Genomic DNA, 83,401 nt, shown 5'->3' with positions numbered 1-83,401 from the left:
ACAGGCAAAGGCCGGCCCGGCACCCAACCCCGGAACCGCCGTCGAACCCCACCCAGAAAGTGAGGGAGCGTCCCGAAATTTTCCGCCAGGAAGTGAGAGAGCGTCCCGAAATTCCCGCCAGGAAATGAGAGAGCGTCCCGAAATTCCCGCCAGGAAATGAGAGAGCGTCCCGAAGTTTCCCGCAGGAAGTGAGAGAGCGTCGGTTGGGGAGGCCGGTCTGGGCGTTCCCGCCTCCGGGTAAAGTTGTTGACCATGGATAACCTCTTCAGCCACGCATCGCCTGCCGACCGAGCCTCCGGTCCCGGGGATGACCTCGACCCGGTGGTGCACACCGTGGTGGTGCCCGGTGCCGTCTCCAAGGCGTTCATCGGGTTCACTGAACACACCCACCTCTGGTGGCCCCTCGAGGAACAGAGCGTGTTCGGTGCCGGCTCGTACGTCGAGTTCGAAGAGAATCTGGTCCTGGAAACCGCCGACGATGGCCGGACAGCGGTATGGGGGAGCATAGACGACTGGCAGCCCCCGCTGTCTTTCCACGCCAGCTGGCATCCCGGGACCACGGCGTTGTGGTCCACGGAGCTTCGCGTCGCATTCAGGGCTGTTGAAGATGGCACTGAGCTCCGCCTTGTTCACAACGGGTGGGAGGGCGCGGAGAACCCTGCCCTCACACGGGAGCAATACGACGCCGGCTGGCCCGTGGTGCTGGCCCGATTCGTTCGGTTCATGGGTGGCTCAGTTGGTTAGAGTGCGGCGCCTGTCCGAAGGGGAATGGGAACTGCTGCGCGCCGTGAGGCTTGAGATGTTGGCCGACACGCCAAAGGCGTACGTGGAGTCGCTGGCTTCGGCCTTGGTACAGACCGAGGGCCAGTGGCGTGGCCGCGCCGCCGCCATGACCGCCCCCGGGAGTGTAACGTTCGTGGCTGAAGTCGACTCAGCGGCCAACCGTTGCTGTGGCCTGATGCGCGTGGTGGTGAAGCACCCCCAGGAAGCCAACCGGCCGCTTCAGGCCATGCTCATCAGCGTGTACGTGGCCGCAGCGTATCGGGGAACCGGCCTTGCTGACAGGTTGCTGAGCGGGGCCGTGGACGCTGCAGCAAGCGAACTGGCGGCCGGGATATTGCAACTCGGCGTCCATGAGGACAACACCCGGGCCCTAGGGTTCTATGCGCGCCACGGTTTCCAGGACACGGGGCGCCGGGAGGCCTACCCTCTTGATACGAGCAAGAAGGAAATCATCATGGAGCGGCCGCTGTCGCTAGCCGTCCCGGCCGCCTAGCAGGCGGGAGTCGTCAGCGGGAGCCGTCAGCGGGGCGGGGCCCATCGACCGGCGGCACGGCCGTACTGGACCGCACCACGAACTTGGTGGGGAACTCCGTGTCAGTGGCACCGCCGTCGGCTGCGTCTTCCAGGCCTGCGAGCAGGAGCCGGACCGCCAGCGCCCCCTGGCCGCGGGCGTCCTGGTCAATGGTGGTCAGGCCGAACACTTCACCAAGCTCGTGGCCGTCGATGCCGATGACGGACAGGTCGTGAGGGACGCGCAGCCCGAAATCACGGGCAGCGAGGATGGTTCCGATAGCCATCTCATCCGAGGCGGCGAACACGGCGGTGGGTCGTTCAGAACTACCGCCGAGGAGCTGCCTGGCACTCGCGTAGGCCCCTTGGATGGTGAAGTCGGCTGTGACCTGCCACTCCGGGCGGACCTGCAGGCCGGCAGCCGCCATGGCTTTTTCAAAACCGCCCTGACGCGTGCCCGGCAGCCGGAAATCCTGCTGGTAGGAGGCATCGCCGGTCATATGGGCGATCCGGGAGTGGCCCAGCCGGATGAGGTGGTTGGTTGCTGCCTCGGCGATGCCGGAGTCATTGATCCTGATGGTGGAGGCCCCCGGCAAAGGGCCGCCGATTCCCACGATCGGACGGTGGATGGCGAGCAGTTGCTGTATCTCAGCCTCGCTAAGTTCAAGTGACACAGCGATGACTGCATCCACGCGTTTCCGCAGCAGGAAGTCGTTCAGGACGCTATGCCTGCGGTCGGGTCCTTCGCTGACGTTGTACAGGGTCAGGTCGTAGCCGGCGTCGAGCAACGTTGCCGAGACCCCTTCCACCACCGAAGAGAAAAACCAGCGGTGGACGGAAGGGACCACCACACCCACGTTGTGGTTCCGGCCTGATGCCAGGCTGGAGGCGTGATAGGACAGTACGAATCCGAGTTCGGCCGCTGCAGCCTGCGCGCGTTCGCGGCTGCGGGGGGACACATTGCCCTTGCCGCTCAGCGCCCGGGAAACGGTGGCGATGGACAGGCCCGCACGCTCAGCTACGTCCTTGATGCCGGGCATATTCAGTTCTCCATGTTCTCAACCGCGAATTCAACGACAGCGGCGTCACCCAACCGGAAGGGTCAACCAGGCCGTCTCTCCTGAGCCTAGCTGATGACCGCCGTCGTACGTTTCCGGTGACGCCGGGAGGTGCCCGGATGCCGCCGGTGAACTACGCAGCAGCACGCGGCCCGCCGGGAGTTCCAACGGATCCCGGCCCACGTTCATCACCACGAGGGTGGTGCCGTTGAGGTAGGCCAGGCACGTGTCGCTGCACCAGCTTTCCAACCAGGCCAGCGAACCCCGGCCCAAGTCCAGCTCCCTGCGCATCGTGAGCATCCGGCGGTAGAGATTCAAATGCGACGTCGGCTGTTCCGCCTGCGCATCCCGTGCCAGTTCGATGAAGCTCTCCGGCTGGGGCAGCCAGGGAGCCTGCCCGGACCCGAAACCGGCGTGCAGTTCGGCGGCGCGCCACGGCAAGGGCACCCGACAGCCGTCGCGGCCCAGCCGTTCTCCGCCGGTGCGTGCAAAGGTGGGGTCCTGGCGCTGGCTGTCCGGTATGTCGATGCCGTCGGGAAGGCCCAGCTCCTCACCCTGGTAGAGGTACGCTCCGCCGGGCAGCCCCAGCATGAACATGGAGGCTGCCGCTGCCCGGGCCCTGCCCACGGCAATGTCAGGCTGCTGGTCAAAGGCGCCGATCCCGTCGCCGTCTCGCGGTGCGGGACCGTCGTAACCGAAGCGGGTGGCGTGCCGGACGACGTCGTGATTGGACAGCACCCAGGTGCTCGGCGCGCCGACGGCGTCCAGCGCCACCAGCGAGTCGGTGATGACGCCGCGGAGGCGGTGAACGTCAAGGCCCGCGTGGAGGTACGGAAAATTGAATGCCTGGTGCATTTCGTCCGGGCGGACCCAGTCGGCCAGCCGCGGAAGTGGATCCACGTTAGCTTCGGCGCACAGGATTCGGTCCGGGCCGTACTCCGCCAGGATACGGCGCCAGGACCGGTAAATGTCGTGCAGGGCCGGCTGGCCGAACATCGGCGCATCGTGGCCCGGGTAGCCGTCACAGCTGTTGCCGTCGGCCCTGCCGCCCCACTCCGGCAATCCGGGAGCCTTCACCAGTGCATGGGCAACGTCCACGCGGAATCCGGAGACACCACGGTCCAGCCAGAAACGCAGCACCCGCTCGAATTCTTCGTGGACGGCCTGGTTGTCCCAGTTGAAGTCGGGCTGGGAGGTGTCGAAGAGGTGCAGGTACCACTGCCCGGGCTGGCCGTCCGGCTCCGTGATACGGGTCCAGGCCGGCCCGCCAAAATGGGACTGCCAGTTGTTGGGCGGCTCCGCACCGAAGGATCCGCTGCCGTCCCGGAAGATGAACATGTCACGCTCGGCGCTGCCGGCCGGCGATGCGAGGGCGGCCTGGAAAGCGGCGTGCTGGTCCGAGCAATGGTTGGGAACCAAGTCCACGATCACGCGCAGGTTCAGCCGGGTGGCTTCCACCACCATGGCGTCGAAGTCGGCCAGGGTGCCGAACAGCGGGTCCACGTCGCAGTAATCGCTGACGTCGTAGCCGGCATCCTTCTGCGGGGAGCGGTAGAACGGCGAGAGCCAAAAGATGGCATCCACATCGAGCTGGGCCAGCTGCGGCAGCTCTGCCGTGATGCCGGCGAGATCTCCGATGCCGTCCCCGTTCATGTCCCGGAAGGACCTCGGATAAACCTGGTAGATGAAACAGCCGACCGCCACCACCCCGACGCTTCATCGGCGTTGTGTACCAGGGTCAGCGGCCCGGCCGCCGCGGCGGGGGCTTGGAGCATTGAGTCAACGGACATGCCGGTAATCGTAGAACGGAACTCCGCCGAATTGAAAACGCTTCCAATTGTGACGTAGACCTCATCCCAATGTGGCTGCCCTCCTGCCGGTGGCCGAGATGGCTGGTTTCTCTAGAGCGGCCGGCAACCCCGACTACCGCTGCCCGGTTTTGCGCAGTTGGCTACTGCCGAGTAGGGTCACTTTCCAGCATCGAGCATTCCGTGTACCTTGGAAGCGCTTGCAGCTGTGAGCCACATCACCGACGATGCCACAGGGCCCGAGGGTCAACGCGTGGATGCAGGATTTTTTATGAAAGGGACACCAATGAAGGTGCAGAACACCCTCACGAGCGGGACCAGCCGCCGCGTCTTTACGGCGGGCGCGCTCTCCGTCGTGGCAGCCCTGGCGCTCAGCGCCTGCGGCGGCGCATCACCGACCGCACCGGCAACCGCCACCGCCAAGCCGGATCTGAAATCCGCCGGTGCCGGCACCATCACCATGTGGGTCGACGCCGAACGGTCACCTGCGCTCAAGGACATCACCGCAAAGTTCCAGGCCGATACCGGCATTGAGGTGAAACTCGTCGTCAAGGACTTCGCCGCTGTCCGCGATGACTTCATCACCCAGGTCCCCACGGGCAAAGGGCCGGACCTGATCGTGGGACCCCACGACTGGGTGGGCAAATTCGTCCAGAACGGTGTGATCGCTCCGATCGAACTCGGCGATAAGTCGTCGTCCTTCCAGGATTCCTCGATCAAGGCCATGACCTTCAACGGTTCCGTCTACGGCGTCCCGTACGCCATCGAGAACATCGCACTGCTGCGCAACACCGACCTTGTGGCCGAGAGCGCGGCAACGATGGATGAGGTCGTGGCCAACGGCAAGAAGGCCGTGGCTGACGGCAAGGCCACGTTCCCGTTCCTCGTCGGCATGGACCCCAAACAGGGCGACCCGTACCACCTCTACCCGCTGCAGGCGTCCATGGGTTCCCAGGTCTTCGGCCAGGCGGCCGACGGCGGCTACGACCCCAAGCAGCTCCTCATCGGCGACGCCGCCGGCGTCGAGTTCGCCAAAAAGCTTGTGGCCTGGGGCGATACCGGTGAAAAAATCATCAACTCCAACATCACCGGAGACATCGCCAAGGAGAAGTTCCTGGCCGGCGAATCCCCCTACTTCCTGACAGGCCCGTGGAATGTTCCGGACGTCCAGAAGAAGGGCATCAAGTTTGCGGTTGACGCCCTGCCCACCGCCGGCGACAAGCCCGCGCAGCCGTTTATCGGCGTCAACGGCTTCTTCATCAGCGCCAAGAGCGCCAATGCCCTGGCCACCAACGAGTTCGTGACCAACTACCTCACCTCAGAGGACGCACAGGACTCCATGTACAAGGCCGGCGGCCGCCCGCCGGCGCTGAAGTCCTCCTTCGAGAAGGCCGCCAGCGACCCCGTGGTGGAAGCATTCGGCAAGATCGGTGCCACAGGTGTTCCCATGCCGGCCATCCCGGAAATGAGTGCCGTCTGGGCCGACTGGGGAGCCACCGAACTCGCCCTGATCAAGGGCCAGGGCGATCCGGCTGCCGACTGGGCCAAGATGGCGGCAAGCATCAAGGCAAAAATCGCAGGCTGACGCCTTCCTTCCGGCTCGCTCCTGCCGGCGCGGGCCGGGCGGCTACCTCGCCGCCCGGCCTGCCGCTGCAGCCTCCGCCGTAGCGCCCACCGCTGTGGCCATGGCGGCAGCGCCCCGCACTTTCCACGGCCCCGCTTCTCCCAAGGACCATAGACAGCCATGCCCAAAACAGACCTTTTCCAGGATGCCCCGCCGCCCCCGTCGTCGGGAGCCGAGCCAACGTCCGGAGCCGAGCCAACACCGGGCGGCCGCCCCCAAGGCCGGCGGCCCGGACTACCGAACCGCCGCTCCCGCCAGGACTCCACCAAGGGAACCATGGCCAAGATAGTGCTCCTGGGCCTGGTCGATGCCCTGGCTGTCTATGTCCTGATGATGCTTTTCCTGAGCCAGTCCTGGGGTGCCCTGGCGGTATCGTCCGCCGTCGTACTGGCCATTAACTGGATTTACCTCCGCAAGGGGGGACTGCCCGCAAAATACCTGGCACCCGGCGTGCTGTTCCTGCTGGTGTTCCAGGTCTTTGTGGTGCTGTTCAGCGGCTACATCGCCTTCACCAATTACGGCGACGGGCACAACAGCACCAAGGACGACGCCATCGCGGCCATCCAGCTCACCGCCCAGAAGCGCGTTCCCGAATCGCCGGCCTACAAAGCTGCAGTGCTGACCAAGGGCAACGACTTCTACCTGCTGTTCACCGACCCGGACGGCAAGGCCTCGATCGGCAGCACCGGTAAGCCCCTTCAGGAAGTGCCCGACGCCGGCACGGACTCCGCCGGCAAGGCCAACTCCGTTGACGGTTACCGGACGCTCAACTTTCAGGAAATCGTGGCCAACCAGCAGGAGATCCTGGCCATCACGGTGCCCGTCTCCGACGACCCGGCCGACGGCACCCTGCGCACGGCCGACGGCAGCAGCGCCTACGAGTTCAAGCCGGCGCTGACGTATGACGCGGACGCGGACACGTTCACCGACACCGACACGGGGGCCGTCTACCGCGACAACGGCAAGGGCGCCTTCGCGGACAGCAACGGCCAGACCCTCACCACCGGCTGGAAGATCGACTTCGGCATGGAGAACTTTGCCCGTGCCTTCACCGATCCGAGCCTCCGCGGGCCGCTGCTCGGCGTCATCCTGTGGACGTTCACCTTCGCCGTCACCTCGGTTAGCCTGACCTTTGCGCTGGGTCTCTTCCTGGCCATCACCTTCAACCGCGAGGACCTGCGCGGCAAAAAGGTCTACCGGATCCTGATGATCCTGCCTTACGCATTCCCGGCATTCCTGTCCGGCCTTGTCTGGTCCGGCATCCTCAATCCGCAGTTCGGCTGGCTCAACCAGACGCTGCTGGGCGGTGCCACGATCGGCTGGCTGACTGATCCGCTCCTGGCCAAGATCAGCGTCCTGGTGGTCAACCTGTGGCTGGGCTTCCCATACATGTTCCTGGTCTGCACCGGCGCCCTCCAGTCGCTGCCCACCGAACTCGACGAAGCGGCCCGCATGGACGGGGCCGGCCCATGGCGGGTTTTCCGGTCCATCAAGCTGCCGCTCCTGCTGGTGTCCATCGCCCCGCTCCTGATTTCCTCCTTCGCGTTCAACTTCAACAACTTCAATGTGATCTACATGCTCACCGGCGGCGGACCGCGCTTTGCCGACACCGACCGGGACATTGGAGCCACGGACATCCTGATCACCCTCGTGTACAAGGTGGCGTTCGGGCAGGGCACCGGCCGCGACTACGGCCTCGCCAGCGCCCTGGCGATCATCATCTTCATCATCGTGGCCACTGTTTCGGCCATCAGCTTCAAGCAGACCAAGGCACTCGAGGACGTGAACTCATGAACGGGTCAACGGCACGCACAGGCACGACGGCGGCACCCGCCACAGGCGCCGCCTCCACCGAAGCCGGCACCACCGACGTCGAACAGCTGAAGCAGCTGCAGCGGCGGCGCACCTTCGGCGCCTGGTTCAAGGACAAGGGCTGGCGTCACCTCGTCGGAATGGCGGTGACCATTTTCGCGATCTTCCCGCTGCTCTACGTGCTGTCCGCCGCGTTCAACTCCACCGGCACCCTGGTGGGCTCGAATGCACTCTTCAGCAAGCTGGACCTCGGCAACTTCACCGCCCTGTTCAACGACCAGTCCCGGCCCTTCGGCCGCTGGTTCGTGAACACCATGGTGGTGGGCGTGGTGACCTCGGCCGCGACGGTCTTCCTGGGTGCCATGGCCGCCTACGCGTTCTCCCGCATGCGCTTCAAGGGGCGCCGGATCGGCCTGCTGAGCCTGCTCCTGCTCCAGATGTTCCCCCAGCTGCTGGCCGTGGTGGCCATTTTCCTGCTGCTCAGCGGAATCTCAGAGGTCATCCCCGCCCTGGGCCTGGGCAGTCAGCTGGGCCTGATCATGGTGTACCTCGGCGGTGCCCTGGGGGTGAACACGTACCTGATGTACGGCTTCTTCAACACCGTTCCGCAGTCCCTGGACGAGGCGGCGAAGATCGACGGCGCCAGCCATGTCCAGATCTTCTTCGGCATCATCCTGCGCCTGGTCACACCGATCCTCGCCGTCGTGGGCCTGCTGGCCTTCATCGGCATTTCCAGCGAGTTCGTGATCGCCAGTGTGGTGCTGACAGACCCGGACAGCCAGACACTCGCCGTCGGACTCTACTCGTTTGTCGCCCAGCAGCGCTCGGAAAACTGGGGGGTCTTTGCGGCCGGCGCTGTCCTCGCAGCCGTCCCCGTGATGGCACTGTTCCTGTTCCTCCAGCGCTACATTGTCAGCGGGCTTACCCAGGGCTCGGTCAAAGGCTGAGCATGGCTCCGTTCCCCACGCCCTTTCCCCTCCCGCACCATGACGGTTCGCCGCTGAATGCACCCCGGCGCACCGCCCTTGGCGATACTGCCCGGCTCCGCGTGAGGGTCCCAGGGGCGTGGGGGTGTGCCGCCCGGATCTGGGTCCGGTCCGTCCAGGACGGTGAGCCGCGGTACGACGCCGCGCGAAGCCTGGGGGAGTACGACGGCTGGACTTGGTGGGAAGCGGAAATGACGGTCACCAACCCGGTGGCCCGGTACCGCTTCCTGCTGGAAGCCGGCGGCGGGTACTGGAGCCTCAACGCACAGGGGCTGTTCCGCCGCGACGTCTCCGACTACGCGGATTTCCGGTTGACTTCGTTCCCGGCTGCGCCCGAGTGGCTGCGCCGGGGAACGATCTACCAGGTGTTTCCGGACCGCTTCGCGCGCTCCACCGACGCCGATTCGCATCCCGTGCCCGACTGGGCCGTCCCGTCCGGCTGGAACCACACGCCCGTCGAGGGGACGGGACCGGCAACGCCGTTCCAGTTCTACGGCGGAGATCTCGCCGGCGTGGCCGACAAACTGGACCATATCCAGGAACTCGGCGCCGACGTCGTCTACCTGACGCCCTTCTTCCCGGCACGCTCCAACCACCGGTACGACGCCTCCACTTTCGACGAAGTGGATCCGCTCCTCGGCGGGGACAGCGCGCTCGTGGCACTCGTGGAAGCGGCCCATGCCCGCGGCATCAAAGTGCTGGGCGACCTTACGGCGAACCATTCCGGCGATGCCCACGAGTGGTTCCGGCAGGCGCTGACCGATCCGGACTCAGCGGAAGCCGGCTACTACTACTTCAGCGCGGACCACCGGACCTATGAATCCTGGTACGGCGTTGCCTCGCTGCCCAAACTCAACTGGTCCTCCGACGGGCTGAAGCGCAGGTTCGTCCTGGACGATGACTCCGCGGTGGCGCGGTGGCTCAGGCCGCCGTTCAACCTGGACGGCTGGCGGATCGACGTCGGCAACATGACCGGCCGGCTGGGTGCCACAGACCTTAACCGCGAGGTGGCCCGGCTGATCGCTGAGCGGGTGCGGGGAATCAATCCCGAAGCAGCGTTGCTGGCCGAAGCCACGAACGACGCCGCGCCGGACTTCACCGGCGAACACTGGCACGGTGCCATGACCTACGCCAACTTCACCCGCCCGCTGTGGTCGTGGCTTGGAGGGGACGCCGCGCACGTCAATTTCTTCGGCACGCCCCTTGCCGGCCCCAACCGGTTGGGTGCGGAGGATTTCCTCGCCACCCACCTGGACCTGGCGTCGGCCTTCAGCTGGGACCTCCGGCTCCAGAACATGAACGCCCTGAACAGCCACGACACGGCACGGGCGGCCACGGTAATGATCGACGGCGGGCAGCTGCTCGGGGCCGTCATGATGTTCACCCTTCCCGGTGTCCCGGTGATCTTCGCGGGAGACGAATTCGGCCTCAAAGGCTGCAACGGTGAAGAGTCCAGGACGCCGATGCCTTGGGATGATTCCCGCCGGATCCAGAAGGACCTTCGTGCCAGTTACGCAGCCCTTGCAGCCCTGCGGAGGGGGCAGCCGGCGCTCACAGAGGGCGGAATCCGCTGGCTTTATGCAGACGGTGACGCGATCGCCTACATACGGGAAACTGCGGGAAGCGCGGTCCTGGTGTTCGTGGCCCGCGCGGCCGCCCGGGCCGACGTCGCGGCCGGCACGCTGTCCTCCGACCAGTTCACGGCCCTCGCCAACGAACCTGCATTTGGGATAGGAGAGGTCAGCACCGGGGCCGCGAACGCCGGCGTCACCATCATCGCGGGCGATGCCGCGGCCGCGGTCTGGGTGCTTCCGGGGACGGCCGTGCCCGCCGTTTAGACTGGAGGCCGGATTCGACGGACCTGGAGGCCGCATGGGCAACATTATTGACGAGCTCAAAACCATCCTGGAGCCCGGCAAGCTGGCCGTGGACGAGATGACCCTGGCGGCCTACGCCGTGGACCAGGCCCCGGTGGTGGACTACCAGCTGCCGCTGGCCGTGGCCTGGGCCGAAAATGTCGCGGACGTGCAGGCCGTGGTCAGTGCCTGTGCGAAACACGGCGTTCCCATCGTTGCCCGCGGGGCCGGTACCGGTGTCTCCGGCGGCGCCCATGCCAGCCCGGGCTGCATCGTGCTGGGCCTTGAACGGATGAACCGCATCCTTGCCCTGAACGCGGATGACGAGACCGCCGTCGTCGAACCCGGCGTGATCAACGCCGACCTCAACGATGCCGCTGCCGTCCACGGGCTGATGTACGCGCCGGACCCCGCCAGCTTCCGGACGTCCACCATCGGCGGCAACGTGGCCACCAACGCCGGCGGCCTGCGCTGCGCCAAATACGGCGTCACCCGCGATTCGGTGCTGGCCCTCGACGTGGTGCTGGCGGACGGATCCCTCATCCACACCGGGCATCAGACGTTCAAGGGTGTCGCCGGCTACGACCTGACCGGCCTGTTCGTCGGCTCGGAGGGGACGCTCGGAATCGTGGTGGGGGCAACCGTGCGACTAAAGTACCTGCCCCGCGAAGTGCACACCATTGCGGCGTTTTACCCGGACTTCCGCAGCGCCGCGGCGGGCGTCCTGGCTGTGGGGAAGGCCCGTGTGCAGCCCGCCATCATGGAATTGCTCGACGGCGGCTCGCTGCTTCAGCTCGACGCGATCCACGGCTCGGACTTGAGCTCCCGCGGAGCCTCACTCCTGCTGATCCAGACGGACGGCTACGGGGCGGCCGCGGAAGCTGACGTGGTCCGCGAGGTCCTTGCCGCCGGCGGAGCCACGGTGACCACCGAGGCCAGCGCCGAAGCCGAGCGTCTGGTGGAACTGCGGCGCAACAGCCGCGGTGTGGAAGTGGACGACGAATACCGGGTGGGGGAGGACGTGGCCGTGCCGCGCTCGCGGCTGGTGGACTACGTCGGCGAAATTGAAGCCATGGCGGTGGAGCACGGAGTGCAGCTCAAAGTGGTGGCGCATGCCGGCGACGGCAACCTGCACCCCACCTTCTGGGTGGACCGCGTGGACAACCAGGTGGATGCGGACGCCATGCAGCGGCTGGGCGACTGCCTGGACAGGTCAATCACAGTGGCACTGGCCATGGGCGGCACCATCACAGGCGAGCACGGGATCGGGCAGTACAAGCTGCGCTGGCTGGGCCTGGAACAGCCCGAACCCGTCCGGGAGCTGCAGCGCCGGATCAAGCGTCTGTTCGATCCGGCCGGCATCCTGAACCCCGGAAAAGCGATCTAGCTAGTCGTCAGCGTCCGGGTATTCGTCGATGTCTTCCTCGCCGTAACGGGACTGCTCGGTCTCGACCTCGAGGATCTTGAGCAGCTCCGTGTCGGGGTTGAGCATGATTGCAGCCTCGTCGCGGCGGTGCCGGAGGATGGAATCGATGTAGGACTGCACCGCTTCGGCCAGGGGAATGTGCCGTTCCTGCTTCTCGGACATGTACCAGCGGTGCTCCAGCACTTCGTGGACGGCTTCCGCCGGTTCCAGCTTCCCGGAAAGGTCGCGGGGAATCGAGCGGACAATGGGCTCGAAGATCTGGCTGACCCACAAGTGGGCGCTGTATTCCTCATCCATCTTCGGATTGTTGTCCGCGCGGAACGAGTCCATGTCGTTGAGGAGGCGTCGGGCCTGGTTCTCCTGGGCATCCAGCCCGGTGAGCCGCAACAGCCGGCGCTGGTGGTGACCCGCGTCCACCACCTTGGGCTGGAGCTGGATGGTGGAGCCGTTCTGAGTGGTCTTGATGGCGTATTCCTCGACGTCGAACCCCAGCTCGTTGAGCTTCCGGATCCGGGCGGCCACGCGCCAGCGTTCGCCGATCTCGAAGGATTCCTTCTCCGTCAGTTCGGTCCAGAGCCGCCGGTAGCTGTCCATGATGAGTTCGCTGGTGGCTACCGGGTCCACCTTCTCCTCGATCAGGCCGCCGTCCAGCAGGTCCATGAGTTCACCGGCAATGTTGACCCGGGCGATTTCGAGGTCGTACTCCCGCTGGCCGGTGGAAAGGTCCGGGTACAGCTCGCCGGTCTCGGCATCCACCAGGTAGGCGGCGAAGGCGCCGGCGTCGCGGCGGAAGAGGGTGTTGGAGAGCGAGACGTCGCCCCAGTAGAACCCGATCAGGTGCAGCCGCACCATCAGCAGCGCCTGGGCGTCGATCAGGCGGGTGAGCGTGTCCTTGCGCAGCATCTGGGAAAAGAGCGCGCGGTAAGGCATGGAGAACTTCAGGTGCCGCGTGACCAGCACCGGGTTCAGCGGCCTGCCGTCCGGGGTGGTGCGGCCCGTGATGACGGCCACCGGCTCAACGCACGGCACGTCCAGTCGCGCCAGCTTGCGGAGCATGTGGTACTCGTGGCGGGCCACGTGCTCGGACGTTTCCTTGATGGCGATCACGGATCCGCCCAGGTGCGCGAAACGCACAATGTGCCGGGAAATACCGCGGGGGAGCGCCGCGAGGTATTCCGCAGGCCAGTCCTCCAAAGCGATGTGCCACGGCAGGTCCAGGAGCTCGGGATCAGCCGATGCGGCGGTGATGCTCAGGTTGCTGGAGACGCTGGAACTCTTGTCGTCGTTGGCGCTGGCCGCTTCAAACCGAGGCAGTTTTCCGATCTGGCCGTAGTCGGTGGGTTCGTCGTGCCATTGGGCGTTGCTTTCCTCGGTCATGTGCCAATTCTTCCGTACGTAGGGGCGGCCCGCCTAAACAAAGCGGGGAAACCGCGCTTAAATCACGACGGCGGCCCGTCCAGTGAGGAGGGGCCGCCGCCGGTCAGTGCTAAAGGCTAGTCGCCGAGGCGCAGGCCGGTCTTGGTGTCGAACAGGTGCACGTGTCCGGACTGCGGGCGAACGTAGATGGACTCGCCCTTCATCGGGGGACGGCGGCCGTCGACGCGGGCCACGATGTCGTGGCTCTTGCCGTCGAGCGTGGTGTGGCCGTAGACGTAGGCGTCGGCGCCGAGTTCTTCGACGACGTCAACCTCGACCTGGAGGCCTTCACCTGCGGCGACCTGCTCGAGGTCCTCAGGGCGTGAACCCAGGGTGACTGTGGCGCCGTGTGCTTCTTCGAGGATGTTGCGGGGAACCGGGTACACGGTTCCGCCGAACTGGACGCCGCCGTCGACGACGGGGAGTTCCAGCAGGTTCATGGCCGGGGAGCCGATGAAGCCGGCAACGAAGACGTTCTTGGGCTTGTCGTAGAGGTTGCGCGGGGTGTCGACCTGCATCAGCAGGCCGTCCTTCAGCACAGCCACGCGGTCGCCCATGGTCATGGCCTCGACCTGGTCGTGGGTCACGTAGACGGTGGTGACGCCCAGGCGGCGGGTCAGGGATGCGATCTGCGTACGGGTCTGGACGCGGAGCTTGGCGTCAAGGTTTGAGAGCGGCTCATCCATGAGGAAGACCTGCGGGTTACGCACGATGGCACGACCCATGGCAACACGCTGGCGCTGACCGCCGGAGAGTGCCTTCGGCTTGCGGTCCAAGTACGGCTCGAGGTCGAGAAGCTTGGCTGCTTCGCGGACACGCTCGGCGCGCTCTTCCTTGCTGACGCCGGCGATCTTCAGCGCGAAGCCCATGTTGTCCGCAACGGTCATGTGCGGGTACAGGGCGTAGTTCTGGAAGACCATTGCGATGTCGCGGTCCTTCGGCGGAACATCGGTGACGTCGCGGTCGCCAATGAGGATGCGGCCTGCGTTGACGTCCTCAAGACCTGCGAGCATGCGCAGGGAGGTGGACTTGCCGCAGCCGGAGGGTCCAACGAGGACCAGGAATTCGCCATCGGCGATGTCGATGTTGAGCTTATCGACGGCGGGCTTATCGGTGCCCGGGTACAGACGTGTTGCGTTATCAAAAGTAACTGTAGCCACAGTTATCAATCCCTTCACCGGCAGGTACGTGCCGGACGATCCGTTGTGAATGGTTCATGTTTATTCAGTTGTCCACGGTCTTTCAGCCGTGTACTCCCCGGCCGAAGCCGAGGAGTATCGCGTGACGCCGCACGGTGTCTGTGCGCCACATCACAAACAGAGTATGTCAGATTTTATGCAATTGGGTGCAAATGTTACGGGCGTCACATATGACATTCGTAACAGGGGCCGGCCCGGGCTGCCTGAAATCACGGAATCTAGGCGGATTCCGCCACGGCAAGGGTCCGTTCGCGGAGCAGGGTTTCCAGTAGTTCCGCGATATGCACCGGGGCCTCGACGCGGAACTGCGCCTGGGTGAAGTCCAGCCCCACCTTCACCCCCACGTCGCCCGGATATAGGCGTCCCAGCGCGTCTTCATCGGTGGTGTCGTCACCCGCGAACACCACGGCCGTGGCGTCGGTAGCCTGGCGCAGGAATGCCATGCCCTCGCCTTTGGAAGCGTGGACCACGGACGTTTCCAGCACGCGGTTGCCGTTCTTCAGGTACACGTCCGGCCGGCCCTGCAGGGCTGCCCGGGCGGCAGCGACGGCGTCCTCGGCCACGTCATCGGCCGCGAGGCGGGTGTGGAGCACCACGCCCGCCGGTTTGTCCTCCAGGAGCGTGCCCGGTCCCTGCTCGACGATCTCTTCAAGGATGCGGCGGACCTCCGCCAGCAGGGCAAGCTGTTCAGGGTCCAGCGTCAGCTCGGACGAACCAGGTCCCAGCCAGGCCTCCGCCCCGTGGCTGCCGATCAGTAGGGTCTCCGGGGGCGGCGAGGCGACCGCCCGGAGGCTGTCCAGGGCACGGCCCGAGATGAGTGCCGTCGTCGTGCGCGGGAGGGCCGCGAGGGCGGCGAAGGCGGCAGCGGAGCGGGGGAGGGGTCGGGCGTCGGCCGCATGGTCAACCAGCGGGGAGATCGTGCCGTCGAAATCCATGGCCACCAGGAGGTGCTCTGTGGCGGCGACCTCCTTGAGGGCGGCCAGGAGTTCGGGCTGAAGCGTCAAGGGCGCCTTGCCCGGGGCTGCATCAGGTGTCATCGCGGACCACTTTCTCTTTGAGTGCTGCAAGGAACTCGGCTGACCAGTGGTCGACGTCGTGGTCCAGGATCTGCTTGCGCATGGACCGCATCCGGCGGGCTGCCTCGGCCGGCTGCATGTTGACGGCCCTCATGATGGTGTCCTTGAGGCCGTCGATGTCGTGCGGGTTCATCAGCAGCGCCTGCTTGAGCTGATCCGCGGCACCGGCGAATTCGCTCAGGACCAGCGCGCCGTCATTGTTGGTGCGGGCGGTCACGTATTCCTTGGCCACCAGGTTCATGCCGTCCCGCAGTGCGGTGACCAGCATGACGTCGGCCGCAAGGTACAGCGCCACCATTTCGTCGATCGGGTAGCTGTGGTGCAGGTACCTGACGGCAGTGTTCTGCATGGTGTCGTAGGTGCCGTTGATGTGGCCCACGGTGCCTTCCACTTCTTCGCGGAGGAGGCGGTACTGCTCCACCCGTTCCCGGCTGGGGCTCGCCACCTGGATCAGGGCCGCGTCCTCCACCGTGACTTTGCCGTCGGCCAGCAGCTCTTCGTAAGCCTTAAGCCGGTGGCGGATGCCCTTGGTGTAGTCGAGGCGGTCGACGCCGAGGAGGATGGTCTTGGGGTTGCCGAGGTCCCTGCGGATCTGGTGGGCGCGTTCGATGATCTCGGGCTTGCGGGCCAGTTCGCTGATCTGCTTGACGTCGATGGAGATCGGGAACGCCTGCGCCCGGGCAATATGGGTGGTCTCGCCGTCGGGACCCTTGACGTGGACCTGCTGCTGCTTGACGCTGGCGCCCAGGAAACGCCGGGCGGAACGCATGAAGTTGCCGGCATCGCTGGGGCGCTGGAAGCCCACCAGGTCGGCACCGAGGAGGCCGTCAATGATGGCACGGCGCCACGGGAGCTGGGCGAAGATTTCCGGCGGGGGAAACGGGATGTGGTTGAAGAACCCGATTTTGAGGTCCGGACGGGCTTCACGGAGCATCTTCGGAACCAGCTGCAGCTGGTAGTCCTGCACCCAGATGGTGGCTCCGTGATCGGCATGGCGCACGACGGCGTCGGCGAACCGCCGGTTGACCTTTCGGTAAGAATCCCACCACGTCCGGTGGAATTCCGGCGGCGCGATGACGTCGTGGTACAGCGGCCAGAGGGTGGCGTTGGAAAACCCCTCATAGAAGAGCTCGACGTCGTCCGTGCTCAGCTGCACCGGGACCAGGTCCATGCCGCCGTGGCTAAAAGGCTTGACGGTTTCATCCGGGGCGCCGTGCCAGCCCACCCACGCGCCGTCGGTCTTGGTCATCATGGGGGCCAGCGCAGTAACCAGGCCGCCCGGCGACCGGCGCCAGCCGTCCTCGCATCCCCTGTCTTCCGGGGAGCAGCGGTCAACCGGCAGCCGGTTGGACACCACCATGAAGTCATAGAGCGCGGCAGCCGCGTGGTCGCCGCGGCCGGACTTTCCTTCAGCGGTTGCTTCGGACTTTTCACGGTGCGTAGTGTGCATTGGTGTCCCTTGGGTTGCTAATGGCTCGAAGTCAACCCTAGTCGGACGGAATCTTCCGTGCTATCCATCCGTTGGGCAGACGGACGGAAACTTGAAGGCGCAAGCTCTCAGGTTTCTCCCCTAGACTGAAAAAGTTGCCACTGATGTGGTCCGCACCTGGCCGATCGACCCGAGGAACTGATGAGCGCCGCAAACGAACCCCGCAAGTCCAAAGCAGAACGCACTGCCGAGGCCCGCGAGAGAGCCCGTGAGATCCGCGAGGCGCAGCTAAAGAAGGACAAGCGCAACAAGCTCCTCATCGGCTGGGGCATTGTGGTGGCAGTAGTGGCCATCCTCGCGATTGTCGCCCTGGTAGTCAGCTCCAACATCAGGAACAACGCCCCGGTGGCGGACGAAGGCCCCACCCCGGCCAACGGCAACATCCACGGCGGCGTGACGCTGCTGGCCAACTCCGAGGTAGTGAAGTCCGAGCCCGCCACGGTCAACGTGAAGGACGTCCCGGCCAAGCCGGAAACGCCGCCCGCGGAGGTGACCGCTCCCGGCGCCGAGGCGGAAGCGGGCAAGCCCGTAAAGGTGGTCGTCTACATCGACTTCATCTGCCCGGTCTGCAAGCGGTTCGAAACCACCTACAACGAACAGTTGACCAGCCTCCGCAACGAAGGCAAGATCTCGGTGGAATACAGGGCGCTCGGTTTCCTGGACCAGCAGTCCACCACCAACTACTCCTCACGCGCGGCCAACGCCGCAGCCTGCGTAGTCAACGAATCGCCCGAAAAGTACGCCGACTTCGTCAACGCGCTCTTCGACAAGCAGCCGGCAGAAGGCGGTGCGGGCCTTTCGGACGACGATCTGAAGAAGATGGCCACGGACGTGGGCGCCAAGAGCATCGATTCGTGCGTGGAAGAGAAGAAATTCCGGCCCTACGTGAAGGTTGCCACGCAGGAAGCCGCGGCCATCGGCGTGACCGGCACGCCCACCGCCTTTGTGGATGGCAAGCAGTGGGGCAAGGGCGACTCTGCCAACACTGACCTGATCCCGTTCATCCAGGCCGCCATCGACGCCAAGGGCTAGCAGCCACCCAACCCTTGCAACCGGCCAGCGGCCTGGCTCCGGAACCCTCCGGAGCCGGGCCGCTGCCGTTTTTACCAGCGGGGCGTCCTTGGGCTAACCTTATCTAGCACTGCATCTAGTGCCGCCTGTTGCGCCCGGTCCTTCCGGCAGGAACAGGCACGCCTCCTTAGCTCAGTTGGCCAGAGCACCGCTCTTGTAAAGCGGGGGTCGTCGGTTCGAATCCGACAGGGGGCTCCACTCCGGCGCCGACCCGCGAGTTTCGGCGACCTCACTGCCCGCCCGTAGGCGAGGTCCTTGCCACCCTTCAGCCGCTGCTCGCACTCCTCCCGAACAAGCCTGCCAGCAGGCCATCATTCGTGCCTATTGCTGGCTCCGTGCGAGGCCTACACTGTGTTGCATCCAGCGGTGCAATGCATGAAGGAGGACGTCATGGCGGTCATTGAGCAGGTGCGGGAAGGAATGCACGTGGTAGCACCGGATGGGAAGAAGATCGGCAAGGTCGAGGACCTGAAGATGGGTGATCCGGAGTCGGTGACTTCGGACGGCCAGACAGACGCTGAGACCGGAGGCCTGGTCAGCACGGTGATCGACAATTTCGCGGCGACCTCCGGGCTGCCTCGCCACACCGCGGAGAGGCTGTTGCGGATCGGTTATGTAAAGGTTGACAGATCCGGTCTGTTCGCCGGGCACGCGTACCTCGCCTCCGATGAGCTCGACCGGGTTGAGGGCGACACGCTGTGGCTCAAAGAGGGCGTGCGCGCCGACCATTGAGCTGCCCCGCCGGCTGTTCGGGAGGCACTGGTGAAGAACGGCCCCGGCCCCGGCGCAGGCACACGGCCCCGGCCCCGGGTCCTTCGACCCTAGGCTGCAGCGTTCGCGCCACGGATGGTTGGCGTATGAGCCAAGAGAAAGCCGGGATCCGGCTGGTCCAGCGCACCGAACAGCCCACCGCCGTCGTCCGCGAAAAAGTGCCCATGAACGCGCTGCCGGACTTCTTCGGCCGCGCTTATGGCGCTGTTATGGCAGCGGCCCGACAGCAGGGCGTGGAGCTGGCCGGCCCGCCTTTTGGCCGGTACCTGGGCATGCCCACCGACTCCGTCGACGTCGAGGCAGGGTTTCCGGTGTCGGCGCCCATCACTGCGTCCGCAGGAGTGGCGGCCGGAACCCTGCCGGCGTGCCAGGCCTTCGAAGCAACCCACACCGGCCCGTACGACACCCTGACCACAACGTACGACGCCATCCAGAAACGGATGAAGGAAGAGGGATTCAGCCCGGCTGATTCGATGTGGGAGTACTACCTCAGCGACCCCGCAACGGAACCGGATCCCGCCACGTGGAAGACCCTGGTTGTGTGGCCTGTGGCTTGAGCCGTGGCGCGAGTCGCAGCGACCAAGTCCGGCCTTGGGCTACTTGCTCTGCCCCTGGCCGTCTTCGCGGAGGGGCCTTGCATGGTCAGCGCTCTCGAGCAGCCGTGAGACCAGGTAGCCGCTAACGAGGCCCCAGAACGCCGGGTGGATGTTGAAGAGACTCAAGCCGGAGATGGTCACGACGAATGTCACCAGGGACCCCAGGGTGAAGGCTGTCGCGAAGGCTGTGACAAAGGCTTGCTGGAGGGCCCGCAACATCGCAATGCCGCCCAGGGCAAGGATGAATTCCTTCGGTGTGGCGAGCATGAGCCGGGTGAGGGCTGGAGCCAAGAGGGCGCAGGCCATGGCCAGGACACCGAACACTACGGCAGCAGCGTACTGGCGGCGCCTTGTTCCGGAGGACGTCATGAGAGCGTTGGTAGGGCCTGTCACGCACGCCGAGACTGCGCCGCAGCCTGCATTGAACACAGAAAACGCGCCCGAGACCATGGCGAAGACATTGACTGGCGGATTGTGGCCGGCGGCACGGAGAACGGCGATGCCTTGGCCATTCTGAACGAACAACACGGTGAGGGCCAGCGGAACAACGAGCTCGAACTGGGCGGCCCAAGTGAACTCGGGAACGGTGAAAACCGGGGTGGCCAGGATCGGACCGCCCCCTTGGAAAGAGAATTGACCACTGGCCGCCACGGCGAGGCACCCAACGGCAAGGGTGCCGAGCACCGGTGGAAGGAACCGGCCAAGGGCGGGTATGGCCGTGAGGACGAGGAATGCGGCCACCATGGGCGCGGCCACCAGGGGGTTCGCCTGTGTCGAGACGATGATGTCTGTGCCGAATTTCAGGAAGACAGCAGCCACCATGGACATAACAATCGGCATCGGAACCGCTGCCATGATCCGCCGCACCACTCCGGTGGCACCTAGGGCGAGGATGAGAATTCCGGACGTGAAGAACGCCCCCACCACTTCCGCAAAGGACAGGTGCTGAAGGGACGGACCCAGAAGCACCGTCCCGGGAATGGACCAGGCGAAGCCCAGAGGCTGTCGATAGAGGAGGGACATGACCAGAGTGGCTGCCCCGCCCGAAAAAAGGATGCCAAACACCCACGACGCGAGCTGGGCTTCGGTAAGCCCTCCCGCCGCTCCCACAGCCAGGGTAACGGCGATCGGGCCGGAGACGGAGAAAATGAGGCCGATCACCCCGTTGGAAACATAGGGCACGCCCAGGTCACGGAAGACCTGGCGCGCACCTGCTGGGCGAACACCCGGGCGTTCCAGCAGGGGCTGGGGTCCATGGGCCGCAACAGCCCCGGCATAGGGGATGGCGGGCGGGTCCTGACGGGATGGCAGCATTCGGGCTCCTGGCAGCGGCGGTAAAAAAATGAGGCGCCCTGGAGCTTGCACTCCAGGGCGCCTTCGGTGCCGGGCCGAGACGGCGGCACCGATTGTCAGCGGTGGTTGTTACTTGTGCTGGCCTTCCTTGGCGAGGACGTAGTCATAAACCACTTCTTCGCCTGCCCCGCCATCGGTGCGCGGCTGGGGGTCGAGCATCAGCTCAGGCTTGACTGCCGAGGCGATGTCGTCCGCGTTGTGCGGGTCGCCCGGGAAGTACAGCTGCTGGGTTACGGGCTGGAATCCCGGCGCGGAGACCTTGATGTGGATGTGTGCCGGGCGCCACGCGTGCCAGCCTGCCGCGCTGATCAGCTGCCCGCAAGCCCCGTCCGTGGGAATCTGGTAGGGCGCCGGGCGCATCGTGTTGATTTCGAAGCGGCCGTCGTCGTCGGCCTTGACCGTTGCCCGGAAGAGCCATTCCGGGAGGCCCGGCGCGTACTGGGAGTAGAACCCGGCGCTGTCGGCGTGCCAAATCTCCACCTGCGCGTTCTGGATGGGATTACCGTCCGTATCGGTGAAGCGGCCGCTGAAGTGCAGCGGGGTGCCCTCCTCGTCCTCACGCATTTCGACGGTGCCCGGGGTCTGGAGAACCGGGGAGCCCGGCACGTAGTAGGGTCCTTCGATGGTGCCTACGGTGCCGGGGCGGTCCTGGGAGTTGACGTCCTCCACAGTGTGCTCCAGCCACACGTCGAGGAACAGCGGCCATTCCCCGTCAGTTCCCACCTTGATGAGCCAGGCTTTGAGTGCGTTGTACTCCTCGTAGGTGACCTGATGTTCGACGACGATGTCGTTGGCGGCCTTGATGAGCGCACCTGCCAGCAGGCTCACTCGTTCCTTCGGCACCTCAAGGCGGGAGAGCTTGCCGGACGCTGTGAAGCGTTCGGTGGCCTTGGAGCCGGCTTCGACGGCAGTGCCTTCGTCCTCTTTGCGGGTGTCTGCTTGGGTCTCGGTCATGGTGATGTCCATACTCCTCTTTGAATAGGGGACAGGAAGTGCTCCTGTGCGTTGCGAAGGCGTGCGGCTGGACTTGCATCTGCCACCACGCGACCTCGGGTGATGCCGGTCTCATCGTAGGCTTCAAATAAGGACGCTACAAATATCGATTTAGCCTGTTTTCTGTCAAAAAGGCGACATAAAGACACCCTTGGTCGAACCTAGGTGTTTGCCTGATGTGAGAGCTGTCACGGTGGACCAGACTTGGCTGACAACGTCCTGGGCGTAGCGCGGCGCCAGCCGGACCACCCGCCCATCCGTCCAGCACTCTCCAATGAAGGAGCAGCCATGACCGAGAACATGACCCATGTCCGCGAGGTCCTCGCCGACGCTGTGATCGACGACCGTGAGAACGGCGTCATCCGGGCCAAACGCGAGATTTTCACGGATGAAGAAATTTTCGAACTGGAGATGAAGCACATCTTCGAGGGCAACTGGGTCTACCTGGCCCACGAATCCCAGATCCCCAACGTGGGGGACTACTTCACCACCAATATCGGCCGTACGCCGGTGATGATCACCCGTGACAAGGACGAGAACCTCAATTGCATCGTCAACGCCTGCTCACACCGCGGCGCGATGCTGTGCCGCCGCAAGACGGACAACCGCACCACTTTTACCTGTCCGTTCCACGGCTGGACGTTCAAGAATTCCGGTGAACTGCTCAAGGTCAAAGACTCCCGCAATGCCGGCTACCCGGAGACCTTCAACAAAGAAGGCTCCCACGACCTCACCAAGGTTGCCCGTTTCGAGTCCTATCGGGGCTTCCTTTTTGGCTCGTTGAAAGCTGACGTCCTCCCGCTCGAACAGCACCTGGGTGACGCCACCAAAGTGATCGATTCGATCGTGGACCAATCCCCGGAGGGACTGGAAGTGCTGCGCGGGTCGTCCACCTACACCTACGACGGCAACTGGAAGGTGCAGGCCGAGAACGGCGCCGACGGCTACCACGTCACCGCCGTGCACTGGAACTACGCTGCGACGACGGCCCGCCGCACCGCCGGTGACTCCGCGAACAAGACCAAGGCCATGGACGCCGGCAAATGGGGCAAGGTCAAGGGCGGTTTCTATTCCTACGACCATGGACACCTGCTGCTGTGGCAGGAATGGACAAATCCGGAGGACCGCCCCCTGTGGGACCGCCGCGAGGAGCTCGTTGCCAAGTACGGCGAGGAGATGGCCAACTTCATGATCAACATTTCGCGGAACCTCTGCCTGTACCCGAATGTCTACATCATGGACCAGTTCTCCTCGCAGATCCGCCACTTCCGTCCCATCTCCGCGGACCAGACCGAGGTGACGATCTACTGCATCGCCCCCAAGGGGGAATCGCAGGAGAACCGGTCCAAGCGCATCCGCCAGTACGAGGACTTCTTCAACGCCACCGGCATGGCCACCCCCGACGACCTCGAGGAGTTCCGGTCCTGCAACAAGACCTACTGGGCCACTTCTGCGCCCTGGAATGACATGACCCGCGGTTCCACGCACGAGATTGCGGGCCCTGACGAGCAGGCCCAGGCGCTGGGTATGACCCGGGTCATCGCTTCCGGGGTGCGGACCGAGGACGAGGGGCTCTACCCGATCCAGCACGGGTACTGGAAGGAAGTGATGGACCGGGCCCTGGCGGAACAAGAACGTTCCGCCCTGGATGCCGTTCCCGTCACCGCCTGACCAGACCACGTGGAACCAGAGAGAGTGCATAAGCCATGACCAACCTGACCAAGCCAGCTGCGGCGCGCAAGAGCGCCGAGGAGATCGCCACCCTCGAAACGGTCCGCGCGTTCCTGTACAAGGAGGCCCGCCTGCTGGATGACCGCCAGTTCGATGAGTGGCTCCAGTGCTACCACCCGGACTCCGAGTTCTGGATGCCCGCATGGGACGTCGACGACCGGCTGACCGAGGACCCGCAGAACGAGATCTCGCTCATCTACTACGACAACCGCGGCGGTATTGAGGACCGTGTCTTCCGGATCAAGACGGACCGGTCCTCGGCCACCTCCCTCCCGGAGCCCCGCACCGGGCACAACATCACCGACATCGAAATCGTGGAGCACGACGGCGACCAGGTGAAAGTCCGCTTCAACTGGTTCACCCTCTACTTCCGCTACAACACAACGGACACGTACTTCGGAAACAGCTTCTACACGATTGATCTTGCCGGCGGCGAGCCCGTCATCCTGAAAAAGAAGGTCGTCCTCAAGAACGATTACATCCACCACGTGGTGGACATCTACATGATCTGACGGCCCCGTGCCGGTGCCGCGCGTTTGCCTGGCACCGGCCTTGCGTTTTCAAACACGTGCCCGTCGGGCACATCTGCACTTTCCCGGGCCGCGTCGAGGCGGCCCCGAGCCAGGAGGAAACCATGGGCCACAAAGTAGCCCTCAGCTTCGAAGACGGTGTCACCAAAGTCATCAAGGTCGGCGACTACGAGACCGTGATGGACGCTGCGTACAAAGCCCGCATCAATATTCCGTCGGACTGTCGGGACGGTGCATGCGGCACCTGCAAGGCCTTCTGCGATTCCGGCTCTTTCGATCCGGGCGACTACATCGACGATGCAATGACGGAGGAAGAGCTCGAAAAAGGCTACATGCTTACCTGCCAAGCCGTTCCTGAGTCGGATCTGGCCATTCAAATCCCCGCCACGTCCGAGTCGGCCAAAACCGGAGCCAGTTCCTTCACTTCAACCGTGAAGGAACTCAACAAGCACTCGGAAACCACGGTGTCCTTCACCCTGGAGGTGGAAAACCGGGACGCCCTGGCCTTCCTGCCGGGCCAATACGTCAACATCAAGGTCCCCGGAACCGACGCGGAGCGTTCCTATTCGTTCAGCAGCGGCCCCGAGGTTCAGGATTCCTCATTCATGGTGCGGGTGACGCCACAGGGTGCGATGTCCGAGTACCTGCGCGATCGGGCGGCGGTGGGCGACACCATCGAGTTCACGGGCCCCTTCGGATCGTTTTTCCTGCGTGAGCCCAAGCGGCCCCTGTTGCTTCTGGCCGGCGGTACCGGCCTTGCTCCGCTCCTGTCCATCCTCGAGAAGCTTTCCGAGAACCCGCCGTCGGTGCCGGTCCACCTGATCTATGGCCTGACCCGTGAGGCGGACATCGTGGGCCTTGAGTGGCTGCGGGCCTATGAGGCGAAGCTGCCCGGATTTACCTGGGACTACATCGCTTCCGAACCTGGCACATCTGCTCCCCACACGGGCTATGTCACCCAAATCGTTGAGCCCTCACACCTGAACGGCGGCGACGTTGACATCTACCTGTGCGGACCCCCTCCGATGGTCAACGCTGTGTCGAAATGGCTGGACTCCGAGGGCGTCAAGCCCGCCAACTTTTACTTCGAGCGCTTTGCCCCGAAGGAAACCACCGGCGGCGACGCGGAAACAGGTGCGCCGGCACCGGCAGAGAAGATTGCGGCCGAAGGCGACACGATGAGCCGCAGCGAGGCCGTTTCGTCCCTGGAGACCGGCCGGCTGGATTTCCGTAAAGAGGACAGCTTCGCCCAGCTTGACGCGCGCATGGGCCTGGAACTTGCAGTGAGCGAGCTAATGGTGGGCCGCCTGAGCGAAGAGCAGCTGCACCAGTTCCGCCGGCTCGCCGAGGCCACCAGGCGCTCTGTGAATGCCGGCACCATCCAGGAACCGGAAGAGTTCGCGCGTACTAACGAGGAATTCCACGAATACCTCTTTATGGTCTGCGACAACCCCATGCTGCTCGAGTCCTACCGCCGGCTGGACGTCCACGCGCAGATGGCGGCGGCCTTTGAAACGGGAACCAGTATTTTCGAGCGGGTCATACAGGACCATATTGACGTCGTTGACGCTTTTGAGCGCCAGGACAAAGCACGGGTCCGGGAGGTCATCATGGCCCACGCCCATGATGCCAAAGAAACCATGGCGGGCGCCATTGACGCCAAGGCCGGCCGCTGATGACGCAGCCCTATGCCGGACAGTTCGTTACTCCCGGCCGGTACGCCGGCAAGGTAGTTGTTGTGACTGGTTCCGCCCAGGGGATCGGCCAGAAGGTGGCCGAGCGCATCGGTGCCGAGGGCGGCGCCGTCGTGCTCGTAGACCGCGCCGAGTTGGTCCATGAGGTGGCGAGCGGGATACAGGAGGCCGCGCAGGATTCCGGTTCAGGAGGCTCGGCCATCTCGGTGACCGCGGATCTGGAGACCTTCGCAGGAGCACAACGGGCCGTGGACGCGGCACTGGCCGCCCACGGCCGCGTGGATGTGCTGGTTAACAACGTCGGCGGCACCATCTGGGCCCGCCCGTACGAAGAGTATGACGAAGACAAGATCGAGAAAGAGATCCGGCGCTCCCTCTTTCCCACCCTGTGGACCTGCCGGGCGGTGCTGCCGGCGATGCTGGAGCAGGGTTCAGGCACTATCGTCAACGTTTCCTCGGTGGCCACCCGCGGGCTGCACCGGGTGCCGTATGCGGCGGCCAAGGGCGGTGTCAACGCCCTGACCCAGTCGTTGGCGATGGAGGTGGGAGGGCGCGGCATCCGCGTGGTGGCGACAGCCCCCGGCGGCACCGAGGCGCCACCACGCAAGGTCAAGCGGGGGCCGGAGGCCGAATCCACCACGGAGAAGGCCTGGTACCAGGTGATCGTTGACCAAAGTGTGGATTCGTCCTTTTTGAAGCGCTACGCGACTTTGGATGAGCAGGCCGCCCCGATCGTCTTCCTCGGATCAGACGAGGCGTCATACCTGACGGGCACCATCCTTCCCGTTGCTGGCGGCGACCTGGGCTGAGGCCCCTGTGATGGATGCCCGCCGTCAGTCCCGGCCGCCCGGCTCCGGTAGAGTTGCGGCCATGACGGCGGGCTCCATGCAAGGCGATACTGCGGAGGGCCTTCCGCTGGTCGGCCGGTCAGGGGTCTTTGAGGAACTGCTGGAAATTCTCCGCACCGTCCGCAAAGGCAAAGTGGGCGCAGTGGTGATCACCGGCCCGTCCGGTGCCGGGAAGACCGCCGTGCTGGAGTCCTTTCTTGAGCACTGCCGCACTGTGGCCCGTGGTGTCAGGGTGCTGTCCGCCATGGGTGATGAATGGGAAGCACAGTTTCCGCTCGCCGGATACTCCCAGCTCATGCTCACGTCGCCGCTGCGCTCGGCAAAGGATTACGACGGCGGCCCTGCTCTGCCCGCGGGTCCCGTTCCGGCTCTCACCGCCGCCCAGGTGGTTAATTACGCGTCCACCCTCAGCACCCACCTCGAAGGGCTGCAGGCCCATGGCAGCGTAGTTGTCGCCGTCGATGACGTCCACAAACTCGATGTGGAGAGCCTGCGCATCCTTACCTTCGTCATGCGCCGGTTGTACGGAAAACGGATTTTGTTCGTGCTCACCCTTAACCCCGATGACGCTTTGCGCGTCCCCAGCGGTGTGCTTGATTTCCTCACTGGCCACCAAGTAGCCAGTATCCCGCTGGATCCGATAACCCCGCAGCAGGTTCAAGATCTCGCCCGCAGGATGCTCGGCCTCGATCTCAGCGCGACGGCGGCACACGGCCTGGTCCAGCACACCAAAGGACTTGCGCAACCGATCGTGGAGCTGCTCCGTGAGCTGCCGGCGGAAACCTGGCAGACGTGGTTTCCCTCCCTGCCTCCGACGTCCCGTCTCCGCGCCAGAGTGCGCAGTGTCCTGGAAGCAGCGTCCCCGGCGCTAGTTGCCGTCGCGGAGGCAGCGTCGGTGCTGGGGCGCGCCCCAAGCATGGCAGAGGTTTCCCAGGTCAGCGGAGTGGCACCCCTGACGGACGCACTCGACGAGGGCCACCGTGCGGGGCTGCTGGGGTTGGCCGTTGACCAGGCACGTTCCGCCGTCGTGTTCTTTGAACCAGGCACCGATGCGGCCATTTACGAACAGATCGCCCCCAGCCGGCGCATTGCCCTTCATCGGCTGGCCGCTGAGGCCGTGCAGCCCGAGGGCGAACGGTTGGGCCACCGCGTCTCCGCCACACCCGGCGCGGACGAGGCCCTGGCCGGGGAACTGGAGGAATTTGCCCGACGCCAAGCCCTTGTTGGAGCCTGGCAGGACGCCTCAACAGCCTTGTTCTCCGCGTCCCGGCTTTCCCAGGACATCCGGTCCCGGAACGACAGGCTCCTGAGGGCCGTGGATGCCCTGGTGGGTTCCGGCAACATCGCCCAGGCCCAGATGTGGACTGCGGCAGTGGACGCCTTGCCGCCGTCGCCGCTTCGCTCCTCCGTATTGGGCTACCTCTCCACCGCATCGGGACAGAACGACAGCGCGCAGAAGCAGTTGGAGATGGCCTGGCGCACCTCCAACCCGCAGCGTGATCCGTCGGCTGCGGCGCAGGTGGCGCAGCGCTTCGTCCTGCACGGGGTGGCGTCCTGGGACGGCCCGGTCATTACCACCTGGGCGGAACGGGCCATGGAACTTACCCAGCCGGGGACACCCGCCCATATTGAATCAGAGGCCATCTACGGCCTGGGCCTGTATGCGCAGGGCCGGCTTTCCGAGGCGGAGGCCTCGTATCACCGGGCCTTCGAACATGCTGCCGAGAACGCCCAGAAACAACGGGTCCAGATGGGCGCTGGCTGGCTGGCGCTGCGCCTCGACAACGTTGAGACAGCGTTGGTGAACTTCGAGTCAGCGGCTCCCACGGAGTACCGGGGCGGCTCGATGCGGATTTCGCTGTGGGCCGAGGCCTGGCTGGCCCGCACTCACCTGGTACTCGGAAACTGGGATGCGGCGGCCGCCACCGTGGCGCGCGCATCCGTGCGCCTTGAGACTTCGCGGATGCCGCTGATCCGCCCGCTGCTTTACTGGACTGCGGCGGAGCTATGGTCCATGCGGGGAGACTGGGAGCGGGCCCGGTACTACGTTTCGCAGGCGGCCGTGCAGCCGGGAACGTACCGTGCCATGCAGGTGCCCGCGAGCCTTGCCCGTGCCCGCTTCCACGAGGCCAGGGCGGATTATGAGGGGGCTTTGGCTGTCCTGCAGCCGCTGACGGAGCTGGACCCGTGGACCGAGAAGAGGGTGTCCTTCTGGCCCTGGCAAGACACTTATGTCAACGCCCTGGTCATGACCGACCAGCTCGACACCGCCGACTCGTTCCTCACGGCGTTCGAGCGCGTGCCGCGCGAGCGGGAAGTGCCCTCGGATATGGCGCGGATGGCCTGGGCCAGGGGACGACTGGTGGCTGCACAGGGAGATCCCGACACCGCCAGGGAGCACTTCGAGGCGTCGCTGGGCCACCTCAGGGGCCTCAACCGGCCATATCTGCGGGCCCGGGTTAGTTTTGCGTTCGGCCAGAGCATGCGCCGGGCGGGCAAACGGCGCCTGGCCTCGTCGGTCCTGCGGGCCGCCCGTGACCTCTACGACTCCCTGGGGGCGGCCACATACGTGGAACGGTGCGACCGCGAGCTCAAGGCAACAGGGCTCGACGTCGGGAACCTCCCTGACCCTGCCGACCCCGTGCTGACCGCCGTCAGCGACCAGCACCTCCAGCTCACGGCCCAGGAACGCGCCGTGGCGGAACTGGTAGCGGGCGGCGCCACCAACAAGGAAGCGGCACGAACCCTGTTCCTGGCAGAGAAGACCGTGCAGTATCACCTGACCCGGCTTTACCGAAAAATGGGAATCCGCTCCCGCAGCGAGCTCGCGGCCGTGTTCCGGGCCAGGGACTGATCCCGGAACACGGCCGGCTCCAGAGGGCTTTCGCGCCGCGTGATTGGCCGGGTGATTACTTGACGTCGGAGGGGTGCTTCGCGAGCGGGACCACCGAGATGTCCATGTAAGGGAACAGCGGCAGGTTCTGCAGGATCTCGTGGAGTTCGTCGTTCGACTCGACGTCGAAGATCGAATAGTTGGCGTATTCACCTACCACCCGCCAGATTTCCGGCCACTTGCCCGAGCGCTGCAACTCCTGCGAGTAGGCCTTCTCCGTGGCTTTGATCTCCGCCGCTTCAGTGGCGGGAAAGTCTGCGGGCAGGTTTACGTCCATGTGGACCAGGTACTTCATGGATGTCCTTTCGGTACAGCGGTTGTTAGCGGTCGGTGCGGTAGCGCGAGAGTTTTTCTTCATCAACAGCGGTGCCCACGCCTGGGCCCTCGGGAACACGGATGCGTCCGCCGGTGATGGCCAGGGGCTCGGCCAGGAGGTCGTCGGCCATGTCCAGGTAGTTGGACAGCTCCGCTGCCCGCTTGGCCGAATGGGCAAAGGCGGCGCCGAAGGCCACCGAGGCCACCGTGCCGACCTGAGTGTCGATCTGGTTGCCTATATAGACATCGATGCCCATACCCTCGGCCATGCCAACGATTTTGGCCGCCTCGGTAAAACCGGACCGGGCAGTCTTTACCGCCAGGAGGTTCGCACCGCCGGTGAGGATCTCCCGAGCGGCCTCGCCAAGGTTGGCAGCAGATTCGTCCGCGGCGATCGGGATGGGGGAGTTCGTCACGAGGCGACGGCGGCCGAGGACTTCGCGGGCGTCGTCGGGCTCCTCCAGGAACTGCAGGCCCAACTCTGCCGTGCGGCGCAGCACTTCGGCGGCCTCGTTGGCGGACCACCCGCGGTTGGCATCCATGTACAGCTCAGCGTCCTCGCCAAGACCCTCGCGTAGCACCCTGGCGGCCTCAATGTCGAGATTAAGGGGACGGCGGCCGGTCTTGAGCTTGAACGTGTTGATGCCGTAGGTCTCGCGGAACTCCAGCGCCAGTGCCAGCAACTCCTGGGCAGGCTTGAAGCCGAGCATGTGGGAGACGCGGAGTGAGTCCGTGTACCCGCCCAGCAGCTTTGTCACCGGCTGCCCGAGGGTCTTGCCGATGACGTCCCAGAGGGCGATGTCCACGGCTCCCTTGGCCGTCTGATTGTGAACGGTCCGGTGCAGGATTGACTGAACTTTCTCCCGGTCAAAAATATCGACGCCGATCAGTTGCGGAGCGAAGATGTCCTCCACCACCGCGACGATAGACTTCTGCGTCTCACCGTAGGTGTAGGGACGCGGCGGGGTATCGGCGGTTCCCACCACACCGTCGTCCGTGCGAAGCCTGACGAGTACGTGGTCTGCCTCGTGCACGGAACCGGAAGCGAAATGCAGCGGATGAAGATAGGGGATCGAGTAGGGAATCGCCTCAATGGCTGCGATCTTCATGAGCGGGGAAGCCTTTCATCGGTGGGAAACGGCACAGGGCCGGGGGCAGGGGCAGACACCGTCGGTCCCGCAGTTGCGGTGGCCACGATGTCCAGAAAGTTACGGAGCAGCGCAGAGTCATGCCCGCGCATCCAAGCGACCGCGAGCTCCACGTCGGGGACATTTTCAATTTCCCGGTAGGCCACGCCTTCAAGCTGGAAGGCCTGCACGCTGGACGGCATCACCGCCACCCCGCCCCCTGCGGCTACAAACGCCAGCATCGTAGAGGTCTCGCCAACAACCTGGGTAATGCGTGGCTGGAAACCGGCCTGGCGGCAGAGGTCTGCGGTGGTGCGGTGAAGGACAGACTCGGGCGGGTAGGCGATGAAGTCCTGGTCCTGCAGTTCGTGCATCGCCACGGGCCGGTCCACGGCCAGGGCACTGAACGAGGGAAGCGCGACGACGAGCGGCTCCTGGGCGACAGTTCGATAGTCGATGTCTTGTGCTGCGACAGGGGGCCGCAGCAACGCGGCATCCAGAGTACCGTTCCGCAAGCCCGCTTCCATGGACGGCGTGAGCATTTCGCCGTGCAGGGCCAGGGACAGGCCCGGCAGCAGCTGTTTGGCAAGTCGGGCAACCTGGGGCATGACGCCATACGTTGCCGAGCCCGAGAAGCCGACCCGCAGCACGCCGGTTGCGCCCCTTCCCACCTGATAAACATCGGCCTGAAGAGTGGCCACGTCATTGACTATCTGCCGTCCCCGATCCAGGAGGAGCTGCCCCGCCGCCGTGAGGTCCACCCTGCGGGTGGTGCGGTTGAACAACTGGACTCCAATCTGGTCTTCCAGCTGGCGGATCTGCTGCGAGAGCGGTGGCTGGGCCATATGAAGGCGCTTGGCCGCGCGGCCGAAGTGCCGCTCCTCAGCAACCGCAATGAAGTAGTTCAGTTGGCGGATGTCCAAGGCGGTGCCGTCCTTCAGCTAACCAGCCCCGACGATGCTGCCTTGGGCCTATTGATTCAAAGAATAACCATAATAAGCCCTACTAGGATATTTAGGCGACGTAATTTTGCCGCGGCGCCGGTGGCTCCTGGGCAGATGGTGGACTATTTGAACTGCCCTGCAGGGATGCTGTCTTCTGCCCGGCCTTCCGCGATCTCCTCGACCTTGTGCTCGGCCTGCTCCAGCTTGCGCTGGCGGGGCACCAGCACGGTGACCACGGTGCCAACCAGGGCAACGGCCCCATAGATGTAGAACGCCGTGGATCCGCCGATGCCGGCGGCGGCCAGCCACCCGCCGATGATCGGACCGAGCACCCCGCCCAGCCGTCCCACGCTTGCGCACCATGCGACGCCCGCGGCCCGGGCGTTGGTGGTGAAGTAGTTGGACTGGAAGCCGTAGATCAGTACCTGGGTTCCCAGCGTTCCCACGCCTGCGAGGGCGATGAAGGCAAAAAGCAGCGGCAACGGAAAGCTGAAAGTCATGAGCGCCAGGGAAATGGTCGCCAGCGCGAAGGTGGCCGCGATGACCCGCTGGGGACCGCTCTTGTCCGCCAGGCGCGACGCTAGCAAGCCGCCCGCTACTGCTCCAAGGTTCAGTGCCAGCGGGAAGAACAGGGAGTACGTCCGCCCATAGCCGTAGCCCTCCATGATTTTGGGCAGCCACGTGTTGAGCCCGTAGGTCAGCAGCAGACCGCAGAAGGACATCAGGCCCAGCAGAATCGCTGCCACGGCAAACTGGCGGGAAAACACGGCAGCAAAGCCCGATTTCTGGGGCGCGGCGCCGACCTCCAGGATGATCCGCTCCTCGATGAGCGGGACGCCGGTGCGCTGTGCGGCGGCGAGGGCCTCCTGTTCCCGGCCCCGGGACAGCAGCCACCGCGGTGATTCGGGGAGCTTGCGCCAGGCAATCGGCAGGAGGATGACAAGCGGCAGCGAGCCGATGATGAACAGCCCGCGCCAGCCGATGCTGTCGAGGAAAAGGATGCCGAGGATGGAGGCCAGGACGCCGCCTGCCGGGATGCCCGAATACACAATGGCGTTGTAGAACTGCCGCCTTCCAGCCGGTGCGAATTCAGCCATGGTGGCACCGGCGCTGGCGATAACTATGCCCAGCCCAAGTCCGGTGGCAAACCGCAGGGCACCAAAGGCAGGGACACTGGTGGCAAAGGCTGTGGCAAACATGCCGATGGAGAACCAGGCAATGCCCAGGAGCATCAGCCGCCGCCGGCCGAAAAAGTCACCGACAGCACCGCAAGCGAGTGATCCTACGAGTACCCCGATGAGGGCCCAGGAGCCGAGGAGGCCGGCGGTGACTGCATCGAACGCTCCGATCTTGCTTGGGTCCGCGAGCAGCCCTGGCAGGACGGTGCCGTAAATGACGAGATCGTAGCCGTCAAACAGGAGAGCTGTGCAGATGACAAAAGCCACCCAATTGGCGGTGCGCGCCTCCTTTTGTGGATTTTCGGCTATAACGGCATGCGGTTGTGACATGGTCCCCAAGTCCTCTCTGACTTAAGTGGAGGCCCGCGGCGCCGGGAGAATCCGAGGGGCCGACCTCCGAGTACGTTCAGCCTGACATGAGGTGTGACGTGCGACATACGAGGGAAATACCCGGCTTTCCGCCGGGGGGCTATTCATATGCTGTTGATCTCAAACGGCCGCCTCAATGAAGCCAGCCCAGCCAAGGCTGTACGTCTCAGTCGAGACGATTTGGATATGGAAGAGTGACCCGCGAACGGTGGTTCGGGGAGCGGCCCGTGGGTAGGCTGGCACAATGATCAACCCCGCACGCCTCCACTCGGATCTGTCCCGCCTCGGCAGGGAGACGGACATGTTACTGGCCACCGTCGAGTCACTTACCGACGACGAGATCACAGTTTCCTCGCTGTGTGAGGGGTGGACGCGGGCCGATGTTATCGCGCACCTCGCCTCCAGTGGACGTGCCTTGGTAAAGCTCATTGACTGGGCAACCTCCGGCGAGGAACGTCCCCTTTACGCCTCAAGCGAGGCACGCTCCAAAGAGATCGCTGCCTTGGCAGCCCTGCCGCGGGAGGAACTCATTGGGGAGCTGCGGCTATCCGCCCGGAACTTTGCCGAGCAGGCACAACGGCTAAGCGGGGAACTCGTGGCAACGGAAGTGCACGTGGGTGGCAAGGCTGTCCCCGCCACATCCATTGTGGCCCTCCGGATAGCCGAGGTGGTGGTGCATCATCATGACCTCGACACTGCCTGGACCATCGAGGAAGCCGATCCGGATTCGCTGCTGAATGCCCTTGAATCCGTAGTGCGGTCGCTGCGGGCCAAAGGTGCTCCGGGTATGACGTTGGTGACCGAAGAACGTGACGAGTGGGTCATCGGCGACGGCGGACTGCGCGTTGTATCCGACCGCGAAGGCCTGCTTCAGTGGCTGGCGCGCGGGGACGCCGAACATGTTGATGGTGACGGCCCGCTCCCAGTACTACCCTCCTGGTGAAGCAGTTCCCCTGAACGCTCTGCCTGTGGCTTGAGCCGTGGCGCGAGTCGCAGCGACCAGGTCCGTGCTTCGCCCAGGCTCTAGTCCTCGGCGTCGATCCTTTCGAGCAGGTCCTTGGCGGCTTTGGCGATTTCATCGTGGTTGTGCTGGGCGGCCCGGCTTTCCAGGGAAACCACCGCGCAACGGTGCACCTTCTTGAAATCCCCAAAAGGAAAACTCACGCTGCCCTTGGTTCCTTCCGACTCGTCCGGATCGAGGCCTAGGTGCCACCTGGAGAACTCCGTAAAGCCGTGCTTGTCGATATAGGCATTTTCCTGGTCCGCCGACGGTGCGTGTTCGCTCCAGTCGTCCCGGGTATCGCGGACAACTTTTCCGTCCTTCACGAGGCTGCGGGCGTGCTCCAGCGCCTTCTTGTTGAGTTTCGTAGCCATTCCATACCTCCGGAGGTCCTCGGACGTTGTTCATCAAGGCTAAATCGACAGTGCACGGGCCGCCAGAGCGGATCCGCCGGGGAATGCCGGAAATGTAACGCGGAGGAGACTGCCGCGAAACGTGCCCACAACATGCGGCGCCTACTTTGGGCCTATGACAACGCGCCTGCTCACCAGAATCGCCTCGTGGTTCGAGGCCCGGCCCACGCCGGCCGCAGCGTCGCCGTGGTCCGCCGGGGACGCGGTGGACCACGGCGCCTGGGAACAAGGCAATGCCGCCATCGCCGACGTCACCAGATGGGCCTGGCTGCCGGCGCTCAGCGGGGTGTCCTTTGCAGCCGATCACGCGGCGGCCGCGCACAAGGAAACGGCTGCCTCGGCAAGGGAGGGCTAGCCGCCGGTTTGCTGCTCAGGGGCTGTGGGCGCCACCGCTGGAGGCGTAATGTGTCGGGTTCAACACACTTTTCTTCAACTACCGGCATAATGACCTAAACTGCTTCACTGAGGTGCCTGAGACGGCGCTGCGCAGCAACGAAAGTGAACCACGCTATGGCTACCGATTACGATGCCCCACGCAAGACAGAAGAAGAGTCTCCCGCTGAATCGCTGGAGGCCCTCCAGGCGTCCCGCGGCGGCGGCGCCCAGACCGCCGTTATCGATGTTGACGAGAACGATACGGCCGAAGGAATCGACCTTCCGGGCGCGGATCTTTCCGGCGAGGAACTGACGGTCACTGTTGTTCCCGAGCAGTCCGATGAATTCACCTGCTCCTCCTGCTTCCTGGTCCGTCACCGGTCCCAGGTTGCCAAGGAAAAGAACGGCTTGAAGTACTGCCGCGACTGCGAAGGCTAGGAAGCCTTCGGGGCGCCCCACAACTCCAGAAGCAAGGCACCGCGAGGCGCCGGCAACCCGCACGGGTGGCCGGCGCCTCGCCGTTATCCGGCATCACGAAAGCGCATCCAAGAGCCTCCCTGACGCCATCACAAAGCCTCAAAATCCACCGAAGGGCCGCCGTTCCGTAACCTGCGCGGCGGCAGGTTAACAGTTGGGCGCCGAAGGGATTTCGGCCCTCGTCATTGCCGGTCCGGGCTCCTACGCTTGAGTTATCTCATCACTTTCAGGGGTGGCCGAAATGAAGAAGTTTCAAGTGTGGCTCGCTGCAATCCTGATGGCCGCCGGGCTGGGGCTTGTGGCTCCGACGCCAGCGTCCGCCTCCTACTGCGACCTTGTGTGGGGATCGCTGGAGAAAACCGAGGGCGACATGGGCAGGGGGCAGGTCACTAACGCACGGACCGGGCAGCATTACTGCTTCGACCGCATGGTGGTTGACCTCAACGGACCCGTGGAAGGCTACACGGTCCGCTATGTCCCCACGGTGGTGCAGGACGGTTCAGGGCTCCCGATTCCCCTGCGGGGACGGGCATTCCTGCAGATCACCGTCAATTCACCGGCTTACGACGACGGAAGCAACCCCACATATAAGCCTGCGGACCCGAAGGAACTGACCAACGTTGGCGGCTACCAGACCTTCCGCCAGTTGGCCTGGGCCGGAAGTTTCGAAGGTTACTCGAGCATCGGCCTTGGTGTCCGCGGACGCCTTCCCTTCAGGGTGTTTACCCTGGACGGACCCGGGGCGGGATCCCGGTTTGTGGTCGACGTGGCCCACTACTGGTGAGCAGCCGCTGGGCCGCCGTTGAGCTGACCGCCTTACTCCGGAACCACCAGGGCAGGGGTGTCCTTGCGGATGGTTTCGCCGCGGAAGAACCCGGGGCGCAGCTTGGCCATGATGAGCATGAACACGGCACCGAGGGCGAGGATTCCCACGCCAAGGACGAACACCAGCCCGACGCCGAAGATCTCTGATCCGCTGCCGAACTCCGGTGCCCAGCTGTCCGCGGCCGTCTGCAGGAACACCACCAGCAGTCCCAGCCCGCCCAGCAGGGGGCACAGCAGCCGCAGCACGAAGTTGCGGACGCTGCTGAAGACGCTGTTGCGGAAGTACCAGGCGCACGCGAACGCCGTCAGCCCGTAGTAGAAGCAGATCATCAGCCCCAGGGCCAGGATGGTGTCGTTCAGGACGTTTTCGCTGACCACATGCATCACCGCATAGAACCCCGCGGAGAGGATGCCGGCAGCAACCGTTGCGAAGCCCGGCGTCGCAAATTTCTTGCTCATGTGGCTGAAAGGCTTCGGCAGGGCACCGTAGTGCGCCATGGCCAGCAGGCTGCGGGACGGCGAGGTGAACGTGGACTGCAGCGAAGCCGCTGAGCTGGACAGGACCGCCAGGGACATGAGGATCGCGAACGGGCCCATGATGGGCGACGCCAGCGCGGTGAAGATGTTCGCGTGGTTCTCTTCGTTGTTCAGCCCGACACCCTCGGTGCCCACGCCGGCGAACATCATGGTGGCGATGGTGACCAGGAGGTAGATGCCCAGGACCACGACGGCGGTGAGGGTGCCGGCAATGCCCGCGGTCTTCTTGCCGTTGGCCGTTTCCTCGTTCACGGTGAGACAGACATCCCAGCCCCAGTACACGAAGATGGACAACGAGATTCCGGCGGCGATCTGCCCGAACGTTTCGATCTTGGTGACGTCAAACCATTCCCAGCTGAACGGGATGGAGGTTTCCGAGGAAGACCAGTTCGCGAAGGCCATGGCGACGAACAGCCCGAGGACCAGTAGCTGGAAGCCCACCAGGCCGTACTGCACGATCTTGGTGGTGTGCAGGCCGCGGTAACTCACCCAGACAGCCAGTGCCACGAACACGAAGCAGGTGGCAACGTTCAGGAGCTTGTTGGCGGCCAGGTCCGCCAGTTCCGGCGCCCCGGTGAGCTGGGCGAGGAACAGGTAGAAGAAGTCCACCGCCACCGCTGCCAGGTTGGACAGCACGATGATGTTCGCAGCGAGGAGTCCCCAGCCTCCCATCCACCCCACCCACGGGCCGAAGGCCTTGGTGACCCAGGTGAAGGTGGTGCCGCTGTCCGGCGAGTCGGCGTTGAGCTCGCGGTAGGCCAGGGACACCAGGATCATGGGAATGAACCCGATGAGGAAGATGACGGGCAACTGCAGCCCGGACTCGTTCACGGTGGGGCCCAGGGCGCTGGTGAGCGTATAGGCCGGCGCAATGGTGGAAATGCCAAGGACGACGACGGCGAGGAGGCCCAGCTGCCCGCCCTTCAGTCCCTTTCCGGTAATGCCGTGCGCGGTGCCGGGCGCGTCAGCGCCGGCTGAACCTGCGCCGAGCTTGGAGCGGCGGATGGTTTGGGTCATGTCCGGGCCTTTCTGGAGGGCAACATGTTAGGGGAGGCAGCGGGCTGCTGCTGGGTGATGCAGTGGATGCCGCCGCCCCGGGCGAACAGTTCGCGGGCGTCGATGCCCACGATCCGGCGGCCGGGGTAGGCATCGGCAAGGATCCGAAGCGCCTTTTCGTCGTTGGGGTCGGCGAACGTGCAGGCAATCACGCCGCCGTTGACCACGAGGTGGTTGATATAGCTGTAGTCCACGAAGCCCTCGTGGTCCCGCAGCGTGGCGGGAGCCGGGACCTCGATGATGTTCCACTCGCGGCCTGCGGCGTCCCGGGTGGTGGACAGGAAACTGATGATTTCGCGGCTGACCTCGAAATCCGGATGCTCCGGGTCCTGCTGGGAATGGACCAGCAGCGTGCCGGGGGAGGGGACGGCGGCCACGATGTCCACGTGCCCCCGGGTTCCGAACCGCTCCGAGTCCCTGGCCAGGCCGCGGGGCAGCCAGACGACGCGGGTGGCCCCGATGGTCCGGGCGAGCTCGGCTTCCACGTCCGCCTTGGACAGTCCGGGGTTGCGGCCCGGGTCCAGCTGCACGGTTTCCGTCACCAGCACGGTTCCCTCGCCGTCCACGTGGATGCCGCCGCCTTCATTGACCAGGGAGGAGGCAATGTGGCGGGCTCCGGACCGGCCCGCTACCTCCGCGCCGATCAGAGCGTCTTTGTCCCAGCGCGCCCAGTCCTGCCCGCCCCAGCCGTTGAAGACCCAGTCGACCGCACCCAGGCGCCCGTCGTCGTCGAGGACGAAGGTGGGGCCGATGTCCCGCATCCAAGCATCGTTCAGGTCTGCGGTGAGCACCTCAACGGCAGGGGACAGGTAGCGCGCGGCGGTGCCGACGTCGTCGGGCGTCACCACTACGGTGACCGGCTCGAATTCGACGGCGGCATTGGCAACGGCGGCCCAGACGGATCGTGCGACGTGGGCCTCCTCGGCGGTGTCACCGAGCGTGTAGCCGCCCGTAGGGAACGCCATCCAGATGCGCTCTTGCGGCGCAGTCTCGGCGGGCATGCGCCAGCGGCTCATGCGGTCACCTCAGTTTCAGCCGGCGCGGCCACCTGGGCTTCCCCGCCCAGCGGCTGGGCTTCCCCGCCCAGCGGCTGGTCATGGCGCACCGGTTCCGTAAGCCGGCCGTAGGTGTCGGGGCGGCGGGTGGCCAGGAAGGGAAACAGCGTGAGCCAGTCCCTGCGCTGGTCCAGGTCCAGGTCGGCCACCAGGACGGCGGATGCGTCGCGGGGCGCCTGGGCGAGGATCCGGCCGTAGGGGTCCGAGATGAAGGAGGAGCCGTAGAAGTCCAGCGTCCCCTCACTGCCCCAGCGGTTGGGAGCCACCATGAACAGGCCGTTGGCGATCCCGTTGCCCACGATGACCTGCTGCCAGAGCGGCTGGGTGTCGAACTCCGGGTGGTCCGGTTCGGAGCCGATGGCGGTGGGGTAGACCAGGATGTCAGCCCCGCCAAGGGAATACAGGCGGGCAAGCTCCGGGAACCATTCGTCCCAGCACGTTGGCATGCCCAGCCGGGCCCCGCCAAGCTCGGCGGGGGAGTGGATTTCATAGGCATCCTCGGAGGCCGGGCCTTGGCGGAAGAACTTGTCTTCGTAGTACCCGGCGGTCACCGGGATGTGCAGTTTGTGGGTGCGGGCCAGCAGCTGGCCCTGAGGGGACACCAGGATGGCGGTGTTCAGTCCAAGGCCGTCGTCTGAGCCGTCCGGGTTGTCCGCGCGCTGGTAGAGGGAAGCATGGACGGAGATGCCGTGCCGGCGGGCGGCCTCCGCGGCGAAGCGGAACGTTGGCCCGGTCAGCAGGTCCTCTGCAAGGTCCGAGGGGCGGGGGCGGGTTGCCCAGGACCGTGCCGTGTTGTTTTCCGGGAGGGTGTCCGCCGGGTAACGGGAGAGGGTCAGTTCCGGGAGGAAGACGACGGTGGCCCCCAGCCGGGTTGCGCGTGCGATTCCCTCGTCCAGTTCCGCGCGAAGCCGGTGAGGGTCGGCGTGCCAGCGGTGCTGGACCACGGCGACGCGAAGGGTGGGACGTGCGGCTGGCCGGGTCCGCGCCAGCGACGCGGGCGGTTCAAGGCAGGTGATTTCAATCATGGCGAATACTCCAGTGAGACGGCGGTCACTAAATGAATGACGTTCATTTAGTATTCACGCCACGCAAGCACTTGGCAAGGAAAAAATGAAGAATGATCATTTTGTTAAGCCGCTCGCGAGATTCGGTGGCGCCGCAGTTCTGCCTGGGTTAGTTTCAAAAGACCAAGCAACCGCACCAGGAGGATCAATGAAGGCATCACCGACGCTGACCAACAATCTGCAGGCTGTGCTCGCGGACCTGATTGAATTGCACATCCAGGGCAAGCAGGCCCACTGGAACATCGTGGGAACCAACTTCCGCGACCTCCACCTGCAGCTGGATGAAATCATCGATGCCGCCCGGAACTTCGCCGATGACATGGCGGAGCGCATGCGGGCACTCCACGCACTGCCGGACGGCCGCAGCGCCACCGTTGCGGAAACCACCAGCCTTGCACCGTTCCCGCAGGGGCTCATCAACACCAAGGACGCCGTCGACCGCATCGTGGCGGCGCTCGAGGCGGCCGTGGGCACCATGCGCAAGGTCCACGATGAAGTCGACGAGGAGGATCCCACCACGGCGGATCTGCTCCACGAGTTCATTTCGAAGCTGGAGCAGTACGCCTGGATGGTGGGCGCGGAGAACATGAAGGCCTCGGCCAGCGTGACCACACCCGACAGCAAGCCGAGCAGCAAGTAAGCCTGCCGGCAAGCAGGACTAGGGCGACTCCGGTCGCCGACCATCGCCAGGGAAGCCCGGCGCCGGACATTGTTTCCGGCGCCGGGCTTTCTGCTGCCGCGGGAAGGCTTCCGTTGAGCGCCCTTCGATCTCCCGCAGGACCCTTGACTTCCGGACGTTTCGGGGAATACTTAAGTATGTGCTTAACAATCGTGAGACGGGCGGTGCGGAACTGGACGCGATTTTCCAGGCGCTCGCCGATCCCACGCGCAGGGCCATCCTCATTCGGCTCTGCGAGGGACCGGCGTCCGTCTCGGAGCTCTCCAAGCCTTTCTCCATGAGCCTGCCCGCAATCGTTCAGCACCTGCAGGTACTCGAGCACTGCGGCCTCGTCAGAACCGAAAAGATCGGCAGGGTACGCAGCTGCAGCATCGAACCGGCGTCGGTCCGGCTGGCGGAGGACTGGCTGGGCAGGCGAAGGACGGGCCAGGAACGCCGCATTGACCGCCTGGAAGCCTTCCTCTCGGACGGCACCTCGGACGGCGCTGATGACTCCGGTGGGGGGCCGGAGGCCCGGAATCGGAGCTAACCACCCGCATCACCAAAGCCCTAGCAACCACAACAAAGGAGTACGCCATGGCAACCCCCATCACGCACGCAAGCTTCAGCCTCGAACGCCGGCTGAATGCCCCGCCGTCGCGCGTTTTCCACGCCTTTTCCGATTTCGCGAGCAAGAAGAAGTGGTTTGGCGGTCCGCCCGAATGGACCCAGGGCGAGTCCAGCCTCGACTTCCGGGAGGGCGGCAGGGAAACAGACGTCGGCGGTCCGCCGGGCGGTTTCGTCTCCACCATGCATGCGGTTTATCAGGACATCGTGGAGAACGAACGAATCGTCTTCACCTACGAAATGTTGCTCGACGGACGCCGCATGTCCGTTTCGCTCAGCACGGTGGAACTGGCGCCCGACGGCGACGGCACCCTGCTCACATTGACGGAGCAGGGCGCCTACTTCACCGAAGAAGACCAGGCCGCGGGCCGGGAGGAGGGGTTCAGCGGCCTGCTGGACGCCCTCAAGGCCTTCGTCGAGGACTGAAGCGGGGCGGCGCTACGTCGCCTTCGGTACTCCGCGGAGTACGACGGCGACAAAGACTGCCGCCCCCGCCATCAGCACCAGCCCGATGGACGCCGTCACATGGACGCCCGACTCAAACGCCGCCTTGGCGGCCGACGTCAGGGCGTCCGCCAGCGGTGCCGGGAGCGAGTGCGCCAGCTCCATGGCCCCTGCCAGGGTCTCCCGCGCCTGTGCGATCCCGTGCCCGGCGTCGCCGGCGGCGACGCCCTCCAGCAGGATGCCGTCCGGCAGGACCAGATTCCGCTGATAGGACGCCGTCAGGATCGAGCCCAGGACGGCCGTGCCCAGCAGCGAGCCGATCTCGTAGCCGGTTTCCGAAATGGCCGCAGCTGCCCCCGACTTTTCCGGCGGCACGGCCCCCAGGATCAGGTCGTTGGAAATCGTTTCGGCTGCCCCTACCCCGAGGGCAAGGACCAGGAGGGCGCCAAGCAGGATCGCCGGACCGCCCGAATGGTCCCCGAACGCCACCATGAGGTAGCCGGTGGCGCTCAGGGAGAGGCCGCCGGCCACCACGAAGCCGGGCCGTGTGCTGCGCACCAGGGGGACCACGAGCAAGCCGGCAAGCACAGTGGCAACCAGGGCTGGGATCATGGCTATCCCGGCCTCAGTGGGCCGCAGCCTCTCCAGGAGCTGCAGGTGCTGGGCCAGGAACAGGATGAAGCCGTTGAACGAAAACAGTGCCAGGACATTCGCTGTAATGGCCGTGCTGAAAATCCTGTTTCCGAAGAGGCCCATGTCCAGCAGCGGGCTGGCCAGCTGTTTCTGGCGCCGGACGAAGACGTAGCCCATGAGAAGTCCGAAGCCCATGGCCGCCGCCGGCGCGGGGCTCAAGCCCTCCGTCGCCAGTGACTTGATGCCGTAGACCAGCGGAACCATGGTGAGCAGGGAGAGCGCGATGCTGGCGCCGTCCACGGTTCCGGGCCGGGGGTCCTTGGACTCGGGAACCAGTGCGGGACCCAGCAGCAGGATGGGCAGCATGATGGGCACTGCCACCAAGAGGATCGCGCCCCACCAGTAGTGTTCCACGAGCCAGCCACCGAAGATCGGCCCCAAGGCCGCGCCGCCCGAGAACCCTGCCGCCCAGATCGCAATGGCCAGCCGCCGCCGGTTCGGGTCCGGAAAGATGTTGCGGATCAGGGACAGTGTGGACGGCATCAGCATCGCACCGAAAAATCCAAGTACCGCGCGGCCTGCGATCAACCATTCCGCGCTGGGGGCAAAAGCCGTGGCCGCAGAGACCGCGGCAAAGCCGGTGCTGCCGATCAGCAGAAGCCTTCGGCGCCCGATCCTGTCGCCGAAACTCCCCATGGCAACCAGGAGGCCGGCCAGGACCAAGGGGTAAGCATCGACAATCCACAGCAGCTGAACACCGGTGGGCTCGAGGCTGCCGGCAATGGCGGGCAGCGCGAACGTCAATGCGGTGTTGTCCACGGCCACCAGTAGGACCGGAAACATCAGGAGCGCCAGCGCCAGCCAGTCGCGCCCCGGCTTCGGTGCAGTAACCCGGCTGCCGCCAGCGCCGGGCGAGCCGGACGGACCCGCCGTGAAGTGCCGGGTTGCCGGAGTCGAAGTTGAAGTGGAGCTTTCCATGGCTTTAACTGTACCGTCTGGACGGTATAGTTTAGAAGTGGGCCCCCGCGAGCGGGCATGATAGGAACCATGGCCAGAAAACCCGTTGCACGCGAAGCTGTGCTCGACGCCTTCGAAGCCCTCCTGATAGAAGTGGGCGAACGCGCCGCCACGCTGGATGCCGTCGCCAGGCGGGCCGGGGTTTCCAAAGGCGGCTTGCTGTACCACTTCCCGAACAAGGAGGCCATGATTTCGGCCCTCCTGGAGCGTATGGATGTGCTGGTGGCAGGGGATTTGGACGCGATGGCGAAGGCTCCGGAAGGGGCCGCGGCGTACTTCATCCGCTCGTCACTCTGGGCTGACACTCCGCTGGACCGGGTCTTTGTGGCTGCCACACGGCTCGCCGAAGTGGCGCACAAGGAAACGCTGCATCGCTTCGCCGCCGTTCAAGGGAGTTGGCTCGAACTGCTGGCCGGCGACGTCGGCCCGGCGATGGCCAAGGCAGTGCTGTACATGGGTGACGGCCTCTATTTCAATGCCATGCTGGCCAGCGGCCCCGGTGCCGCCCCGCCCGGGATGAGCGCCGACGTCGACAGCCTGCTGGCCGCCGTCGAGCGGCTCCGCGGCTGACCGCCGCCCCCGCCGACGTCGCCGCGGCCCTCTTGGCGGCTCAAGCCGTCATGCGGCGCCGGACTGGACGGCAGAGTTTGCACACTGGACCCGCGCATAGGACAATTACAGCTGTGACTGTTGTCACCGCTAACTAAATATGCCTTTGATCTGCGGCGGGAGAGTTCTGCAAGTAGGTACAAGCAGGCGCCGTAGGAGCAAACCCTCCCCAGGAATCTCTCAGGCCCACGTACCGCCGCGGCAAGGCAACTCTGGAAAGCAGCAGGCTGTCCGTTTGTGCCCCAACCCAGTTGGAGGCAGCAGACGGGACACGCCATGCTCACCGACGGTGCAAGCGGAGCTGTGCGAAAGCACGGTCCTGCGGAAACTCTCAGGTCCCATACAGAGCGGGGAGGAACCCGGACCACTGCGGCGTACCCTGCGCCGCCATTAGTAATGGAGTTCCTTCGTGACGGTTAGTTCAGCCTCCACCACCTTCGTCGACCGGCATATTGGCGCCCGCCGCCAGGCCGACATCGACACCATGCTCAAGTCCGTCGGCTACGACACCGTCGAGTCGCTGGTAGACACCGCGGTCCCCAAAGACATCCGCCAGGAAGTCGCCCTGACTTTGCAGGATGCCCTGAGCGAGGTCGAGGTACTCGCCGAGCTGCGCAAGCTGGCAGCCAAAAACAAGACGGCAGTGCAGATGATCGGCCAGGGCTACTACGACACAGTGACCCCGGCGGTGATCCGCCGCAACATCCTGGAATCCCCGGCCTGGTACACCGCCTACACCCCGTACCAGCCGGAAATCTCGCAGGGCCGCCTCGAGGCCCTCCTGAACTTCCAGACCATGGTCCAGGACCTCGTGGGCCTGCCCATCGCCAACGCCTCGCTGCTGGACGAAGCCACCGCCGTGGCCGAAGCGGTCCTCATGATGCGGCGTGCCAACAAGAACAAGGCCGCCCACGACGGCAAGACCGTCATCGACGCCGATGTCCTGCCGCAGACCATCGCCATCGTCAAGGGCCGCGCCGAGGCGCTCGGCTTCGAGGTGGAGGTCGCGGACCTGTCGCAGGGACTTCCCGACGGCGACATCAACGGCATCGTGCTGCAGCAGCCGGGCGTTTCCGGCCGGGTGTTCGACCACGCCGCCATCATCGCCGCCGCCAAGGAGCGGGGCGCGCTGGTCACCGTCGCGGCCGACCTGCTCTCGCTGACCCTGATCACGCCTCCGGGCGAACAGGGTGCGGACATCGCGGTCGGCTCCACCCAGCGTTTGGGTGTGCCGCTGTTCTTCGGCGGTCCGCACGCCGCCTACATGGCGGTCCAGAAGGGCCTCGAGCGCTCCATGCCCGGCCGCCTGGTGGGTGTGTCCAAGGACAACGCCGGAACCCCGGCCTACCGCCTGGCCCTGCAGACCCGCGAGCAGCACATCCGTCGTGAAAAGGCCACGTCCAACATCTGCACCGCGCAGGCACTGCTGGCCATCGTCTCCTCCATGTATGCCGTCTACCACGGCCCTGACGGGCTGAAGGCCATCGCCGAGACCGTCCACAGCCAGGCCCGCACCCTGGCCGCGTCGCTGCAGGGCGCCGGCCTCGAGGTCCTGCACGGCAGCTTCTTCGACACCATCACCGTCCGCGTCCCGGGTAAGGCCGTTGAAATTGTTGCCGCCGCCGAAACCAAGGGCATCAACCTGCGCGGCATCGACGCCGACACGGTCGGCATCTCCACTGATGAAACCACGACGCCGGAAATCGTCGCCGCTGTTGCCGCCGTCTTCGGGGCCGAGGTTGCCGACGCCGCCGAGGGCGACGCGGGCTTCGCTCTGGAGGCCGCCGTCGGGCGTTCCTCGGACTACCTGCAGCACCCGGTCTTCAACACGCATCGCTCGGAAACCCAGCTGCTGCGCTACATCCGCAAGCTCTCGGACCGCGACCTCGCGCTGGACCGCACCATGATCCCGCTGGGTTCGTGCACCATGAAGCTGAACGCCACCGCCGAGATGGAAGCCATCTCCTGGCCGGAGTTCGCCTCCATCCACCCGTTCGCCCCGGATTCCCAGACCGAGGGCTGGCGCGAACTGATCGATGGCCTGGAAGCGGACCTCGCCGAGATCACCGGCTACGACCAGGTGTCCATCCAGCCGAACGCCGGCTCCCAGGGCGAGCTCGCGGGCCTGCTGGCGATCCGCGGCTACCACCTGTCCCGCGGCGATGACCAGCGCAATGTCTGCCTGATCCCGGCGTCGGCGCACGGCACTAACGCGGCATCCGCCGTGCTGGCCGGCATGAAAGTGGTTGTGGTGGCCACCGCTGCCGACGGCACGATCGACCACGCCGACTTCCAGGCGAAGATCGAGGCCAACAAGGACGTGCTGTCCGCGATCATGATCACCTACCCGTCCACCCATGGCGTGTACGACGCCGACGTCCGCGAAATCTGCGACTCGGTGCACGCTGCCGGCGGTCAGGTCTACGTGGACGGCGCCAACCTCAACGCCCTGGTGGGCCTGGCCCAGCCCGGCAAGTTCGGCGGCGACGTGTCCCACTTGAACCTGCACAAGACCTTCTGCATCCCGCACGGCGGCGGCGGACCGGGCGTCGGCCCGGTCGCTGCCAAGGCCCACCTGGCCCCGTTCATGCCCGGCGATGCCAACAAGGCCGCACACGAGGACGGTCACGGCGTCGCGATCTCAGCCTCGCGCTTCGGTTCCGCCGGCGTGCTGCCGATCTCCTGGGCCTACGTGAAGCTCATGGGTGGCCAGGGCCTGACCGAAGCCACCAAGTCCGCGCTGCTTGCGGCGAACTACATCGCCTCCCGTCTGAACGAGTTCTTCCCGGTCCTGTACACCGGCGAAGGCGGACTCGTGGCGCACGAGTGCATCCTGGACCTGCGGGCCCTGACGGCCAAGACGGGCGTCACCGCGGAGGACGTGGCCAAGCGCCTCATCGACTTCGGCTTCCACGCACCCACCCTCGCGTTCCCGGTTGCCGGCACGCTCATGGTGGAGCCCACCGAGTCCGAGGACCTCGTGGAGATCGACCGCTTCATCGACGCGATGATCACCATCCGCCAGGAAATCGACCAGGTGGCCAGCGGCGACTTCACCGTGGAGAACTCCCCGCTGCGCAACGCGCCGCACACCGCGGCCGCCGTCGTCTCCTCCGACTGGAAGCGCGAGTACCCGCGTGAGCAGGCCGCCTTCCCGGTCCACCACCTGAAGCAGGACAAGTACTTCCCGCCCGTGGGCCGCATTGACGGCGCAGCAGGTGACCGCAACCTGATCTGCTCCTGCCCGCCCATCGAAGACTTCGAAAACTAAGGATTCCCCCCGATGACTGAGAACTACACCGCGCTCTATGAAGAGCACAAGAAGCTCGGCGCGTCCTTCACCGATTTCGGTGGCTGGCAGATGCCCCTGAAGTACTCCTCCGAACTGGCCGAGCACCACGCCGTCCGCAACGCCGCCGGACTGTTCGACCTCTCCCACATGGGCGAAGTCTGGGTCACCGGCCCGGACGCCGCAGCGTTCCTCGACTACGCCCTGGTGGGAAAGATTTCCGCCATGTCCGTGGGCAAGGCCAAGTACTCGCTGATCTGCCAGGAAGACGGCGGCATCATCGACGACCTCATCACGTACCGGCGTCCTGCAGCTGCGGATGCCGCCGGAAACGGAACGGACCGGTTCCTGGTGGTGCCCAACGCCGGCAACGCCGTTGTGGTTGCCGCAGCGCTCGCCGAACGGGCAGCAAAGTTCGACGTTGTTGTGGAGGACGCTTCCGCCCGGACGTCGCTGATCGCCGTCCAGGGTCCCAAGGCCGAAGGCATCCTGCTTCGCCTGGTTCCGGCGGCCCAGCACGAGCTGGTAACCGGACTGAAGTACTACGCCGCCGTCGAAGTTCCCTTCCTGGTGGCCGGCGCCGCCAAGAACCTCCTGCTGGCCCGGACCGGATACACCGGTGAAGACGGCTTCGAGATCTTCGTGGACAACGACGACGCCGCAGCCCTGTGGCAGGCCATCGCGGCCGTCGCCGATGAGGGCGAGCTGGTCCCCGCCGGTCTGGCATGCCGCGACTCGCTGCGCCTGGAAGCGGGAATGCCGCTCTACGGCAACGAGCTCTCCCGCGAAGGCAATCCCTACGCAGCAGGCCTCGGCCCGGTCGTCTCACTCGCCAAGGAAGGCGACTTCGTGGGCCGTGCGGCACTGGAAGCACTCAAGGCCGGCGGCGCCGGCTCCACGAGCGGGCGCAAGCTGGTGGGTCTCAAGGGCCTGGGCCGGCGCGCCGGCCGCGGCCACTACCCGGTCCTCAAAGACGGCGCAGTGGTTGGCGAAGTGACCTCCGGCCAGCCGAGCCCCACGCTTGGTTACCCTGTAGCGCTCGCTTATGTCGACGTCGAGCACTCCGAAGTGGGCACCGCCCTGGACATCGACCTGCGCGGCAAGGCCGAGCCGTTCGAAGTCGTCGCACTGCCTTTCTACAAGCGCCAAAAGTAGGCCTTAGGCTGTCAGCGGTTCCCGGGGCCGTCTGGCCCCGTCGGGGCTGACATCCTCCGCGTGCTCGGTCGCGTAGACGCCCGCTGGGCGGACGTGACGCTCCCTTAGACGCACGCTTCCGGATGCCAGCCCCGAAGGGGGCCGTCAGCTGTCCTGTCCCCACCCGACAAGCTCGATCATTGGGGGTTGAGCTTGTCGAACCCGGCAGCCTACTTGGAGCTGGCGGACCACTGTTTTATCTTTCACTGCCGTTGGTTCCCACGGAACTGACGGCCGGAGGCGGAGGGTGAGCGGATTCCGGAAGCGTGCGTCAAAGCGACGAAGGAGCAGCACGCGGAGGAATTCGGTCACCCGCCTCCCCACCCGACCACAGAAGTAACGAGATTAAGGAACACAATGGCAAAAGTAGCCGCTGAACTGCAGTACTCCGACGAGCACGAGTGGGTGGCCCGCGAGGCCGGCAACCTCGTGTCAATCGGCATTTCCGCCGTGGCCACCGACGCGCTCGGCGACATCGTGTACGTTGACCTGCCCGAGGTTGGCGCCACGGTGACCGCAGGGGAGACCTGCGGCGAGGTCGAATCCACCAAGTCCGTTTCGGACCTGTATTCCCCGGTCACCGGCGAGGTCACGGAAACGAACTCCGCCGTCGTCGACGATCCTGCGCTGATCAACAGCGATCCGTACGGTGCCGGCTGGCTCTTCAAGGTTGCTGCGGAATCGGACGGCCCGCTGCTCTCGGCCGAGGAATACGCTTCCAAGAACGGCGGCGAACTGTGAGCGCGGCAGGCTCCGCCACGGCCGCAGGCACCGGAACGGTCGCATTCGAGCAGGTGGTTTCCCCGTCCCTGGACGCGGACCTGTCCGCGCTGGACCCGGAGATCGCCGCGAAGATCGACGACGAACTGGTCCGCCAGCGTACCGGCCTGGAAATGATCGCCTCGGAAAACCACACCGCCAGGGCCGTCATGCAGGCGCAGGGCTCGGTGCTGACCAACAAGTACGCCGAGGGCTACCCGGGCAAGCGCTACTACGGCGGCTGCGAACACGTCGACGTGATCGAGCAGCTGGCCATCGACCGGGTGAAGGCCCTGTTCGGCGCGGAATACGCCAACGTGCAGCCGCACTCCGGTGCCCAGGCCAACGCCTCGGTGATGCACGCGCTGATCAAGCCGGGCGACACCATCATGGGGCTGAACCTGGCCCACGGCGGGCACCTGACCCACGGCATGAGGATCAACTTCTCCGGCCGCCTGTACAACGTCATCCCGTACCAGGTCCGCGAAGAGGACCACAGGATTGACATGGCCGAGGTTGAACGACTGGCCCAGGAGCACAAGCCGCAGCTGATCGTTGCCGGCTGGTCCGCGTATGCGCGGCAGCTGGACTTCGCCGAGTTCCGCCGCATAGCAGACTCCGTGGGCGCCTACCTGATGGTGGATATGGCGCACTTCGCCGGGCTCGTCGCTGCCGGACTGCACCCGTCACCGGTGCCGCACGCGCACGTTGTCACCTCCACCACGCACAAGACCCTCGCCGGTCCGCGCGGCGGCATCATCCTCTCCAACGACGCCGACATCGCCAAGAAGATCAACTCGGCAGTGTTCCCCGGCCAGCAGGGCGGACCGCTGGAGCACGTGATCGCGGGCAAGGCTGTAGCGTTCAAGGTGGCCGCGTCCCCGGAGTTCAAGGAACGGCAGGAGCGCGTCCTTGCCGGTGCCCGGATCCTGGCTGACCGCCTGGTCCAGCCCGACGTCACCGCCAAGGGGATTAACGTGATTTCCGGCGGCACCGACGTCCACCTGGTCCTGGTGGACCTGCGCAACTGCGAACTGGACGGCCAGCAGGCAGAGGACCGCCTCGCGGAAATCGACATCACCGTGAACCGCAATGCCGTGCCGTTCGACCCGAGGCCGCCGATGGTCACCTCGGGTCTGCGCATCGGCACCCCGGCCCTCGCGACCCGCGGTTTCGGCGAAGCAGCCTTCGCCGAGGTGGCGGACATCATCGCCGAGGCACTGATTGCCGACGCCGGCGCGGACCTTTCCGGCCTGCGCTCACGGGTGGAGGCCCTCGCCGCCGCCCACCCGCTCTACCCCTCGGTTGCCAACCTCGCCTAGAGGCCGTATTACAGAAGTAGAGATCATGACGCCGGGCGGCCGCCATAAGCTGCCGCCCGTCGTCGTGTATCCGGCAGTACAGCCGCCCACCGGCGGTTGCACTGCCCTCCGGCAGGACCATCTGCCGGACCACAGTTAGACCTAGTTAGGAACCCCGGCCATGGCTGTTGGTGTCTTTGATCTTTTTTCCATCGGGATCGGGCCTTCGAGTTCGCATACGGTGGGTCCGATGCGTGCTGCGGCGGTGTTCGCGGAGGAACTTCGGGCCTCCGGGGACCTTGAGAAGATTGCCGGGTTGCGGGTGGATCTGTACGGGTCCCTCGCCGCGACCGGGCACGGGCACGGGACCATGACGGCGATCCTGCTCGGTTTGGAGGGTTTTCATCCGGAGAAGATCCTCCCGGCCGAAGTGGAGGAACGGCTGGCGGCGATCGCGGAGACCGGGAAGCTGCAGCTGGCCGGGTCCGTGCAGTTGCCGTACGGGGTGAAGGACATGGTGTTGCGGCCGTTGACGATCCTGCCGCGGCACACGAACGGCATGACGTTCACCGTCTCGGATGCTGCCGGGGACGTCGTGCACCAGGCGACGTTCTTCTCCGTGGGCGGCGGCTTCATTGTCCGCGAGGGCGAGGAGGACGCGGCCCAGCAGGAGCTGGAGGAGTCCAAGAAGGAACTTCCGCTGCCGTTCCGGACCGCGGCGGAGCTGCTGGGCCGGTGCCAGTCCAAGGGCCTGTCCATCGGGGAGATCATGCTGATCAACGAACGCGCCTCCCGGTCCGAGGCGGAGATCCGCGAGGGGCTGCTGCACATCTATTCGGTGATGGAGGAGTGCGTGGCGGTGTCGCTGAAGCGTGAGGGTTTGTTGCCCGGGGGACTGAAGGTCCGCCGCCGCGCCCCGGACTGGCATGAGCGTTTGGTGAAGGAGACCCGGGACCAGGACTCCCAGGACCCGGACTACCGGGACCCGAAGTACTGGCAGGAGTGGGTGAACCTGATCGCGCTGGCGGTGAACGAGGAGAACGCTTCCGGCGGCCGGGTGGTCACGGCCCCGACGAACGGGGCTGCCGGGATCATTCCGGCGGTGATGTACTACGCGCTGCATTTCGCACCGGGCATGGAGAAGGCCACCCAGGCGGACCGCGACGACGTTGTGGTGAAGTTCCTGCTGACCGCGGCCGCGGTCGGGGTGCTGTACAAGGAGCAGGCGTCGATTTCGGGTGCTGAGGTGGGCTGCCAGGGCGAGGTGGGCTCGGCGTCGTCGATGGCGGCCGCGGGCCTGGCCGAGGTCATGGGCGGCACGCCGGCGCAGGTGGAGAACGCGGCAGAGATCGCCATGGAGCACAACCTGGGGCTGACGTGTGATCCGATCGGCGGGCTGGTGCAGATTCCGTGCATTGAGCGGAACGCGATCGCGGCAGCGAAGGCCATCAACGCGGCCAAGATGGCGCTCTGGGGCGACGGGACGCACCGGGTGTCCCTGGACGAGGTGATCGTGACCATGCGCGAGACCGGCAGGGACATGTCCTCCAAATACAAGGAAACGGCCATGGGCGGCCTCGCCGTCAACGTCGTCGAATGCTGATTCCGTAGTTCCTGGCCACGGTGGCGTGACCAGCTTCCACATCAGTTGTGCAGGGCCGCCCACCAGTTGAGGCTCGTGGCGAAAACCAGCCAGGAGATGTAGGGCAGCAGCAGCAGGCCGGCGGTTCGGCTGATGGGGCCGAAATACAGCACGGTCACGGTCACGGCGATCATCAGGGCGATGATGATGGCCAGCCCCAGCCAGAGCGCCGCCGTGCCCATCACCGGATACAGGCCGAAAAACACGGGCGTCCACGACAGGTTCAACACAAGCTGGATTCCGTAGGCGGCCAACGCGCGTCCCGTGCTCCCTGAACGCCGCCGCCAGACGAGCCACGCGGCAACGGCCATGGCGGTATAAAGGATTGTCCACGCAGGGCCGAACACCCAGTTGGGCGGTGACCATGGCGCCTTGTCCGCGGTGGCGTACCAGCCGTCAACATTGTTCAGGGTGGCCAGCGCACCCAACCAGGCGACCACGGCAGAGGCACCAAGGAACGCGACCAGGCCCACCAGCTGGACGCCCGCGCTGCGCGGCTCAGTACTGGTGCCGGGCTCGCCGCGGGAACCGGGCATGGACTGTTCGTGATGGGCCTGCATGCCTCAACCCTTGCCAGTACGGCAGGTCGAGTCAAGCCGGCGTGGCCCCGGGGATTCCTTCGGCGGGCGCGTCCGCGGATCCTGCCCATCCGCTTCTGTCCGCGGCTCTGTTCACTGTGTGACAGGAGTGCCACTATGTAGCTATGGCTGGGGGATATGATCGGGACTTTTTGCGGGCACGCCTTGAGCTGCCCAGTCCGCGGGCGGCGACGGTATTGCTGGACTACATTCATTTTTCCGTCCGGCTCCGTCCGGCGCGCAAGCTCGCCGCCGTCGTCGGCGTTAACATTCACGGACGCGAGCTCGTGGCGTTGGCCCGGGAAGGGACCTGGCACTTCGATCCCCGGGTTCCCAAGGAGCAGCAGGCGGGTCCGGACGTCTACAAAAACAACGCCTTTGACCGGGGGCACCTGGTGCGGCGCCTGGATCCGGTGTGGGGCGATCCGGCGACCGCCAAGGCCGCCAACCAGGACACCTTCGCCTTCACCAACGCCGCGCCGCAGGTTGACGACTTCAACCAGGGCAAGGAGTTGTGGGTGGGGCTGGAGAACCACGTCCTGAGTCACGCCGACCTCAACGACGCCAAGCTAAGCGTCTTCACGGGACCGGTGCTTGCGGACGACGACCTGCCGTACCGCGGCGTTCAGATACCCCGGAAGTTCTGGAAGATCGCGGCCTGGACCACGGACGGAAAACTCGCTGCTGCCGGGTTCGTGCTGGACCAGTCGCCGCTGCTGGGAAAGGTGGAGCTCAAGAAGGCCATCCGCGAACGGCTTCTGGCCGATGAGCCGCCGCCGCTGGGCCCCTTCCGCACCTTCCAGGTCCCCATTGCCCGGATCACCGAAATGACCGGACTGAGCCTGTCCAGGCTGGAAAATGCGGACCGGTTGGCAAAAAGCCAGCGCTCCCTGGGCAAGGAACCACTGGCTGTGCGGCTCGAGTCCCTGGACCAGATCCGGCTCTAAGCACGGCCGGATGGAACTGCCCGGTCAGCGTCCTCCTAGGGAGGGCCGATAGACTTGTGCCTTGCATGCCCGGCATGCAGCCGAAGCACCGACCGCAAAGATTGGACACCGCGCACTTGCGAGAATTCACCGCCCGCTTTGCCTCCGCCGAGGAGGTCGCCAACTGGGACAACCACGTGACTGCGAACCCGAACGGCGGAAACCTGCTTCAGTCTGAGGCGTTCGCCGAGGTCAAACAACACTTCGGCTGGAAGCCCCTCCACCTGGTCTACGAAACCGCGGACTACACGAGCTACAACCTGGTGCTGGAGAAGTCCTTCCCGGTCCTGGGCAAGCTCTGGTACCTCATCAAGGGACCGGACGTGGCAGCAGTTGAAGACATCCCGGGCATCGCCACGGCCAACGCGGAGTTCGTGAAGCGCGCAAAGCTTGGCGTCTTTGCCATCAAGATTGAGCCGGACATCGTCCTTTCCGAGGACGCAAAGCGTGTGATCGAAGGCGCCGGACTGGTCAAGACGCACAATCTGCAGCCCAACGACTCCACCGCGCTGCTTGATATCGCACCGGAGGAGAACCAGCTGCTGCGGAACCTGCATTCCCGGGGACGCAACGCTGTGCGCCGGGCCATCCGGGAAGGCGTGGAAGTCCACAACGTGGAGCCCACCGAGGAGAACTTCCGGGCCATGTACTCGCTGATGACCACCACGGTGGAAGCGAAGTCGCAGGTCAGGGTCCGTGAGTACGAGTATTACCGGCAGTTCTGGACCAACTTCATCAACCGGGGCCAGGGCCGGCTCATGTTCGTCTACGAGAACGGCGCCCCCTCTGTTGGGGCCTTCGTGATCAACTACGGCCGGAAAGGGACGTATAAGGACGGCGGTTCCCTCCAGAAGCGCAGCCAGTACGGAGACTCCCATCTGGTGCAGTGGACTGCCATCAACCAGGTCAAGGACCTCGGTTGCACGGAGTACGACTTCTGTGGCACGCCGCCCAGCGACAAACTCAAGGACACCTCCAACCCGTTCCACGGGCTCGGCCTGTTCAAGACCAGTTTCAGCAAGACGGTCACCGACTTCGTGGGCTGCTATGACCAGGTCATCAGCCCGTTGAAATACAAAGCCTGGATGGCGGCCGGCGAACGCGTCGCCCGCCAGCTGTACACCCGGCGAACAGGCCAGCAGTTCTACTAAACCCCTTTGTGAAGCCCTTGAGGAGGCCGCAATGACCAAAGCACCAGACGGTCGCCGCAGGCCGCCCACGACGCCGCTGCCCGCGACCCAGCCGCTCACCGCGTCCCAGGTTCGGCAGAACGCGGCCGCCAAGCGCATGCTGCGCAGGCTGGTGCAGGGGGAAAACCCGCCCACCGCACCCATGAGCATCGTGGACCGGCTCGCGGGCAGCCCGTATGCCAACCCCATGATCCAGGTCGGGGGAGTGGATACCTCCGCGCGCAAGACGATCGACTTCGCGCTCCATCTGGCGGAGTCTATGTTCCGTTACGGCGCCGGCGCGCTGGAAGTGGAAACCAGCATTATCGCCGTTACCGCGGCCTTGGGCCTGAAGCACATCGAAGTGGACATCACCAACCAGTCGGTGGCCATCAACTATGCGCCCAAGGACCAAACCCCCATTTCGCTGCTTCGGGTGGTCCGCTCCTGGACCAACAACTACGCAGGCCTGGCCCAGGTGCACCAGCTGGTTACCGAGATTGTGGCTGGTGGCGTGGGCCGCGACGAGGCAGTGCGCCGGCTGGACGAGATTGTCAGGGCCTCCAAGCCGTTTCCCCGCTGGATGGTGACGGCGGCGTTCGGTGTGTTCTCGGCGATGTTCGTGGGTGTGCTGGGCGGCGGACCGGGGGCGTCCGCTGTCGCTTTCGCTTCGAACCTGCTGGTCAGCCTGCTTGCCCGGCAACTGGGCCGCTGGCGGGTGCCGGACTTCTTTACGACGGCGTCATGCGCGTTCCTGGTCACGTTCATCGCCTTGCTGCTGTGGCGTTTTGGCACTCCCGTCGGGATCCAGATCGCGCCCGAGATTGTGGTGGTGGGCGGAATCCTGCTGCTCCTGCCCACAGGACGCCTCGTGTCGTCCGTGCAGGATGCCATTAACGGCTTCCCCGTCACGGCGGCCGGCCGGTTCCTGTCCACCATGCTGACCTTCGGTGCGTTGGTCACCGGAATCGCCGTTGGTTTCGTGGTGGTGGACAAGACGGGGATGGAGCCGATTAACGTCACCAAGACATTCCCGCCGGCGTATCCCTGGTGGGCCTTGATCATCATGGTGGCTATCGCCGTGGTGGCGATCGGCGTCACGGAGCAGACCGACTGGAAGCTGCTGCTACCCACCGCGGCTGTGGGCGTTATAGGCCATCTTGTGCTGCTCGGCGCGGAGCTCATGGGCATGGGAGCCAGGTTTTCGCCGGCCGTGGCGGCCGTGGTCATCGGCCTCCTGGCCCGGGTCATCGCGCTGAAAATGGGAGCCCCCCAACTCGTGGTGGCGGTCCCCGCGGCGCTGATCCTCCTGCCGGGCCTCACTATATTCCGCTCCATGTATGTTTTGACCATCGAAGAGTCGGAGATCCTGGTGGGCGCCGGCGGAATGCTGAACGCCGGTGCGATCGTGCTGGGTGTGGCCGCAGGAATCGTCCTCGGTGACACGCTTGCCCGCCCGCTCACCCGGAGCCTGGCCAGCAACGAGCGCCGCCGCGCCCGACGCCGCTAGCCGAGCTGCCTCCGGGTCGTCATGTGCGGCGGCTTAGATCTGGCCGATGGGGAGCTTCTTTTCAGCCTGGAAATCGTCCTCCACCCGCCCGGTTGCCCAGTAACCGGACAATGACACCTGTGCACGGTCAAGGCCACGTTCACGGTAGAAGACCTGCCGCAGGGACTTCATGTAGCCGCGCTCGCCATGGGCGAAAACCTGCACCCTGCCGACGGGCCACGCGGCGTCCTGCACTGCGCTAACCAGGAGTCCGCTGCTTCCGGCCGGCGTGCCGTTCCGCGTCAGCCACTGGACCTGCAGCCCGGCCGGGGCCGTGATCGGCTGGATGTCGGCGTCGCTGTCCACTTCAAGGAACGCCAGGCCCCGGGCATCCGCGGGTAGCGCCTCAATCGCGGCGGCAATGGCCGGCAGGGCGGCCTCATCACCGGCGAAGAGGTGCCAATCAGCAGCCGGGTCCGGGTTGTAGCCGCCGCCCGGACCGGTGAACACCAGGCTGTCGCCTGGCCGGGCTTTCGCCGCCCAGGGACCCGCCAGGCCCTCGTCACCATGAATAACGAAGTCGATGGCCAGTTCGCGGGCCTCTTCATCCACCCAGCGCACCGTGTATGTCCTGGTGTGCGGCCACTGTTCGCGGGGCATGGACTCACGGATGGCCCAGAGGTCCAGGGGGAGGGGATACTCGATGCCGGGCTGCGGGAAGGCGATCTTCACGTAACGGTCTACGTAATCGTTGTTCACATAGCCGGAGAAGCCGTCACCGCCGGCCACGATCCGCACCATGTGGGGTGAGAGTTCCTCGCGCCTAAGGACCGTGAGGTTCGTCTGGGGACGCGATTTTCGGCTTGCTGACGTGGCGGCAGGGAGGGAAGTCATGGAAGTAAGCCTAGGCTAAGAAACCGGCGGGAGCTCCCAATCGACGGGCTCTGAACCCTGCGAACGGAGTACCTCGTTCGCCTTGCTAAACGGGCGGGATCCAAAGAATCCGCGCGCGGCGGACAAGGGGCTGGGATGGGCGCTGGTGAGCACAGGAGTGTCTCCAAGAAGCGGGCGGACGCTCTCGGCATCCTTGCCCCAGAGCACGGCAACAAGGGGCGCCGGGTTGCCGTCGGCAGCGCGGCGTCCGGCGACGGCGGTGATCGCCGCCGTCGTGATCGCTTCCCAGCCCTTGCCACGGTGGGATCCCGCGGCCCCGGCGCGGACTGTCAGGACCCGGTTCAGCAGGAGCACGCCCTGGTCCGCCCAACGGGTCAAATCCCCGTGGACGCGCGCGGGGAGGCCGAGATCGGATTCGAGCTCCTTGTAGATGTTCGCGAGGCTGCGCGGAATGGGCCGGGTGTGCCCCTCCACTGCGAAAGACAGTCCGATGGGGTGGCCCGGGGTCGGGTAGGGGTCCTGGCCCACAATGAGGACTTTGACAGCGGCCAGCGGCCGTTGAAAGGCGCGCAAGACGTTCGACGGCGACGGCAGCACCTGGCGCCCGGCCGCCACCTCGGCCGCAAGGTACTCCAGGACACTGCGCAGCTCCGCCTCAACAGGCGCCAGCGCCGCGGCCCAGTCTGCCGCCACCAGGCGGTCCAAGGGCGTGCTCGCCATCTCAGCAAACCCCACAGCCTTAACGGAAGGCTCCAGCTCGAACAACGCTTCAGAATCAAACACGAGTCCATTCTCGCAGTGCACGTGACACGGCCTAAATGACAGGCGTGTTATTCGCCCGTACCATGGAAAGTGACTTTGACCGGATCAAGTGAAGGATTTTGCCGTGGCCGAACCAGTGCGTGATGACCTCTCACTGGCGGGCACCGGCAGCGAAACTGCGGGGATCAGTTACGCCCTGCCCGCACCGAAGTCGGGCTCCAGGCTGAGTGACCGGGACCAGCAGATGCTGGCGCTCGAACGGCAGTGGTGGAAGTACGCAGGAGCCAAGGAACAGGCAATTCGGGAGCTGTTCGACCTCTCGGCCACGCACTACTACCAGATCCTCAATACGCTGATTGACACCGAGGACGCACTGGCACACGACCCCATGCTCGTGAAGAGACTGCGTAGACTACGTACGTCACGCCAACGGGCTCGCACGGCGCGCCGTCTGGGCTCTGACGCTTAGCAGTCAGGGCCGGGCACTCATCAAGAACCAACAAGGACATCGTTTTACCATGACCAAATACGCTCGGGATGAATTCGACAGGGTCCCGGAGACCTCCTCACGACAGGGTGTACACCGGGTCGCCTCCGAGTCCTCCCGGCGCCGTTTGGGTCCGATCCTGGCCGTCGGCATTGCCGCGCTCGCCATCGGACTGGTTGCCTTCCTGTTCCTGCCCAAACTGGGAATTACTCCTTCCGGCAGCCCGCTGATGGCGGCAGGGTCCGCGCTCAGCAGTGCTTCGGCGTCTCCGTCCGCCGAGGCGTCGCAGAACACCGCATCGCCGAGCGCCGTTCCCAGTGCGGAGCCAAGTGCGACTCCCTCCGCCAGCGAAACGCTCGCAAATAGCGGCTCTCCCTCCGATGTTCCTTCTGCCGAGGCGCAAGCCCTCGATAAGACCCAGGCCGTGGCCGTCTACAACGGCACCACCACTTCGGGGCTGGCCGGCCGCGTGAGCAGCACCGTGGCAGGTGACGGCTGGACCTTGGGCCCCGTAGGCAACTGGGGTGGAATGCCGCAGCAATCCTCTGTCATCTACTACAGCGGCGCTGAGCAAAAAGCGAACGCCGAGGCCCTGGGGGAGCTCCTGAAAATCACCTCGCTGGTGGAATCGGCCGAGTTCCAACTGCCGGTGGTCGTGGTCCTCGGGCCCGGCTACCAGTAGCGCACTTCGGTTACGCCTGAATAACTATTGGGGGCTCGCAGGCCGCGGTCCTGCACCCGGCAAACGGCAATGGCTAAAGTGATTCCGGATGCCGCGCCACAGCGGACCGTCCCAGCGGCGCACAGTGACGTGGGCCCGACAAAGCAACCGGAAAGTGGGCAACATGGCAACGGGAACCGTCAAGTGGTTCAATGCCGAAAAAGGCTATGGCTTCATTACCGTTGACGCCTCCGGAGACGATGTCTTCGTGCACTGGTCGGCCATCGAGGGCGAGGGCTACCGCGCCCTGGACGAAGGGCAGCGCGTGCAGTTCGAGGTCGGCGAAGGCGAAAAGGGTCCCCAGGCAGAAAGCGTCCGGCCGGCCTGATGCTTTCCACTGCGGCAGTGCATGGCGCAGACATCCCCGCCCGCCCCGTCAGGCCCCGGTTGCGGATTTCCGCAGCGCTGGTTCTTGCGGCCGGAACGGTGCTCGTCCTTGCCGGCTGCTCCGGTCCGAGCGGCAACGCCCGGGTTGATGCCGTCGACGCCGGCGGCGACGGCACGCTGCGGATAGGGCTGATGCTGGACAACACCGGGAAACAGTCCTTCCTCAATTCCTCGCAGCTCGCCGCGGCAAAACTGGCGGTGCAGGAGATCAATGCCGCAGGTGGCCACAAGGGGCGGCCCGTGGAACTGCTGCCGGAGAACATCAGCGAGGACACCACCGCCCAGGCGAAGGAACTTGTGACGGCCAAGGCGGATGTCGTCATCGGTCCCACTGACTCCAGCCGGGCCCCGGGGGCAATCGATGTCCTGTCGCGGGCCAGGGTGGCCGTCATCTCTCCGGCAAACACCGCGCACGGCCTGACGCGGTACCGGAGCGGCGGATACTACTTCCGTACGTCGGCAGCGGACGTTGCCCAGGCTCCCGTGCTGGTCAAGCTGGCCAAGGACGCCGGTGCCCGGACAATCGCGATCCTGCATGAGGACGGTCTCTACGGCAAGGACGTCTCCGTCGCCGTCGCCGCCGCGGCGAAGGCAGCCGGCCTTGGCACCGTTGCTGAGATCGGGTTCACGGCCGGCCAGGCACAACAGGCGGCTGCAGCCGCCAAAGCCGCAGGCCCTGACGCCGTCGTCCTGGCGGCCCGCGCGGGCGCCCAGGGCGCCATAGCCGAACTCAACAATGTGGGGCTGGCGGGCAGCAAACTGATCCTCAGCGACGGTGCCATCAACCAGTATGGATCGGCCCTCGGATCCAAGGCCCTTGAGGGTGCGCGCGGCATCCTGCCGGGCGTGTTCCCTTCGGCGCATTTCCAGGGAGAGCTGGTGGCGGTTGATCCCGGGCTCAAGGACATGACGTTTGCCGCGGAGACATACGACGCCGTGAACCTCGCTGCCATTGCAGCGGCTGCAGCACAGGACGACGCCGGCTCGTCCATTGCTGCGCATCTGGTGGCGGTTTCCGGGCAAGGGGGCCGGGGCGCAGCTGAAACGGACACCGCCCAGACGGGAACGGTCCTGCCGTGCAAGAGCTATAAAGACTGTACCGACGCCATTAAGGCCGGCAATCCGGCGAACTACGACGGCGAGTCCGGTCCGATCGGCTTCGATACAAACGGCGACATCACGGCCGCCAACTACATGGTGTTCACCTACGGCGCAGATAACAGGGCCCGGATGAGCGGAAGTGAAACTGCCGCCCGCTCCGGCGGCTGATCGCTCCTAGCGTAGTGCAGGCCGCAGGAGGGCTTTCCGGGCAATCCCTGCTTGCACTCTCCCCGGGGGAGTGCTAATTATTGACTTAGCACTCCCACGGACTGACTGCTAACTCGATGCCCGGTTCCGGCCGGTAGCGGAGAAGGCGGAAGGACCAGGAGCGAAAGAAATACCTTGCTGGGGTGAGATCCCATCCGCGCGGCATACAGAGGCCGCCGGTGAAGGGTCGTCCGTCGCGGGCACCGCAGCGAAGGTTCATTCTTAACGACTGTCCCGAAAGGACTACTGCCGTTATGGCCAAGATCATTGCATTTGATGAAGAGGCACGCCGCGGTCTTGAGCGGGGCCTGAACATCCTCGCCGACGCCGTCAAGGTCACCCTCGGCCCGCGTGGACGCAACGTCGTCCTCGAAAAGAAGTGGGGCGCCCCCACGATCACCAACGATGGTGTTTCCATCGCCAAGGAGATCGAGCTGGACGATCCCTACGAGAAGATCGGCGCTGAGCTGGTCAAGGAAGTTGCCAAGAAGACGGACGACGTCGCTGGCGACGGCACCACCACGGCAACCGTGCTCGCACAGGCCCTGGTCAAGGAAGGCCTGCGCAACGTCGCGGCCGGCGCTGACCCGCTGTCCCTGAAGCGCGGCATCGAGAAGGCTGTTGAAGCCGTCACCACCGAACTGCTCGCGTCCGCCAAGGAAATCGAAACCAAGGAAGAGATCGCTGCCACGGCATCCATCTCCGCCGGTGACGACGAAATCGGCGCGCTGATCGCTGAGGCGCTGGACAAGGTCGGAAAGGAAGGTGTCATCACCGTCGAGGAGTCCAACACCTTCGGACTCGAGCTTGAGCTCACCGAAGGCATGCGCTTCGACAAGGGCTACATCTCCGCTTACTTCGTCACCGATGCTGAGCGCCAGGAAACGGTCCTCGAGGATCCGTACATCCTGATCGTCAACTCGAAGATCTCCAACGTCAAGGAACTGGTTGCTGTCCTCGAAAAGGTCATGCAGTCCAGCAAGCCGCTGCTGATCATTGCCGAAGACATCGAGGGCGAGGCCCTGGCCACCCTGATCGTCAACAAGATCCGCGGCACCTTCAAGTCCGTCGCCGTCAAGGCTCCGGGTTTCGGCGACCGCCGCAAGGCGCAGCTCGCTGACATCGCCATCCTCACCGGCGGCCAGGTCATCTCCGAGGAAGTCGGCCTCAAGCTTGAGACCGCCGGCCTTGAACTCCTGGGCAGGGCACGCAAGGTTGTTGTCACCAAGGACGAGACCACCATCGTCGAGGGTGCAGGCGACGCCGACCAGATCGCCGGCCGCGTTTCCCAGATCCGCGCCGAGATCGAGAACTCCGATTCCGACTACGACCGCGAGAAGCTGCAGGAGCGCCTGGCCAAGCTGGCCGGCGGCGTTGCAGTCATCAAGGCCGGTGCCGCTACGGAAGTTGAGCTCAAGGAACGCAAGCACCGCATTGAGGACGCTGTCCGCAACGCGAAGGCTGCCGTTGAAGAGGGCATCGTCGCCGGTGGCGGCGTTGCCCTGATCCAGGCCGGCGCCAAGGCATTCGCCAACCTGCAGCTCGAAGGCGACGAAGCAACGGGCGCCAACATCGTCCGCGTTGCCATTGACGCACCGCTGAAGCAGATCGCCTTCAACGCCGGCCTCGAGCCGGGCGTTGTTGTGGACAAGGTCCGCGGCCTGCCTGCCGGTCACGGCCTGAACGCCGCAACCGGACAGTACGTTGACCTGCTGGCTGCCGGCATCAACGACCCCGTGAAGGTCACGCGCTCTGCACTGCAGAACGCTGCTTCCATCGCGGGCCTGTTCCTCACCACCGAGGCCGTAGTGGCCGACAAGCCGGAGAAGAACGCTCCGGCCATGGGTGGCGGCGACGAGATGGGCGGCATGGGCGGGTTCTAACCCTCCCAACCGCGCCTGACGCACAAAAGTGCGGCTCCCTCGAATCGAGGGGGCCGCACTTTTTTTGTAGTAGCGAGGGCTCCGGGACTATTTGCGGGCGGAGGCCAGCATCCCTTCGACCTCCTTTTTGAACTCCTCCGCGGCGGCGGGAGGCGACTTGCGGTCGTAGAGGACCTCGTCCGTGTAGCGTTTGATGACGTTCTGCACACTGCCCGACCCTACCGGCGGCACGGGAGGCGCCTCGGCCATGTCGGGTTTGATGGCCTGGAGGAAGCCGACCACAGTGGTGTCAGCCGCTTTGAGCTTGGGCGTGATGTCCGCCAGAACTTCAGAGTTCGCAGGGATGCCGCGATCGGTCATTAAGATAGCACCTGCCGCGGGGCTGTTTGCCAGATAGTTGATGAACGTTGCGGCCGCCTCCGGGTTCTTCGACCTCGAAGACGCCGACCAGAACATTGTCGGCTTGTAATACATGCCGTTGCCTGCCGCCTGCCCGTCCATGCTCGGGGCACGAAGCATCCTGATGCTGCTTCCCGTGGTGGTTTCCAGGGAGCCGAGCTGGTTGGTCCACCACCACGCCATGCCAATCCGGTTGGTTCCGAACAGGCTCTCTTCCAGTCCCGCTCCGGCGTCCTCGGTGGCGACGCTAGCCGGCGGGCTCGCTTTCGAATCGCGCTGCTTTTTCAGCCGCTCCCAAAACGACGCCGCCGTCCCCGTGCTGAAGTCCAGCTTGCCGTCCTGCGAATACAGGTTTTCGCCGTGCTGCCGAAGCCAGATGATGAGGTCGGCTTCGTTGCTGCCGTAGGCGGCGCCGTACGTGCTGCCCCCGCCCGACTCCGTGAGCTTCGCGGCGATTTCGTTGAAGTCGTCCCAGGTCCAGGTGGCGTCGTCTGGCATCGGGACGTTGGCGGCCTCGAACACCTTCGTGTTGGCCATGATAACGTAGGCGTTCTTGCCGGTGCTGAGGCCGTACTGGGCGTCATCGTACTGGCCGGAGGCGAGCTGCTCCTTGTCCATTTTCGAAAGGTCGATCCCGTCTTGCTTGGCCAGGTCAAGAAGGGCGCCGCGGCCTCCGTACTCGGCAATGTACTTCTGGTCCATCTGGATCACGTCCGGCGCATCGTTGGCCGCTGTGGTGGTTGCCAGTTTGTCCCAGTACCCTCCCCATTCCCCGGGCGCGGCCTTGATCTTGATATTCGGGTGCTCCGCCTCGAACGCGTCAATGACCTTCTGGGTCTGGGCATTGAGGTATTCGTTGCCCCACCACGCAAAGGTCAAGGTGACTTCCTTGTCGCCGCCGGAGCCAGCTGACGCCCCGCACCCCGTGACCAGCAGTGCGAGGGCAGCGGCGGTGGCTCCAATCTTCAGTCGTAGCCTGCTTCCGGACGAGATCTTCATTGATACGCCTTCCTATGTACAGCCGGTGGAATGGTGTGGCACGGCGGAAGCGGCGCCACAGGGTGCAAAAGTGCCAGGGAACCCCGATGAGAAAACGTTTTCTGGCTGGGAGTTCCGATTCTTGCACGCGCCCTTTCCGGGTGTCAACGATTCCTGGCAAGCGTTTTCCCGCGAGCCGGGGACAGCATTGCCGCGGACAAGGCAAACCACAATGTCTGGCCGGTCTGGCAGGATAGTGCGGTGACGATTACTGCAGCAGCCGACGGTTCGGCTTTAGGAAACCCCGGCCCGGCCGGATGGGCCTGGTACGTGAACGACGATTGCTGGCGGGCGGGCGGCTGGCCGCACGGCACCAATAACCAGGGCGAGCTGATGGCCGTGCTTGACCTCTTCCGGTGCACGGCGCACCTTCCGGAGGAAGAGCTGCATATTCTGTGCGACAGCCAGTACGTCATCAACTCGGTCACCAAGTGGATGCCCGGATGGAAACGCAAGGGCTGGCGGAAGGCCGACGGCAAGCCTGTCCTGAACGTGGAGATCCTGCGGGAGATCGACCAGGCATTGAGCGGGCGCAAGTACCGGTTTGAGTGGGTCCGCGGCCATGCGGGACATGATTTGAACGAGGCTGCCGACGATCGCGCGCGGGCTGCGGCCACTGCCTACCAGCAGGGCATCGCGGTGCGGTCAGGGCCGGGTTTTGTCCGCGGGGACAGTGCCCCCTCGGCTGCCGCTGCCAAGGCGCCGGAGCGGAAGGAAACGTTCACGATGGCGGGAAGCCGCAGCCAGCCGGACCTCTTCACCGAGCCGGACCTTTTCAGCGAACTGGACATGGACCCCTTCGCGGCTCCGGCAGGGCCGGAAGCAGCTCCCGAGGCAGTGGTTGAGGCGCTGGAACGGGAGCTGCTGAGCCCGGAGACCCGGGCCGACCTTGGCCGGACGGGTGTCCTGCTGCACCCGGAGTTTACTGAAATCGGCAGCTCGGGGCGGCTCTGGACGCGGGACTCAATGATGATGGCACTTGAGGAGAACCCGGGCGCGGCAGTTGAACTGGAAATCATCGGGGCGGACCGGGTGGGGCCTGAAGCAGTGCTGCTGACCTACCGCAGCAAAGATCGGACGGGATCCGCGCTCCGCAGTTCGCTCTGGGTGCTCGACGGCACCCGGTGGCGCCTGCGCTTCCACCAGGGAACGCCGGAGGCCTAGGCTGCTCAGCCGCTGAACCGCTGCGTATTGCCCTGTTCCGCCTGGGCGTACGTGGCGGCTGCCGAGGCGAGGGCCATGTTGATGGAAGCGAGGGAGGCCTCCACTTTTCCCTGGGTGAGGGTCCACTCCGTGATGAGCCCCTGGAAGTTGGTGGCCGCCGATCCGCGCCACGTGCCCTGCAGCTCGTCGAGACCCCTCTTCATGGCCTGGACGTCCGCGCTGATGCGGTCAACGGTGGCCTTGACGTTGGCTGATTTGAGCTGGAGCAGTTCGGTATCAACTGAGATGATGCTCATGGTTATTGCCCTTCGACGCTGTTCGCAGCTTGTTCAAAGCTTGCGGGGCGGCCTGCCTGTTCAAGCCGCTACGTCGAGCCTAGGAACCGGTCCGAAACCCGCGCCACGGCCGGCTTCTATATGTGGACAACTTCGCCGCCGTCGCCGTCGTGCTTATTGACCGCAAAGTCTGCCCTCTCATCCTGAAACGGAAGGCTGACCACCATGGTGGCGCCGCCGCCGTCGGTGGAGAGCACCCGGACAGAGCCCGAGTGCGATGCCACGATGGCAGCCACGATGGCAAGGCCAAGGCCGCTGCCGCCCGTTTCGCGGGTCCGCGACGTGTCCGCCCGGTAAAAGCGCTCAAAGATCCTGGCCGCCTCGTCCTCCGGGATCCCTGCACCGTGATCCCGTACTTCGATGACGGAGGATCGTTGGCCGGCATCCCCGGTCCGCACTCCGACGGCTATCTCGATGGGTGTCCCTGCGGCGGTGTAGCGGAGGGCATTGCCCATCAGGTTGCCCACCACCTGGCGCAGCTTTGCCTCATCGCCCAGCACCGGGGCCGGAGACGGCGACCCGCCGTTGAGTCCTGTCAGCGAAATCTGCCGGTCCCGGTCACTGGCCTGGGTGTCCACCACGGCGTCATTGGCGAGGAGCAGGAGATCCACGGGTTTCTGCTGCAGCGGGCGCTGCTCATCCAGCCGGGCGAGGAGCAGGAGGTCCTCCACCATGGAGCCCATCCGTTTGGCCTCGCTCTCAATCCGTCCCATGGCCGTGGCCACGTCCTCTTCCTTGGTCAGCGCACCCTGGCGGTACAGCTCGGAGAAGCCCCGGATCGTCACAAGGGGAGTGCGCAGCTCGTGGGAGGCGTCGGCGGCAAAGCGTCGCATCCGCTCTTCGGAGGCCATCCGGGCCGCGAAGGCTGACTCGATGTGGCTGAGCATTGCATTGAGCGATCCGCCGAGCCGGCCCACTTCCGTGGCAGGGTTCTCAACATCGACGCGGCGCGAAAGGTCACCGGCGGCGATGGCCGCCGCGGTCTTCTCCACGCGCGCCAACGGCCGGAAGGACCTGGACACCGTCCAGGTGGCGATGAAGAAGGCCAGCACAAGGGTGAGGAAACCCACGCCGATGACCACCAGCGATGCGTGTTCCACGACGGAGTCCACAGGGGCCAGCGGCAGGCCGATGATGACGACGGCATTGCGCTGGTTGCCGTCCAGTACGTTCAGCGCCACGACGCGCCAGTTGCGCCCGTCGGTACCCCGGACCTGGAAGGGGGCCAGGTCGAGCCTGTTGGCTTCTGCCGGTGACAGGCTGTCGATGTCCGGGTGGGAGTCCTTGCTGCCGCCGAACGGGAACGCCTCCTGGTCCGGACGCAGGAGCATGAGTGAATAATCCGTCGGGATGTTCGGATTCTGCTGCAGCAGCTGGCTGAAGGACTGCTGCTGCTTGACGGAATTGACGGCGACTTTGAGCTTGTCGTCAACCTGCCCCTGGAGATAGCTGTGCAGGAGTGTCAGGGTGCCGGAACCGGTCACGGCGAGTGCCACCAGCATCAATGCCATCATGATGGCCACGAGCTGGGAACGCAGTGAGGCCGACTTCCAACGCTGCAGCAAGGTCAGCGCTTCTCGGCTGTCCGGAGTACGTAGCCCACCCCGCGCTTGGTCTGGATCAGTGCCGGGGCATCGGGGTCGATGTCCACCTTGCGCCGCAGGTAGGAGATGTAGGACTCCACGATGGACGCGTCGCCGTTGAAGTCGTATTCCCAGACGTGGTCCAGGATCTGGGCCTTGGAGAGGACCCGGTTCGGGTTGAGCATCAGGTAGCGCAGGAGCTTGAACTCGGTGGGGGAGAGCTCAATGACGGTGCCCCCGCGGCGCACTTCATGCGCGTCGTCGTCGAGTTCGAGGTCGTCCACCCGGATCACGGCGTCGTCGTCAAGGAGGGGCTGGGTGCGCCGCAGCACGGCGCGGATCCGGGCCACCACCTCGTCCAGGCTGAAAGGCTTGGTGACATAGTCGTCTCCGCCGACGGTGAGCCCGGTGACCTTGTCCTCGGTGTCGTCCTTGGCCGTAAGGAACAGGACGGGGAAGTGCTTGCCGGAGGCGCGCAGGCGGCGGGTCACCGTGAAACCATCCATGTCCGGAAGCATGACGTCGAGGACGGCAAGGTCCGGGGAATGCAGCTCCGCGGCAGCGAGGGCGTCGCGTCCGTTGCCGGCCGAGACCACCTCGAAGCCTGCGAACCTCAACGAGGTGGAGAGCAGCTCGCGGATGTTCGGTTCATCATCGACGACCAGCAGCTTGGCTTCGGGACCGTTCTTTTTCATACCTCCCATGATGCTCCCAGAATCTGGGAGTTTTCTGAATGAAAGATGAGTGTCCCATGGATGGACCCGGCACTTTTCCCGGGCAATGCCTAAGCCTGGACCAGCTGGCCGCGACGGAACGACGCGCGGGGAACCCTTTCCGCGGATAATTCGTTCGTGCCGCGAAGGGTTTCCCCGGCTACCGGCCAGTACTAGAGTTGGGCCACTGGATCCAGAGGATTCGGCACAAATCGTTCATGCGGCACCCAATGAAGGGGATCTATCACCATGACGGAAATACAGGCGCCTGAGACCACCGGCACATCCGACCGAAGCATCCGCGACTGGGCGGACCTGGCAGAGGAAATGTGGTCCTACCTGACAGGCAAGGGCGCTGCAATCAATTACAACTTCATCGACATGACAGTCGAGGTTCCGCGGGACATCGGCCCGGACGCACCGCGGGCCACCTGGAAGCTTAATGGCAGCCTTCGGGTGACCACCAGTGACAACGACGCCTCGGGGTCAGACGAGAGCCGGAGCTGAACCCGTCGTGAACGGATTCCGCCTCGACATGGATCTGGACTTCTCATTTACCGATGAGTCCGGAGCGTTAACGCGGGGAACGGCCACGGCCGGCGGCAGCGAAATACGCTTCGCCGTGGACGGCCTGGAACCGTTCAATTCCAGCGGGATGCCGTCGCTGGAGGACATCCGTCCGCTGGCGAAAACCCTCGCGGACCGGGGGCTGACCGTTGTCGTTGACGGTCCCGAGGGCCACATCGTGAGCCTCGGCGCCGTCACGAGCCCGGCATCGCAGCGGCTCATCACTCGATCTCCCCACATCAAACTGGGAAAGCTCGGTGCGTTGGCGCCGCTTCTGAGGCGCGGACGGCGCTCCGCGCGGGGATTCTCATTGCTGCCTCCGCAGACTCCGCTGCCATTGATGCCGACAGTCAGGCGGAGCATCGTCCGTCGCGTCACCACAACCCACCACACCCGGGGGAGCGGCAGGCCACGGCTGATCTTCGTACAGGACTCGGCCAGCTGGAACGGCCAGGTTCCACGTGAATTCACCTTGAGTACGGAGATCGTCAGGATCGGCAGTGACGCATCCTCGGACGTCCAGCTTGCCGGGCTGGAGGGGCTCCACGCTGAAATAGTCCACAACGCTGACGACGAGTACGTCCTGGTGCCGCATGGGAAAGTCACCGGAAGCGTCGCGTCTACAGGAGAATCCGTCCTCAGAACCGGCGCCCGGATCCAGATGGGACAGTGGTGCCTGGCCTACTTCCGGGAAGAATTCGCAGATCACGGGCGTCCTTTCGGCGGACGCAGCGGCGGCGAACTCGCCTACCAGGCTCCACAGTTTGACCCGCGGACGGGAACTACTGAACGGGACGGATCGCGGGGGATCAGCTGACGGAGCATCGCTGCCAACCGCTCACGTCGCCGTGGGATTCCGTCCGACGTCCTTGGCATCCATGATCCGGTAGGCGTACCCCTGTTCGGCCAGGAACCGCTGGCGCTTCGCCGCGAAGTCCTGATCGAGCGTGTCCCGGGCCACCAGTGAATAGAACCGCGCGGCGCGGCCGTCCTGCTTGGGGCGCAGCAGGCGGCCCAGCCGTTGCGCCTCCTCCTGCCGGGAACCAAACGAACCGGACACCTGGATGGCCACCGACGCTTCCGGAAGATCAATGGAGAAGTTCGCCACCTTGGAAACCACCAGGGTCTGCACCTCGCCCGCCCGGAACGCCTCGAACAGCCTCTGGCGTTCCTTGACGGACGTGTCACCCTTGATCACCGGGGCCTGGAGCCGTTCACCCAGTTCGTCGAGCTGGTCAATGTACTGGCCGATGACCAGGAGTTGCTCACCCCGGTGCTGTTCCACCAGTTGTTCCACCACCGCTGTCTTTGTTTCGGAGGTGGCGCACAGCCGGTATTTGTCCGCGTCCTCCGCCATGGCGTAGGCAACGCGTTCGTCGTGCGGAAGGTCCACCCTGACCTCCACGCAGTCCGCCGGCGCAATGTAGCCCTGGGCCTCGATGTCCTTCCAAGGGGCGTCGTACCGCTTCGGGCCGATCAGGCTGAAGACTTCGCCTTCGCGGCCGTCCTCCCGCACCAGGGTGGCTGTCAGCCCGAGCCGCCGCCGTGCCTGCAGGTCTGCCGTCATCCGGAAGATCGGCGCCGGCAGCAGGTGGACTTCGTCGTAGATGATCAGGCCCCAGTCGTGGCCGTCCACCAGCTCCAGATGGGGGTACAGCCCGCCGCGTTTGGTGGTCAGCACCTGGTACGTCGCAATGGTGACCGGGCGGACTTCCTTCACCGAGCCGGAGTACTCGCCGATGTCGTCTGCCGTCAGCGAGGTCCGCTTGACCAGCTCGTCCTTCCACTGCCGGGCGGACACGGTGTTGGTCACCAGGATCAGCGTTGTGGTGGAGCTCGTGGCCATGGCCGCCGCGCCCACCAGCGTTTTGCCTGCACCGCAGGGAAGTACGACGACGCCGCTGCCGCCGGCCCAGAAGTTCTCCGTGGCCAGTTTCTGGTAAGGCCGCAGCTTCCAGCCGGATTCGTCGAGCATGATGGGATGCGGCGTCCCGTCCACGTAGCCGGCAAGGTCTTCGGCCGGCCAGCCGATCTTAAGGAGCAGCTGCTTCAGTTGGCCCCGCTGTGAGGAATGGACCACCACGGTCTCGCCGTCGATGCGCGGCCCCAGCAGCGGCTGGATTTTCTTGGCACGGGAGACTTCCTCGAGGACGGGGTAGTCACTGGTCCGCATCACCAGTCCGTGCTGCGGGTCCTTTTCCAGCCGCAGCCTGCCGTACCGCGACATCGTTTCTTCGATGTCGATCAGCAGGGAATGCGGTACCGGGAAGCGCGAATACTTCAGCAGGGTGTCGAGAACCCGTTCCGCATCCAGCCCGGCGGCGCGGGCGTTCCAGAGTCCCAGCGGAGTGAGCCGGTAGCTGTGCACGTGTTCCGGCGCGCGCTCAAGTTCGGCGAAGGCGGCGATGGCGTGCCTGGCTTCCGTTGCCTGTTCATGGTCCACCTCGAGCAGGATTGTTTTGTCGCTCTGGACGATCAGGGGGCCGTCGCTCACGGTGCCAAAGCCCTGATGCCGCGGATACCTGGGGTGCTGTTCACTGCTGGAATTCCTCTTCCGCCTCAATGTCGATGATCCGGTGGATGGAGAGCACGCGTTCGGTTTCGCGGGCGGGGTCGAAGACCCTGACCCGTCCGCCGTTCACAGAAACCGGAACAACCGTTTCCCTGCTGGAATTCCCCTGGCTGTCCACAACGTTCATCACCACAGCCTGTCGGAGCCGGATGGCCTTTTGCAGGGTCTCGAGCCCCAGCTGTGTTGCTTCCTCTCCGGCGGCTCCCGACGGCGGGCGGTGGCCGCCGTTGGCGTGCGCGCCGTGGGTGTCCGCATGGCTGCGTAGAATGGCCAGCTGCGCGTCGACGTCGGCCTCCGCCGGCGCAGTCCGCGGCGCACTGTACACGGGGCGTCCGCTTCCCGGAACGGCCGTTGTCCGGCGCAGCCGGATGAGTGCTGACTCAGGCTCCTCGACCGCCGGTGACAAACCCAGTGCCCGCAGGACCTGCGCGGTTTCCTTGGTGCCCGCGCGGGAGATGAGGACGGTGGGAGCGATGCGGACCAGCCCCAGCGCTGATGCACTGGATTCCTTGACCAGTTCCAGCAGGGCATCTTCGTCATCGCTCTGGATGAAGCTGGAGGCCACGCCCACCCGCAGCCTGCCGTGCCGCGCCGCGGTGTCCTCCACGAGGTATTCGAGCGGCTGCGGCACAGCCGTGGCCGAGTGCTCGCGCAGGAAACCCAGCACGCTGGCGGCATCGTGGCCGGCGTCGAGGGCACGACGGACCGATGCCACTGAGAAGCGGTAGATAGTGGCGGGGCCCTGGCCTTCGGCGTCGGCCATCATGAGGAGTTTTTCACTCAGCTCGGGCGCCAGGTAGCCGGGCGCCACGGCGGTGAGATCGGCCTGAAGCAACACGTGGTTGACGGCAGCCGGCAGATGTTCTCCGAGGATGTCCAGCGCCTCATCAGGCCGCTCCGCGGCAATGGCCGAACCCAGCTGGCTGAGCGCGCCAGAACCGATGAGGCCGAGCATTTCCGCTTCGGCAAGGACCCCCCGGATCAGCGAACTGAAGCGCCTGGCCATCCGGGGCTGGGCCCATTCAGCCCGTTGAAGCACTGCCGCAGCGTCCAGCACCGGCGCCTTGCCGTCCGCCTCTTCGGCCTCGAGGGTCAGTTCGTTGAGGATCTCCAGGATCCGCTTCCGTACCACTGGTGCGTCCGGCCGCTGGGCTTCGGCGGAGAGGGCGTTGATGGTGGTGCCGGCAGCTGCACGGTGCGGGGCCGGCCCCGCACCGGGACCCGTGACGGGCAGGCCCACCAGTGACGGCGCGCGTTCACTGGCTAGCCACGCATTCACGAGCCAGAGCCACTGTTCCTGGCGCGGCAGCGTCACCCACTCCAGCTGATCCGGCTGGACCCAGGCGGAGCTGTCAACGTCCAGCCGGATCAGGCCGGCCAGGGCGCAGAGCTCGACCAGCAGGCTGGCGCGGTTCAGTTCGATTCGGAGCGAGTCGGCAAGCCGCTTCATCTCGCGGACTCCGACGCCGCCGCTGCGCAATGTGACTAGCGGCTGCTCGCGCACGCTGTAGAGGAGTTCACCTGTCAGGCGGAGGGTTTCGGCGATGGCGCCCAGGGCGGCATTGCGCCGCAGCGCCGCCGTGGTCTGGCCAAGCCTGGGCACCGGGGGAGTCGTGGTGAAGTCCTCGATGACTGCGCCGCCGCGGAGGGCGATCCCCACACTGTGGGGCAGTTCCACATGTGCGGCGTCCAGCGGGACCAGCAGGCCCCTGGCCAGGAGCCAGTCAACAGGGCCGACGTCGGAACCTTCGCTGAGGACCGACGCCCGCCGCTGCGCCTGCGGAACCGCCCCCATGGCCCAGTTCCCGAAGCGTGCCAGGAGCGCCGTGGTGCGTTCGGGTGCGGTGGCGAGGATCTGCTGCAGGGCCTCCGGAGTGGCCGTCCAGTGTTGCAGCGACAAGGCCGCGTCCATGGGTGTGGCGGCGGGATGGATGCTGGCTCCGCTGTGGTGCAGCTCGCCCACCAGTTGCACCACGCGCTGGGCGAACGCCGGCTGCAGCCGGACCAGTTCCGTGTAGCTCCGGCCCAGTCCTGCCGGGTAGATTCCCACAACGTCACGCAGGCTGCCCACGGGAAGGTAGAACCGCTGGCGGGGGCCGGACGGCAGCGCGGCACCATGCGGGGGCTCGGCACGGTGCACGAGGGCCAGCTCTTCCAGGGAGTGCAGGATCCGTTCGACGGCGGACAGGGAAGCGCCGCGGATCAGCTTCTTCAGTCCCGCAGCCGAAGCGGAGTGGGCTGTGTCCGTGTTAGTGCAGAGGTAGAGGGTCTCCAGCACCTGCATCTGTGGCCGGTTCAGCCGCTCCAGTGCCCGTTGCACGCTGACCCTCGCGCTGGCTCGGGCGGCGAGGGCCGCAAAGTCCGGAACGTGGGGTGAGACAAGGTCCGGCCGCGCGGAGAACAGGGCCCGCAACGAGTCGTCGCTGCGTTCCTCCAGTTCCTTGCTGAGCGCGCGAATAAGGGACATCAGTCCAACGTTACCGCCCGCCGGACTTTCCTGCCCGGCGTCGGGCCGCGACGCCGTCGATCACCAGGAAGATCATCAGCAGGAATGCCAGCGGCAGGCCGTACAGGGCGAGGGACGTCACCCACACCGGGGCCGCGCCGCCGGCAAAGGCTATGGCCATGACGGTGCCCACGGCAACCAGCGAAAGGACAGCAGTGACCGCCGCAACCATCATCAGTGGCCGCCGGTAGCGCGAGGGTGTCATGGAAGTAACGCTAACAGCCCGGCTGTGCCCGTGCCGCAAAGCAGGAATCCGGGTCCCGGCAGGATAACCTTGAAGATACAGACCAACATGGTCCAGGCAGTCATACCCTGAACCCGCATATCAATGCGGATGCGGTGGCCGCCGGCCGTGTCTCAGGAAGTCCAGAACGAAGAAGGTTGATTACGTGCCTACCGGCAAGGTCAAGTGGTATGACAAGGAAAAAGGCTTCGGATTCCTCGCAGGTGAGGACGGTCAGGAAGTGTTCCTGCCCAAGTCCGCCCTGCCTGAGGGCGTAACGGAGCTCAAGGCCGGCACCCGGGTGGAGTTTGGCGTGGCTGACGGCCGGAAGGGAGCCCAGGCCCTCGGCCTGCGCGTACTGGACAAGACACCGTCCATTGCCAAGGCGAAGCGGCCCAGCGCCAAGGACCTGGCACCCCTCGTCCAGGACCTGGTGACCGTGCTGGACAACCTGTCCGGAACGCTGTCCGCCGGCAAGTACCCGGAAGGCAACAAGGCCAAGGCGATCGCCGCTGCCCTCCGTAAGGTTGCCGACGAGCTGGACGCCTAGGCATCCGCATGACTTCCCAACCTGACCAGGGCGTACCCAAACCGGCTTCAAAGCCGCGTGCCGGCGTGCCTGTGTGGCGAACCGGCAAACCGGACGCAGTGCTCGCTGCGGCCGTGGACCTTGCCCGGGAGGCAATTGAGGGCATCGCCCCGGCCGAACAGATCGGACAGCATCTGGCCGCGAAGAGCGAGGGGGACCGTGTTGTCACGCACCTCTTTGAGTCCAGGCTGGCCGGTTACCAGGGATGGCAATGGTACGCGGTGATGACGCGTAACTCCCGTTCCAAGGTCATCACGGTAAACGAGCTCGGCCTGCTGCCCTCCGCGGATTCCATCCTTGCGCCCGAGTGGGTGCCGTGGGCTGAACGGGTGCGCCCCGAGGACGCCCAGGAAAACGAAGCTGACGGCGACGCACATGCTGCGGACGCCGACGTCGCGGACGCCGCCCTGGCGGCCTTCGAAGACGACGTTGCCGTTTCGGACGACGGCGCCGCCGCTTCCGATGACGATGACGTTTCCGACGACGCCGACGCCCCGGAGGATGAGGAACACCCCGACTCCAGCCGCGAGGCTGACTAGCCAGTTGGAACCATGCGGGACTAGGCACCACGGAGGCCGGAGATGATGTCCACCTTCAAGTCCCTGCAAATCCTCAACTACCGCCTCTGGTTCGTTGGCGCCCTGATCTCCAACATCGGGACCTGGATGCAGCGCACCGCCCAGGACTGGCTGGTCTTTGACCACCTGACAGACCACGACGCCGGGGCAATGGGCATCACCATGGCCCTGCAGCTGGGTCCGCAGCTGTTCCTGGCACCCGTGGCCGGACTACTGGCGGACCGCTTCAACCGCCGGCACCTCCTGCTGATGACCCAGTCCACCATGGCGCTGCTGAGCACCGGCCTCGGTCTCCTGGTGGTTTCGGGCGCCGGTCAGCTCTGGCATGTCTACGCCTTTGCCCTGTTGCTGGGCCTTGTTTCCGCCCTTGACGCCCCCGTCCGGCAAACCTTCGTCTCGGAGCTGGTGCGGGACGACTACCTGCCGAATGCGGTGGCGCTCAACAGTGCCTCCTTCAACGTAGCCAGGATGATCGGTCCCGCTGTGGCCGGCGTGCTGACGGTGGCGGTCGGTCCGGGGTGGGTGTTCCTGATCAACACCTTCACATTCCTGGCGCTCCTGTTCAGCCTCTGGAAGATCCCTGTTTCGTCCCTGCGCGTCCTTCCCCGCGCGGCTCCGGGCAAGGGGCGGATCCGTGAGGGACTGCGTTATGTGCGCTTCCGCCCGGACATCGTGGTGGTGCTCGTGGCCGTCTTCATTGTGGGCACCCTCGGGCTGAACTTCGTCCTCTTCATAGCAGCCATGGTGGGCACGGAATTCGGGCTGGATGCCAGCGCCTTCGGGTTGATGAACTCCATCATGGCCATCGGCTCCGTAGCCGGGGCGCTGCTGTCCGCCGGGCGGAGCAAGCCCCGGCTTCGGATCATCTTCGGGGCAGCCGGCGCGTTCGGCGTCACGTCCGGGCTGGCGGCTTTGGCGCCGAACTACTTCTGGTTCGGGGTGGCGTTGGTGCCCGTGGGGCTTTTTGCCATCACGATGATGACCAGCGCCAACGGCTACGTACAGACCACCACCGACCCGGTGATGCGGGGCAGGGTGATGGCCCTGTACATGGCCATCTTCATGGGCGGAACACCGATCGGCGCCCCGCTGGTGGGGTGGGTGGCCAATGTCGCCGGGCCCCGCTGGTCCATGTCCGTGGCAGCCGCGTCGGGGCTGCTGGCCGCGCTGATCGGCATCGTGTGGATCATCCGTGCCCGGCAGCTGAGGCTGGCATTCAACCGCCGTGCCCGGGGCCTGCGCTATTTCCTCGTGGTAACCGGTGGTTCCAACCACCCGGGCAACGCTGCAGGAAGCGCCGGGGGCACAGCCGAAGGAAAGAAACCGAAAGAAGAAGGCGCCGTCCGGGACCAAAGCCCGGACGACGCCGTCGAACGCTAGCGCGTCAGCGCCAGATTCTCTACTTCTGCAGTTCGCCCACCACATAGTCGATGCTGGACAGGAGAGCGGACACGTCGTCCGGATCGATCGCCACGAAAGTGGCGATGCGCAGCTGGTTGCGTCCCAGCTTGCGGTACGGCTCAGTGTCCACGATCCCGTTGGCGCGGAGGACCTTCGCGATGGCCGCTGCGTCAATCGAGTCGTCGAAGTCGATGGTCGCGATCACGTTGGAACGGTCTTCGGCCTTGGCAACAAACGGGGTGGCGTATTCGGACGCCTCTGCCCAGGAGTAGATGCGTCCGGCCGAATCGGCGGTGCGGGCAGCGGCAAAATCGAGGCCGCCGCTGGCGTTCAGCCACTGGACCTGCGCGTCCAGGGTCACCAGCGTGGCCAGTGCCGGGGTGTTGTAGGTCTGGTTGAGCCGGGAATTGTCGATGGCAGTCTGCAGGTCCAGGAAATCGGGGATCCACCGGCCGCTGGCCTTGATCCGCGCGGCACGCTCCAAGGCGGCGGGGGAGAAGAGGCCCAGCCACAGGCCGCCGTCGGAAGCGAAGTTCTTCTGCGGGGCAAAGTAGTACACGTCAGCTTCGGACACGTCGACGTCGAGGCCGCCGGCGGCCGAAGTGGCATCCACCAGCACCAGCGAGCCTTCATCCGCCCCGGCAACCCGTTTCACCGGAGCAGCTACGCCCGTGGACGTCTCATTCTGCGGCCAGGCGTAGACGTCAACGCCCGCTTCCGCCACGGCGTCGGGTCGGGTCCCCGGCTCTGCCTTGATGATCGAGGACGCGTCCAGGAACGGAGCCTTGTTGGTGGCAGAGGCGAACTTGGAGCCGAACTCGCCGAAGGAGAGGTGCTGGGCCTTGCTGTCCACGAGTCCGAACGCCGCAATGTCCCAGAACGCGGTGGAACCGCCCACGCCGAGGATGACTTCGTAGCCTTCCGGGGCGCGGAAGAATTCGCTGAGGCCGTTGCGGACGGAGCCCACAAGATTCTTGACGGGTGCCTGGCGGTGCGAAGTTCCCAGAAGCGTGGCAGATGCGGCAGACAATGCTTCTATCTGTTCGGGACGGACCTTTGAAGGCCCGGCGCCGAACCGCCCGTCCTTGGGCAGGAGGTTGGCGGGGATAGTGATGCTGGTGTCGCTCACATTGGCTCCAATTTTTCGGCGTGGACGCGGAGGGCCCGGCAGTGCACGGAGTACTGCAGGTGGAATCCCCTATATTCTGCCTGACGCGCCTGCGGGGGAAGGAACGGCATCCGTCATAGTCCAGTCACTGAGACATGGTCCGGTCCCGGAGGCGCAGCTCACCGACGGGGCAGTTCACCGGGGCGGCTGTTCGGTGCGGGAGCCGGAAGATTATCCGGAGTAATTCAAAATAGGTTAAGCTTGTCCCTGACGCAAGGACTGTGCTCGAGGAGCTGAGCTGGATGACGGATCTGATCGACACCACGGAGATGTATCTTCGGACAATCTTGGAGCTTGAGGAAGAGAACATCGTTGCTCTCCGCGCCCGGATTGCCGAACGGCTGCGCCACTCCGGCCCCACTGTTTCGCAAACCATCGGCCGGATGGAGCGTGACGGCCTGGTGGTTGTTTCGGGCGACCGCCACCTTGAGCTCACCGAAACGGGCCGGAAACGGGCCACTGAAGTCATGCGCAAACACCGCCTCGCGGAGCGGCTCCTTGCCGACGTGATCGGCCTCGACTGGGCGTACGTCCACGACGAAGCATGCCGGTGGGAACACGTCATGAGCGAACGCGTCGAGCGGCGCATCTTCGAACTCCTGGACCACCCCACGGTTTCCCCCTACGGCAATCCCATTCCCGGGTTGGCTGCTCTCGGCGGCCAGCCGTCGCCCGCGTTCACTGACGGCGTGGTGAACCTCCTGGATGCCATGGTCGGGTATGGGGCTGACTCGCGCGTTATCGTGAGCAGGCTGGCCGAACCGATCCAGGTTGAACCCGAACTACTGGTGCAGCTCGATGAGGGCGGCATCAGGCCGGGGGCGTCCCTCGCCCTGGAACGCGTGGGGGAGTACATCTCGGTACGGGTACCGGAGATCGAGGGGGCCCTTGAGTTGCCGCCCGAAGTCGCGGCCCACGTATTTGTTACGGTGAGCTGACCGCCCACCTCGTAGGACCACCTACAACTGCCTGAGACGCAGATAACGAAATTATTACCGCGCTGGTTAATCGCCTATAGTTGACGACTAGCGCCGATACTAAAGCGTTACCTGATCCGTAGCCGAGCTCTGCCAGCGGATCAGCGTACGAATTACCTCCTGGCAGAGGCGGGGGAACCACAACCGGCCGTTGAAAAACGGCCTTGGGGTGAAGTCCGTCAGCGGCAAGCCATCTCCGACGAAGGATTCCTTAGGGGACACCCCTGTGTCGGATGCCTTGCAGTGGCGGGCCGGGTCTTTGATCTCTCTGACCCGAATCCGACAGCTAACTTCGCAGGCTATCCAGAGAGGATAATTCTTGACCACGCAGACCGTCAGGGGCCGCCGCAGGGCGACCGGTCCCGCTTCGGAGTACCCAGTGGCCGAAGCCGTCATGACGGTCAGGCCGCGCGATGCACACCGTGATGCGCGCCGGCGCCGCAGCCTGTTCAGCCAGGTAACGGAGTTCGCTTCGGCGAGCGGTGTGGGCCAGAAGGCAGGCATTGCGCTCGCCGCCACCGGACTGGTCCTCACTGTGACCGTCCCGTCCACCGGCCCCGCGATGTCCACGGCTGACGCCGGAAACGCTGCCGCCACCGCATCGGTCGCGCCGCAGCCGGAAGTTTCCGCTGCTGCAGGTGCCAAAATCGACTTCAACCGGACCTACGTTGCCACCAAGGGCGATCCCGACGGCAAGCTCAAGCAGCTCCTGAGCGCGCAGTCAGCGGGAACCATCACCCGTGCGGCCTCCGCCGGCAGCCTCGGAGCTCCGCTGGAACAAATGGTTTCGGCCTCGCCCTTCGGCTTCCGGGTCAGCCCCATCACGGGCGGTTCCGGCGAGTTCCACCGCGGCCAGGACTTTGCCGCCCAGTGCGGCACGAGCGTCCTCGCCGCAGCCAGCGGAACGGTGACCTTCTCGGGCTGGCACCCCTACGGCGGCGGAAACCGCGTGGTGATTGACCATGGCAACGGCCTGGAAACCACGTACAACCACCTGTCGTCCTCCAGCGTCCAGGTGGGGCAGAAGGTGGCCCGTGGCGACCTCGTAGCGCTCAGCGGGACCACCGGCGCCTCCACCGGCTGCCACCTCCATTTTGAAGTCATGGTCAACGGCGAAGTCGTTGACCCCACCGGCTGGCTCTGATCCAAACGAACCGGCTGGCTCTGATCCAAACGATGGGCCGCTCTCGCATTGCTGTGACATGCCGTGACCTGAATGTGACATTCGTTCTGAATTCCTGTACCGTTTAGAGCACGCCAACTTTTCCGAAGTTGGCGCTCTTGAGTGGATTGCCTAACTCTGCCACCGCTCAAGGTCCGTTCGCATGACATCGTCTGGCAGAGGCGGGGGAACCAATTTTGGTCTTCGCAAGAAGACCTTGGGGTTAAGTCGCAAAGCTTCCCAGGAAGCCGAGCGGCCGGGTGACTCCCATCCGAATCCGACAGCTCACCTCGTAGGCATTGGGAGAGGCTACCTTCGTGTCTACACGTCACAATTCTGCGCGCCACCGTGCGCAAACGGTTCGTACGAACCCGTTGAACTCCGTGTCCCGGGCTGTTACTGCCAACGCCGGAACCGTAGGTCGCCAGGCGGCTGTCATTGCAGCCGCGTCCGGATTGATCCTCAGCGTTGGAATGCCGGCGAACGCCGCCGATACCAACCTGGGCGTTTCCGCTTCCACGGAGTCCGGCTCACAGTCGGCCCAGCTGACCGTTACCGCGGAACCGACAGCGACTGTTACCTTCGAGCGTCCGGCAGTGACCACGAAGGCAGCGCCCAAGGTTGAAACCGTCCGGGCACAGTCCACCGGTACAGATGCCAGCGAGACCTCCACTGAAGCCGGCGCAGAAGCCAAGGCAGGCAAGCTTGCCGACGCCGCTTCCTCTGCAGCAGCATCGGGCCTCGCTGCCATCGCCTACACCGGCATCGGCAGTGCCTACGTCTGGGGCGGCACCACTCCCAGCGGCTGGGACTGCTCAGGCTTCACCCAGTGGGTGTACGCCCAGGCCGGCATCAGCATCCCCCGCACCAACGCATGGAACGCCATGACGCCCACCGCCACCCCGGCGCCGGGCGATCTTGTCATGCAAAATGGCGGCGCGCACGTTGGCATCTACGTCGGCAACGGCATGATGATCAGCGCGCTGAACCCGTCGCAGGGCACCATCCTGCACGCTGTGTCCGCCACGGGCACATCCGCGTTCTACACCATGCGCTAATCACGCCGCGCTAAAACACGCGCTTCCCCTAGTGAAGCGCGCGTCCTTCGCTAAAAACCCTGTTCGGGCCGTTCCGGCTTACCCCCAAGATGCCGGAGCGTCCAAAAGCCGCGGTCTGCCATGCAGTCTGAGGAAAACGAAAGAGAGAAATTAATGACTACTCGTGCCATCGCACGGCACCGCGCTGCGGTTACCAAAACCAACTCGCTTGCTGTCATTGCCAAAGCTGTCGGCGAGAACGCCGGCGGCATGGGCCGTCAGGCTGCGGTTATCGCTGCTGCCTCCGGTCTGGTCCTGACGAGCGGTATCGCAGCCAACGCTGCCGACACCAACGTTCAGCGCGAAGCAACCTCTGCTTCCACCCTGGAAGTCCAGTCTTCCGCTCCGGCCAACATCTCGGCCGCATCCAGCATCGCCATCTCCTTCGAGAAGCCCGCTGTTTCCACCTCCCCGGCTCCGGTCGTTGAGGAGCCCAAGCCGGTTGTTGAGGTTCAGGAAGCTGCTCCCGAGGCCGCTCCGGCCGCGACTGTTGAAGCCACTGTCTCCGCTCCGGCCGCCCCGGCAGCCCCCGCCGCGCCGGCTGCTCCCGCCGCTGCCAGCGGAAACGGCGCTTCGATCGCAGCTGCTGCTTACGCCCAGCTCGGCGTTGCCCAGGACTGCACCGCCCTCGCCACCAACTCGCTTGCAGCCGTGGGCATCAACTACCACGGCTGGCCGGCAGGTTACCTCTCCCTCGGCCGCACCGTCAGTGCAGCCGAGGCGCAGCCGGGCGACCTCGCCTACTACCAGAACGGCGGCATGGGCTTGGCTCACATCGCTGTCTACGTCGGCAACGGCCAGGCCGTGCACGGTGGCTGGAACGGTGGAACCACCTCCCTGTTCAGCGTCAACGTCGGCTCCGGCCCGGTCTTCATCCGCGTCGGCGGCTAAAGCCTCCGGCTCACCTCTCCCAGAAGAACCCCTGCCCCTCGGGCAGGGGTTCTTTTGCGTTTCCGGCAGGTGAATTTTTACCGACACGGGCTGTATGGTAAAGGTCCGATTCGGTGATCGGCCACTTGAGTGTTTACTCTTGTGTTGTCGATCCATAGCCCGGACAAGCAGAGGGCAGCCGGCCCTCGAGCCCCTGACGGGTGCGGCCGTGAAGAGGTATGTGCATGCGCACTCTCGTTCTTAATGCTGGATATGAACCGCTGGCGGTTGTGACCTTCCGCCGGGCACTGGTTCTTGTGCTGACCGGAAAAGCTAGCGTGGTGGCCGAAGGCGACGATCCTGTCGTCGGGCCGCAGGAGATCCTGGGCCGTCCGTCCGTGATCCTCCTGAACCGCTACATCCGCCCGCGGTACAACACCATCACCGCCGTGAGCCGCCGGGGCGTGCTGCGCCGCGACGGCCACCGCTGCGCCTACTGCGGTAAAGCAGCGCACACCATTGACCACGTCCACCCCAAATCGAGGGGCGGTGCTGACTCGTGGGAAAACCTGGTGGCCGCCTGCCTCAGATGCAACAACGTGAAGGGCGACCACACCCCGGCCGAGATGGGCTGGAAGCTCAGGTTTGTGCCGGCGCCTCCGCACGGCACCATCTGGCAGATCAAGGAGCTGGAAAAGCCCACTCCCGCGTGGGATCCTTTCCTGCTGCCCGAATCCGCCGCCTGAGGCGTCGCTACTGCGCGGGGCCGGCTCCATCGCTAGGCTGGTCCTGTGGAGTTTGATGCCCTCATCCTGGCCGGCGGTCGGTCATCCCGCCTGGGCGGCGTGCCCAAGGCCCAGTTGGTGTACGACGGCGCCACCCTCCTGTCGCGGTCGCTCGCGGCCGCTGCCGGGGCAGGCGCCGCAGTGGTGGTGGGACCTGATTCCGGCGCACTGCCCCCCGCCGTCCTGACGTGCCGTGAGGAGCCTGCATTTGCCGGCCCTGCCGCCGGGATTGCTGCCGGCCTGGCGGCCCTGGACCACGCCCGGGGTCAGCTGAGGGCTGGGATGACGCTGATTCTGGCCTGTGACATGCCCAAAGTGGACCAGGCCGTCGCGGCCCTGCAGACCGCCCTGGCCGAGGAATCCCCGGGACCGGCTGGATCCGAAGGAGTCATGTCCGCTTCGCCGGACGGCCGCCGGCAACCGCTTGCGGGCTTTTATAGCACAGCTGCGCTACAACGGGCCGTGGCGGAAAAGGCCAGGAGCGGAGGCCTTGCGGGAGCATCAGTCTTCGCCCTCCTTGCTAGGCTTGACGTGCGGACTGTAACTGTCCCCGCCGGTGCCACGGATGACGTGGATACT

General features: G+C 65.2%; 75 protein-coding genes, 1 tRNA gene, 1 pseudogene and 3 riboswitches (1 of these 80 only partly in view). Of the genes and pseudogenes, 49 read left to right on the top strand and 28 right to left on the bottom strand.

The features are described from left to right. Positions 1 to 252: 252 nt before the first annotated feature. The gene (locus tag WMN78_RS03895) at positions 253 to 744 is read left to right on the top strand and encodes an SRPBCC domain-containing protein (protein ID WP_340532137.1); all 492 of its coding nucleotides are present in this window, start codon (positions 253 to 255) and stop codon (positions 742 to 744) included. Positions 745 to 799: 55 nt separating this feature from the next. After that, complete coding sequence (locus WMN78_RS03890; RefSeq protein WP_340532136.1) at positions 800 to 1,276, top strand: N-acetyltransferase; 477 nt, start codon at positions 800 to 802, stop codon at positions 1,274 to 1,276. Between the two features lie 13 nt (positions 1,277 to 1,289). Here the strand turns inward: WMN78_RS03890 and WMN78_RS03885 are convergent, their stop codons facing one another. Continuing rightward, complete coding sequence (locus WMN78_RS03885) at positions 1,290 to 2,333, bottom strand: LacI family DNA-binding transcriptional regulator (RefSeq protein WP_340532135.1); 1,044 nt, start codon at positions 2,331 to 2,333, stop codon at positions 1,290 to 1,292. A gap of 45 nt (positions 2,334 to 2,378) precedes the next feature. Next, positions 2,379 to 4,141: pseudogene (locus tag WMN78_RS03880) on the bottom strand (glycoside hydrolase family 13 protein). A gap of 304 nt (positions 4,142 to 4,445) precedes the next feature. On the opposite strand from WMN78_RS03880, the gene WMN78_RS03875 reads away from it, so the two are divergent. From WMN78_RS03875 to WMN78_RS03855, 5 genes are all read left to right on the top strand, one after another. Then, positions 4,446 to 5,744, top strand: a complete 1,299-nt coding sequence (locus WMN78_RS03875; RefSeq protein ID WP_340532147.1) for a maltose ABC transporter substrate-binding protein — start codon at positions 4,446 to 4,448, stop codon at positions 5,742 to 5,744. A gap of 159 nt (positions 5,745 to 5,903) precedes the next feature. Further along, on the top strand, positions 5,904 to 7,577 hold the full coding sequence (locus WMN78_RS03870; protein ID WP_340532134.1) for an ABC transporter permease subunit: 1,674 nt from the start codon (positions 5,904 to 5,906) through the stop codon (positions 7,575 to 7,577). Beyond that, entirely contained in the window at positions 7,574 to 8,542 is a 969-nt protein-coding gene (locus tag WMN78_RS03865) for a sugar ABC transporter permease (RefSeq protein ID WP_340532133.1), read from the top strand. Before WMN78_RS03870 ends, WMN78_RS03865 begins: the two co-directional genes overlap by 4 nt. A gap of 2 nt (positions 8,543 to 8,544) precedes the next feature. After that, positions 8,545 to 10,419: a glycoside hydrolase family 13 protein gene (locus WMN78_RS03860; protein WP_340532132.1), complete on the top strand. Its 1,875-nt coding sequence runs from the start codon at positions 8,545 to 8,547 to the stop codon at positions 10,417 to 10,419. A gap of 34 nt (positions 10,420 to 10,453) precedes the next feature. Beyond that, positions 10,454 to 11,824 carry an FAD-binding oxidoreductase gene (locus tag WMN78_RS03855; RefSeq protein WP_340532131.1) on the top strand — a complete coding sequence of 457 codons (1,371 nt, stop codon included), beginning with the start codon at positions 10,454 to 10,456 and terminating at the stop codon, positions 11,822 to 11,824. On the opposite strand, the gene WMN78_RS03850 is transcribed toward WMN78_RS03855, so the two are convergent. From WMN78_RS03850 to WMN78_RS03835, 4 genes are all read right to left on the bottom strand, one after another. Then, positions 11,825 to 13,240, bottom strand: coding sequence for a DUF4032 domain-containing protein (locus tag WMN78_RS03850; RefSeq protein WP_340532130.1), 1,416 nt, complete (start codon positions 13,238 to 13,240; stop codon positions 11,825 to 11,827). Positions 13,241 to 13,356: 116 nt separating this feature from the next. Then, positions 13,357 to 14,439, bottom strand: coding sequence for an ABC transporter ATP-binding protein (locus WMN78_RS03845; RefSeq protein ID WP_028271384.1), 1,083 nt, complete (start codon positions 14,437 to 14,439; stop codon positions 13,357 to 13,359). Positions 14,440 to 14,696: 257 nt separating this feature from the next. Then, complete coding sequence (gene otsB, locus WMN78_RS03840; RefSeq protein WP_340532129.1) at positions 14,697 to 15,515, bottom strand: trehalose-phosphatase; 819 nt, start codon at positions 15,513 to 15,515, stop codon at positions 14,697 to 14,699. Then, positions 15,505 to 17,004: an alpha,alpha-trehalose-phosphate synthase (UDP-forming) gene (locus WMN78_RS03835; RefSeq protein WP_340532128.1), complete on the bottom strand. Its 1,500-nt coding sequence runs from the start codon at positions 17,002 to 17,004 to the stop codon at positions 15,505 to 15,507. The genes otsB and WMN78_RS03835 overlap by 11 nt, the downstream gene beginning before the upstream one ends. Positions 17,005 to 17,184: 180 nt before the next feature. Here WMN78_RS03835 and WMN78_RS03830 point away from each other — a divergent pair, with 180 nt between their 5' ends. The 4 genes from WMN78_RS03830 (at position 17,185) to WMN78_RS03815 (ending at position 19,442) form a co-directional block, all read left to right on the top strand. Beyond that, positions 17,185 to 18,075 carry a DsbA family protein gene (locus WMN78_RS03830; RefSeq protein ID WP_340532127.1) on the top strand — a complete coding sequence of 297 codons (891 nt, stop codon included), beginning with the start codon at positions 17,185 to 17,187 and terminating at the stop codon, positions 18,073 to 18,075. Between the two features lie 160 nt (positions 18,076 to 18,235). Then, positions 18,236 to 18,312 (top strand) — tRNA-Thr (locus WMN78_RS03825). Between the two features lie 192 nt (positions 18,313 to 18,504). Further along, positions 18,505 to 18,846 carry a hypothetical protein gene (locus tag WMN78_RS03820; RefSeq protein ID WP_340532126.1) on the top strand — a complete coding sequence of 114 codons (342 nt, stop codon included), beginning with the start codon at positions 18,505 to 18,507 and terminating at the stop codon, positions 18,844 to 18,846. A gap of 125 nt (positions 18,847 to 18,971) precedes the next feature. Beyond that, positions 18,972 to 19,442, top strand: coding sequence for a GyrI-like domain-containing protein (locus WMN78_RS03815; protein WP_340532125.1), 471 nt, complete (start codon positions 18,972 to 18,974; stop codon positions 19,440 to 19,442). A 39-nt stretch (positions 19,443 to 19,481) separates the two neighbouring features. Here WMN78_RS03815 and WMN78_RS03810 read toward each other — a convergent pair whose 3' ends face one another. Both WMN78_RS03810 and catA read right to left on the bottom strand, forming a co-directional pair. Next, the gene (locus tag WMN78_RS03810; RefSeq protein WP_340532124.1) at positions 19,482 to 20,795 is read right to left on the bottom strand and encodes a benzoate/H(+) symporter BenE family transporter; all 1,314 of its coding nucleotides are present in this window, start codon (positions 20,793 to 20,795) and stop codon (positions 19,482 to 19,484) included. Positions 20,796 to 20,903: 108 nt separating this feature from the next. Continuing rightward, positions 20,904 to 21,800 (bottom strand): catechol 1,2-dioxygenase, encoded by an 897-nt coding sequence (gene catA / locus WMN78_RS03805; protein ID WP_340532123.1) that lies wholly within the window; start codon positions 21,798 to 21,800, stop codon positions 20,904 to 20,906. Between the two features lie 315 nt (positions 21,801 to 22,115). Here catA and benA point away from each other — a divergent pair, with 315 nt between their 5' ends. The 5 genes from benA to WMN78_RS03780 all read left to right on the top strand — a co-directional run bounded on the left by benA (position 22,116) and on the right by WMN78_RS03780 (position 29,484). Then, on the top strand, positions 22,116 to 23,498 hold the full coding sequence (benA, locus tag WMN78_RS03800) for a benzoate 1,2-dioxygenase large subunit (protein ID WP_340532122.1): 1,383 nt from the start codon (positions 22,116 to 22,118) through the stop codon (positions 23,496 to 23,498). A gap of 35 nt (positions 23,499 to 23,533) precedes the next feature. Beyond that, entirely contained in the window at positions 23,534 to 24,070 is a 537-nt protein-coding gene (benB, locus tag WMN78_RS03795) for a benzoate 1,2-dioxygenase small subunit (RefSeq protein ID WP_340532121.1), read from the top strand. A 122-nt stretch (positions 24,071 to 24,192) separates the two neighbouring features. Next, complete coding sequence (gene benC, locus WMN78_RS03790) at positions 24,193 to 25,764, top strand: benzoate 1,2-dioxygenase electron transfer component BenC (RefSeq protein ID WP_340532120.1); 1,572 nt, start codon at positions 24,193 to 24,195, stop codon at positions 25,762 to 25,764. After that, the gene (locus WMN78_RS03785) at positions 25,764 to 26,591 is read left to right on the top strand and encodes a 1,6-dihydroxycyclohexa-2,4-diene-1-carboxylate dehydrogenase (protein WP_340532119.1); all 828 of its coding nucleotides are present in this window, start codon (positions 25,764 to 25,766) and stop codon (positions 26,589 to 26,591) included. The genes benC and WMN78_RS03785 overlap by 1 nt, the downstream gene beginning before the upstream one ends. Before the next feature lie 61 nt (positions 26,592 to 26,652). Further along, the gene (locus tag WMN78_RS03780) at positions 26,653 to 29,484 is read left to right on the top strand and encodes an AAA family ATPase (protein WP_340532118.1); all 2,832 of its coding nucleotides are present in this window, start codon (positions 26,653 to 26,655) and stop codon (positions 29,482 to 29,484) included. A gap of 55 nt (positions 29,485 to 29,539) precedes the next feature. Here WMN78_RS03780 and catC read toward each other — a convergent pair whose 3' ends face one another. The 4 genes from catC to WMN78_RS03760 form a co-directional block, all read right to left on the bottom strand. Beyond that, positions 29,540 to 29,818, bottom strand: coding sequence for a muconolactone Delta-isomerase (gene catC, locus WMN78_RS03775; RefSeq protein WP_340532116.1), 279 nt, complete (start codon positions 29,816 to 29,818; stop codon positions 29,540 to 29,542). A 25-nt stretch (positions 29,819 to 29,843) separates the two neighbouring features. Next, complete coding sequence (locus WMN78_RS03770; RefSeq protein ID WP_340532115.1) at positions 29,844 to 30,947, bottom strand: mandelate racemase/muconate lactonizing enzyme family protein; 1,104 nt, start codon at positions 30,945 to 30,947, stop codon at positions 29,844 to 29,846. Beyond that, positions 30,944 to 31,888, bottom strand: coding sequence for a LysR substrate-binding domain-containing protein (locus WMN78_RS03765; protein WP_340532114.1), 945 nt, complete (start codon positions 31,886 to 31,888; stop codon positions 30,944 to 30,946). The genes WMN78_RS03770 and WMN78_RS03765 overlap by 4 nt, the downstream gene beginning before the upstream one ends. A gap of 143 nt (positions 31,889 to 32,031) precedes the next feature. Continuing rightward, complete coding sequence (locus tag WMN78_RS03760) at positions 32,032 to 33,354, bottom strand: aromatic acid/H+ symport family MFS transporter (RefSeq protein WP_340532113.1); 1,323 nt, start codon at positions 33,352 to 33,354, stop codon at positions 32,032 to 32,034. Positions 33,355 to 33,700: 346 nt separating this feature from the next. Between WMN78_RS03760 and WMN78_RS03755 the strand changes: the two genes are divergently transcribed. Next, a complete protein-coding gene (locus tag WMN78_RS03755) occupies positions 33,701 to 34,399 on the top strand; it encodes a maleylpyruvate isomerase family mycothiol-dependent enzyme (protein ID WP_340532112.1) in 699 nt (232 codons plus the stop codon). 80 nt (positions 34,400 to 34,479) lie between these two features. Here the strand turns inward: WMN78_RS03755 and WMN78_RS03750 are convergent, their stop codons facing one another. Continuing rightward, positions 34,480 to 34,830: a hypothetical protein gene (locus WMN78_RS03750; RefSeq protein ID WP_340532111.1), complete on the bottom strand. Its 351-nt coding sequence runs from the start codon at positions 34,828 to 34,830 to the stop codon at positions 34,480 to 34,482. A gap of 154 nt (positions 34,831 to 34,984) precedes the next feature. On the opposite strand from WMN78_RS03750, the gene WMN78_RS03745 reads away from it, so the two are divergent. The 3 genes from WMN78_RS03745 to WMN78_RS03735 all read left to right on the top strand — a co-directional run bounded on the left by WMN78_RS03745 (position 34,985) and on the right by WMN78_RS03735 (position 36,505). Continuing rightward, complete coding sequence (locus WMN78_RS03745) at positions 34,985 to 35,224, top strand: hypothetical protein (RefSeq protein WP_340532110.1); 240 nt, start codon at positions 34,985 to 34,987, stop codon at positions 35,222 to 35,224. A gap of 155 nt (positions 35,225 to 35,379) precedes the next feature. After that, positions 35,380 to 35,682, top strand: a complete 303-nt coding sequence (locus WMN78_RS03740; protein WP_305939816.1) for a DUF4193 domain-containing protein — start codon at positions 35,380 to 35,382, stop codon at positions 35,680 to 35,682. A 280-nt stretch (positions 35,683 to 35,962) separates the two neighbouring features. Next, a complete protein-coding gene (locus WMN78_RS03735; RefSeq protein ID WP_340532109.1) occupies positions 35,963 to 36,505 on the top strand; it encodes an AMIN-like domain-containing (lipo)protein in 543 nt (180 codons plus the stop codon). 32 nt (positions 36,506 to 36,537) lie between these two features. Here the strand turns inward: WMN78_RS03735 and WMN78_RS03730 are convergent, their stop codons facing one another. From WMN78_RS03730 to WMN78_RS03720, 3 genes are read right to left on the bottom strand one after another with little or no spacing between them, the layout of a single operon-like run. Beyond that, positions 36,538 to 38,100 (bottom strand): APC family permease, encoded by a 1,563-nt coding sequence (locus WMN78_RS03730; RefSeq protein ID WP_340532108.1) that lies wholly within the window; start codon positions 38,098 to 38,100, stop codon positions 36,538 to 36,540. After that, positions 38,097 to 39,155, bottom strand: a complete 1,059-nt coding sequence (locus tag WMN78_RS03725; protein ID WP_340532107.1) for an agmatine deiminase family protein — start codon at positions 39,153 to 39,155, stop codon at positions 38,097 to 38,099. The genes WMN78_RS03730 and WMN78_RS03725 overlap by 4 nt, the downstream gene beginning before the upstream one ends. After that, entirely contained in the window at positions 39,152 to 40,219 is a 1,068-nt protein-coding gene (locus WMN78_RS03720; RefSeq protein ID WP_340532106.1) for a nitrilase-related carbon-nitrogen hydrolase, read from the bottom strand. Before WMN78_RS03720 ends, WMN78_RS03725 begins: the two co-directional genes overlap by 4 nt. A gap of 187 nt (positions 40,220 to 40,406) precedes the next feature. Here WMN78_RS03720 and WMN78_RS03715 point away from each other — a divergent pair, with 187 nt between their 5' ends. The 3 genes from WMN78_RS03715 (at position 40,407) to WMN78_RS03705 (ending at position 41,969) form a co-directional block, all read left to right on the top strand. Next, positions 40,407 to 40,898, top strand: a complete 492-nt coding sequence (locus WMN78_RS03715) for a DNA starvation/stationary phase protection protein (protein ID WP_340532105.1) — start codon at positions 40,407 to 40,409, stop codon at positions 40,896 to 40,898. A gap of 178 nt (positions 40,899 to 41,076) precedes the next feature. Next, positions 41,077 to 41,466 carry a metalloregulator ArsR/SmtB family transcription factor gene (locus WMN78_RS03710; RefSeq protein WP_340532104.1) on the top strand — a complete coding sequence of 130 codons (390 nt, stop codon included), beginning with the start codon at positions 41,077 to 41,079 and terminating at the stop codon, positions 41,464 to 41,466. Between the two features lie 47 nt (positions 41,467 to 41,513). After that, positions 41,514 to 41,969 carry an SRPBCC family protein gene (locus tag WMN78_RS03705; protein WP_340532103.1) on the top strand — a complete coding sequence of 152 codons (456 nt, stop codon included), beginning with the start codon at positions 41,514 to 41,516 and terminating at the stop codon, positions 41,967 to 41,969. A 12-nt stretch (positions 41,970 to 41,981) separates the two neighbouring features. Here WMN78_RS03705 and WMN78_RS03700 read toward each other — a convergent pair whose 3' ends face one another. Next, entirely contained in the window at positions 41,982 to 43,598 is a 1,617-nt protein-coding gene (locus tag WMN78_RS03700) for an MFS transporter (protein ID WP_340532102.1), read from the bottom strand. 69 nt (positions 43,599 to 43,667) lie between these two features. Between WMN78_RS03700 and WMN78_RS03695 the strand changes: the two genes are divergently transcribed. The 6 genes from WMN78_RS03695 to WMN78_RS03670 all read left to right on the top strand — a co-directional run bounded on the left by WMN78_RS03695 (position 43,668) and on the right by WMN78_RS03670 (position 52,392). Then, positions 43,668 to 44,207 (top strand): helix-turn-helix domain-containing protein, encoded by a 540-nt coding sequence (locus WMN78_RS03695; RefSeq protein ID WP_340532101.1) that lies wholly within the window; start codon positions 43,668 to 43,670, stop codon positions 44,205 to 44,207. 146 nt (positions 44,208 to 44,353) lie between these two features. Beyond that, positions 44,354 to 44,452, top strand: a riboswitch (glycine riboswitch). Between the two features lie 203 nt (positions 44,453 to 44,655). Beyond that, positions 44,656 to 47,517, top strand: a complete 2,862-nt coding sequence (gcvP, locus tag WMN78_RS03690; protein ID WP_340532100.1) for an aminomethyl-transferring glycine dehydrogenase — start codon at positions 44,656 to 44,658, stop codon at positions 47,515 to 47,517. 12 nt (positions 47,518 to 47,529) lie between these two features. Continuing rightward, positions 47,530 to 48,690, top strand: coding sequence for a glycine cleavage system aminomethyltransferase GcvT (gene gcvT / locus WMN78_RS03685; RefSeq protein ID WP_340532099.1), 1,161 nt, complete (start codon positions 47,530 to 47,532; stop codon positions 48,688 to 48,690). Positions 48,691 to 49,086: 396 nt separating this feature from the next. Then, positions 49,087 to 49,470, top strand: a complete 384-nt coding sequence (gene gcvH / locus WMN78_RS03680; RefSeq protein ID WP_340532098.1) for a glycine cleavage system protein GcvH — start codon at positions 49,087 to 49,089, stop codon at positions 49,468 to 49,470. Next, on the top strand, positions 49,467 to 50,810 hold the full coding sequence (glyA, locus tag WMN78_RS03675; protein ID WP_340532097.1) for a serine hydroxymethyltransferase: 1,344 nt from the start codon (positions 49,467 to 49,469) through the stop codon (positions 50,808 to 50,810). The genes gcvH and glyA overlap by 4 nt, the downstream gene beginning before the upstream one ends. A gap of 160 nt (positions 50,811 to 50,970) precedes the next feature. After that, a complete protein-coding gene (locus WMN78_RS03670; protein ID WP_340532096.1) occupies positions 50,971 to 52,392 on the top strand; it encodes an L-serine ammonia-lyase in 1,422 nt (473 codons plus the stop codon). 41 nt (positions 52,393 to 52,433) lie between these two features. Here WMN78_RS03670 and WMN78_RS03665 read toward each other — a convergent pair whose 3' ends face one another. After that, positions 52,434 to 52,991: a TspO/MBR family protein gene (locus WMN78_RS03665; protein WP_340532094.1), complete on the bottom strand. Its 558-nt coding sequence runs from the start codon at positions 52,989 to 52,991 to the stop codon at positions 52,434 to 52,436. A gap of 143 nt (positions 52,992 to 53,134) precedes the next feature. On the opposite strand from WMN78_RS03665, the gene WMN78_RS03660 reads away from it, so the two are divergent. The 3 genes from WMN78_RS03660 (at position 53,135) to WMN78_RS03650 (ending at position 56,674) form a co-directional block, all read left to right on the top strand. Then, positions 53,135 to 53,956: a DNA/RNA non-specific endonuclease gene (locus WMN78_RS03660; RefSeq protein ID WP_340532093.1), complete on the top strand. Its 822-nt coding sequence runs from the start codon at positions 53,135 to 53,137 to the stop codon at positions 53,954 to 53,956. Positions 53,957 to 54,072: 116 nt separating this feature from the next. Next, a complete protein-coding gene (locus WMN78_RS03655; protein ID WP_340532091.1) occupies positions 54,073 to 55,146 on the top strand; it encodes a lipid II:glycine glycyltransferase FemX in 1,074 nt (357 codons plus the stop codon). 31 nt (positions 55,147 to 55,177) lie between these two features. Further along, positions 55,178 to 56,674 carry a threonine/serine exporter family protein gene (locus tag WMN78_RS03650; protein WP_340532090.1) on the top strand — a complete coding sequence of 499 codons (1,497 nt, stop codon included), beginning with the start codon at positions 55,178 to 55,180 and terminating at the stop codon, positions 56,672 to 56,674. Positions 56,675 to 56,707: 33 nt separating this feature from the next. Here WMN78_RS03650 and WMN78_RS03645 read toward each other — a convergent pair whose 3' ends face one another. Both WMN78_RS03645 and WMN78_RS03640 read right to left on the bottom strand, forming a co-directional pair. Then, positions 56,708 to 57,547, bottom strand: a complete 840-nt coding sequence (locus WMN78_RS03645) for a siderophore-interacting protein (RefSeq protein ID WP_340532089.1) — start codon at positions 57,545 to 57,547, stop codon at positions 56,708 to 56,710. 15 nt (positions 57,548 to 57,562) lie between these two features. Next, complete coding sequence (locus WMN78_RS03640; protein ID WP_340532088.1) at positions 57,563 to 58,330, bottom strand: uracil-DNA glycosylase; 768 nt, start codon at positions 58,328 to 58,330, stop codon at positions 57,563 to 57,565. 163 nt (positions 58,331 to 58,493) lie between these two features. Here WMN78_RS03640 and WMN78_RS03635 point away from each other — a divergent pair, with 163 nt between their 5' ends. The 5 genes from WMN78_RS03635 (at position 58,494) to groL (ending at position 63,095) form a co-directional block, all read left to right on the top strand. Beyond that, the gene (locus WMN78_RS03635) at positions 58,494 to 58,778 is read left to right on the top strand and encodes a DUF3263 domain-containing protein (protein ID WP_340532146.1); all 285 of its coding nucleotides are present in this window, start codon (positions 58,494 to 58,496) and stop codon (positions 58,776 to 58,778) included. Positions 58,779 to 58,827: 49 nt separating this feature from the next. Continuing rightward, the gene (locus tag WMN78_RS03630; RefSeq protein WP_340532087.1) at positions 58,828 to 59,478 is read left to right on the top strand and encodes a LytR C-terminal domain-containing protein; all 651 of its coding nucleotides are present in this window, start codon (positions 58,828 to 58,830) and stop codon (positions 59,476 to 59,478) included. A 163-nt stretch (positions 59,479 to 59,641) separates the two neighbouring features. Continuing rightward, the gene (locus WMN78_RS03625; RefSeq protein ID WP_340532086.1) at positions 59,642 to 59,845 is read left to right on the top strand and encodes a cold-shock protein; all 204 of its coding nucleotides are present in this window, start codon (positions 59,642 to 59,644) and stop codon (positions 59,843 to 59,845) included. Then, complete coding sequence (locus WMN78_RS03620; protein ID WP_340532085.1) at positions 59,845 to 61,173, top strand: ABC transporter substrate-binding protein; 1,329 nt, start codon at positions 59,845 to 59,847, stop codon at positions 61,171 to 61,173. The genes WMN78_RS03625 and WMN78_RS03620 overlap by 1 nt, the downstream gene beginning before the upstream one ends. 293 nt (positions 61,174 to 61,466) lie before the next feature. After that, the gene (groL, locus tag WMN78_RS03615; protein WP_305939839.1) at positions 61,467 to 63,095 is read left to right on the top strand and encodes a chaperonin GroEL; all 1,629 of its coding nucleotides are present in this window, start codon (positions 61,467 to 61,469) and stop codon (positions 63,093 to 63,095) included. A gap of 87 nt (positions 63,096 to 63,182) precedes the next feature. Here the strand turns inward: groL and WMN78_RS03610 are convergent, their stop codons facing one another. Continuing rightward, entirely contained in the window at positions 63,183 to 64,493 is a 1,311-nt protein-coding gene (locus WMN78_RS03610; RefSeq protein WP_340532084.1) for an ABC transporter substrate-binding protein, read from the bottom strand. A gap of 240 nt (positions 64,494 to 64,733) precedes the next feature. Between WMN78_RS03610 and WMN78_RS03605 the strand changes: the two genes are divergently transcribed. Further along, entirely contained in the window at positions 64,734 to 65,696 is a 963-nt protein-coding gene (locus WMN78_RS03605) for a ribonuclease HI family protein (RefSeq protein ID WP_340532083.1), read from the top strand. Positions 65,697 to 65,701: 5 nt separating this feature from the next. Here WMN78_RS03605 and WMN78_RS03600 read toward each other — a convergent pair whose 3' ends face one another. The 3 genes from WMN78_RS03600 to WMN78_RS03590 form a co-directional block, all read right to left on the bottom strand. Beyond that, positions 65,702 to 65,992, bottom strand: coding sequence for a WXG100 family type VII secretion target (locus WMN78_RS03600; protein WP_305939842.1), 291 nt, complete (start codon positions 65,990 to 65,992; stop codon positions 65,702 to 65,704). 116 nt (positions 65,993 to 66,108) lie between these two features. Continuing rightward, positions 66,109 to 67,596 carry a HAMP domain-containing sensor histidine kinase gene (locus tag WMN78_RS03595; protein ID WP_340532079.1) on the bottom strand — a complete coding sequence of 496 codons (1,488 nt, stop codon included), beginning with the start codon at positions 67,594 to 67,596 and terminating at the stop codon, positions 66,109 to 66,111. Between the two features lie 2 nt (positions 67,597 to 67,598). Beyond that, positions 67,599 to 68,309: a response regulator transcription factor gene (locus WMN78_RS03590; protein ID WP_340532077.1), complete on the bottom strand. Its 711-nt coding sequence runs from the start codon at positions 68,307 to 68,309 to the stop codon at positions 67,599 to 67,601. 267 nt (positions 68,310 to 68,576) lie between these two features. On the opposite strand from WMN78_RS03590, the gene WMN78_RS03585 reads away from it, so the two are divergent. Continuing rightward, positions 68,577 to 68,834 (top strand): hypothetical protein, encoded by a 258-nt coding sequence (locus tag WMN78_RS03585; protein WP_340532075.1) that lies wholly within the window; start codon positions 68,577 to 68,579, stop codon positions 68,832 to 68,834. Positions 68,835 to 68,841: 7 nt separating this feature from the next. Continuing rightward, entirely contained in the window at positions 68,842 to 69,711 is an 870-nt protein-coding gene (locus tag WMN78_RS03580) for an FHA domain-containing protein (protein ID WP_340532073.1), read from the top strand. Positions 69,712 to 69,732: 21 nt separating this feature from the next. Here WMN78_RS03580 and WMN78_RS03575 read toward each other — a convergent pair whose 3' ends face one another. Genes WMN78_RS03575 through WMN78_RS03565 form a run of 3 tightly spaced genes read right to left on the bottom strand, consistent with a single transcriptional unit; the run spans position 69,733 to position 74,177 of the window. Further along, on the bottom strand, positions 69,733 to 71,388 hold the full coding sequence (locus WMN78_RS03575) for a DNA repair helicase XPB (protein WP_340532072.1): 1,656 nt from the start codon (positions 71,386 to 71,388) through the stop codon (positions 69,733 to 69,735). Between the two features lie 40 nt (positions 71,389 to 71,428). Beyond that, the gene (locus tag WMN78_RS03570; protein ID WP_340532071.1) at positions 71,429 to 73,933 is read right to left on the bottom strand and encodes a helicase-associated domain-containing protein; all 2,505 of its coding nucleotides are present in this window, start codon (positions 73,931 to 73,933) and stop codon (positions 71,429 to 71,431) included. Between the two features lie 10 nt (positions 73,934 to 73,943). Further along, positions 73,944 to 74,177: a hypothetical protein gene (locus WMN78_RS03565; RefSeq protein WP_340532069.1), complete on the bottom strand. Its 234-nt coding sequence runs from the start codon at positions 74,175 to 74,177 to the stop codon at positions 73,944 to 73,946. A 184-nt stretch (positions 74,178 to 74,361) separates the two neighbouring features. Here WMN78_RS03565 and WMN78_RS03560 point away from each other — a divergent pair, with 184 nt between their 5' ends. From WMN78_RS03560 to WMN78_RS03550, 3 genes are read left to right on the top strand one after another with little or no spacing between them, the layout of a single operon-like run. Next, on the top strand, positions 74,362 to 74,745 hold the full coding sequence (locus WMN78_RS03560; RefSeq protein ID WP_011690655.1) for a cold-shock protein: 384 nt from the start codon (positions 74,362 to 74,364) through the stop codon (positions 74,743 to 74,745). A gap of 8 nt (positions 74,746 to 74,753) precedes the next feature. Then, positions 74,754 to 75,323, top strand: a complete 570-nt coding sequence (locus WMN78_RS03555) for a DUF3027 domain-containing protein (RefSeq protein ID WP_340532065.1) — start codon at positions 74,754 to 74,756, stop codon at positions 75,321 to 75,323. Between the two features lie 45 nt (positions 75,324 to 75,368). Continuing rightward, on the top strand, positions 75,369 to 76,742 hold the full coding sequence (locus WMN78_RS03550) for an MFS transporter (RefSeq protein WP_340532145.1): 1,374 nt from the start codon (positions 75,369 to 75,371) through the stop codon (positions 76,740 to 76,742). 19 nt (positions 76,743 to 76,761) lie between these two features. Here WMN78_RS03550 and serC read toward each other — a convergent pair whose 3' ends face one another. Next, on the bottom strand, positions 76,762 to 77,892 hold the full coding sequence (serC, locus tag WMN78_RS03545) for a phosphoserine transaminase (protein WP_340532063.1): 1,131 nt from the start codon (positions 77,890 to 77,892) through the stop codon (positions 76,762 to 76,764). Between the two features lie 281 nt (positions 77,893 to 78,173). Here serC and WMN78_RS03540 point away from each other — a divergent pair, with 281 nt between their 5' ends. The 6 genes from WMN78_RS03540 to mobA all read left to right on the top strand — a co-directional run. Further along, positions 78,174 to 78,869: a metal-dependent transcriptional regulator gene (locus tag WMN78_RS03540; protein WP_340532061.1), complete on the top strand. Its 696-nt coding sequence runs from the start codon at positions 78,174 to 78,176 to the stop codon at positions 78,867 to 78,869. Positions 78,870 to 79,008: 139 nt separating this feature from the next. Beyond that, positions 79,009 to 79,224, top strand: a riboswitch (cyclic di-AMP (ydaO/yuaA leader). Positions 79,225 to 79,227: 3 nt separating this feature from the next. Beyond that, positions 79,228 to 80,052, top strand: a complete 825-nt coding sequence (locus WMN78_RS03535) for a M23 family metallopeptidase (protein ID WP_340532060.1) — start codon at positions 79,228 to 79,230, stop codon at positions 80,050 to 80,052. A gap of 172 nt (positions 80,053 to 80,224) precedes the next feature. After that, positions 80,225 to 80,383, top strand: a riboswitch (cyclic di-AMP (ydaO/yuaA leader). Positions 80,384 to 80,387: 4 nt separating this feature from the next. Further along, positions 80,388 to 81,128 carry a C40 family peptidase gene (locus tag WMN78_RS03530; protein WP_340532058.1) on the top strand — a complete coding sequence of 247 codons (741 nt, stop codon included), beginning with the start codon at positions 80,388 to 80,390 and terminating at the stop codon, positions 81,126 to 81,128. A 153-nt stretch (positions 81,129 to 81,281) separates the two neighbouring features. Continuing rightward, a complete protein-coding gene (locus WMN78_RS03525; RefSeq protein WP_340532057.1) occupies positions 81,282 to 82,058 on the top strand; it encodes an NlpC/P60 family protein in 777 nt (258 codons plus the stop codon). Positions 82,059 to 82,282: 224 nt separating this feature from the next. Next, positions 82,283 to 82,783, top strand: coding sequence for an HNH endonuclease (locus WMN78_RS03520; protein WP_028271305.1), 501 nt, complete (start codon positions 82,283 to 82,285; stop codon positions 82,781 to 82,783). A gap of 45 nt (positions 82,784 to 82,828) precedes the next feature. Continuing rightward, positions 82,829 to 83,401, top strand: partial view of a molybdenum cofactor guanylyltransferase gene (gene mobA, locus WMN78_RS03515; RefSeq protein ID WP_340532054.1) — the 5' portion only. The gene runs 45 nt beyond the window's last position; 573 of the gene's 618 nt are visible here — the first part of the coding sequence; it begins with the start codon at positions 82,829 to 82,831; its stop codon lies beyond the right edge, outside the window.

This window comes from Arthrobacter oryzae (assembly GCF_037911235.1).
Lineage (GTDB): Bacteria > Actinomycetota > Actinomycetes > Actinomycetales > Micrococcaceae > Arthrobacter > Arthrobacter oryzae_E.
This window is presented reverse-complemented; position numbering and strand designations above follow the sequence as displayed.

Coding starts and splice junctions, on each gene's coding strand:
- WMN78_RS03645 (WP_340532089.1), bottom strand. CDS start 57,547: ATGACTTCCCTCCCTGCCGCCACGTCAGCAAGCCGAAAATCGCGTCCC.
- catA (WP_340532123.1), bottom strand. CDS start 21,800: ATGGACATCACCATGACCGAGACCCAAGCAGACACCCGCAAAGAGGAC.
- WMN78_RS03570 (WP_340532071.1), bottom strand. CDS start 73,933: ATGTCCCTTATTCGCGCGCTCAGCAAGGAACTGGAGGAACGCAGCGAC.
- groL (WP_305939839.1), top strand. CDS start 61,467: ATGGCCAAGATCATTGCATTTGATGAAGAGGCACGCCGCGGTCTTGAG.
- WMN78_RS03785 (WP_340532119.1), top strand. CDS start 25,764: ATGACGCAGCCCTATGCCGGACAGTTCGTTACTCCCGGCCGGTACGCC.
- WMN78_RS03870 (WP_340532134.1), top strand. CDS start 5,904: ATGCCCAAAACAGACCTTTTCCAGGATGCCCCGCCGCCCCCGTCGTCG.
- WMN78_RS03875 (WP_340532147.1), top strand. CDS start 4,446: ATGAAGGTGCAGAACACCCTCACGAGCGGGACCAGCCGCCGCGTCTTT.
- WMN78_RS03585 (WP_340532075.1), top strand. CDS start 68,577: ATGACGGAAATACAGGCGCCTGAGACCACCGGCACATCCGACCGAAGC.
- WMN78_RS03525 (WP_340532057.1), top strand. CDS start 81,282: ATGACTACTCGTGCCATCGCACGGCACCGCGCTGCGGTTACCAAAACC.
- otsB (WP_340532129.1), bottom strand. CDS start 15,515: ATGACACCTGATGCAGCCCCGGGCAAGGCGCCCTTGACGCTTCAGCCC.
- WMN78_RS03555 (WP_340532065.1), top strand. CDS start 74,754: ATGACTTCCCAACCTGACCAGGGCGTACCCAAACCGGCTTCAAAGCCG.
- WMN78_RS03865 (WP_340532133.1), top strand. CDS start 7,574: ATGAACGGGTCAACGGCACGCACAGGCACGACGGCGGCACCCGCCACA.
- WMN78_RS03650 (WP_340532090.1), top strand. CDS start 55,178: ATGACCAAAGCACCAGACGGTCGCCGCAGGCCGCCCACGACGCCGCTG.
- WMN78_RS03630 (WP_340532087.1), top strand. CDS start 58,828: ATGACCAAATACGCTCGGGATGAATTCGACAGGGTCCCGGAGACCTCC.
- WMN78_RS03830 (WP_340532127.1), top strand. CDS start 17,185: ATGAGCGCCGCAAACGAACCCCGCAAGTCCAAAGCAGAACGCACTGCC.
- WMN78_RS03540 (WP_340532061.1), top strand. CDS start 78,174: ATGACGGATCTGATCGACACCACGGAGATGTATCTTCGGACAATCTTG.
- WMN78_RS03715 (WP_340532105.1), top strand. CDS start 40,407: ATGAAGGCATCACCGACGCTGACCAACAATCTGCAGGCTGTGCTCGCG.
- WMN78_RS03895 (WP_340532137.1), top strand. CDS start 253: ATGGATAACCTCTTCAGCCACGCATCGCCTGCCGACCGAGCCTCCGGT.
- WMN78_RS03660 (WP_340532093.1), top strand. CDS start 53,135: ATGGCTGGGGGATATGATCGGGACTTTTTGCGGGCACGCCTTGAGCTG.
- WMN78_RS03740 (WP_305939816.1), top strand. CDS start 35,380: ATGGCTACCGATTACGATGCCCCACGCAAGACAGAAGAAGAGTCTCCC.
- benA (WP_340532122.1), top strand. CDS start 22,116: ATGACCGAGAACATGACCCATGTCCGCGAGGTCCTCGCCGACGCTGTG.
- WMN78_RS03860 (WP_340532132.1), top strand. CDS start 8,545: ATGGCTCCGTTCCCCACGCCCTTTCCCCTCCCGCACCATGACGGTTCG.
- WMN78_RS03885 (WP_340532135.1), bottom strand. CDS start 2,333: ATGCCCGGCATCAAGGACGTAGCTGAGCGTGCGGGCCTGTCCATCGCC.
- WMN78_RS03725 (WP_340532107.1), bottom strand. CDS start 39,155: ATGAGCCGCTGGCGCATGCCCGCCGAGACTGCGCCGCAAGAGCGCATC.
- WMN78_RS03890 (WP_340532136.1), top strand. CDS start 800: ATGTTGGCCGACACGCCAAAGGCGTACGTGGAGTCGCTGGCTTCGGCC.
- catC (WP_340532116.1), bottom strand. CDS start 29,818: ATGAAGTACCTGGTCCACATGGACGTAAACCTGCCCGCAGACTTTCCC.
- WMN78_RS03700 (WP_340532102.1), bottom strand. CDS start 43,598: ATGGAAAGCTCCACTTCAACTTCGACTCCGGCAACCCGGCACTTCACG.
- WMN78_RS03670 (WP_340532096.1), top strand. CDS start 50,971: ATGGCTGTTGGTGTCTTTGATCTTTTTTCCATCGGGATCGGGCCTTCG.
- WMN78_RS03705 (WP_340532103.1), top strand. CDS start 41,514: ATGGCAACCCCCATCACGCACGCAAGCTTCAGCCTCGAACGCCGGCTG.
- WMN78_RS03590 (WP_340532077.1), bottom strand. CDS start 68,309: ATGAAAAAGAACGGTCCCGAAGCCAAGCTGCTGGTCGTCGATGATGAA.
- WMN78_RS03770 (WP_340532115.1), bottom strand. CDS start 30,947: ATGAAGATCGCAGCCATTGAGGCGATTCCCTACTCGATCCCCTATCTT.
- WMN78_RS03750 (WP_340532111.1), bottom strand. CDS start 34,830: ATGGCTACGAAACTCAACAAGAAGGCGCTGGAGCACGCCCGCAGCCTC.
- WMN78_RS03835 (WP_340532128.1), bottom strand. CDS start 17,004: ATGCACACTACGCACCGTGAAAAGTCCGAAGCAACCGCTGAAGGAAAG.
- gcvT (WP_340532099.1), top strand. CDS start 47,530: ATGACTGAGAACTACACCGCGCTCTATGAAGAGCACAAGAAGCTCGGC.
- WMN78_RS03730 (WP_340532108.1), bottom strand. CDS start 38,100: ATGACCCAAACCATCCGCCGCTCCAAGCTCGGCGCAGGTTCAGCCGGC.
- WMN78_RS03745 (WP_340532110.1), top strand. CDS start 34,985: ATGACAACGCGCCTGCTCACCAGAATCGCCTCGTGGTTCGAGGCCCGG.
- WMN78_RS03855 (WP_340532131.1), top strand. CDS start 10,454: ATGGGCAACATTATTGACGAGCTCAAAACCATCCTGGAGCCCGGCAAG.
- WMN78_RS03565 (WP_340532069.1), bottom strand. CDS start 74,177: ATGACACCCTCGCGCTACCGGCGGCCACTGATGATGGTTGCGGCGGTC.
- WMN78_RS03665 (WP_340532094.1), bottom strand. CDS start 52,991: ATGCAGGCCCATCACGAACAGTCCATGCCCGGTTCCCGCGGCGAGCCC.
- WMN78_RS03820 (WP_340532126.1), top strand. CDS start 18,505: ATGGCGGTCATTGAGCAGGTGCGGGAAGGAATGCACGTGGTAGCACCG.
- WMN78_RS03550 (WP_340532145.1), top strand. CDS start 75,369: ATGTCCACCTTCAAGTCCCTGCAAATCCTCAACTACCGCCTCTGGTTC.
- WMN78_RS03520 (WP_028271305.1), top strand. CDS start 82,283: ATGCGCACTCTCGTTCTTAATGCTGGATATGAACCGCTGGCGGTTGTG.
- WMN78_RS03815 (WP_340532125.1), top strand. CDS start 18,972: ATGAGCCAAGAGAAAGCCGGGATCCGGCTGGTCCAGCGCACCGAACAG.
- gcvH (WP_340532098.1), top strand. CDS start 49,087: ATGGCAAAAGTAGCCGCTGAACTGCAGTACTCCGACGAGCACGAGTGG.
- benC (WP_340532120.1), top strand. CDS start 24,193: ATGGGCCACAAAGTAGCCCTCAGCTTCGAAGACGGTGTCACCAAAGTC.
- WMN78_RS03850 (WP_340532130.1), bottom strand. CDS start 13,240: ATGACCGAGGAAAGCAACGCCCAATGGCACGACGAACCCACCGACTAC.
- WMN78_RS03620 (WP_340532085.1), top strand. CDS start 59,845: ATGCTTTCCACTGCGGCAGTGCATGGCGCAGACATCCCCGCCCGCCCC.
- WMN78_RS03695 (WP_340532101.1), top strand. CDS start 43,668: ATGGCCAGAAAACCCGTTGCACGCGAAGCTGTGCTCGACGCCTTCGAA.
- WMN78_RS03780 (WP_340532118.1), top strand. CDS start 26,653: ATGACGGCGGGCTCCATGCAAGGCGATACTGCGGAGGGCCTTCCGCTG.
- WMN78_RS03610 (WP_340532084.1), bottom strand. CDS start 64,493: ATGAAGATCTCGTCCGGAAGCAGGCTACGACTGAAGATTGGAGCCACC.
- WMN78_RS03755 (WP_340532112.1), top strand. CDS start 33,701: ATGATCAACCCCGCACGCCTCCACTCGGATCTGTCCCGCCTCGGCAGG.
- WMN78_RS03720 (WP_340532106.1), bottom strand. CDS start 40,219: ATGATTGAAATCACCTGCCTTGAACCGCCCGCGTCGCTGGCGCGGACC.
- WMN78_RS03600 (WP_305939842.1), bottom strand. CDS start 65,992: ATGAGCATCATCTCAGTTGATACCGAACTGCTCCAGCTCAAATCAGCC.
- WMN78_RS03625 (WP_340532086.1), top strand. CDS start 59,642: ATGGCAACGGGAACCGTCAAGTGGTTCAATGCCGAAAAAGGCTATGGC.
- WMN78_RS03810 (WP_340532124.1), bottom strand. CDS start 20,795: ATGCTGCCATCCCGTCAGGACCCGCCCGCCATCCCCTATGCCGGGGCT.
- WMN78_RS03735 (WP_340532109.1), top strand. CDS start 35,963: ATGAAGAAGTTTCAAGTGTGGCTCGCTGCAATCCTGATGGCCGCCGGG.
- benB (WP_340532121.1), top strand. CDS start 23,534: ATGACCAACCTGACCAAGCCAGCTGCGGCGCGCAAGAGCGCCGAGGAG.